Source organism: Isoptericola sp. NPDC056134 (assembly GCF_042264825.1).
In the GTDB taxonomy this organism is placed as follows: Bacteria; Actinomycetota; Actinomycetes; order Actinomycetales; family Cellulomonadaceae; genus Isoptericola; species Isoptericola nanjingensis.
In genome coordinates this window covers 80,176-167,468 of the sequence record NZ_JBHJVM010000003.1, presented here as the reverse complement: position 1 = coordinate 167,468, position 87,293 = coordinate 80,176, and the positions used below count along the sequence as shown (strand labels likewise).

The window sequence follows — 87,293 nt, the reverse complement described above, 5'->3', positions numbered from 1 at the left end:
AGCGTGGGGGCCCCCCCCCCCCCCCCCGCCGCCGCCGAAAGGTGATGCACCGATGACCGCGACCCTCAGCACAGGCGCGCCGGCCCGCCCGGCGCCGAAGCCCCGGCGCGCCGCGCCCGGCAGGGACGAGAGAACCCGCAAGAACCACCCCGCGTGGTTCCTCGTGCCGGCCTTCGTCGTCCTGGGCGTGTTCTTCTTCGTCCCGACGATCTTCAACTTCGTCTACGCGCTGACGGACTGGTCGAGCTTCAAGGCCTCGATCTCGTTCGTCGGGCTGCGCAACTTCGCCGACCTGCTCAGCAGCGGCACGCTCCTCGCGTCGCTGCGGATCACGCTGGTCTACGCGGTGCTCGTCGCCATCTTCCAGAACCTGTTCGGGCTGCTGCTCGCGCTCCTCCTCGAGCGCGACACCCGCGTCAACCGGTTCGCGCGCGTCATGTTCTTCGTCCCGGTGATCATGTCGGCGCTCGCCGTCGGCTACGTCTTCCAGGCGATGCTCAAGCCGGACGGCGCGGTCAACGGGATCCTCAGCACCGTGCTCGGCACGGACGTCACCATCCCGTGGCTGGGGAGCACCACCTGGACGCTCGTCGTGGTCGCGCTGATCCACTCGTGGAAGTGGATGGGCCTGTCGATGCTCATCTACCTGGCGGGCCTGAAGACCATCAACGAGGACGTGCTCGAGGCTGCTCGGCTCGACGGCGCCTCCGCGTGGCGCACGTTCCGCGACGTCCGGTTCCCCTTGCTGGCGCCGGCCATCACCTTCAACGTCGCCACCGCGCTGCTCGGGTCGATGAACGGCTTCGACATCGTGCAGGCGACCACCGGCGGCGGCCCGGCCCGCACCACCGAGCTGCTCAACATCTTCATCTTCCGGACCTTCGGGCAGGGGCTGTTCGCGCAGGCCACGACGATGAGCCTCGTGCTGTTCGTGGTGGTCGTCGCCCTCGCGTTCCCCGTCATCCGCACCCTTCGCAAGCGGGAGGAAGTCCTGTGACCACGCAGACCGCTCACCCGACCACCCGTACCCGCGCCGTCCGTCGCCCGACCGGCGGGCGGACCGGAGCCTGGCGCCGGGTGCAGCCCGTCGCGGCGCTGCTCGCCGTCGTCCTGCTGATCGGCATGCCGCTCTGGATCGTCGTCGTCACCGCGGGCAAGACCCAGGCCGAGGCGCTCAACCCCAACCTGTCCCTGCCCTCCACGTGGCAGTACCTGGAGAACTTCGCCGCCGTCTGGGACCAGGGGCGCGTGCCCGCGGGCTTCTTCGGCAGCCTCCTGATCATGGTGCCCGCCGTGATCGGCGTGCTCGTGCTCGGCTCCCTCGCGTCCTGGGTGCTAGCCCGGCGGACCACCCGCGGCTACGCCGTGCTCTACGCCCTGGCGATCAGCGGCATCGTGCTGCCCCCGGCCGTCGTGACCATCGTGCTGCTGCTGCGCCAGCTCGGCCTCGCCGGCACCGCGATCGGCATGATCGGCGTCTACATGGGCATGTACATGTCGACGGTGATCTTCTTCGTCACCGGCTTCGTGCGGACCATCCCGCACGAGCTCGAGGAGGCCGCCCGCGTCGACGGCGCCCGGCCGCTGCGCGTCTTCGGCACGATCATCCTGCCGCTGCTGGTGCCGGTGCTCTCCACCGCCACGATCCTCATCTGCCTGTACGTGTGGAACGACGTCTTCTACGCGTTCTTCGTCGTCGGCGGGAGGCTCGACACCCTGCCGCTCAACCTCTTCCAGGTCGCCAGCGCGGGGCTCTATCTCGACAACTGGCACCTGATCTTCGCCTACGTGATCCTCATGAGCCTGCCGCTGCTCGTCGTCTTCGTCATCGCGCAGCGGAAGATCATCTCGGGCATCACCTCTGGTGCGGTCAAGTGAGCTGAGCGTCTCGGAGAACGGCGAAGTGCGCCGCGTCGTGCGTCCGTAGGAGCGCAGTCGGACGTGTTCGAGAACGACGACGACACCCAGGTGCCACACCCGCCGCCTGGCGCAGCCCGTCTAACGCCCTCTAGCACCGAACTCGTAGAGCACGCGAACGAGCTGACGCCAGTCGTCGTCAGAGACGAGTGCACGGGCACGGCGTGCGAGCGCGTTGATGTCGTCCACGAGGCGCGCGGCCTCGTCTGCGCGACCATCGGCATACCGGGCGTCCAGGAGGTAAGGCGACTCGCGGACGGCATGCATCGCGACGGTGTCGAGGAAGATGGCGAGTGCGCGGGCTGCGCGCCGACGTTCGACCGCTTCTCTCTCCTCGCGCGCGTCAGTGTTCTCGGCGTCTGGCATCGCGGGTTCTCGAGCCTCGACGTCCGCAACCAGCTCAGGGACCACGACCCGGAAGCGGCCCTTCCACAACCGGCTGAACGCCTCGTCCACGGCGAGGCTGACCACGGTGCCGATCTCAGCGTCGCTGTGATCGGTCTCGTCGATGGACTCCCGAAGCCCGGCCACCTCGTAGGCGAACCGGAGCAGGTTGTCGTCCGTCATCGACGCCCCGACGACGAGGAGGTGCTTGGTGAGCATGAGCGACTGGACGAGTGAACCGACCGGCTTCCAGCGGGTGTCGTAGTGTACGAACGAGCTGCGCGACAGGACGATCGACCCGGGATGCCTGACATCGCCGTGCATCTTCAACAGCCAGGGACGCTCGCTCGATGTCCGCGCCCACGGCAGGACGTCGACGGCCGAAATGCCCTTCGGCCCGCGGGACGCTGTGACGGCCTGCTCGTAGAGCCGGTCGTAGTTGGTGGTCACGGCTTCCCGCACCCGGAGGCTCGCGAGCAGGGCGTGGGCGAGGCTCGGCCGTGCCGAACGTTCCTCGACGACGTCCGCCACCAGTCGGCCGAGCTCTGTCTGCGAGCCGGCCGGGTCGGCCTTCCGGTTCGCCGCAAGGGTCACCTGGACGAGCTCGGCCTGTTCCAGCGGGCCGAGCTTTTCGATCCGGTCCTTGAGCTCGCCGAGATCGAGCCGGTGGACGAGCTCTGACAGCAACCCGCTCCAGGACGGCAGACCCGCGGCAATGCTCACCCCGGCACCGAAGAACAACGCCACCTCGCCCCGGCGGACTCGCTCCCCGAGCGTCTTGGCAGTGTCGGCGTTCGACCCTAGAGGCGCCGGCACGTCCGTCTCGCGACGGCGATGCTGCAGGGCGGCATAGTCAGACCGCTCCCAGGCGACGAGCGCGACGTCGACGCCGAGCTCTGCTGTTGCCTTGCCGAGAGCGGAGACCAGCGCAGCGATGACCTGGCCACGCCGTCCGCCCTGCCCACCACCATCGGTCCCGAGGACGGGCATCGCAACGAGGGGCAGCTGGCGTCCCGCGTCAGTCGCGGTTGGGAGCAAAGCATGGCCGGAGCGCTCGACGATCGACTCCACCACACGGGCTGCGACGTCCCCGATGCCGGACGGCGATGCCGCGATGGTGTCGACGAACCACACCACCGGTGCCGACCCGCCCGCCGGCTGCACCCGAGCCGGCAGAGCTGCACCGGGCCCCCAGCCCTGAGGCCGCAGGGATCTCCAGGTGCCATCGGGTCCGAGGCCGGCCGTCTCGCGCCATTGTGCTCTCACCCCGAACCGGGCGTCGGTGGGGATGACGACGGCGTCGGCGCTCAGGGAGTCCAGCCGTCCGTGGACCACGAAGAGGTGTCCGCGCGTCATGGGGGAAAGGTAGGGGAGCGCGCATCTTCTCGCGCGGTGGTCGTCCCGCTCGTGGCGACGCTTCCAGGGCTCCTCGTGCACTGGGCCGAGCGGGAACGCGCAGGAACGCGCAGGAACCTTAGTTCTGTGCGGTCGCCGCGGACGAATCTGAGACCTGGGGAAGGAGACCGCTGCGTTGTCCGCTCCACAGCACCACGAGTTCGTCGCGTGCGCGGGTGGCCGCGACGTACAACAGCGACCGCTCCCTCAGTTCGGCGTCGGCACGGTCGGCCTCGGGCAGGGACGACAGCCCGACCCCCCAGCCGGCCTCGTCCGGTGAGACGCCGAACAGCACGACCCGCTTGAACTCCATGCCCTTGGAGCGGTGCATGGTCATGACGAGCACGCTGCCGGTACCGGTCGCGGCGTCGTCCTGGATGAACTTGGCCTTGATGTGACGCTCGCTGAGTGCATGGACGACCTTGTCTCCCATGACCTTGGTGCGAACCAGGACGCCGATCGTCTCGGGGGCGTCTCCACCGTCCAGCCACGTCTGGGCGAGCTCTGCCGTGCGCTCGTACTCGTCGAGGAGGGACGAGACACCGACCTCACGGGGCGCAGGACCGGACCGCGCGGAGCGGTACCCGGTGACTGTGGCGTCCTCGGCCTCCATGTCCACCCAGTCCTCGCCGGCCAGCACGCCGACGGCGTAGTGGAGCACCTGTGCTGTCGTGCGGTAGTTCAGGGTGAGGCGTCGCGACCGGCCGCGGACGTTGATCCCGTAGCGCGACAAGACGATCTTCTGGCCGTAGATCCGCTGCTGCGAGTCCTCGGCGAGGAACAGGTCGTTCGGCCCCTGCGCGACGAGAGCGCGCAGGAGGACCAGGCGCGACGGCGCGAGGTCCTGACCCTCGTCGACCAGCACGTGGTCGGCGAGCCGTGCCGTTCCCGCGGCGGACATCGTGTCGAGGTGAGCGGCGGCGATCATCGCCTTCTCGTCCCAGTCGGTCGAGCCGGCGGCGTCCGCCGACGCGCGGTAGGCCTCGATCACCTTCCAGACGGCCACCCGCTGGGCTCGGTTCAGGGCGACGCCGCGACCCGGTCGACGGACCCGCAGGTACTCGTCGCGGGTGGTGACCTTGTTCGGCACGACGACGGTCGCGTATTCGGCCACCATGAACGCCTGGCTGCGGAGCTCCCGGGGCAGGTCCGCGCCGGCGTCACCGAGCGCAGCCTCCCAACGTGCCGCGGCCGTGGGGTCCAGGACGTAGGGGGAGCGTGCCCCGAGCACGGATGTGACGGTCTCGCCCCAGGCGGGCGACGCGACGTGCACGTCCTCCGCCTTGGCGATCACCCGCCGTGCGATCGCGTCCACGCCGGCGACGTACACCCCCGGCTGCCCGAGCTCGTTGGCGATCGGGATCCGTGGGTCGAGCATCTTGAGGGTCTCGAGAAGCGACGAGGCCAGGGTCCTGTTGAACGTCGTCAGGACGACGCGCGCGTCCGGGTCCTGGCGGGCCAGGTGCCGAGCCCGGTGCAGCAGCACCACGGTCTTCCCGGTGCCCGCGCCGCCGGAGAGGCGGAAAGACCCGTTGCGGTGCCTGAACGCGTAGTCACGCTGCTCGGGGTGCAGGAACACGCGCCACCGGCCGAAGTTGTCGTCCTCGATGGCGGCGCGCAGCGCGGCGTCGTCCTCGATGAACGCGAAGTCCATCTGGGCGGCGGGCTGCTTGAGCGCGGTGAGGAGCTGCTCGTCGCTCCGGGAGTCCGGTGTGATCGGGGGAGGGGTCAGACCCAGCTTCTCCTTGACCGCCGCAAGGCCGGTGCCGATCGAGAGATCCAGCAGCGCGTCGCCCTGCCAGGCAGCAGGCGCCAGCTGCGCCACCACCAGCATCTGGTCCTCGGTCTCGGCGAACGACGCCTCGGTGGCCGTGTCCGGGTCGATGCCGAGGTCGATGAGGTCCGCGACGGTGATCCCCTGCGTCTGCAGCAGGGGGTAGGTCCGCAGGTCGACGTCGTCGGGCTTGGGCTTGGCGGCGAGCTCGGAGACGTGCTCGTTCACGGGCGGAGTCGCGACCTGGTCCGCCTTGACCAGCTCGGCGATGCCGTTGCGCGGGTTGATGCGCACGACGGCGTTCTTGGCGTAGGTGATCGCCTCGTCGTGCGGGTAGGTCCCGAGGTAGACGTAGTGCGCCTCAGCGGCCTGGCCCTGGATCTTGACCAGCACCGCGCGCCAGAAGTCGTTGACGCGACCCGTGCGGATGCGCGAGTCGGCGGAGCCGTTGATCGGCTCGATGTGGAGGCCGGGAGCGGTGTCGTCGTCCTGCAGCTTCTCGAGGAAGGCGAACGCGGCCTTCCGCACGGCGCCGTCGAGCTTGCCGAAGGACGGTCCCAGGATGATCTGCGGCATCGGTCGTGGTTCCTCCGGGTCAGTGGGTCAGTGCTGCGCGGATGGCAGCGGCGTCAGGGGCGAGGACGGTCCAGCCCTCAGCGGCGAGGTGGTGGGCCGTCTCCTGGTCGATGTCGTCCGTGTCCACGGTGACCATACGTGCAGGCCACGATAGTGAGAGCGGCGCCCCGTAGCCCACCTCGTCGCCTGAACGTCGATGCTTCTACGCCGAGCGTTGCCAGATCGAGGATCGCGACAGGCGGAGTGCGCTCACGGGTGAAATTCGGTTCGCGGTTCCGCAGTTCTGCCGGGCGGCCGACGGTGCAGGACCGTTCCGATCGGGTCCAGGGTTAGAGTCTGCCCGTGTTGTCAGGTGGTCCACTCGTGAGTCCGACGTCCACCCCAGAGGCCACTTCCCGGCAGGCAGGTGGATCGGGGGGCGACCTTGCGGTCATCGATCTCTTTGCAGGTGCGGGTGGTCTGAGTGCTGGCCTGCACAGGTCATCGAGCAGGTTCCGCGTCGCGCATGCGGTCGAGAGCGACGTCGCAGCTGCCGCCACCTATGCGAAGAACTTCGGGGACGTCGTTCATGCCGGGCCGATCGAAGACTGGTTGAAGCAGGTCGAGAAGGTTGAAGCAGACGTGATCGTCGGGGGTCCCCCGTGCCAGGGATTCTCGAGCATCGGTAGCCGCGACCCGAATGACGCCCGCAACTCCCTCTGGCGGTATTTCGTCGAGACGGTGAGGCGCGCCCGGCCGCGCGTCTTTGTCATGGAGAACGTCCCGGCGTTCATCCGCTCCCGCGAGTACGCAGAGTTTGTCGCATCCTTCGTCGAGGGCGAACTCAGGGCATATGAACTCGTGACCGAGGTGGTCGACTCCGCCGACCACGGTGCACCGCAGCACCGCAGACGCGCGATCGTCATGGGGTTTCATCGAGACGAGGGGAAGCCGGTGCACCTCGAGATGGCCGATCATCCGAAGGCCACCGTGCGTGACGCGTTCCAGGGCGTCCGGCCGTTCGTGGGTGATCTGGGCCTCGGGCCCCGGAAGACGCGAGTCGGGAAGGCGTGGCTGCCAGGTGCATTCCGCAGCGACGAGCTCCATTTCACCCGGACGTGGTCCGCGACCGAGGAGGAGAGGTTCCGAGCCGTGCCGTACGGCGGTAGCCGCATCGACCTGCCGAGGGACCTGGCCATGCGGTGCTGGAACGACAACCCACGAAGCGCGAGCGATGTCATGGGGAGGCTGGTCTGGGAGCGCCCGTCGGTGACCATACGTACCGAGTTCTTCAGGCCGGAAAAGGGGCGCTTCACCCACCCGACCCAGCATCGTGCGATCACGCACTGGGAGGCCGCCCGGCTGCAGGGATTCGACGACGACTACTTGTGGGTCGGTGGGCGGGCAGACATCGCACGACAGATCGGCAACGCCGTTCCCGTTCACCTCGGCGAGGCGATCGGACGACACCTGGCCGCCACGTTGGCCTAGATCGGTCGAACGCCTGTTCTGATGCGGGTGAAATGTTCTCGACGTGTGCCCCTGGCGCACAATCGCAGAGCATTCGCTAGCGTGTTCTGTCGCAGGCATCCCCTAGGTTGCTGGTCAGGTACCGGACATCGCTCCGCTCACCGATGAGGACGAACCGACGGATTGGTGCAGACGTGCAGTTGCAGGGTTGGGAACGTGGCGCCTCGCGCCTCGCCGACGTGGTGGCGGAGCAGACTGACCGATGCCTCGAGGTCTACGAGAAGGACCCGAGCCGCGTCGAGCAGGACGCGAACAACGAGCTCCGGATCTCGTCCGGTGGATACAACGACCGGCAGCTCGAGGAGCTCGTCCAGAACGCGGTCGACGCGGCTCGGTCGGGGGGCGAACGGATCGAGGTCGTCCTTACGCGTGAGGCGCTGTACGTGGCCAACGACGGCAAGCCCTTCGACGAGGAAGGCCTGCTGTCGATCATGGCCTCCGACATCTCGACCAAGGATGACGACTCGGTCGGGAAGTTCGGCATCGGCTTCAAGTCCGTTCTCGCGGTGTCGGACTCACCGAAGGTGCTGAGTCGGTCCATTTCGTTCGGTTTCGACCGCGAGTGGTCCGCGAGGATGCTTCAGGAGGAGGGCTATGAACTCGCGAAGTACCCCGCGATGCGGTTGGCGCGATTGGTCGACCCTGAGGCCGAGGGGGCAGCGGACCCGCTTCTCGCTGAACTGATGTCCTGGGCGAGTACGGTCGTCGTGCTTCCACTTTCGACATCCTGGAGCACGCTCTCACGTCGTCTTTACGACTTCTCGGCGGCGTTCGTCCTGTTCTCGCCGCACATTCGTCGTGCGACGCTCCGTAACTTGGCAGAGCCGGAGGACCATGACCACAGGAGGTGGCGCAAGCCAACGCGCGAGGTGACGGCGGAACCTGGGGGCGGCCTGTTGACCACCCTGCGTGCTGGTGGCGCGAGCTCCGAGTGGGCGGTCGCGAGCACCGTGTATCGCCCGAGTGAGGAGGAGATCGTCGACGGCGGCCACGTCGCAGGTCGGACGGAGGTGGCAGTTCGGTACGCGGTTCAGATCCCCCCAGGGGCTGGGGACGGGGCGTTCTGGGCGTACTTCCCGACGCGGGAGCGGACCACGCTCTCGGGCATCGTCAATGCTCCCTGGAAGCTCAGTGACGACAGGACGCGGCTCCTGGCCGGTGACTTCAACGAAGGAATCCTTCGGAAGGTGTTGCCCGGCCTGGTCGGTGAAGCTATTGCTTCGTTCGACGGCTCAGGGGACGACGCTGTCCGAGCACTTGACGTCCTCCCAGCTCGAGGTCGTGAGGGACGCGGCTGGGCGGACGACGTGATCAACCAGCCGGTCTTCGAACGGATGCGCTCAGTTCGATCGTTGCCTGACGGACTCGGGAACCTTCACCTCCCCTCAGAGCTTCGATGGCCCGGTGAGCTGCCGCCCCGATGGACAGACGCGTGGTCAGAGGTGCCCGGTGCCCCGCTGGATCGCTGGGTCCACCCGGGCGTCAACACGAACCCCGAGCGGCGTATGAAGGTCCGTCGACTGCTCCAGTGCGATGGCGCGGACGACGAGGGGAACGCAGGGATTGACGAGTGGCTCGAAGCACTCGTTGCTCACGGCACGGCAGAGGAGTCGGCTGCCGCGATCGGCGTCGCCGCACTCCTGCAAGACGATTCAGGCAGGCTGAGCGACCAAGCCAGAATCCGAGCCCAGCGCGGTCTCGTCAACGCTCGGATCGTCCGACTCGAGGACGGGACGCTGTGTCCGCCGGTACGAGGCAAGATTTTTGTTCGGGTGGAGGGGGACAAACGCGAGGATGTCGCGTTTGTCGATCCGGATCTCGCGAGGATGCCCGGCATCCGGGAGGCGCTTGCCAAGCTCGGCGTCGTCGTCATGGACCGGAGCGGAGAGCTGCGTGCTCTCCTGACTCGAGCAAAGCAACCCGAGTATCTGCGACGCCCTGAGCAGGTATGGGGGCGGATCTGGGAGGTTCTTCGGGACATTCCGATCGCGACGTCCCTGCAGATCCTTCGTGAGGACCTCGGCCATCGTCTCGAACTTCAGATGCGGGTTCGCACAGCTGCCGGAGCCTGGACCACGCCAGGAAACGCATACCTTGCGGGAGTAATCGTCCCTGCGGACGCCACCCGTGACCGTGACCGGCTGATCGACCCACGCTTTCACCGCGACGACGCCGAGATGCTTCGCGAGATCGGGGCGGTCGAGGCTCCTGTCTGGCGGCACGGCATGCCGCGTGAGCGCTGGTTGGATGCGTACGAGGAGGAGGTCCAGGACAGGTTCATCGAAGGCCAGTCGGGTGCTCGTCCCGATCGGAGCAAATTGGTCGTCGAGGGTTCTGCGCCACCGTGGCCCCTTCAGCCACTGCTGGAAATGAGTGGCGAGGCGCGGGCCGCGGTGACCAAACACATCCTGGGACGCGGTAAGCCAGACGCATGGACGGTCCGGCACACGACGAACAGCAGTTATGGCTCGAAGCGGTATCGGGCACCGGAGATCTACTTCGTCCGAAGGTTCGGCCTCATTCGGACAGTGATGGGTCTGCGGACGCCCAAGAAGGTCCTGATGGCGGACAACGCGTACGACGCCTCCGTACTGCCGACCTTCGAGATCGGCGAGCAGCTGGCGGATGCCATCGGGCTGTTGAGGAGCGCGGACAGCTTCAGCGTGGACGACTGGACCGCGATGAAGGCGATCGCCGACGGGTGGACCGCGACGGACGAGGACGACGGCCGTCGCTACGAGTTCTACACGTGGCTTGCGGGGCACATCGAGCCGGAGACCTTGGTCGCCAGGGTCGGGCGAGCACGCCAGAGCGTGAGTTGTCGGCACGTCGGCGTCACCGCGGAACCGACGGTCTACGCCTCTCTGCTCGAGGCGATGGTCCCGGCTGTCCTGGTCTCGGATCCGGACGACGTCGACCGCCTCATCGAGTTCTGGCGGCTTCAGCCAGGCAAGGACCTTCTCCAGGAGGAGCTCATCGTCGAGCGTTCCGGGGAACCGTTCTACCTCACGGACGCGTTCCCGCCGCTCAAGCTCCGCCTCGACCCGGAGGACCGCGACGTCCAGCTCCAGCCGTGCTCGCGCATCGTCCGGATGATCGCCACGCCGCAGGGGCAGAAGGCCAGCCCGATCCCCGCATTTCGCGAGGAACACATCGTCCACGTCACGGCGTCCGAACCGGGCCAGCGCCTCGCGCAGGTCTCGGATCTGCTGGGGCTCGACCTCGACCACCGGGCCATCGTCAAGATCTTCGACGAGATGGAGCGGTCAGCTGCCAACCTGCGCCGCCAAAAGGTGAGGAAGGCGGAGGACGACGACCGTCGGCTGCTTGAGGCGGTCGGCGAGGACGCCCTGCGTCGGGTCGTGCCCAAGCAGGCGCTCGACGCCCTGGAGAGCCGCGCGGATGGGGTTGTTCGCCCGGAGGAGGTCGCGGCGCTCGCCCGTGCTGTGCACGGGGTGGGCATCCTGAAGTCCCTGCGTTCGGCCCTGGACGACAACGGCCTCGAACCACCCAAGGAGTGGGCAGGCCGCCGGCTGACCCGCACCTGGGTCGAGTCGATGGGCTTCCCCGGCGACTGGGCCGGATTTCCCTCGACGCCGCGTCCGGCTGTCGAGGTGATCGACGGGCCGGTCGAGCTCAAGCCCTTGCACAAGTACCAGGAGAACGTCACAGACCGGATCAAGAGCCTCCTCCGCCGGATCGGACCTGATCGAGGCATGGTCTCGCTGCCAACGGGCGCCGGGAAGACCCGTGTCGCCGTCGAGGCCCTGGTCAACGGTGTTAGGGACGGTGACATCGACTTCACGAAGCCGCTCGTGTGGATCGCGCAGACGGATGAGCTCTGCGAACAGGCCGCCGAGAGCTGGACCTACGTGTGGCGGGCCATCGGCCCGCAGATCCCCATGCGCCTGGGGCGGCTCTGGGCGAACAACGAGGTGCCGGAGGAGCCAGGGGCTTTCCAGCTCGTCGTCGCCGGCGTGGACAAGCTTGACAAGATCCGTGATCGCGCCGGTGACACGTACGACTGGTTGCGACAGCCATCGGTCGTCGTCGTGGACGAGGCCCACACCTCCACCGCCCCGACTTATACCAAGGTCCTCGAGTGGCTCGGCCGCAGTACGCGTGGTCGCAACGACGCGGACAGGAAGCCGCTCATCGGTCTCACGGCCACGCCGTTCCGAGGGCTCTCCAAGGATGAGACCGAGCGTCTCGTGGGCCGTTACGACGGGAATCGTCTCGACCGGGGGTCCTTCACCCACGCGGACAACCCCTACCCGGAGCTGCAGGACATGGGCGTGCTCGCCTCTGTCCGACAGCGCGTCATCGACGGTACCGACGTGTCGCTCTCGGAAAGCGACATCGACGAGATCGAGAAACTCCGTCGGCTGCCCTCCGCGGTCACCGAACGACTCGGCGGCGACCTGGAGCGCACGCTCCGCGTCGTGGACTCGATCGCCGACCTCCCTCAGGATTGGACGATCCTCGCGTTCGCGCCCTCGGTGGAGAACTCCCGCGTCATGGCGGCGCTCCTGTCGCACCGCGGAATCTCTGCGGTGTCCATCTCTTCCGACACCGAATCGGCAGCCAGGCGTCACTACGTCGAAGAGTTCAAGGCCGGTCGGATCAGGGTGATCACGAACTACAACGTCCTGACGCAGGGATTTGACGCACCTCAGGTCCAGGCCGTGTACGTCGCCCGTCCGACGTTCTCGCCGAACGTCTACCAGCAGATGATCGGCCGCGGCCTCCGCGGCCTCAAGAACGGTGGATCGGAGGAGGTCCTGATCGTCAACGTGAGGGACAACTTCGAGAAGTACGGAGACATGCTCGCGTTCAACGAGTTCGAGTACCTGTGGGCACGATGATCACGTCGATCACACTCGATGAGAGTCAGCGGGCCGTCGTGGGCGTGGTCGCGAGCGCACGCCAGGTAGTCGTCGCAGGCCCGGGTTCCGGAAAAACCGAGGTCGTGTCGGCCCTGGTGGACGGCCTCATCGAGGACGAGGGTGTGGACCCTGACGACGGCATCCTTGTCGTCAGCTTCTCGAACGCGGCAGTCCACGCGGCGGACAGCCGGCGTCGGACGCGCGGGGCCGAGCCGGTCACCATCGTGACGCTCGACTCGCTCGCCGCGCGCCTCGTTCGCGAGCACGCCGACACGGAGACCGACGGCCTGGACTTCGACGGACGGGTGGCCCTGGCGACGCGACTCCTCCGCGACGGTGAGGCCGACGAGACACTGGAGGACGTCGAGCATCTCGTGGTCGACGAGATGCAGGACGTCGTCGGTGTGCGCGCCGACTTCCTCCTGGCGATGCTCGAGCACCTTCCTGAGGGCGCGGGCTTCAGCATCCTGGGCGACCCCGCCCAGGGGATCTACGATTTTCAGCTCCGTCCGGACCAGTCGGGCAAGGGCCCTCGTTCGACCACGACGTCGTCCGAGATGATCGACCGTGTCCTCGCCATGGGCGATGTGGAGTTGAAGGCGCTCACCGGCCAGTACCGCGCCACGAGCCGGGACACACGTGCGGCCGCGGCGCTTCGTGATCAAGCGCTCGCAGGGGACGACACAGGGGAGGTCTCCGGCTTCGAGGCTGGCATCATTCCGGTCGGCGACGTGACGGAAGCGATCAACGTGACCAGCCGGTGGAGTGGGACGACGGCTTTCCTGACGGCGAACAACGGGCAGGCAATGCTGGTCGCTCGGGAGATCGGCGACCACGGTCACGGTGCGGAGCTGAGGCGAAGCGCTCAGCAGCGCGTGCTGGCCGGATGGCTGGCCCGTGCGCTGGGTGACGTCCCGTCCGGGTCGGTGAACCGCGACGAGTTCGTGGCGAGAACGTCGACCGTTCTGCCCGATGCCGACGTCGCAGCTCTCTGGCGCTCCGTGCGGGGAGTCGTCGGCGGGCGAGGCACCGAGGTGGACGTGAAGGCGCTGGCAAGGCGGCTGTCGACGCTGGGTTCTCTGGTCGCGGACCTGGTGGACCGACCAGGGGCCGAGTATGTGGTCTCGACCGTTCACCGGGCCAAAGGGCTGGAGTTCGACAACGTCGTCCTTGTCGACTTTCCCGACAAGCCTTGGCTCGGCGCGCCCGTCGTTCCGGGCGAGGTCGCGAGAACACGCTTCGTCGCGATCACCCGTGCGCGCGACCTGATCGCACGCGCCACCGGTCCTGACGACCGTTGGCTGCGTCGGACGCCAGGGACGGGTCGGTGGTACTGCCGGGGGCGTGAGCGGTGGCAGACCTTCGGGTTCGAGATCCGGGTCGAGGACGTCGACACCGCGGAACCTGCCGGGGACGATCCCGTCCTGGTACAGCACCTGCTCGCAAACGCCGTTCGGCCGGGGGCAGGGCTCGACCTTGTCCTCGACCCGAATAGGTCGAGCCTGACCGTTCCCGTATACACCATCGTTCACGGGGGCGTCGCTGTTGCCCGCACGTCGCGCTCGTTCGGAGAGGCATTGGCGGCTCGCATCGGCACGATGGAAAAGGGCCGCAGGAACTGGCCCCGTCTCACTGGGGCGCGTGTCGAGTCGGTGGCGACCGCTGCCGGCGATGCCCAGAGCGGAGGCGTGGGGCGGCACGGCCTGTGGCTGGTTCCGGTGCTCGCCGGGATGCTCGATCTCAACTGGAAGGAGGATCCCCGTGCGTGATCTCGACCCCTGGTACGAGGCCCGGGACAAGATGGTCGAGGCGGTCGTCGCCGACCTCCACGGGTCTGTGCACGACGACGAGCTGACCGAGGAACCGCTCGAGAGGTTCGTCGTCGGAATCCTCTACCCTCAGGCCTCTGACGACGGTGCGCCGGTGGAAGTCGCCGACGAGACACCCGACGGCGAGGCGGGAACTGCGCCGGACGCCGATTATGATCCCGGTGTCTCGTTCGCCCATCTCCGGTATCCGTCGACGATGGGGCTCACCTGCGGACTGACTTCTTCGACGACGCGCCTGATCGTCGAGGTCGAGGCGGACCGCTACGAGCCGGTCTCCGCCGGCGAGGGAACCGCAGGCGATCCGGGTGTCGCAAGCCGTGCACACGCCCGGCGGCACGATCGGTGGCAGCTGGTGGCCGAGCGTCCGTACCCCGTCGAGATCGAGGTCGGCGTGGCATCGACGCAACGGACCCAGGTGGCTGACGGACTCGAGCTGCGCACCGTGGTGCGGAACCCCCGGGACGGCGTCACCAGCGTGACCCTGGTCCTTGTCAACACCAAGAAGAGGCCCGAGAAGGGCAAGGCCGATGCCCTCTGCTGGTTCCGCCCGGTGATGAAGGTCCGGACCCCGGACGGTGCGTTCGTCGACCGTGATCCCCGGCGACGGTTCGGGCATCGTGACCCGGACGAGCTCAGCGGTGACCTTCTCTACAGGTCCGAGAGGCACCTGGCAGTCGGACACGGTGTCGCGGTGACGTGGCAGGAAGGTCCGACCGTGACGTGCGTGGAGACGACGTTCTTCCCGGAGCACGATCTGCGCCTCGCCAAGGCCGACCGCGACGACGTCGCCGGACTGGGGATGTCGGAGCTCGGTGAAGCGCCTGATGTGCAGGCCCTGCTGGACCCGCTCGTTGCGCTCGTGGAGAGGTACGGCGAATGGGTGGACCGCCAGGAGGCGCGTCTTCCGGATCTGGCCGAAGAGCTTCGCCCGATCGCACGTCAACACCTCGACGACGCCAGGATCGCGGCCGCGCGGATGTCGCGGGGCATCGACCTGGTCGCCCGCGACCCCGAGGCCGAACGTGCGTTCCGGGTGATGAACGTGGTCATGCAGGAACAGCGTGCAAGGCAGGAGCTGATCCGCAGTGGCCCCGGGTCGGCGGTCGGTGACGTCAAGGGGGAGTGGCGGCCCTTCCAGATCGCGTTCATCCTCCTGAACCTCGAAGGGCTGGCCGACGCGCGCAGCGACGACAGGGATCTCGCCGATCTCCTGTGGTTCCCCACGGGCGGTGGCAAGACTGAGGCGTACCTAGGCCTCATCGCGTTCTCCCTCGTCCTCCGCAGGCTTCGTCGGGCAGGTGTGGACGGCGACGGCGCCGGCGTCGGTGTCATCATGCGCTACACGCTTCGCCTGCTGACCCTGCAGCAGTTCGAGAGGGCGGCTGGGCTCATCTGCGCCCTCGAGGAGCTCCGAGGTCGTGTCCCCGAGCTGCGCGATACCGCGCCGTTCTCTCTCGGGCTCTGGGTGGGGCAGGGCGCGACACCCAACGACGCGAAGGCGGCCGCCCAGGCGATCCGCAAGCGTCGGCAGGGAGAGGACCCGGGGGACGGCGGAGATCCGGTTCAGCTGCTGCGCTGTCCCTGGTGCGGCAGCAAGCTGTCGGCGGACGACTATGAGGCCGACCGCTACGCGGACAGGGTCGTCGTACGGTGCCCCGGGCTTGACTGCCACTTCCACAAGGGCGGCGGCCTGCCGGTCCACCTTGTCGACTCCGACGTCTACCGCGAGCGCCCGTCGCTCGTCATCGGAACGGTCGACAAGTTTGCGATGCTCGCGTGGCGTGAGCAGGCCGGTCGCCTTTTCGGCAACGGTCACGACGCACCACCGGACCTGATCGTGCAGGACGAGCTGCACCTCATCTCAGGGCCGCTGGGCACGCTGGTCGGGCTCTACGAGACGGCGATCGACCACCTTGCAACGGACCGCGAGACCGGCGCTCGCCCCAAGCTCGTGGCTTCGACGGCCACGATCAGGCGTGCGGCCGGACAGGTCAAGGCGGTCTTCGATCGTCGATCCGCGCAGTTCCCTCCTCCCGGCCTCGACGCGGACGATTCGTTCTTCGCCGTCGATGCCTCCCCGCGCGAGAAGGGGACGCGACGGTACGTGGGTCTCATGGCTCCGGGGACCAGCCACGCCACCCTTCTGGTGCGGACCTACGCCGCGCTCCTGCAGGGCGCCAGGGACCTCGACGCCCCGGATGAGGTGAAGGATGCCTACTGGACGATCCTGGGCTACTTCAACAGTCTTCGCGTGCTCGGAGCCGCCTACATCCAGTCGATCGACGACGTCCGCGACCGGATCGGTGTCGTTGCAGGCCGCAGGGGATCGGAGAAGCGTGAGACCAGAGATCCTCGCGAACTGACGTCACGCAAGAAGGCCAGCGAGATCCCGGAGGAGCTCGAGGCTCTGCAGACGGCGATGTCCGAGCCTGGGTGCCCTGACATCGTGCTGGCCACGAACATGATCTCGGTCGGCGTCGACGTCGACCGGCTGGGTCTCATGGCCGTCATGGGTCAGCCGCAGACGACGTCCGAGTACATCCAGTCGACGAGCCGCGTCGGTCGTAGGCACCCCGGACTGGTGTTCACGCTCTTGAACGCATCACGGTCGCGCGACCTCTCGCACTACGAGTCGTTCACCACCTACCACCGCGCGCTCTACAGACAGGTCGAAGCCACAGGTGCCACGCCCTTCGCGCCGCGAGCTCTGGACCGGGGCCTTCACGGCCTGCTGGTGATACTCGCCCGGCACACGCTGGACGGGGCTGCCGGCGACAAGTCGGTGCGCGTCCCTGTGGAGTCCGATGGCCTCCGTGCCGTGTCGGACGTCATCGTCCGCCGCGCGTCGTCCGTCGCCGGGGAAGCGACGGCGGAAGAGGTGCGGGCGTCGCTCGAGTCGCTCATCGACCAATGGGACAGCGCCGTCGACGGCGGCGAAGTTCTCCAGTACGCGCGCTGGGCCGTGCAGAGGCAGGACGTCAAGGCGCTCATGACGCCCGCCGGTTCGTCGACCGACGGGTCGGAAGGCGCCGCACTCCTCGAGACATTTCCGCCCCCGGACGCTCCATGGCCCACACTCACGAGTCTGAGGAACGTCGACCGGGAGAGCACCCTCAAGATCATCTCGACCAAGAGGAACAAGGCGGTGGCGAACAGTGGCGACCAGTGACAGGCCGAAGGCCCGACAGAGCCAGCTCGTCACGACCTACGGTGTCGGGTCCCTCTTTCCTGCCGGTGACCAGAGCTTCATGATCTGCGGAACCGACGAGTGGGACGACAAGTGGTCCCCCTCGGTCGAGGAACCGCGACTGGCGCGCTCGCTGGGGGTCCACAGCTTCCGGGCACCTTCGTCGGGCAAGCGGTCGGGCGACGTCCCTGTGGTCCGGTTTCCGATCTATCACTACTGCCCGAGCTGTCGTCGGCTCGACCAGTTCTGGCGGTTCGACGCCAAGAAGATGCAGTGCCCCGACTGCGTCCGCGACCTCACCCCGTCCCGGTTCGTCGCTTGCTGCGAGAACGGGCATATCGAGGACTTTCCGTATTTCCAGTGGGTGCACAGGGGTACCGGAACCTCCGGCGGCGAACATCGGATGCGGCTCGAGTCCAAAGGCGCCTCGTCCTCGCTCGCCGACGTCGTCGTGAGCTGTTCGTGCGGGGTCAAGCCGTACAACCTCGACGGTTCGTTCGCGCGCGGCGCGCTTGCAGAAATCAAGCGTTGCGGGGGCGGACGCCCCTGGCTTCCCGGGGCGGGCGCGGAAGAGTGTGACAAGCAGCTCCGCGTGCTGCAGCGTGGTTCCTCCAACGTCTGGTTCGGCGCAGTGCGGTCAAGCATCTCCATCCCGCCGTGGTCGAGCCCTAACTCCCAGTTCGTGACGAAGCACTGGGACGTGCTCGAGCACCTCCCCATGGAGGCGCTGGCCGCTGTACTCCCGAAAATGATCGAAGGCCGTCCCGGGCTGACGGTCGACGGTGTCAGCGACGTGCTTCGGCAGCGCAAGGGCCTCGACGAGGGGACCTCACCGACCGACAAAGACCTGCGCGAGGAAGAGTACCGGGCACTTATCGACGGGAACGACGGTGGGGCGCACGACGCGTTCCAGTGCGTCCGGGTCGAGCACGACGATCGGCTCCGAAGACTCGTGGCCCAGGTCTCCAGAGCGACGAGGCTCCGCGAGGTGCGAGCCCTTGAAGGGTTCTCACGCGTGACCCCCATGCCGACGGACACGACGAACCCGCGCCTGGCCAAGCTCAGCGAGACACATCAGTCGTGGTTGCCCGCCACGGAGGTCCTCGGCGAGGGAATCTTCGTCCGCCTCCGTGAGGAGACGGTCGCCAGCTGGGAGACGGGTGCGTTCGCCCAAGAACGAGAGGCCATCCTCGCCGGAGCCCTGCGCCGTCGTGCGGCGGAATCCGGCGCGCCGGTCGCGAGCACCCCGACGGCACGCTTTCTCGCCGTGCACTCCCTGGCACACGCGCTGCTCCAGGAACTGAGTCTGGAAGCCGGGTACCCGGTCGGTTCGCTGCGCGAACGGATCTACGCCGAGCCCGGGCAGGCGGGATTTCTCGTCTACACCGCGTCGTCGGACGCCGCGGGAAGCCTTGGAGGGCTTGCTGCGCTCGCAGGAGCCGAGCTCTTCGCTGATGCCGTGATCGATGCTGCGAGCCGCGCACGGTGGTGCTCCCACGACCCGGTCTGCGCGGAGTCCGGGTCGTCGGGGTCCGACGGTCTGAACGTGGCCGCGTGCCACGCGTGTCTCCTTCTGCCCGAAACCAGCTGCGAGCACCGGAACATCTACCTCGACAGGCTCACGATCGTCGGTCCGATGGACAAGCCAGGTGATGGGATCGTGGGCTCGATCGACGGTGATGGTGCTGTCGCGGTGGATACCGAGCTCGGCCGTGCCGAACCTCTCGGCGCACGACCCGAGCTCGCGGATCTGCTTGCGGGCGCCACGGTGGCGGAGGCAGCGCTCGTGGCTGAACTCGTCCGTCAGCAGCCGACGATCCCTCTGCCCACCATCGGGCGCGAGGTCCTCGACGGGATTCCCCTCTCGATCGCCTGGCCCACGATCAAGCTCACCGTCGCACCCCCGGACGTGACCTCGGAAGTAATTCGAGAGCTGGAGACGGACGGGTGGACGGTCGTTCCCCCGGACGTCCGGAAGATCCTCACGGCGCTCGGCGGGCAGTGACGGCTGCGGCGACGGTGTCGGCGACGGAATCCGCTCCCTGGTGCTCCCAGAATCTCAGGACCAGCCAGCCCTGACTCTCGAGCAGGGCCGTGGTGTCGTGGTCCCGGGCAGCGTTCGCCGTGAGCTTGGCGACCCACCACGCCCTGTTCGCTGTGGGAATCGTGCCGTGTTCCGGGCATCCGTGCCAGAAGCAGCCGTCCAGGAACACGGCGATCTTGGTTCCGGTAAAGGCGATGTCGATCGTCCGTCGCGTCCGCCCCGGCACGGGGTAGGCAACCCTGTATCGCATGCCGCGAGCATGGAGGATGCGGCGCACGTCGACCTCCGGCTTGGTGTCCCGACGACGGGCGACACTCATACGGCGGCTCACGTCGGGTGACGAGGCGCCGGGATGCGGCCGAAGGATGACCATAGACTCACGCTAGCGGGAGCCTGACCTTGCCGGTCGGTGAAGCGACGACCTGGTCGTGGCGTAAGTCTCGCGACATTTCGTCCATCCAGGCCAGGGGTGGGCCGGCAGCGGACCTACGATGTGGCGCATGACCCGCTCGGCCCCTCGTCCTCAACCGATCACGGTGCTCGACCTTTTCGCCGGGTGCGGAGGTCTCACTGAGGGATTCCACCAGTTCCGCCCGGACGGGGGTGAGGATCGGCCTGTCTTCCGGACCGTCGGAGCGGTCGAATGGGATACCGCTGCTGCGGCGTCGTATGAGATGAATTTTGGGGCGCGCTCTCCGAGGCTCTCGACTGGAGTCGAGCCGGCCAGGGTCTACTGCGAAGACATCGTCGGGTGGATCCCGTCGGGCCTCGGCGCGATCGACGTCGTCGTCGGCGGCCCACCGTGCCAGGGTTTCTCGGGGTTGAACCGGGACAAGGTGAAGGCAGAGCGAAACCAGCTCTGGCAGGAGTTCATCCGCGTCGTCGAGCACGTTCAACCGAAGGTCTTCGTCATCGAGAACGTCGACAGGTTCGTCAGGTCGCCCGAGTTCGCGGACCTTCAGGACCGTGTGCGGAGCGGTGCGCTCAAGAACTACGTCCTTGTCGACCCGCCCGGGGCGGGCGACGAGAGCACGCCCTCGCGGGCTCGCGGCTATCTCCTCAACTCCGCCGACTACGGATCCCCCCAGGCTCGCCGTCGCGCAATAGTGATCGGTGTCCGGACGAACGCCGGTGTGGAGCCGACGCGATTCCGGTACCCCGCGCCGACGCATGCCCGTGCGGCTACCGCCCTAAGCGGCGATGCGCAGGGAAGCCTCGACGGCATCCCTGGGCTGGTTTCGTGGCTCACCGTTGACGCCGTCTTCGAACGCTCAGCCCGCATCCCGCTCACCGCGATCAACCTGCCCGACCGCGATCCGGTCGTCGGGAAGATCGTCGGGCCCTACCGGACGACCGACCTGCACATCACTCGGGCACCGGAGCCGATCTCCCTCGCCCGGTACCGAGCGATCCCGCCCAAGGGGAATCGAAAGGACCTCCGCGGAAGATATCTCCTCACCACCACGGCAGGCGGTGCCACGGAGCTGCTCAAGAAGGTCACAGAGTTCCGGGACGGGCAGGGCGAGCTGGCGGTCGAGGGTGATTACGAGGTCATCGACGGCAATGGGCCGGGCACTAGGATCTCCGTCAAGTTGTCGGACCGGCCAGTGCCACGTGACGTCTCCCGGTCCGGGCGGCATCGGTCGGAGACTTTCGTCGTCCGGGTGGATCGCGGAGGCAAGGAAACCGACGGCAGACTCGAATACCTCTCCACTGCATCTTGGGACTCGCACGATGCGGGGTCGGCTGACGTCATGGGCCGGCTACGCCTCGGGGATCCCTCGGTGACAGTTCGCACCGAGTTCTTCAAGCCGGAGAAGGGGCGATACCTCCACCCGACGGAGGACCGGCCGATCACCCACTATGAGGCGGCGAAGCTTCAGGGCTTCCCAGATGACTTCCTGTGGTGCGGTTCGAAGACCGAGATCGCGAGACAGATCGGGAACGCCGTACCAATACCACTGGGCCGCAGCATCGCTCGATCGATCTACGACTACTTGAGGGAACCGACGGCCCAGCGCTGATGACGCGTCGCCCTCGCTCTGCCAAGCTGCACCTATGGCGACTGAGGTGCCTCACCGAGCCTGGTTGCTCATGGCGGCCGGCGACGACCGCGGCCACGCAGGGAACGCAGGGTACGACGACCAGATCGACGCGTACTACTCCTGGGACAGCAAGGTCCAGAACCACAAGAACCTGCAGGTCGGTGACGTCATCGCCCTGTGGGACAAGCGTCAACTGCTCGGGGTCTCGGTGATCGAGGCGATCGAGTCGGGCCCCGGTATCAAGGAGCTCCAGCGGTGCCCGAACTGCAACCTGACACGCATCCAACGACGCGCGGACGGCTCTTGGCGGTGCAGCCGGTGCCGCCACAGGTTCGAGATTCCGGTCGTCGAGTCCGTTGACGTCACCGTCTACCGGGCTCGGTACGACGCGGCGTGGACAGAGCTGGACGGTGTGCTGGATGCGGCGGAGATCCCGGAGCTCACGGAGAAGCCGAAGAGCATCAACTCAATCCGCGAGCTGAACTGGCAGAAGTTCAGCGATGCTCTGATCGCGAGGCAAGCGGAGCGCGCGGTCGAGAGACTGGCCCATCGGTCCCCGCAGTTCGTGTGGCGCCCCGAGGCTGGCGTACGGGTCGAGTTCGCACACGGCCACCGCACGGCACTGGTCCGGGTTCGGCGCGGGCAAGGCCCGTTCCGCAAGAACCTCTTGGCGAGTCAGGGTGAGGCATGCGCGTTCACGGGCGGGGCGCCGGCACGGGTCCTCGAGGCGGGGCACCTGTACAGCTATGCGCGGCTCGGGGAGCACCACGAACACGGCGGCCTCATGCTGCGCAGGGACATCCATCGGTTGTTCGACGACGGCATGCTCGCTGTCGACCCGGATCGCCTCCGCATCGACGTGGCCGCGGACCTGGAGCCGTATCAGCAGTACGCCCGGCTCCACGGCACGAGGCTGGCGGTCCCGCTTCATGACACCCAGGTGGGTTGGCTCTCGCAGCATTGGGAGGAGCACCGCGGCACGGTTCTCACGGACTTGTGAGCTCGGTCGCGAAGGTGGTGTCCTGTGCGCCGAGCGGGGCGGCCGCGCCCCACGCTGACGTGACCTGGGTGCCGTCGCCCACGGGCTCGGCCGCCGGCCCGGGGGCAGGCATCATCCACGCGCCTCACGGTGAGAGGGCAAAGAGGGCAGTGACGTGCAGTGTCATATCCTTGACGGACAGATGTGACGAACGAGTCCGCACCCCATCGTGGAGTGGCACGCGAATTGCACGGCCGCTCGGAACGAGTTCAGAAACCGCGGAATTTCAACGATCCTGAGGCCTTGGACTACACGATCAACTTCTGACCGCATGCCCGGAGCCGCGGACATCCGCGGCTCCGGGCATCACCGTGCCGGTGTCGCACGCGCGATCAGCCGACGTACCGCTCAACGACGCTGGGTGGTCGGACGCCGGCGCTGTCGGGATCGCGACCGAACTCGCGCGCAGCATCACGCTGGCGCAGGAGGTCCCAGCACTGGTCGAGTTGCTGCTCCGTGCGGCTGAGCTCGTCCTTCTCGGCGGCGGCGTCGATCCGGCCGGCGGCGAGTCGCGCCCGCAGGGTGTGTTCGTGGGCGATGAGGCTGCTGATGGTGTCGCGGATGTCGTGGTCCGTGGTCATCGTCGCTCCTGATGGGCTGGACGTCGGGTCACTCGGCGAGGAACGGGACGAGGGCCGCGTTGACCTCCTCGGCGTGGGTCCAGCACAGGCCGTGCGGTGCGCCTTCGATGGGCACGTACGTGCTGCCGGCGACGGCCTTGTGGGTCGCCTCCCCGCAGGCGGCGATCGGCAGGATGCGGTCGGCGGACCCGTGCACCACGAGCAGCGGGATGTCGATCTTGGGCAGGTCCTCGCGGAAGTCCGTGGACCACGTGGGCACGCACGCGATCGTCCCCGTGGGCGACGCCGCGGCGGCCGTGTTCCACGCGTCGCGGACGGCCTCCTCGCTGATGCGGGTGCCGAGGTTCTCGTCGAGGTTGTAGAAGTTGACGTTCCACTCGGTGAAGTACGCGAGGCGGTCGGCCTCGAGCCGGGCGGCGATGTCGTCGAAGACCTGCTGCGGCACGCCGTCGGGCGTGTCGGGGGTCTGCAGCACATAGGGCGGGACGCCGGAGATGATCGCGGCCCGCCGCACCCGGCCTGATCCGTATGTGCCGAGGTACCGGGCGATCTCGCCGCCGCCCATGGAGTGGCCGACGAGGTCCACCTGCTCGAGGTCGAGGGCCTCGAGCAGCGCCGACAGGTCGGCGGCGAACGTGTCGTAGTCGTACCCGGTCGACGGCTGGCTCGACTGCCCGAACCCGCGCCGGTCGTACGTGATGACGCGGAACCCGGCGGCGAGCAGGGCGCGTTCCTGGCGCTCCCACGCGCGCCCACTGAGGGGGAACCCGTGGATGAGGACGACGGGGCGGCCAGAGCCAATGTCCGTGTAGTGCAACCTGATCTCGGCCGAGTTCTCGTGTCCGACGGTGACGTGCGGCATGGTCGTTTCCTCTCGTGCGACGTTCTCGTGCGTGATGGTGCGGAAGTCACCCCGCGGGGGGATGACCTGAGCGGCCCGGACCCGGAGGGCCTGACGCCGGGTATGCGAAGGGCTGGCGGTGCCCGATCGCGACGTGCAGCAGCACAGCCGTCGCAAGGGCGTTCAGGGAGGCGTGCGCGACCCACATGTCGGGGTCGACGACGTCGAGCCGGAGCGCTTCGGCGATCCGGACGAGCACGGCGTACAGCAGCGCCGCCAGTGCGAGCGTGCCGAGGACGGCGGTGAGTCGCTGGCGGACCGTTCGGCTCGGCGCGTCGAAAAGCATCCCGACGAGCAGCCCGGCGGCGATGACGCAGCCGGCGACGGCGCCGACGCGGTCGGGCCGGTCGCGGAGCCACGGGGCGACGATGGCGAGGGAGCCCGCCGCCGCGCCGAGCATCGTCGCGTGCGCGGCGAGGACGCGGCGGCCCGGGCCTGCGATCCTCGACGTCGGCCACCCGCGCAGCACGACGTGCCCGAGCACCTGACAGGAACCGACCACGGCGAGGGCGGCGGCCGCGAAGCCGCCGGGCAGCGGCCCGGTCCGTGGCGCGACCAGCGAGCCGGCGGGAGAGTCGACGTCGACCAGCAGGAGGAAGAGGACGACGGCGAGCGACCAGCACGCCGCGAGCGCGGCGAACCCGCCGAGGCGCGGCGGCAGCCTGTGGAGCGGGCGGCGCTCGCCGACGAGCGTGAGCTCCAGCACGAGCACGAAGGCCATGGCGCCGAGCGGCACCGTCGCGGGGAACGACGGGATGTGGCCGGGGCCGGGCGCGGCGCGGAACAGCCCCGCCGGGTCGAGCCCGCCGACGATCGACTGCGCGACACCAGCGAGCACGATCGCGCCCGCCGCGACCACCGCGATGTTGGCCCACGCGGTCCAGCGTGGCCCCAGGTGCGACCCGGGCCAGTCGTCCCACCAGAGCGCGATCACGATGAGGAGCGGCAGCGAGAAGGTCACCAGCGGCCCCACCACGACCGTCGCCCCGTCGCCGCCCGCACCGACAGCGAGGAGGGTGGCGAGGGGGAGCACGACGATCAGGCCACGGGCGCCGAGGTCCGCCCACCCGCTCGGACGCGCGAGCCCGGTCGCGGTGGGCAGGGGCATGGCGCGCCGACGACCTCCGCTGGGGCGACGTGTGTCGGCGGTCCTGGTCATGGGCGCCTCGCGGGCAGCGGCGGATCCATGACCAGCTCGGGGGCCATGGGCAGCGTCCGGACGCGGCGGCCGGTCGCGTGGAACACCGCGTTCGCGATGGCGGCGGCGACGCCGACCTGCCCGATCTCCCCGACGCCCTTGGCGCCGAGCGGCCCGACGACGTCGTCGTGGACCTCGACGAAGGCGACGTCGACCTCGGGTGCGTCGGCGTTGACGGGGACCAGGTACTCCGCCAGGTTCGTCGCGCCCCACCGGCCGGACCGGGGGTCCATCGCGTTGCCCTCGAGGAGGGCCTGGCTCATGCCCCAGAGCATGCCGCCCATCAGCTGGCTGCGGGCGAGCAGGGGGTTGAGGACGCGGCCGGGGGCGAACGCGCCGGTGAGCCGTCGCACGCGCACCAGCCCGAGCTCAGGGTCGACGGCGACCTCGGCGAACTGGGCCCCGAAGGTCAGCAGGCCGTGCGGGGTGTCCAGGGGCGGCGGGGTCCAGGTGCCGACCTCGTCGACGTCGGACAGGCGGTGGCGGGCGAGGACGTCGGCGTACGTGTCGGCGGCGCCGGGGCGCTCCGGAGACGTGAGTTGCCCGCCCGCCACGACGACCGACGCGGGGTCGGCCCCGTGCAGCGGGGACCCCTCGCCGTCGACGGCCAGCGCGACGACGGCGGACCGCACGGCGGTCGCGGCCGCGTGGACCGCGGAGCTGACCATGCCGGCGCCCGCGGACCCCACGGCGGCCGAGCTGTTCGGCAGGTCGGTGTCGCCGGCTTCGAAGCGGACGGCGTCCAGGTCGAGGCCCAGGGTGTCCGCGGCCACCTGGGTGGCGATGGTCAGCACGCCGGTGCCGAACTCCTGGGTCGACGTCTGGACGACGGCGCTCCCGTCGGCGAGCAGCCGCGCCCGGGCCTGCTGGGGCGGCATGAAGAACGCCACGGGATAGGCCGCGGCCGACATCCCGGTGCCGACGAGCCAGTCGCCCTCCCGACGGGTGCGGGGAACGGGGTCGCGTGACGCCCACCCGAACCGTTCCGCGCCGGTGCGCAGGCACTCGGCGAACCCGTCGCTGGACCAGGGGTGCCCGGCAGGGGAGACCCCCGCCCGGTTGCGCAGCCGCAGCTCGACCGGGTCGACGCCGACCTCGTACGCGAGCTCGTCCATGGCGGTCTCGAGCGCGAAGACGCCGAGGGTCTCACCGGGCCCCCGGGTGAAGGTGGGCGTCATCGTGTTGCCGCGCACCAGGCGGTGCACGCCCCGGTAGTGGCCGACGGCGTACAGCTGGGAGGACACCCCGGTGGCGGGCTCGGCCCAGTCGTCGAAGGGCGACGTGACGGACACCTTCTCGTGCCGGATCGCGGTGAGCCTCCCGTCGCGGGTGGCGCCGAGCGCGACCGTCTGTTCCTGCTCCTCGCGGTGCCCGTTGGAGGTGAACGCCTGCTCCCTGGTGAGCACCAGCCGCACCGGCCGCCCGACGTGGCGCGCTGCGATCGCCGTGAGCGTGGTGTGGGGCCAGACCATCGCCTTGGACCCGAACCCGCCGCCGACGAAGTGCGTGACCACCCGGACGTTCGCGATCGGGAGGCCCAGCAGGGCGGCCACCGTCAGCTGCGTCGCGCGCACCCCCATCGTGGACTCGTAGAGGGTCAGCAGGCTGCCGTCCCACACGGCAAGCGTCGCGGGCGGCTCGAGTGCGTTGTGGTGGTTGGCCGCCATCCGGTACCCCGCGGCGACGCGCACCTCCGCCTCGGCGAGGGCGCCGTCGACGTCGCCCCGCTCGGCGCGGCCGGGCATCAGGCCGCCGAACAGTCGCTCCGCCTCGTAGACCTGATCCGCACCCTGCGCGATCGTGACGACCGGCGGGCGCACCTCGTACTCCACGCGGACGAGGCGTGCCGCGTGGCGGGCCTGCTCGGACGTCTCCGCCACGACCAGGGCCACCGGCTGTCCGGCGTAGTGGACCTCGTCGTCCTGCAGGGGGAAGAAGCTCTCCCCGGGGGCCGCCTGCCCCAGGAGGGACGGCAGGAGGCGGGGCTGCGCCGCGACGGGCGGCACATCCCGGCGGGTCAGGACCGCGAGGACGCCGTCGGTCTCCAGGGCCGCAGCGTCGTGGACGGCGAGGACGCGGCCGTGGGCGATCGTCGCGCCCACCAGGGCGAGATGGGCCGTACCGGGAAGGGTGATCTCCGCGGTGTAGCGCGCCGCCCCGGTCACCTTCGCCGGCCCGTCGACGCGCGTGACGGGGCGCCCGACGGCGGTCACGACGCAGCTCCGGTGTCCGCGCCCGCGACCGCGGAGGCGAGCGCGCGCACGATCGCCCGCTGGGCCAGCGGGATCTTGAACGCGTTGTGCTCGCGAGGGAGCGCGGCCGCCAGCTCGTCGGCGGCGGCCCGGCGGAACGCCTCGACGTCGGCGGGGCCGCCGACCAGCGCCGCCTCCGCCCTCCGCGCCCGCCAGGGCTTCGTCGCGATCCCGCCCAGGGCGAGCCGCACGTCGCTGACCGTCCCGTCCTGGACCAGGACGGCGGCCGCGACGGACACGAGCGCGAACTCGTAGGACTGCCGGTCGCGGACCTTCAGGTACGTGGACCGCGCCGAGATCGGTGCATGGGGCAGGTCGACCCCGATGACGAGCTCGCCGCGGCCGAGCGGGTGCTCGATCTCGGGCGTCGCTCCCGGCAGGAGGAAGAAGTCGTCGATCGGTATCGCCCGCTCCCCGTCCGGGCCCGTCGTGTGCACGACGGCGTCGAGCGCCACCAGGGCCACCGCGAGGTCCGACGGATGGGTCGCGAGGCACCGGGTGCTCGTTCCGAGCACCGCATGCCCTCTGTTGAGGCCCTCGAGCGCCGCGCACCCGGAGCCCGGTGCGCGCTTGTTGCACGGGGAGACGCCGTCGCGCAGGTAGGGGCACCGGGTGCGCTGCAGGAGGTTCCCGCCGATGGTGGCCATGTTGCGCAGCTGGCCGGAGGCGCCGAGGAGAAGGGCCCGGGCGAGCCCGGGGTAGCGGCTCTTCACCGAGGCGTGCCGTGCGGCGTCGCTCATCCGCACGAGCGCACCGAGGTGCAGCCCGCTGCCGGAGAGGTCGTCGATGCCGGTGAGAGGCAGGTCGGTGATGTCGACGAGGTGCTGCGCGGGGTCCACCCCCGCCCGCACGAGGTCGACGGCCGTCGTCCCGCCCGCGAGGTAGGCGCTCGTCGGGTCGGCGGAGACGATCGAGACGGCCTCGGCGACAGACGCCGCGCGCGTGTACGTCAGCGGCCTCACGGCGCGTCACCGTGCCCCGGGCACCGCCCGCCGTCCCGCATGCAGCGGATCGCGTCCCTGATGTTCGGGTAGGCCGCACAGCGGCACAGGTTCCCGCTCATCGCCTCGGTGAGCTCGTCGTCGGTGATCGCCCCGTTCTCGTCGAGCACCGCGACGGCCGACATGATCTGCCCCGGGGTGCAGTACCCGCACTGGAACGCGTCGTGCTCGACGAACGCCCGCTGCATCGGATGCAGCTCGTCACCCCCGAGACCCTCGATCGTCGTGACCGCGTGTCCCTCGGCGGCGACGGCGAGGGTCAGGCATGCGAGGACTCGTCGCCCGTCGACCCAGACCGTGCACGCCCCGCAGGTGCCCTGGTCGCACCCCTTCTTCGTGCCGGTGAGGTCGAGGTGCTCGCGCAGGGCGTCGAGCAGGCTCGTCCGCGGTTCGAGGACGACGGTGTGCGCGGCACCGTTGACCTTCAGCGTGACCGGGGCGGCCGTGGGGCCACGGGTGCTGAGCTGCCGCGCGGTGGTGGTCATGCTGTGTCCCGTCTGTGGTCGTCCCGGTCGAGCGGGGGGCTCGTCCGGAATCGATCCTGCCGACAGGGCACCGCACTCGTATCCGCCGGTGCACAGTCCGTACTGGCCGGTCGTGGCGCGGGGGCCCGGCTACGTCGCCGGCCCCGGGGTCAGGAACTCCCGCTCAGCGCATGCTCGAGCTGAGTGCGGGAGGTGATGCCGAGCTTGGCGAAGACCTTGTGCAGGTGGAACTGCACGGTGCGCGGGCTGAGGAAGAGGCGTGCCGCGATCGCGGGGTTCGACAGCCCGTCGCGCGCCATGCGCGCGATCTGGGACTCCTGGGCGGTGAGGACGCCGGTGCCGCCCGGTCCGCTGCCCCGGTGCGCGGACTCGCCGGTGGCACGGAGCTCACGTCCCGCCCGCTTCGCGAACCCGTCCATGCCCATCGCCTCGAACATGTTCGCCGCGGTCCGGAGCTGTTCGCGGGCCTCTGACCGGCGCCGCTGGCGTCGCAGGCGTTCGCCGTGCACGAGATGGGAGCGCGCCAGGTCGGTGCGCATCCCGGAACGGGCGAGGAGCCTGGTCGCGTCGCGGTGCAGGGCGTCCGCGTCCTCGTCGTCGGCGAGGAGGGCACGCGAGCGTGCCTCGATCCCCAGCGCCCAGTTCGTGCGGCAGGACCGGGTCATCCGTGCGAGCCAGTCGAGCGCGTCCTCGGCGACGTCGGGCTGTCCGGCCCTGGCAGCCGCCTCGATGAGCTCGGCCACGGCCCAGTTCGCGATGCCCGGGTAGTGCAGGTCCGGGTACTCCTGGTGACGGAGGGCGTCCTGCGCCGCGCGCATCGCCCGGGGATAGTCGCCGAGGCCGTTGAACAGGAGGGCGCGGGCCCACTCGGCGACGGCGATCCCGATGCCCTCGCCCCGCTCGCCGGCTTCGCGGGCGGCGTCGTCGGCCAACGACGCCGTGCCGAGGTCCCCGCGGGAGGCGCCGATGAGGAGGTCGGGGTACGGCGCCAAGGCTGCGCCGGTGGCGACGGCCACCGCGCGCATCTCGTCGGCCAGCGATGCTGCCGCGTCGATGTCGCCGGCGAACGTCAGCCGGTAGGCGCGGGTGCTCAGCGCCAGCGGCAGCTCGCTGAGCGACCCGGCGGCCCGCGCGAGGCGGAGGTACCGCTCCGACAGCACGTCCCAGGTCTCCTCCTCCCAGAGATGGAGAGCCGCCTCGTTGGCGAGCCACAGCCAGCGCAGCTCGTCCGCCACGCTCCCGTCGGTGAAGGCGGCGAGCACCTGGGTCAGCAGGGGGACGGCGTTCTCGTAGCCGTCGACGAAGTTCGCGGCGAGCGCCCCGAGCAGGAGGTCGGGGGCCAGCGGGGGGTCGTGCGGCGGAGGGGCGCCGGCCGCCGCGGCCGCGACGTCGGCGACGCCGCCGCCGTCGGCGGCGAGGCGCCCGGCGAACATCGCAGCGTTCAGGGCGTCGAGATAGATGACGCGCGCCAGCGCAGGGTCGGAGGACTCGAGCCGGCGAGCCGCGTCGGCGAGGAGGAGGGGCGCCTCCCCACCCCGGAGGGAGACGAAGGCGAGGCGTGCCCGGAGGATGACGACCTGGGACGTGCCCGCCTCGTCGAGACCGCCGGCCTCGGCGGTGGTGGCGAGCTCGTCCGCCTTCTCGAACGAGCCGGCCTGGAAGGCGGCGCCCGCGGCCGCCGCGGCGCGCCGCGCCCGGAGCGCGGGGTCCTGCGTCAGCAGTGCCGAACGCTCCAGGAAGGCCGCCTGAGCGGCGTGCCCGCCCCGTGCGTGGGCGCGCTCGGCCGAGGCCTCCAGGTCGCGCGCGACGCTCTCGTCCGGCGCGGTGACGGACTGGGCGCTGTGCCAGGCGCGGCGGTCCGGGTCGGCCTCGGCGTCCGTGGCCCACGCGAGTACGCGGTGCGCCTCCTGGCGTGCGGTGTGGGACGCCGAGCGGTAGGCCGCCGCGCGCACGAGCGGGTGGTGGAAGCGGACCGAGGTGCCGAAGCTGACGAGCCCCGCGGCGACCGCCGGCGTCAGGTCGTCGGGGGTGTGCCCGAGCCGTTCGGCGGCGCGCCACACCAGGACGGGGTCACCTGTCGGGTCGGCTGCGGCGACGGCGAGCAGCTGCCGTGCCGGCTCCGGGAGCGCCTCGATCCTGCGTGCGAAGCCCGCCTCGAGCTCGGCCTCGATCGACGAGTCACCGGTGGTGGAGGTAGGGACCACGAAGCCTCCGGCCAGCCGGCCCGCCGCTAGCTCGCGCGGCAGCTCCAGCAGGGCGAGGGGGTTGCCCTGCGCCTCGGCGAGGACACGCGCACGGACGCGGTCGTCGACCGGACCGGGCAGCGCGGCGTCGAGGAGTGCACGGGCCTCGGCGTCGGACAGCCCGTGGACGTGGAGCGAGGGAAGCCCGGCGAGCCCGACGTCGACGCGGCGCGTGGCGATCACCAGGCCGATGCTCTCGCTCCCGAGCCGTCGGGCGACGAAGGCGAGCGCCTCGGCGGAGGCGGTGTCCAGCCACTGGTAGTCGTCCACGAGCACGACGAGCGGGCGGTCGGTGGCCGCCTCGGACAGCAGGCCGAGGACGCCCAGCCCGACGAGGAACCGGTCCGGCGGCTGACCGGAGCTGAGGCCGAGCGCGACGCCGAGCGCCTCTCGCTGCGGGGCCGCGATCCGGTCGGCGTGTGCGAACAGCGGGCCGCACAGCCGGTGCAGTCCGGCGAACGCGAGCTCGGCCTCCGACTGCACGCCGGAGGTGCGCAGGACCGTGCAGTCCGTGGCGTGCGCTGCCAGGTGGTCGAGCAGCGCCGTCTTGCCGACGCCCGCGGTGCCGTGCAGGAGCAGGGCCTGGCTCTGGCCGGAACGGATCTCGTCGACGAGCCCGTCGAGCGTGGCGCGCTCGTTCCGACGCCCGACCATTCCGACTGCTGGGCTGCGCTTGGCGGCACTCGGCATGGCGGGAGCGTAGCCCTCGCTCTGCGCACCGGCCACCGGTCACCGGCCACCGGCGGATTCGCCGGCGGGGTCTGCCCGTGACAGTGGCATGAGCGGCCGACACGACGACGACCGCACGCGGTCAGGAGGCACGATGACGACGACGGACGAACCTGTGACGCTCGACCCGGCGGTGGCCCGGGTCGTGGCTGCGATCAACGCCGGCGACCGGCGCGCATTCCTGTCGGCCCTGGCACCCAGGGCCGTGCTGACCGACGACGGCACCCCTCGCCCGCTCGCGGACTGGGTGGAACGGGAGATCTTCTCGGCCGACGGGCGCCTGACCGTCGAACGTGCGGACGCGGACGGACGCGAGCTCGTAGGCCGGTTCCGCAATCTCCTGTGGGGCGAGATGCGCACGTACTGGCGCTTCGACGTCGTCGACGGCGCCGTCACCCGCATCGAGACCGGCCAGGCCTGACGGCGGGGCCGAGGATGCTTGCCCTGGCGGAACGCCTGCTCCCGTGGCTCGGACCGGGCCGCCCCTCGTTCGCCGTCGCCACGGTGGTCTCCGCCTCCGGGTCCACCCCGAGCACGGTCGGCACCGCGATGGCTGTCCGGTCGGACGGGGTCGTTCTCGGGAGCCTGTCCGGTGGTTGCGTCGAGGGGGCGGTGCACGTGGCAGCCCTCGACGCGATCCACCAAGGAGGCTGCCTCGTCGAACGGTTCGACTGCACCGACGACAGCGCATTCGCGGTCGGACTGCCGTGCGGCGGTGACATGGAGGTGCACGTGCAACCGGTGCGGGCCGAGGACGGGGACGACCCGGCCGTGGTCGCGCTGATGGCGCTCGCCGGCAACGAGCGGGGACTGCTCGTGCGACGGCTCGACACGGTCCGGCCCACCGCCGTCTTCCGGGACCTCACCGCCGTCGTCTCGCGACCCGACGACCTCGTCGCCGGCCTGGGCGAGCTCGTGCCGTCGCACCTGGCTCCGCAGACCGTGGTCGCGATCGACGACCTGCTCACGCGGTCCGGCGCCGTCGTGGTCCATGTACCCGACGGTCGTGGGACATCGGACGGTCGGGGGACGGTCGCGCGCGAGTGCCTCCTCGTCGAGTCGCGGGTCCCCGCGGCGCGCTTCCTCGTCGTCGGCTCGAACCATTTCGCGAGGGCGCTCGTGAGCGCGACCCGACTGCTGGGCTATCACGTGACGCTCGTCGACCCGCGCGCCGTCTTCACCACGCGTCTTCGTTTCCCCGAGGCGGACGACGTCGTCGTCGACTGGCCCCACCGCTACCTGGCGGCCGAGGCTCGCGCGGGTCGCCTGGACCGGAGGACGGGGATCGCCGTGATGACCCACGACGCGAAGATCGACGTCCCGGTGCTCCGCGGCGCACTCGAGCTCGATCTCGCGTACGTCGGGGCGATGGGGTCGAGACGGTCTCACGAGGCCCGGGTCGCAGCGCTGCGCGACTCCGGGGTGCCCGAGCCCGCGCTGGCGACGCTCCGGTCGCCGATCGGGATGGATCTGGGCGCCGAGACACCGTCGGAGGTCGCGGTGTCGGTGGTCGCCGAGCTCGTGGCTGCCGCGCACGGGCGCAGCCAGGTGGGGCCCCTGTGCGAGACGGACGGCCCGGTGCACGGGCTCCCGCGGGCCGATGGAATTCCGTGGCGCACTGGGCCGCAGCATCGCTCGATCGATCGAGGACTACTTGAGGAACCGACGGCCCAGCGCTGACGACGCGTCGCCCTCGCTCCGCCAAGCTGCACGCATGGCGAACGATGTCCCTCACCGAGCCTGGTTGCTCATGGCGGCCGGCGAGGACCTCCGCGCGCCGGGAACGCGGGCTACCTCGAGCATGGCGGCCTGATGCTGCGTAGGGACATCCACCGGTTGTGCGACGACGGCATGCCCGCTGTCGACCCGGATCACCTCCGCGTTGACGTGGCCGGCGATCTCGAGCGGTACCCGCAATACGCCCGGCTCCACGGCGCGAGACTGGTGGTCCCGCTGCTCGACACGCAGGTGGGATGGCTCGGTCAGCACTGGGAGGAGCATCGCGGTGGGGTTCACGTGGGCGCCTGACGCGCCGCGCAGTGGCTGCGACGGCTGTCCTGGGACGTCGGCAGGTCCGCCGTGCTGACGGCGGTGCAGCGTGATCGGATCGCCTCGCGGCTCGGGGACAGTCTGGTGGACGGTGTCCTGACCGGGTCGGCGTCGGAGCACCGTGAGCAGCGTCGCAACCGTGACGCTGCCGCCCGCCGGTTGGTCGTCGTCGTCGGCGAGGCGATTGCTGCACCGGCCCGGGCACGCCGCTCCACCCGCCCGACCCGCGGCTCCCGGGAGCGTCGTCTGACCGCCAAGAAGCAGCGGTCCGCGACCAAGCGTCTGCGCTCCTCGCGTCCCCGCCGCGACGACTGACGCGCCGCGGGACGGGACCGCTGCGGCTGTCACCCCGCGGCACGTGCCCGCTCCCGGCAGGCGCGCGGCCGTCGTCCCGGGCCTGGTCGACACGTAGGCTCCGGACCATGCCCAGTCGGCACGTAGGCTCCGGACCATGCCCACTGTTCTGCTCGTCCGCCACGGCCGCACGACCGCGAACGCGCAGGGCATTCTCGCCGGCCGGGCGGCCGGGGTGCGGCTGGACGCGGTGGGCCGTGAGCAGGCCGCCCGGGCCGCGGCGCGGATGGCGGCGGTGCCGCTCGTCGCGGTGGTGACGAGCCCGCTCGAGCGCTGCCGGCAGACGGCGCGCGTCCTCGTCGAGCATCAGGCCGGCCAACCCGGCGCCGACGCCGTTGCACCGCCGACCGTGGTCGAGCACGGCATCACCGAGTGCGACTACGGGCAGTGGCAGGGGCGCGCGCTGCGCGACCTCGCGAAGGAGCCGTTGTGGTCGACGGTTCAGTCGCAGCCGTCCGCGGTGACGTTCCCCGGCGGGGAGTCGCTCGCGCAGATGCAGGCCCGTTCGGTGGCGGCGGTCCGTCGCCACGACGCGGCGTTCGAGGAGCAGCACGGCAGGGGTGCGGTCTGGGCGGCTGTCGCGCACGGCGACATCATCAAGTCGGTGCTGGCCGACGCGCTCGGCATGCACCTCGACCTGTTCCAGCGCATCGCGGTGGGGCCGGCGTCGGTGTCGATCGTGCGGTACGGGCCGCACCGGCCGGAGGTCGTGGCCACCAACACGGACTCCGGCGACCTGTCGTGGTTGCGCGACGCCGGACCGGCAGGGGACGCGCCCGTCGGGGGCGGGTCCGGCGCCCAGGCCTTGTAACGCCGCTGCCGCCGCCTCCTAGAGTGGTGGCATGCCCACCATCGTGCACGAGTTCGACTGGCCCGACCGGGTCGTGGTCGGGACGGTCGGCCGCCCCGGGTCACGCACGTTCTACCTCCAGGCCCGCGCGGGCACCCGGACGTCCAGCGTCGCGCTGGAGAAAGAGCAGTCCGCCGTGCTCGCCGAGATGGTCGATCGGCTCCTCGACGAGCTGACGGCCAAGAACGACCAGCTCTCCATCCCCGCCGAGGCACCGGTGGAGCTCCTCGACGACGAGCCGCTGGACCAGCCCGTGGAGGAGGACTTCCGGACGGGCACGATGCGGCTGGCCTGGGACCCCCGGACCCTGCAGATGGTCATCGAGGCATACCCGGTCGAGGCGGACCTGTCCGACGACGACGATCCGGCCGGAGCAGGGGCGGCCGACGACGAGGCCGAGCCCAGCGAGATGCTGCTCGTGCGGATCCCGGTCGGGACGGCGCGGGCCTTCGCGCAGCGCACGCGTCGCGTCGTCGAGGCGGGGCGTCCGACGTGCTCGGACTGCGGCCTGCCGATGGACGAGGACGGTCACGAGTGCCCCGCGGACGACGGCGAGCAGGCGCCATGAGCCTGCCGGCCGCCCCGTGACGGAGCTGGAGGTCGACCTCGAGCGAGGCGACCTCGCGGTCGTGGGCCGCATCGCCGTGGCCTCGAACGCGACGTTCGTGGGCGAGATCGGCAGGTCCAGGGTCGTCTACAAGCCCGTGTCCGGCGAGAAGCCGCTGTGGGACTTCCCGGACGGGACGCTCGCAGGCCGCGAGGTCGCGGCGTACCTCGTCTCGGAGTCGTTCGGCTGGGGGATCGTGCCCCGCACGTGGCTGCGCGACGGGCCGCTCGGCCCGGGCATGGTCCAGCTGTGGCAGGAGCCCGACGTCGAGCAGGACCCGGTCGACGTCGTCCCCGCTCGGGGACCGGCACGCGACGGCTGGCGCGTGGTGCTCGAGGGCAGCGACGCCGACGACCAGCCGGTCCGTCTGATCCACGAGGACTCGCCGGCGCTGCGGCGGATGGCGGTGTTCGACGCCGTGGTGAACAACGCCGACCGCAAGGGCGGGCACGTGCTGCCGCTGCGCGACGGCCGCCGGCTCGGGGTCGACCACGGCGTGACGTTCCACGTCGAGCCCAAGCTGCGCACCGTGCTGTGGGGATTCCTCGGCGAGCCGCTGACCGCCGACGAGCTCGAGGGCGTCCGGCGGGTCCGGACCGGTCTCGAGGACGACGGCGAGGGCGGCCTCGGCGGCCGGCTCGTCCCGCTGCTCGACGACGTCGAGCTGGTCGCGCTGGCCGAGCGCTGCGACCGGCTGCTGCGCACGGAGATCTTCCCGTCGCCCGAGGGCGACATGCCGTCCGTGCCCTGGCCCCTTTTCTAGGAGCGTCCGGGCCGTCGGCGAGCTGCTGTCCCGGTCAGCCGATCGTTCGACCGAGTCTTGGGTGCGCGTGTCGTCGACGGCGAAACCCCGTGTGTGGCTGAATGGCCCCCATGCCAGCGACCGCGTACTTGACCGGCCTGGGCCGGCACCTCCCCGGCGAACCGGTAGCCAACGAGGACGTGGCGCGCCGGCTCGGCGGTGTGGACAAGCGCACGGACGGGCTGCGCGCCCGGATCCAGCGCGCCAACGGCATCCGGCAGCGGTACTACGCGCTGGACGACGAGGGCCGCACCACCGAGCTGAACGAGGAGCTCGCCGTCCACGCGCTCGAGGACGCGCTGGCCGACCGGGGGATCGCCGCCTCCGACCTGGGCATGCTCGCGTGCGCGACGACGCAGGGCGACCTGCTGGTGCCGGGATTCGCGTCGATGGTGCACGGGCGGCTCGGTGGCGGGCCGATGCAGACGCTGACGGCGAGCGGCGTGTGTGCGTCGAGCATCGCCGCGCTGGACGCGGCGGTGAGCAAGGTGCGGCTGGGAGACCACCCGAGGGCGGCGGTCGTGGGCTCGGAGCTGGCCAGCCGGTGGCTGCACCAGCGGCGGTTCGACGGCGTCGAGGACCACCTGGACGCGCACTTCCTGCGGTGGATGCTGTCCGACGGCGCGGGCGCGGCGATCGTGGAGTTCCAGCCTCGCCCGGACAGGCCGTCGCTGCGGGTGGACTGGGTGCGCCAGGTCTCCCTGGCTCACGAGCACGAGGTCTGCATGCGCGCCGGCCTTGACGGGCCCACCGCCGTCGCGGGGCGGACCTGGCAGGACTACGACGACGTGGCCACCGCCGAGAAGGCCGGCCTGCTGCAGATCCGGCAGGAGACGGCCGTGCTCGACGAGCTCGCCGCGGCCGGGCTGGCGCAGTTCGAGGAGCTCGTGGACCGCGGCCTGATCGACCTCAAGAAGCTCGACCACGTGCTGTGCCACTACAGCACCAACGCCTTCCGCGACGTCGTCTTCGACGCGCTGAGCGCCCGCGTCCCCGGCATGGACACGAGCCGCTGGTTCTCCAACCTGGAGACCTGCGGCAACACCGGCGCCGCGAGCATCTTCATCGCACTGGAGGAGGCGTGGCGCACCGGGCGCTTCGCGCCGGGCGACACGATCCTCCTCGCCGTCCCCGAGTCCGGACGGTTCTCGTTCGGCTTCGCCCACCTGACCGTCGTCGCACCGCGAAGGAGCACCAGATGACCAGCACCGGGATCAGCACCGAGGCCAGCACCGAGACCGTCGAGGGCTTCCGCCCGCCCCAGCCGGACCGGGCGGGGCTGCTCGCCCGGCTTGCCGACGTCTGGACGGACTTCGAGGCCCGGCTGGCCGAGGTGCCGATCCTGCGGGCGCTCGACGACGGCGACGTGACGGTGGCGGACTACCAGCGCCTGCTGCACAACCTGCGCCAGCAGGTGGTCGACGGGTCGCTGTGGATCGCGCGGGCGGCGTCGAACTTCGACATGGACCACTTCGACCTCCGCTCGGCCGCCATCTCGCACGCGCTGGAGGAGCACCGCGACCACCTGCTGCTCGAGCGCGACTACGTCGCCGTCGGCGGCTCCCTCGAGGCGCTGCGCGCGGGCCGGAAGAACCTCGGTTCGCAGGCGCTGTCCGGCTACATGTTCCACGAGGCGAGCCGGCCGAACCCGGTCGGGTGCCTCGGCGCGATGTTCATCATCGAGGGGCTCGGCGCGCAGAAGGCCGGCGTGTGGGCCCGGCGGTTCCAGGAGGTCCTCGGGCTGGCGGACAACCAGGTCCACTTCATGGCCTACCACCAGGACGCCGACGCCGAGCACACCGGCACGCTCGACGCCATCCTCACCTCCGACCGGATCGACGACGACGCGGCCGACGCCATCGTCACCTGCGCGCGGGTGGTGGCCCGGCTCTACGTCATGCAGCTGACCGAGCTGGACGAGATCTGATGCCCGTGCGGTCCGACCCGAGCATGTGGGAGGCGATCTACGCCGACCCCTCGGTGCCGCTCGACAAGCCGCTGGTGCGGATGATCATCGAGGACCAGCAGCGCCCGTCGCGCCGTCTGCTGTACCCGATCGCGCGGATCGTCTCCCGGGTGCTGGTGGCCGTGCTCTCGGTCATCAAGCGGGTGTTCCCCGGCAGGTGGATGACGCTGCGCACCATGGACGCGCTCTGCCTGTGGTTCCTGCGCCGCTTCGTGTCGCCGGACGCCGTCGAGCTGCTGATCCGCCACTTCGTGGTGGAGACCAACCTGGTGAACTTCATCATCCGCAACACCCCGGCCGCCATCGAACCGGTCACGCTGCGCCCGACGACGCTGTCCGGGCTGGGCGACAACGCCGTCGTCGAGCACGACGTCAACGTCTACGACGTGCTCATCGCGCTCGAGGGGATCGACATCACGGCGCCCGAGCGCCTGAACTTCGCCCAGCTCGACGTGCCGGACCTCGACTCGGAACGCCGTCGCCCCCGCCTGCTGCGCCTCGACATCCAGACGGCGCTGTGCCTGATGAACATCCCGTTCTGCATCGCGCTGAACCTGGAGGAGTTCCGCCGCGCGATCCACTCGCTGCGGTTCGACGACTCCTTCCTCAGCATCCTCGCCGTGCTGACCGACGACGAGACGTTCGAGCACTGGAAGATGGGCGCCCTCAGCCTCTGGATGGACACGAACGTGGACGTCCCGCAGCTCGTCTACCGGCACGCGCTGGTGTGCGAGTACGCCCACGCCCACCTGGTCTCCATCGCGCGGCAGCGGGGCGAGGGGGAGTAGCCCTCGCTCACCGGCCAGGACCTGCACGCGATTCTCCGGTACCCCGGTGGGCCGACAGGTGGGGTCGACCAGTGACTCCCACCGGCGCCTGCGACGGGGGAGGGGACGAACGCTCGACCTGAGGCCGGTATCGGACCGGCCAAGGTTCGAAGGAGCGTTCCATGACCACCATTCCTGTGGGTGAGAGCACCGCCACGACGGACGTCTCCGGGGAGTCCCCGGCGACGGCCCCAGCGCTGAAGCTCGAGCTCGTCGTCATCCCGGTGGCGGACGTCGACCGCGCCAAGGCGTTCTACACCCGCCTCGGCTGGACCGTCGACGTCGACCTGCGTGTGGCGGACGACTACCGCGTCGTCGAGCTCACCCCGCCCGGGTCGCCGGCGTCGATCATCGTCGGGACGGGCGTGACGGACGCCGCGCCCGGTTCGGCGCGGGGCCTGCACCTGGTGACCCGCGACATCGAGGCGACGCACGCGGACCTGGTGGCGCGGGGCGTCGAGGTCAGCGACGTGTTCCACGACGCCGGCGGGGTGTTCCACCGCGCCGACCCGGCATCGCGGGTGGCCGGCCTGGCGCCCGGGCGCGCGTCGTACGGCTCGTTCGTGGAGTTCGCCGACCCCGACGGCAACACGTGGACGGTGCAGGAGATCACCGAGCGGATCCCGGGCCGCGTCACGCAGGCGCGCTACGACTCCGCCGCAGAGCTCGCCGAGGCGCTGCGCGCGGCCGCGGCGGCGCACGGGGAGCACGAGGCCCGCACGGGGCAGGCGGACGCGAACTGGCCCGAGTGGTACGCCGAGTACCTGATGCGGGTCGCGGCGGGCCAGCAGCCGCCGGAGTGACGACCCGCACACCCGGGTCTTCGCCGTGCCCGGGCCAGGGGCCCGGGCACGTACCGGGGAGCGGCCCTGGGGTCACGGCCAGTGGCCGCCCCTGGCGCCTTCACCCCGGCCCGGGCGGGAGTCTCGGAGAGCGGGGGACGACCCCCGCAGCTCCCGCAGCCCCACGCAGCTTCCCGAAGGGAACGGCCATGCCCGTCATCCGCTTTCATCTCGACTCCACGCTCAGCGCCTCGGACGTCCTCGACGTCCTGACCGACTTCACGCCCGCACGACCGGAGGCGTGGCCGACCATCGACGCCGAGCACTTCGAGGTCCACGGCCTCGGCGCGGACTGGGCCGACGTCACGGAGGGCACCGCATCCGCGTGGGAGCACGCGCGCTACGAGTGGGACGCTGACGCCGGCCGCGTCGTCATCACGACGCTCGACTCGAAGGTCTTCGGGCCGGGCGGCGGCTGGGTCTTCCAGGTCACGCCCACCGGGTCCGGCTCCCGGGTCGACGTCGAGCTCACGCGGCACCCGGCAACGCTCAAGGGCAAGGTCCTCGCCGCGCTGCTGCCGCTCGTGGCACCGCGCTCGCTCCGCACGTCCTTCAGCGGGCCCCTGCACGCGGCCGCATGACCCCCCTCCACCTCCGGCGGTCCGCCGCCGACCCCGAAAGGAACGGACCATGTCCGAGAACCCGTCCGAGAAGAGCTTCACCCCGCAGCGCGTCTGGCTCGTCACCGGGAGCTCCCGCGGCTTCGGTCGCGCCATCGTCGAGGCCGTGCTCGAGCACGGCGACGCCGTCGTCGCGACGGCCCGCCGCGTGGACGACCTCGCACCGCTGGCCGAGCGCTTCGGCGACGACCGGCTCCTGCTCGCCCCGCTGGACGTCACGGACGCCGAGGCGGCGCGCACGACCGTCGCCGCCGCGGTGGAGCGCTTCGGCCGGCTCGACGTCGTCGTGAACAACGCCGGCTACGCCGACAGCGCCTCGATCGAGGAGATGCCCGACGACGCCCTGCGGCGCCAGATCGACACCAACCTGTACGGCGTCATCCACGTCACGCGGGCGGCCCTGCCCGTCCTGCGCCGGCAGCGCTCGGGGCTGTTCCTCCAGTTCTCCTCGATCGGCGGCCGCGTGGGCGGGTCGCCGGGGCTCGGGGCGTACCAGGCGGCCAAGTTCGGCGTGGAGGGGTTCTCCGAGGTGCTCGCCGCCGAGGTGGCGCCGTTCGCCGTGCGCGTCGTGATCGTCGAGCCGGGCGCGTTCCGCACGGACTGGCAGGGCGGCTCGATGCGCCGGTACCCGGCGGGCGCCGACTACGCGACGACGGTCGGCGCGATCAACGACCTGCGGGCCGAGACCGACGGCACTCAGGCCGGCGACCCGGCGCGGGCCGCCCGGCTGCTGGTGGACCTCGCCGCGAGCGCCGACCTCCCGCTCCGCCTGCCGCTCGGCTCGGACGCCGTCGGGCGCGCGCTCGAGGGCGACCGGCGCCGGATCGAGGAGACGGAGGCGTGGGCGGAGACGAGCCGCAGCACCGACTTCGCGCCGGCGCCCGCCGGGGCGGCCACGGGGGCGGATCGATGAGCGCCCCGGCCTGGCGCATCACCGGCGCCGGGAGCGGGATCGGGCCGACGTGACCACCCCGGCTCGCACCTCCCACGCGCGGACGCCCGCCCCGGGCGCCGTCGTGCCCACGCGGGCCGAGGACCGCACCACGCCCTTCGAGATCTTCTTCGACCTCGTCTTCGTCTTCGCCCTCACGCGGGACGTCGCGCTGGTCGAGGCCACGCCGGGCGCGGACTCGCTCGGGCGGGCGGTCGTGCTGCTGCTCATGCTCTGGTGGTCGTGGTGCGCGTTCATCTGGCTCGGCAACCAGGTGCGCCTCGACCGGGGGTTCGTGCGGGTCGGGATGCTCGTCGCGATGGCGGCCCTCTTCGTCGTCGGGCTCGTGGTGCCCGAGGCCTGGGACGCCCGGACGGGCGGGGTCGCCCCGGCGATCGTCCTCGCGGTCGCGTTCACCGTGGTGCGCGCGTGCTACGTCGTGCTGCTCGCGGTCGTCGCCTGGCCGCACCGGCGCCTGCGCACGCAGGTCCTGCTCGACCTCGTGCCGCAGTCGCTGTCGATCGGCCTGCTGTTCGCCGGCGCGCTGCTCGGCGGCGGGTGGCAGACGGCGCTGTGGGCGAGCGCGTTCGTCGTCGACTTCGTCGGCGGTCGGTCGGCGTCGCGCTACCGCGGGTGGCGGGTGGGCAGCGCCCGCCACTTCGCCGAGCGGCACGACCTCGTGCTCATCATCGCGCTCGGCGAGACCGTGCTCGCCACCGGGGCCCGGGTCGGCTCCTGGACGGCGCAGCCCGCGGCGCTCGCCGTCGCGCTCCTCGGCTTCCTCCTGACCGCGAGCCTGTGGTGGGCGTTCTTCGGGCACCTCTCGGGCGACGCGGCGCGGGCCCTCGCCGGCACGGACCGGTCGCGGCGCTCCGCGCTCGCGCGCGACGGGTACACCTTCGGCCACCTCCCGATCGTGGGCGGCGTGGTGCTCGTCGCCCTCGGCGTCGCCCTGCTGCTCGACGACGTCGCGCGTGCGCCTGACGCGCCAGCCCACGGGTTCGCGGTGGTCGCCCTCGCCGGCGGCGCCGTCAGCTTCCTGGCCGGCCTCGAGGCGTTCCGGTGGGTGCTGCTGAGGACGTGGCGGCCGGCCTCGGTGGTCGCCGCCGCCGCGGTGGCGGCTGCCGCGGCCGCGTCCCCGTGGCTCCCCGCCTGGGCGTCGGCCGCCGCGATCGTGGCGATCGTCGCCGTCGCCGCCGCCCTCGTCGGCCGGGGGTCAGCCCGCAGCCATCACCGAGTCCTTGAGGGCCGTCGCCAGCTGCCGTCGTGACGTGACGCCGAGCTTCCCGAACACCTTGCGCAGGTGCCACTCGACGGTCCGCGGGCTGAGGAAGAGCTGCGCGCCGATCTCCGGGTTCGTGCTGCCCGTCGCCGCGAGCCGCGCGATCTGCCGCTCCTGGGCGGTCAGCTCGTCGACCGGGCCGACGACCGACCGGTGCACGACCTCGCCGGTCGCCGCGAGCTCGCGCGCCGCGCGCTCGGCGAAGGCGTGGGCGCCGAAGCCGACGAAGCGCTCGTGCGCCTGCCGGAGCACCTCGCGGGCCTCGACCCGGCGGTTCTGGCGACGCAGCCACTCGCCGAGGAGCAGCCGGGCCCGGGCCTCTGCGGTGCCGACCCGGGTACGGCCGAGGGTCTCGATCGCGGCGCGGTACAGCGGCTCGGCGTCGCGGTCGTCGGCGAGCAGCGCGGCCGACCTGGTGGCGAGGCCGACGGCCCAGTCCGTGCCCGTCGCGTCGGCGATCTCCTGCAGGCGGGCGGCCGCGGCGCGGCCCTGCTCGGGAGCGCCGGCACGCACGGCCGCCTCGACGTGCTCGGGGAGCACCCAGGCGGCGAGGCCCACGTCGAACGGGTGCCCGTCGGCGGAGGCCGTCGCCGCGAGGGCCTCGGCGTAGCGCCCGCGGGAGTTGTGCAGCACCCCGCCGTGCAGGTCGTCCGAGAGCCGCCACTGCGCCTCGCCGCGTTCCGCGACCCGGCGCGCGACGGCGGCCGCGGACTCCTGCTTGGCCGCCTCGTCGCCGCGATAGGCGGCGAACCATCCCGCCCGGTCCGGCCCCTCGGGGACATCGCTCGCGGCCATGATCTCCCGCGTGCCCTCGTAGAGCTCCTCGGCGTCGGCGATGCGGCCGCTCATCAGCAGGATCGGATAGCGCTCCGACATCGCCATCGCGAGCGTCGAGAACGCCCCGTCGCGCTGGCAGGCGTCGGTGAACTCGGCCGACGCGTCGAGATAGGCGGCGTCGTCGAGGAGGACCCGGGCGACGAGGCACGTGAGGGGGAGCCAGCGCATCGCCCCGACCTCCTGGCTGACGTCGGCGCCGTACCCGCGCATGGGATCGGTGTCCTGCTGCGCGGCGTCGGCGTCGTCGTCGAGCGAGCGCAGCGCCGCGAGCGCGGTGCGGAGGGCCGGGGCGGCCGGCCCGTAGCCGTCCAGGACGAGGACGGCGAGCCCGCGCAGGGCGTCGAGCGCGGCCCGCGACCCGCGGTTGAGGGGCGTCGCGGGGTCCGCGGCGAGGATGCCGTGCGCGACCTCGGGGATGCCGACGGTGCCCGCCGACGACCCGGCGAGGACCGCGGCGATGAAGGCGTTGGCGTAGGTGACCATCGCCGCGTCGCCGTCGAACGCCTCGAGACGTCTCGCCGCGTCGAGGAGCAGCTCGGCGCCGTCGCGGCCGGGGGAGGTGTAGAAGCGGACGTGGCTGCGGGCCAGGTCGACCCGTGCCTGCTGGTGCGCGTTGAGCAGCTCCGGCTCCACGCGGTCGAGCAGCCGCTGCGCGTCCTGCATCGCGCCGGCGCGGAGGGTGTCCTCGGCGGCCATGAGCATCCGCCGGGACCGCATGTGGCGGTCGGGGGTGAGCTCGGCTCCGCGGGCGTGGAAGTTCGCGGCCGCGATGATGCCGCCGCGCAGGCGCGCGCGGTCGGCGGAGCGCACCAGCTCGGCGGCGACGTCCTCGTCGAACCCGATCGTGCTCTCGGCGAGGTGCCACGCGCGGCGGTCGGGGTCCTGCTGCGGATCCGTGGCGTCGGCGACAGCCCGGTGCGCGGCGCGGCGGTCGGCGGCGGGCTCGGCGGCGACCACGGCGGAGCGCACCAGGGGGTGCCGGAACCGGAGGCGCGCCCCGAGCTCCAGGAGGTTCTCCTCGACGGCGGGCGCGAACGCGGACGTGTCCAGGCCGAGCGAGGCCGCCGCGGCGAGCACGAGGGTCGGGTCGCCCACGGGCTCGATCGCGGTGAGGAGCAGCAGCCGCCGGGTGTCGGACGGCAGCCGCTCGACGCGGCGCCGGAAGCCGTCCTCGACCTTGGCGCCGACGCCGGTGCGTCCCCGGGCGAGGGGAGCGGCGGAGAACTCCATCGCCCCCCGCCGGAACTCGACGAGCGCGAGCGGGTTGCCACGCGCCTCGGCGACGATGCGCTCGCGCACGGCCGCGTCGACCGGGCCGCCGACGACCGTACCGAGCAGCGTGCGCGCGTCGGCGTCGTCGAGCGGCCGGACCACGAGGTCCTCGATCGCGGCGAACCGCTCGTCGACCGGCTCGCGGACGGCGAAGACGATCGCGACGGACTCGGCGACGAGGCGTCGTGCGACGAACGCCAGCACCTGGGCGGAGGCCTGGTCGAGCCACTGGGCGTCGTCGACGAGGCAGACGAGCGGACGCGTCTCGGCCGCGTGGCTGAAGAGGCTCAGCACCGCGAGGCCGAGCACGAACCGGTCCGGGGCCGGTCCCGAGCGCAGGCCGAGCGCGACGCCGAGCGCCATCGCCTGCGGCTCCGGGAGCGCTCCCAGGCCGTCGAGGACGGGAGCGCAGAGCTGCTGGAGGCCCGCGAGGGCCAGCTCCATCTCGGACTCGACGCCGATCGCCCGCACCACCCGGCAGCCGGTCGCCTGCTCGGCGACGTGGTCGAGGAGCATCGTCTTGCCGAGCCCGGTCTCGGCCCGCAGCACCAGGGCACGGCTCTCGCCGCCGCGCACGCTCGCGACGAGGCGGCTGAGCCGCTCCCGCTCGCGTCGACGCCCGATGAGGGTCGGACCATGCGCACCAGGCGTCATGGTCGCAGAGCCTATCCGCAGCCCCCGCGCCTCGACAGCGCTCGGGTCAGCCGTGCTCACGGGCCGTCCGGGTGAACTCGGCCGTCGCGACCCGCCATCGTCCGCCGTCGAACCGGTAGGCCAGGGCGAGCGACCCGGCGCCGTGCCGGGCACGCGTCCCGTCCTCCGGGTAGAGGGTGTCCTCGACGGCCCAGGTGCCGTCGGCCCGGTCGTCGGCGAGGACGTCGAGCTCCTCGTCCGAGGACTGGACGACGAGCCGCCCCGGGCCGATGGCCCGGTCGATCGCGGCCCCGATCCCCGTGGTGGCGGCGAAGCAGCCGAGCTCGCCGTCCGCGCCGTAGGCGCGGAACCGGCCGTCGGGGGTGAACAACGACTCCAGCTCGGCCCAGTCGCGCACGGAGGCGGCGCGGCAGAGCCGGGACTGCACGCGGCGGAGCTCCTCGAGGACGAGCAGCCGGTCGAGGGGCGCCAGCGGGTCGGTCATGCGCGTCCCCGTCGTGCGGCCGTGGTGCGGTGGAACATCGGAGTCCTTTCGACGTGCGGCACCGTCCGGTCCGGCGCCTGGGTCGAGCCTCCCGCCCCGCGTGCCCGGGACCACCAGGGCAACACCCTGGTCGACACCCTGGGATCGCAGCCGCTCGGCGCCACCCGCCGCTGCGCGGTGACTCCGCGCTCGTCCGGTGGTCCGCCCGTCGGACACCAGTGGCTCGCCCGGTGATCGCCCGGTGGTCGCCCGGGTGGTCGCCCAGGGAGTGACACAGGTGCCTTGCCCCGAGCCCGCGCGCGACCGTGGCCTGCATGAACACCTTCACCCCACCGCCCGACGCCCCCCGACCGACCACGTCCCGACCGACCGCGCGCGCCGCGGTCGCCGGACGCCGCGGCGTCCGCCCGCTCACCGTCCGCCTCCTCGCCGTCCTCGGCGCGCTCGCCGTGCTGCTCTCCTGCTGGGGCTCGCTCCTGCCCCCGGCGCACGCGGCCGACCGCCCCGCGCCCGTCTCGTCCGTGGTGCACGTCGACGCCGGCGCCCTGGAGGGCGCCACGACGCCCGCGGGCCTGGAGTTCCGCGGCGTCCCGTACGCGGCGCCGCCGACCGGCGGGCTGCGCTGGGAGCCGCCGCAGCCGGTGGCGCCCTGGAGCGGCGTGCGCGAGGCGACCGACTACTCGCCGGTGTGCCCGCAGGCGCCGCCGAGCCCGAACGGGCAGAGCGAGGACTGCCTCTACCTCAACGTCACCGTCCCGGCCGGCACCGCGGCCGACGCGAAGCTCCCGGTGATCGTCTGGATCCACGGAGGCGGCTTCGAGATCGGGGAGGGCGCCGACTACGAGGCGGCAGACCTCGCCGCCCAGGGCGCCGTCGTCGTGACGATCAACTACCGCCTCGGGCTGCTCGGGTTCCTCTCGCACCCCGCCCTGGCCGACCGAGCCGGAGCGAGCGGCAACTACGGCCTCATGGACCAGCAGGCGGCGCTGCGCTGGGTGCACCGCAACATCGCCGGCTTCGGCGGGGACGGCGGGAACGTGACGATCGCGGGGCAGTCGGCCGGCGGGCTGTCGGTCGCGATGCACCTGGCGTCGCCGGGGGCGAAGGGCCTGTTCCAGCGGGCGGTGATCCAGAGCGGGGCGTTCGCCCCGGTGCAGAAGTCGCTCGCGCGGGCGGAGCGCGAGGGCGTCGCCTCGGCGGCGGCCGTCGGCTGCGACGACGGGACCGCCGCGCAGGTGGCCGAGTGCCTGCGGCATGCGTCCGTCGAGACCCTGGTGGCGAACCAGCCGCTGTCGATCACGCCCGGCGTCGTCGACGGAACAGTCCTGCCCCGGTCGGTCGGCGACGCGATCGCGACCGGGCGGTTCCACCGGGTGCCGATCCTCAACGGCGTCAACACCCAGGAGAACCGGATCTTCACCACGCTCGGGCTGAGCGTGACGAAGGGCGCCACCGCCGTGCTGCCCGGCCCGGTCGACGCGTCGAGCTACGAGTCCACCATCGCCACGAACTTCGGCGTGGACGCGCGGACGGCGTCGTTCGTCGCGAAGGCCTACCCCCTGTCGAGGTACGCCTCGCCGGCGCAGGCCTTCAGCGTGCTGAACTCCGACGCCAACTTCTCCTGCCCGGCGTTCGCGCTCGACGGCGCTGCCTCGGCCTGGGTCAAGACCTACGCGTACGAGTTCAACGACGCCGAGGCGCCCAGGCTGTTCGCGCCCGACACGCTCGGCGAGCCCTACGCGGCCACGCACCAGTCCGAGCTGGCGTACCTCTTCGACCAGCCCAACGCGCCGCTCCCCGGCGAGCTCTCGGCGTCGCAGCAGCAGCTCGCCGACACGATGCAGGCCGCGTGGGTGCAGTTCGCGCGCACGGGGTCGCCGGCCACCGCCGCCACGCCCTGGCCGAGGTTCGACCTGGCCGGGCACCGGATCCTCTCCCTCGACGACCCGGCCCCGTCCGTCGAGCGCGGCTTCGCCGCCGACCACCGGTGCGGCGTCTGGGCGGCGGTCGCGCTGTTCGGCTCCCGCTGACCGGCACCCCGCCACCGCACGCAGAACACCCGTACCCATCCACAGAAAGGTCGCGCCATGCTCGACAGAAGGACGTTCCTCCGCACCACCGGCGTGCTCGCCGCCGCAGGAGCCGTCGGCTCCCAGGCCGGGACCGCGGTCGCCGGCCCGCCCGCCGCCGGTCCGTCCGGACCGCGCCCCGTGCTGCCGGTCCGCCCGGCGTTCCCCGAGATCAAGCAGATCCGGGCCGGTGAGCTCGACGTCGGGTACGCCGAGCTCGGCCCCGCCCGGGGCACGCCCGTGATCCTGCTGCACGGCTGGCCGTACGACATCCACAGCTACGTGAAGGTGGCGCCGCTGCTGGCCGACCAGGGATATCGCGTGATCGTGCCGTACTTCCGCGGGCACGGGACGACGACCTTCCTCTCCTCCCGCACCTTCCGCAACGCCCAGCAGTCCGTCATCGCGCTGGACGTCGTGGCGCTGATGGACGCGCTGCGGATCCGCAGCGCGGTGATCGCCGGCTACGACTGGGGCTCGCGCACCGGCGACATCATCGCCGCGCTGTGGCCGGAACGGGTCAGGGCCCTGGTGTCGGTGACGGGCTATCTCATCACCAACCGCGAGGCCAACGAGGACCCGATCCCTCCGAGCCTGGAGTGGGCGTGGTGGTACCAGTACTACTTCGCCACCGAGCGCGGCCTGCGGGGCCTGAACAACCCCGAGTACCGCGACGAGCTGGCCCGGCTGGTGTGGACGTTCAACTCGCCCACCTGGTCCTTCGACGCGGCGACCTTCGAGCGGACGGCAGCGGCGTTCACCAACCCGGACTACGCCGCGATCGTGGTCCACAACTACCGCTGGCGGCTCGGTCTGGCCGCCGGCGACCCGAGGTACGACCGACTCGAGAAGCGGCTGGCGGCCGGGCCGACGATCGGCGTCCCGACGATCACGATCGACGGCGCGGACGACCCGTTCACCCCGGAGGGCGACGGGGCGCACTATCGCGCCAAGTTCGTCGGGCCGTACGACCACCGGACGTTCGCCGTGGGGCACGACGTGCCGCAGGAGGCGCCGCGCGAGTTCGCCCAGGCGGTCGTGGACGCCACCCGGCTGTAAGGGCCGCCGTCGACCGCGAACGCCCCGGGCCCGGACGGTATCCCGTCACGGCCCGGGGCGTTCGCGCGCCTCAGGATCAGGAGACGTCGGCGACCGCGGCGAGCACGGTGTCGGCGACCTCGGCGGGGTGCGAGACCGCGACGGCGTGGGACGCCCCGGCGATCTCGACCAGGCGCCCGCCGGCCCGGTCCGCCATGAAGCGGACCGCCTCCGCCGGGATGTTCCGGTCGGCGCCGGCGAGCACGAACGTGGACGGCAGCCGTTCCCAGGCGGGGGCGCCCGCCGCGAGGCCCTCGCCGAGCGCTGCCGACGTCGCGGGCCGCTGGCCCGCGGCCATGAGGGCCGCCGTGCCCGGGTCGACGTCGGCGGCGAACTGCTGCGCGAACGCGTCCTGACGGATGGCGAGCTCGGTGCCGCCGTCGGTGAGCGGGTAGCTCTTCAGGGTGTCGCCGAGGGTGCTGCCGGGGAACTTGCCCGACAGCTCGAGCGCGCTCTCCCCGTCGGCCGGGGCGAACGCGGCGACGTAGACCAGGGCGGCGACGTTCGTGGCGTCGGCGGCGGCCTGGGTGATCACGCTGCCGCCGTAGGAGTGGCCCACGAGGACCACGGGGCCGGGGATCGAGGCGAGGACGTCGGCGACGTACCTGCCGTCCCCGGACAGCGTCCGCAGCGGGTTCGCCACGGCCGTGACGGGGACGCCGCGGGCCCTGCAGGCGCGCGACGACGCCGTTCCAGCTGGACGAGTCCGCGAACGCGCCGTGGACGAGCACGACGGTGGGGCGGGACGTGGTGGGCTCGGACATGAGGGTTCCTTTCGTCGGGATGGTGCGGTGCGTGGTGTCGGGGCGCCGTCGGTCAGCGGCCGGGGCGGCGCTCGCGGATCTCCTCGTGCTCTCCGTTCGGTCGGCGGTACGTCCCCACCGTCCGGCCGCCGGCCGCACCGCGGCACCCGTGCGGCACCCGGGTCCACCCACGGGCGGTGCCCGGGCCCGGTGCCCTGGCCAGGGCGACCCGTCACGGCGCCGGTGCCGCACCCGGGCGCGACCCCGCAGGCGTCCTCGGCATCGTCGTCGGTAGCCATCCGTCCCGTCCCGAGAAAGGTCGACCATGTCCGCTCCCGATCCCCGGGCGATCGCGAGGCTGCGGTCTCGGCTTCCCTCCCGCGTCGAGCCCGTGGGGCCCGTCCTCCTCGCGCTCGACGACACCCCGGCCAGCCACCTGCCGGTCCCGTGGGCGGCGGCCGAGGCCGCCGTGCGGGGCACGACGCTGCGGGTGGTGCGGACCGTGGTGACGCCGCCGCCCGTCGTCGTCCCCGCGACTCCCTGGGGGACCTGGTACCCGTGGACGTCGTCCGACGGACGCAGCCCCGTCGCCGCGGCGTGGGACGCCGCGCGGGCCGACCTGGAGGACGTCGTGCGGCAGGTGCACGAGGTCGACCCGCGGCTCGGCGTCGAGACCGCGCTCACGCAGGCCGGGGCGGCGTCCGCCCGCCGGGACGACGCCCTGCTGGTCGTGGGGCGGCGGCGCGGCCTCCGCGCGCTGGGCGGGCCAGTCCCCGGGACGGCCCGGCGGGCGGCACGACGGGTCGGCCGACCGCTGGCGGTCGTCGCGCTGGCAGAGGCTCCGCAGGAGGGACCGTCCGCGCACCGCGTCGTCGCGGCGCTGCGCAGCCGGGAGGACCCGACCGGTGTCCTGGACGTGGCGTTCCGCGCCGCTGCGCGCCGTCGCGTCGGGGTCACCGTGCTGCACGTCCCGGGTGACACCCTCCCCGCCACGGTCGAGGCGGAGATCCTCGCCGAGGTCCTGGACCCCTACGAGCAGGTCTTTCCCGACGTCGACGTGCGGACCCGGGCGGTCCCCGCGCTCGCTCGCGCCGTCGTTCAGGAATCGGTGGGCGCCGCGCTCACGGTCGTGGGCGTGCCGTCGTCCCAGCGCGACCTGAGGGGGCGAACCCTCGCGCGCCGCGTCGTCGCCGGGGCCCGCGGCACCGTCGTCCTCGTCCCGGCCGACGTGCCGGCGCCGGGATGACGAGAGGCCCGAGCCTCGAGCTCGAGCTCGGTGACGTGATCGTGGTGCGCCGCGCTGGCCGTGCCGATGACGGTCAGGCCGCGGGCGCGTTGCTAGCGTCGGCTCATGTTCGACGGCTTCCGGCTGGACCGGGTGGAACTTCCCGAGGTGACGCTGCGGGTGCGGCACGGCGGCACGGGCACGCCGGTGGTGCTGCTGCACGGGCACCCCCGGACCCACACGACGTGGCACGCGGTGGCGCCGCTCCTCGCGCACGAGCACACCGTGGTCTGCCCCGACCTGCGCGGCTACGGGAGGTCGACGCTGCCGCCAGACGAGCCGGACCACGCGCAGTCGAGCAAGCGGGCGATGGCGCGGGACGTCGTCGACCTGATGTCCGCCCTGGGCCACGACACCTTCGCCGTGGTGGGCCACGACCGCGGGTCGCTGGTCGCGTTCCGCACCGCCATGGACCACCCGGAGCGGGTCACGCACCTCGTCGTCATGGACGGGCTGCCCGTGGTCGAGCACCTCGAGCGGACGGACGCGCGGTTCGCCCGCGCCTGGTGGCACTGGTGGTTCCTTGCCCAGGACGACAAGCCCGCCGAGCGGGTCATCACCGCCGACCCCGACGCCTGGTACCGCACGCCGCCGCCGGAGGACATCGGACCCGGCAACCACGCCGACGTCTGGGCCGCGCTGCGGGACCCCGCCGTCGTGCACGGGATGTGCGAGGACTACCGCGCAGGCCTCGGCATCGACCGCCGCCACGACGAGGACGACCGCGCGGCCGGGCGCCGGGTCGGGTGCCCGACGCTCCTGCTCGAGTCGACCGGGGACGACCTGGACATCCACGGCGACCCGGCCGCCATCTGGGAGCCGTGGCTCGACCGGCCGCTGCGGCACCGCCAGATCGGGTCCGGTCACCACCAGGCCGAGGAGGCCCCGGACGAGGTGGCCGCCGCCCTGCGGGAGTTCCTCGCCGGTGCCGACGCCCCTGCCGTCTGACGGCGACGTCGGCACCGGCCCGCGAGGGCGGCGACGCAGTGCTACAGGGTCGCGGTGTCGATGACGAACCGGTAGCGGACGTCGCTGGCCAGCACGCGCTCGTACGCGTCGTTGATCTGGTCGGCCGCGATGAGCTCGGTCTCGGGCGCGATGCCGTGCTCGGCGCAGAAGTCGAGCATCTCCTGGGTCTCGGCGATGGAGCCGATGCTGGAACCGGCGAACGACCGGCGGTTGTTGAACAGCGAGAACACCTGGATGGGCAGCGGCTCCGGCGGGGCGCCGACGTTGACCATGGTGCCGTCGAGGCGCAGCAGCCGCAGGTACTGGTTGAGGTCGAGCGGCGCGCTGACGGTGTTGACGATGAGGTCGAACCGGTTCTTCAGCGCCTCGAACGTGGCGGCGTCGTCGGTCGCGTAGTAGTCGGTCGCGCCGAAGGCGAGGCCGTCGTCCTTCTTCGCCAGCGTGCGCGAGAGCACGGTGACCTCGGCGCCCATGGCCGCGGCGATCTTCACGGCCATGTGGCCCAGACCGCCCATGCCGACGACCGCGACACGCTTGCCGGGGCCGGCGTTCCAGTGCGCGAGCGGGGAGTACGTGGTGATGCCCGCGCACAGCAGCGGCGCGGCGGCCGCGTAGTCGATGGCGGCGGGGACGCGCAGGACGAAGTCCTCGTCGACGACCACGTGGGTGGAGTAGCCGCCCTGGGTGATGGTGCCGTCCCGGTCGACGGCGGCGTAGGTGCCGGTGTTGCCCTTGAGGCAGTAGTTCTCCATGCCGGCGCGGCAGTTCTCGCACTCGCGGCACGAGTTGACCATGCAGCCGACGCCGACACGGTCGCCGACGGCGTGCTTGGTGACGGCGGGGCCGACCTCGACGACCTCGCCGACGATCTCGTGGCCGACGACCTGGGGGTAGGTGATCGGGCCCCAGTCGCCGCGCACGGTGTGGATGTCGGAGTGGCAGATCCCCGCGTAGCGGATGGCGATCAGGACGTCCTTCGGGCCGACGTCGCGACGCTCGATGGTCGTGGGGACCAGCGGCTCGGTCGCGGACGGGGCGGCGTAGGCGTTGACGGTGCGCAAGAGTTCTCCTTCGTCGGTGGTGCGGGGTCCACCGTATGCGCCCCCGGCCCGCTCCGGGGCGCCCTGTCAGGGCACCCTTGGGCGCCCTAGCCATCCCGCGACGACGTCGACGGCGCGGTGGGCGGTCCGGTCGACGTCGACCACCACGCCGTTCTCGTCGGCGCCCAGCGGCTCGAGCGTGGCGAGCTGCGAGTCCAGGAGCGCCGGCGGCATGAAGTGGTCCGCTCGCGCGGCGATCCGCCGCGCGAGCAGGTCGCGGTCGCCGTGCAGGTGGACGAACGCGACGCCGCCGCCCGCGCCGTCGCGGAGGGCGTCGCGGTACGACCGGCGCAGGGCCGAGCAGGCCATGACGACGGGGCTGCCGGCCTCGGCGCCGGTCCGCAGCACCTCCGCGACGCGGGCGAGCCAGGGGCGCCGGTCGTCGTCGGTCAGCGGGGTCCCGGCCGACATCTTGGCGACGTTCGACGGCGGGTGCAGGTCGTCGGCGTCCACGAACTGGAGGCCCAGGCGGGCGGCGAGCAGGCCGCCCACCGTCGACTTGCCGCAGCCCGCGACGCCCATGACGACGACGCCGCGCAGGTCGTCGACGCGGACGGGGCCCACGTCAGTACCCCGTGGCCGGGTCGACGACGGCGTCGAGCGGCTCGCCCGCGACGAACCGGCGGAGGTTCTCCTCGACCCGCGCGCGCAGCAGCGGCGCGACCATCTCCGGGGTGTCCGCGGTGTGCGGGGTGATCAGCGCGGTCGGCAGGTCCCACAGCGGGTGGCCGTCGGGCAGGGGCTCGGGGTCGGTGACGTCGAGCGCCGCGCCGCCGAGACGGCCCGAGGCCAGCGCCGCCACGAGGGCGTCGGTGTCCACGAGCCCACCGCGCGCGATGTTGACGAGCACGGCGCCGGGCTTCATGGCGGCCAGCTCGTCCGCGCCCAGCAGCGCCCGGGTCTGCGTGGTCAGCGCCGCGGCCACCATGACGACGTCCGCCCGGGCGAGCTCGGCCGCCAGGTGGTCCGTGGTGACGGTGCGCTCGGCGCCGGGCACCGGCTCGGCCCGACGGCGGACGACGACGTTGCGCGTGCCGAACGGCGCCAGGAGGTCGAGGTACGTGCGGGCGATGCCGCCGGCGCCCAGCACGAGCACGTCGGCGCCGAACAGCGACGTCCCGCCGGACGTGCCCCACGAGCGGGCGCGGGCGCGCTCCGGCAGGTGCCGGAGCGTCGCCAGGGTCAGCGCGAGGGCGTGCTCGGCCACGGGGCGCGCGAAGGAGCCCTTCGCGGAGGTCCAGGTGATGCCCGGCGTCCCCAGCAGCCCGGCCTCGGCGTACGCGTCGACCCCGGCCGACGGCAGCTGGACCCAGCGGGTCCCGGTCGCCGAAGCCAGCGCCGTCCGCAGGTCGGCGAGGTCGCCGCCGAACCAGAGCAGTCCCTCCGTCTCCGGGCCCGGCGCGACCAGGCGGGCGCCGGCCGCGGTGACGGCGTCCGGCAGCCAGCCGGGGCCCGGGCGGGCAACGCTCACGCCGGGGACCGACGTCGCGCCGCTCATGCCGCGACCCGGGCGACGCCGTCCGCGGCCTGCGCGCGGGCGCCGCCCGCGACCTCGACCGACCAGCCCGCCCCGAGGGCCGACTCGACGACGACCTCGTCGCCGTCGCGCCGGACGGTGAACGCCACGGCCTCGCCGTCGGCGCCGTCGACCTCGACGGTCCGCGACCAGCCGTCGGTGCCGGGGTGCACGAGCAGCGTCAGCCCGTCGAGGTGGTCGGCGTCCGGGCGCTCCTCGTGGGCGCTCAGGGGGACGACGCCGCCGGCGCGGACGTAGACCGGCAGGGAGTCGAAGCCGTGGTTCTCCCGCACCCAACGGCCGCCGGCGACGCGCTCGCCGGTGAGGAGGCCGGCCCACTCGCCGTCGGGCAGGTAGAGGTCGACGTCGCCCTCGGCGTTGAACACCGGCGCCACGAGCAGGTCGGACCCGAGCATGTACTGGCGGTCCAGGTGCGGCACCGCGGGGTCGTCGGGGAACTCCAGCAGCATGGGCCGCATCATCGGCGTGCCCGACCGGTGCGCCTCGTGCCCGGTGGCGACGAGGTAGGGCGCGAGCCGGTTCTTGAACCGCGCGAACGTGCGGGTCACGGCGACGGCGCTCGTCGGGTCGGACTCGTCCTCGCCGAACATCCACGGCACGCGGTAGGACCCGCTGCCGTGCATGCGGCTGTGGCTGGAGAACAGGCCGAACGCCGTCCAGCGCTTGAACACGCCGGCGTCCGGCGTCATCTCGAAGCCGCCGATGTCGTGGCTCCAGTAGCCGAACCCGCTGTACGCGAGCGACAGGCCGCCGCGCAGCGACTCGGCCATCGACACGTACGACGCCGTGGAGTCGCCGCCCCAGTGCACCGGGAACTGCTGCCCGCCGGCGGTGGCCGACCGGGCGAACAGCACGGCCTCGCCCGTGCCGCGCTCCTCGGCGAGCACCTCGTGCACCGCCTCGTTGTAGAGGTGCGTGTAGTAGTTGTGCATCCGCTCCGGGTCGGAGCCGTCGAAGTACTCGACGTCCACCGGGATCCGCTCGCCGAAGTCGGTCTTGAACGCGTCGACGCCCTGGCGCACGAGCACGCGCAGCTTGTCCTTGTACCAGGAGGCGGCGTCCGGGTTGGTGAAGTCCACCAGGGCCATGCCGCCCTGCCAGCGGTCCCACTGCCAGACCGAGCCGTCCCGGCGCTTCACGAGGTAGCCGGCCGCCATGCCCTCGTCGAAGAGGGGCGACTGCTGGGCGATGTACGGGTTGATCCACACGCAGACCCGCAGGTCGCGGTCGTGGAGACGGGCCAGCATGCCCTCCGGGTCGGGGAAGGTGCGCTCGTCCCACTCGAAGTCGCACCAGTTGAACTCGCGCATCCAGAAGCAGTCGAAGTGGAACAGGCTCAGCGGGATGTCCCGCTCCGCCATCCCGTCGATGAACGAGCTGACCGTGGCCTCGTCGTAGTCCGTGGTGAAGCTCGTCGACAGCCAGAGCCCGTACGTCCAGGCGGGGATCTCGGCGGGGCGGCCCGTGAGCGCGGTGTAGCGCTGGAGGATCGTCTTCGGGTCAGGCCCGTAGACGACGAAGTAGTCGAGCGCCTCTCCGAGCACGGAGAACTGCACCCGCTCGACGGCCTCGGAGCCCACCTCGAACGAGACGTGGCCGGGGTCGTTGACGAAGACGCCGTAGCCGCCGGTGGTCAGGTAGAATGGCACGTTCTTGTACGCCTGCTCGCTCGACGTGCCGCCGTCGTAGTTCCAGATGTCGACCGTCTGGCCGTTCTTCACCACCGGGCCGAAGCGCTCGCCGAGGCCGTAGACGAGCTCGCCCACGCCCAGGTCGAGCTGGTCGAACACGTAGCTGGTGCGCCCGTCGCGGCGCAGCTCGATCGGGCCGTGGTCGACGGAGGCGTCGGGGGCGACGTCGGCCCACGCGGCCGACTTGCCGCTCGACCCGGTGAGGCGGCGCCCGCCGGCGTGGAACGACAGCTCCCAGGACTTCCCGACGGACAGCTGCACGCTCAGGTCGCCGGTGGTGAGCGTGCCCTGGCCGTCGACGACCTTCGCCTCGCCGATGCCGTCGAGCAGGTCCAGCTCGAAGCGGCGGGGCTCCTGGCGGCCCTTGTGGTGGACGTGCTGCACCCGCACGACGTTCTCCATCGGCGACGACACGGTGGTCGTGATGACCGGGTTGTTCAGGGTGTCGCCGCGGTGCCGCACGACCTTGGTCGGCGCGACGGAGCGCAGGCGCGCGCCGTCGGCGGCGACCCGGTCCACCTCGCGGGCGTAGTGGATCGCGACGCCGGGGCGGGCGTGCCAGAAACCGTCGGTGAACTTCATGGGGAGGGCCTTCCGTGGTGCGGGTGGTGCGGGGCGCGCCGACCGGTCTCAGCGGGCGTCGGCGGTGGAGCCGACGAGCCGGAGCGTGCCGGGCAGGAGGTCGCGGGTGGGGGCGGCGGACGGGTCGGCGAGGCGGTCGACGAGGTCCTGGACGCTGCGGGCGCCGAGCTCGGCGCCGGGCGCGACGACGGCGCTGACGGCGGGGTCGGCCGTGGCCAGGTCCGCCGCGGAGGTCGCGAGCGCGAGGACGGAGACGTCGTCGGGGACGGCGCGCCCGGCCGCGACGAGCCCGTTCACGAACCCGGACAGCGCCGCCTCGTTGAGGACGAGGACGGCCGTGACGTCGGGGTGGTCGGCGACCAGGGCGGTGGCGGCCTGCCGGCCCGAGCGCGGGTCCTGGCCGCCGCGGACGACGACCGGGTCGAGGCCGCGGCGGGCCGCCTCCGCCTCGTAGGCCCGCGCGGTGCGGACGACCGGCCCGTAGCCCGACCATGCGGCGCCGGAGGGGCCGCCCGGCTCGCCGAGGAACAGCGCCACCCGGCGGTGGCCGAGGTCGGTGAGGTGGTCGAGCCCCGTGGCGACCATGCCGGCGAAGTCCATGTCGACGTACGACAGCCCGGTCGTGTCCTCGGTCCGGCCGATCAGCCCGAAGGGCACCTCGCGCTCCGCGAGCAGCGCGACGCGCGGGTCGTCGGCGGTGACCTCCATGAGCAGGACGCCGTCGACGAGCCCGCCGGACAGGTAGTCGTCGAGCTGGGCGACGTCGTCGACCGGCCAGAGCACGACGTTGAAGCCGCGCTCGGTCGCGGCGCTCGCGGCGGCGGTGACGATGCTCAGCGCGGTGCTGCCGAGGCGGTGCTGCAGGGCGGGGAAGACCAGCGCCACGATGTGGCTGCGGCGGCTCGCCAGAGCCCGGGCGAGCACGTTGCGGCGGTACCCCAGGTCGGCCATCGCGTCCTCGACGCGGGTGCGCGTCGCCGGGGCCACGCGCTTGGTCCCGTTGACGACGAACGACACGGTCGTCAGAGAGACGCCGGCCCGGTCGGCCACGTCCTGCATGGTCACCACGGGGCACTCCTCACGTCGGGAACAGGTCGGGAACAAAGCTCGGGATCGGTGGTGCGGATCGATGATCACACAGCCGGACGAGATTGGTAAAGCGCTTTGACAGCCTTGCCGGGTCGTGCCTAACCTCGCCGTCACGTGAACCGAGCGAAGGAGCTACGACTGTGCGACGAACCCACACCGCCGTCGGCGCGGCGTCGGCCGCCGTCGTCGTCCTGGGGCTGTCGGCCTGCAGCGGCGGTGCCCGTGCGGACGACGGCACGCTGATCGTGACCGACACGCTGTCCGACACCAGCGCGCCCGTCTACCAGGAGGTCTACGACGCCTGCGCCGCCGAGGTCGGCATGAAGGTGCAGGCCAACCACGTGGCGGGCTCCGGGCTCATCGCGACCGTCCTGCAGCAGGCGTCGTCCGACACGCTCCCCGACGTCCTCATGCTCGACAACCCCGACGTGCAGCAGATCGCGTCGTCCGGCGCGCTCAGCCCGCTGACCGACTACGGCATCACGGGCGACGGGTTCCCGCAGGGCGTCGTCGACGCGGGCACCTACGACGGCGACCTGTACGGCATCGCGCCCGTCGTCAATACGGTCGGGCTGTTCTACGACGTCGACGCGCTCGCCGAGGCGGGGATCGAGCCGCCCACCACGTGGGACGAGCTGCGCGCGGCCGCCGAGGCGCTGACCACCGACGGGCGCTACGGCCTCGCGTTCAGCGCCGCCAACACCTTCGAGGGCACCTGGCAGTTCCTGCCCTACCTGTGGAGCAACGGGGCGGACGAGGACGACCTGACGTCGCCCCAGGCGGTCGAAGCGCTCTCCTTCGTCAACGGCCTCGTGCAGGACGGGTACGCGTCGTCGAGCGTCGTCAACTGGTCGCAGAACGACGTCAACGACCAGTTCATCGCGGGAAAGGCCGCCATGATGGTCAACGGGCCGTGGAACATGCCCGCGCTCGAGGCGGCCGACGGCCTCGACTACGCCGCCGTCCCGCTGCCCGTCCCGGAGGCGGGGGACACGCTCGAGGCGCCGCTCGGTGGCGAGGCGTTCACCGTCCCGCGCACCGGGAACCCCGAGAAGATGGCGAAGGCCGGCGACTTCGTCGCGTGCGTGACCCGCGGCGAGCACCAGCTCGCGATGGCGACCGGGCGCGGCGCCGTCCCGTCGGACACCGAGGTCGCCGCGGAGGCGGCCGCCGAGAACCCGGTCGTGGCGACGTTCGTCGACACCGTGCAGACCGCCCGGTCGCGCACCGCGCTGCTCGGGCCGGACTGGCCCGGCGCCGCCACCCAGATCTACACCGCCCAGCAGCTCGCGCTGACCGGGAGCGAGCCTCCCGCGGAAGCCCTCGAGCGGGCGACGGAGCACTGATGCGCACGCCCACGTCGCGCGCGTCGTCACCGAGGAAGGATCGACGATGACCACCACCCTCGCCGGCCCGGCGCCCGTCGTCGCGCCCGGTCGCGGCGCCGACCGTCGGCGCAACCGCGCCCGGATGCGCGAGCGGACCGCCCAGTGGCTGTTCCTCGTGCCCGCGATCGCGTACGTGCTCGTGTTCTTCGGGTACCCGATCGTCAAGAACCTCGTGATGGGGTCGCAGGACTACACCGTGCGGACCTTCGTCTCGGGCGAGGCGCCGTGGGTCGGGCTCGACAACTACGTCGAGGTCGTCACGAGCGGCCTGTTCCGCACGACCGTGCTCAACACGGCGCTGTTCACCATCGGCTCGATCGTCGGCCAGTTCGTCATCGGGCTCCTGTTCGCCCTCTTCTTCAAGCGGCGGTTCCCGCTGGGGAACGTGCTGCGGTCCCTCCTCCTGCTGCCCTGGCTGCTGCCGATGATCGCGGGCACCGCGGTGTGGAAGTGGATCCTCGACCAGGACGGCGGCGTCCTCAACGAGGCGCTCGGCACGATCGGCATCGCGCCGGTCCACTGGCTCACCAGCCCCGACGTCGCGCTCGTCGCCGTCGTCCTGGTGAACGTCTGGGTGGGCATCCCGTTCAACATGACGCTGCTGTACTCCGGGCTGCAGAACATCCCCGACGAGCTCTACGAGGCCGGCGCCCTGGACGGCGCCACCGGCGCCAAGGCGTTCTGGCACATCACCTGGCCCAACCTGCGGCCCGTGGTCAGCGTCGTCCTCGTGCTCGGCGTGATCTACACCCTCAAGGTGCTCGACATCATCCTGGGCCTCACCGGCGGCGGCCCCGCCAACGCGACCCAGACCCTGGCCACCGACTCCTACCGGCGCTCGTTCCAGGAGTTCTCCTTCGGCACCGGCGCCGCGGTCAGCAACATCCTCATCGTGGTGTCGCTGCTGTTCGCCGTCGTGTACCTGCGCGTCAACAAGCGCGCCGTGGATGAGTGAGGTTCATCGTGAATCAGACGACCGACGCCCGGAAGCTGCGGTACACGATCGTCGGGATCGTGCTCCTCGCGGTCATGCTGTTCCCCGTCTACTGGATGGTCAACGTGTCCCTCCAGGGCGGCGGCACGGCGGCGAACAGCTCGTTCTTCCCGACGAACGTCACGTTCGAGGGCTACCAGCGGGCGTGGGAGGACCAGACCGGCAACCTCGTCACCAGCATGATCGTGGCCCTCGGCGCAGTGCTCGTGTCGCTGGTGATCGCCACGCCCGCCGCCTACGCGCTGTCGCGGTTCCGCCTGCGCGGCATGGGGATCTTCCTGTTCGTGCTGCTCCTGGCGCAGATGATCCCCGGCATCGTCATCGCGAACTCGCTCTACACGTTGTTCAACGACCTGGGCCTGCTCAACACGTACGTCGGGCTGATCCTCGCGAACGCCACCCACGGCATCCCGTTCGCCATCCTCATCATGAGCGCGTTCATGCGGTCCATCCCGCCCGCGCTCACCGAGGCGTCGCGCGTCGACGGCGCCGGCCACTTCCGCGCGTTCTGGTCGATCATCGTGCCGGTGAGCAAGAACTCGCTCATCACCGCCGGCCTGTTCAGCTTCCTCTTCGCGTGGAGCGACTTCATGTTCGGCCTCACCCTCACCACGGGTGCGGACATCAAGCCCATCACCCTCGGCATCTACGACTACCTGCAGGGCAACGTCCAGAGCTGGGGGCCCGTCATGGCGAGCGCCGTCATCTCCTCCGTGCCGGCGATCGTGCTCCTCGTCCTCGCGCAGCGGTACATCGCCGCCGGCGCGCTCGGCGGCGCGGTGAAGTGACGTGAGATGACCTCGTCCCCTCAGCCGAGGGCCGCCGCCCAGAGGCCGTTGCTCGCAGAGAACGCGGCGACCTCGTCGAGGTCGGCCTGGGGGCCGACGTCGCCCCCGCCGGCGGCCGACGCCACCCACCAGCCGGCGCCGGGCAGGCCGGCCGAGGCATAGGCGCGCACACCCGGTTCGAGGTGGCGACAACCGGGCCGGCGCCGTGCGAGCACCTCGCCGTGGGCCGGCTCCCACAGGCGCACCGACCCGTCGGCCTCCTCGCCGAGGACGACGGCGTCGAACCACCGCCAGACGACGACGTCGCGCCCGTCGGTCGCTGTCGCGATCGCGACGAGGTGGCCGGGGGAGACGCGCTCGGTACGCGGTGCCGGAAGGGTCGCGGCGAACGGCACGGTGGCGACACCGCCGTCGCGCCACACGTCGCACGCCTCCTCCGTCACGCGGAGCACCCGCGCGGTGCGGAGGGGCGGCGTCGTGCCCGGGCGGTCGTCGTGCCTGGCGTCGGTCGTCATGCCCGCGAGTCTGGCAGGGCCTCCCGTCGGGAGCGACAGGATTCGCGCGCCTGGCTGCGCGGCGCACGTGCGTTCTACCGCGAGCTGCGCAAGGCCAGGGCCGAGGGGCGCAGCGTGATCTAGGGCCTGGCGCCGCGGCCTCGGGCTCCGGCGGACGTGCTGTCGACGTAGCGCCCGGTGACGGTTCCCGTCTCGGAACCGCCACCGGGTGCTACGTCGGGGTGCGGTGGGTCAGCAGACGTCGTTGCCTTCGAGGTCCTCGCAGACGAGGCGCGTGCGTGCCTCGGTGACCGTGGTGGGGCCCGTGGTGCTCGTCGTCGAGATGGTGCCCGGGATGTCCGTCCAGTCGCTGGTGCCCTGGACGCGGAAGCGGCCCTGCCAGGTGGTGGTGAGCGAGACGGTGACGCCGTCGCGGTACACGTTGCCCTTGTCGTCGACGGCGGTGCCCGCGTCCTCGCCGGGCGTGCCGAGCTGGCTGTAGGTGTGTCCGACCCAGGACTCGTCAGGGGTGGCGTCGCCCTCGTGCCACGGGCGACCGGGAGACGTCGTCGTGAGCGTGCTGCCGGTGGACGAATACGGATCGTCGAAGTCCCACGCGTACTCGGTGGGCTCCGCGCGCAGGACGACGGGCACACCGAGCAGGGTGACCGTGCGGTCCTGGGGCGCCGCGGTGGTGTACGCCGGGTAGTGGACGTTGACCACCATCGGCGGGTTGCCCTGCACCGTCGCTTCCGGCGCCCGGATCTTCATGGACTTGAATTCGCGCTGTGCCTGGCGTGCGATGTCCGCGGGGGAGATGCACTCGTCCTCGGTGAGCTGCTCGGCGTCGTCGTAGGTGCCGTTCTCCCGGACTCGCTGCACCCAGAGCGCATCGAGGGCGTACTCACCGTCTTCGCACGGTGTCGTGATTTCGACGACGTCCGTGCCTTCCGGGCAAGCGCCCGGTGCCGTGACGATGCCGCTGAGGGAGTCCAGGTCTTCACCCAGCGTCCCGCACGTCACCGCGTCGGTGCGGGCGTAGCGGTCCCGGGGTTTGTCGGGAGCCGCAGGCTCCCTACCATCGGGAGTGTTCTTCCAACCACTCCCGCGTGCCTCTGCACCGGTCTCGTTCGAGTTGTCGTCTGCGAAACCAGAGTACTTTCGCTCGGACTCGGATGCTGCAGATAGCTGATGCGCGCTTGCCTGAATCAGGGGCATCGAAGCGAGGGAAGCCAGAGCTAGCGCAACCGTGGCCAGCCGCACGGCGACCTTCACGAGCTCTGGTCCGTTCGAACCTCGACAACGACCCATTGTCCGTCGCGGCGGGCCATCTCGACCCTGGATTCTGTAGTGTCGGCGGCTTCGCTGAAGACTTCGCTTCCTGACGTGTCCGTGACGCTCACGGGAGAGATTCTCACAGCCACGTCCATCGGCCAGATTTCTGTAGTGGCCTCCTGCTCGTAGGTGTGCACCACGCGCGCCTTCACATCACCGCCATGCCACTGGTCTCCCTGTTCGGCGATCTCCTTTGCTTGGTCAATACGCGCCGAACAATGAGTGCAGCTCTTGCTCGACATCTCCTCATAATTGGCCGTATCGCCGGTCTTCATGATGTACGGGTCGAGCTCGAGGAAGTACACCGCGGCTGCCTCGGCGCCGGCGGGGCCGTCGTCGTCCATCTCCTTCGGCCGCTCGGGCGCGACGACCACAGCGGTGGCGCTGGGCGACGGGGACGCCGAGGGGCTCGCGCTGGCGGCGGTGGGCTCGGGAGACGGCGTCGCGGGCGGGTCGTCGTCGCAGCCGGCGACGAGGAGCGCAGCGGCAGCGGCGATGGAGGTGGCGGCGAGAATGGCCCGGCTGCGGGTCATGACGGGGCTCCCTGTCGGCGGTGACGTCGCGGTCACTGTAGAGCAGATCGTCATTTGGTTGCCTGAGCGTCTGTGGATATCGCGTCGGTGCAGGTGGCAGAGGGACGACGTTCGTCGGCCACGAGACATGCGCCGGAGACTTCGCCGCGGCGAGGTGGGTGCGACGGGCCTGCGCGAGTGAACGACCGGAAATGATCGGTTGGCCGCTCGTTCGCACCGAGGGCACCACCTCGAGACCTACCGTTTCGTCTCGCGCCGGCGAGGTCGCCGGGTACGGATGGTCGACGAGCGAGGAGGCTCTCATGAGGTTGGCACGCAAGGCGGCCGGCGTGACGGCGGCGCTGGCGGCGGTGGCACTCACCCTCACGGGGTGCGGCGGCGGACCGGGGACGACGGCGCCGGGCTCGGCGGAGAAGCTGAGCACGGACGAGGACATCACCCTCTCCATGGCGTGGTGGGGCGACAACGACCGCGCGGACCTCTACGAGAAGGCGATCGACGTCTTCGAGGAGAAGCACCCGAACATCACGGTGCAGACGCAGTTCCAGGCGTGGGACGACTACTGGGGCGCCCGGGCCACGGAGGCGGCGGGTGGCGCACTGCCCGACGTCATGCAGATGGACCTGTCGTACCTGCGGCAGTACGGCGCGACCGGCCAGCTGCTCGACCTCTCGGGCCAGGAGGGTGTGAACCTCGACGTCGGCGGGCTCGACGAGTCGCTCGTGTCGGCGGGGGAGCTCGACGGTGGCCAGTTCGGCGTGCCGCTCAGCACCAACACGCTGGCGCTCTTCTACAACGCGGACCTGCTCGACGAGCTCGGCGTCAACCCGCCCGCCGAGGGGTACACCTGGGACGACCTGGACGCGTGGATCGCGAAGACGTCGAAGGTCGGCGCGGGGCACGACCCGGTCCTGTACGGGTTCAGCGACTACACGGGCCAGCTGTGGTTCTTCCTGTCATGGCTGATCCAGCAGGGCGTCGAGCCGTTCACCGACGACGGTCGGCTGAACTTCGACGAGGCGCAGATGACCGAGTGGCTGGACCGCGGCCAGGACCTGCGCGACGCCGACGCGTTCTTCCCGATCAAGAAGGCCAAGCAGATCGAGCCGCTGGAGGGCTTCACCGTCGGGGAGCAGGCGGCCGGCATGACGTGGGACAACTTCCTCGGCAGCTACGAGTCCGAGACCGGCCAGGAGGTGAAGATGCTGCCCATGCCGTCCGGGCCGAACGGGCCCCAGCAGTTCTGGAAGCCGGGCATGCTGCTGTCGGCGTCGGCCTCCACCGAGCAGCCGGCGGCCGCCGCCACGCTCATCGACTTCCTCGTCAACGACCCGGAGGTCGGAAGGATCTTCGGCACCTCCAAGGGCGTGCCCGCGGCCCAGGCGCAGATCGACGCGATGGGCGTGGAGCCGGGCTCGGCCGACGCTCGCGTGGTGCAGTACGAGGAGGACGTCGCGGACGTCGTCACCGAGACTGTCCCCGTCCCGGTCGAGGGCGTCGGCGAGCTCGAGGCCGAGTTCAAGCGCCTCAGCGAGGAGCTGCAGTACGGCAACCTCACGGTCGACGAGTTCGTCAGCCAGTGGTTCTCGTTCGCCGACGAGAGGGTGGGGCGGTCATGACCGCGACGACCGCCGACGTCGCACCCGCGCTCGCGCAGTTCGACCGGCTCTTCGACCACCTGCTGGAGTGGCTGCCGACGTTGTGGGACGCGGATCGCGGCGGGTTCTACTACGCCGCGAGCTCGCGGACGCGCCCCGAGCTCGAGGCGGACCTGGAGTCGACGGCGTTCGCGGTGAACATCGTCGACCGGGCGGGCCTGCTCGGCGCGCTCCCGGCCTCGGTGCACGACGCCCTGGTGCGCTACTTCCAGGACCGGCAGGACCCGTCGACGGGCTACTTCCTGGACCGGCAGAACGAGATGCGCGAGATCGAGCGGTTGCGCGGCCGCGCGCTCGACGTGTCCACCACGGCGCTGCGGCGGCTGGGCGCGGCGCCCCTGCACCCGCTGCCGGACGCGACGTCGGGCACGACGCCGTTCACGCGGCACGTGGAGTCGGTGGCGGCGTTCGAGGAGTGGCTGGACCGCCGGCCCTGGGACGACTCGTGGCTCGCGCAGGACAATCTCCAGGCCCAGGGCTCGCTGCTCGCGCTCCTGCCGGCGGAGCGGCGCGAGCCGCTCGTCGACGCCGCGCTCGCGCACGTGGGCGCCCGACAGGACCCGGCGACGGGGTTCGCGGGCGAGGGCGTGCCGTACAACCGGCTGTCGGGGGCGTTCAAGCTCGCGCTGTTCTGCCGGCAGGTCGGACGACCGGTGCCGCTCGCCCGCGAGATCTACGCCGCCGCGTTCGACGTCATCCGCACCGAGCCGTGCGTCGACGCGTGCTGGCTGCGCAACCCGGTGGAGCTGGTGGACGTCGTGGGCGGTCAGCTCGGCGGCGTCCCGGACGCCGACGTCGCGGAGCTCGTCGCGATCACGACCTGCAACGCGGTGGGCTTTGCCCGCGGGGACGGCGGCTTCTCACGGCACGTCGGCGCGTCCGTCCCGGCGCCGAACGCGGTGCGCCTCGGGTTGGGGCTGGACGAGGGCGACCTCAACGCCACGCACCAGTTCGTCACGACCGTGCGCCCCACGCTGTACCGGCTCGCCGGGGTCGAGGCCCCGCCGCTGCCCGCACCCGCCGACTGGGCCGTCCGCCTCGGCGGGTGACGGCCGGGATACCCTGCCGGCGACGCGGAACACGAGGGAGCGGCGATGCACCTGGCACGCCAGCGGCACGAGCTGGTGCTGCGCGAGCTGGCGCTGCGCGGCGCCCTGCGCTCGGCGGAGACGGCCGCGCGTCTCGGCGTCTCGGAGATCACGATGCGCCGCGACCTTGTCGCGCTGGAGGGTGCCGGCAAGCTCCGCCGGGTGCATGGCGGCGCGGTGGCCCTCGACGCGGCACCGGCGCCCCGGCCGGCGCGCAGCCTCGTGGGCCTGGTCGTGCCGAACACGACGTCGTACTTCCGCTCCGTGGTGCGCGGCGCGGAGGCGGTCGCCCCCGCGCTGCGCGTGCGGCTGGTGCTGGGGGTGTCGCAGTACCGGCCGGAGGTCGAGGTGGCGCAGGTCGACCGGCTCGTCGCCCTCGGCGTCTCCGGGCTGGTCGTCGCGCCGACGACGCGCGAGCGGCCGGTCGCCGAGCTCGCGTCCTGGCTGCGCTCCGTCGCCGTGCCGCTGGTGCTCATGGAGCGTCAGCTCGACGGGGACACCAGCCTGAGCGAGCTGGACCTCGCCCGCACCGACCACGCCCAGGGCGGCGTCCTCGCCGTCGAGCACCTGCACCGCCTGGGCCACCGGCGCATCGCGTTGGCCGTCTACGACCGCACCCCGACAGCGCCGCACCTGCGCGCGGGGTTCGCGACGGCGCTGACGCGCCTCGGCCTGGAGCCCGGGCCCGACGTGTCGTTCGACGTCGGGGAGGAGGGCGACCCGATCGCACTGGCGGCGGCCGTCGAGGACGCCCTGGACCGGTGCGTCGCGGCGGGCGCGACGGCGGTCGTCGCGCACACCGACCACCACGCAGCGCGCCTCGTCGAGGGTGCGCTCGACCGCGGGCTGCGCGTGCCGGGCGACCTCGCCGTCGTCGCGTACGACGACGAGAACGCCGAGCTCGCCGTCGTCCCGCTCACCACCGTCACCCCGCCGCGCCGCGAGATCGGCGAGGAGTCGCTACGGCTGCTCGTCGACCGGATGGCGGAGGACGGCGCGAGCCGCCGCCCGCCGCGGCACCTCAGCCTGCTCCCGAGGCTGACCGTCCGGGCGTCGTGCGGCGCCGCGCCCTCGCCGGGCGGCCGCAGGGGTTGAACGGTCGCGGCCGGTGTGGTGACGTGGGGCTCCGAGGCCGCCGGCGTCCGTCCCGCGGCCCGTACCGCTCACCCCGAGAGGTCAGGACGATGGTGTCGACGTGGGCCGACTTCCAGGCGGCGCAGCGCTCCGCCCTGGCCGCCTTGGTGGCCGGCGACCCGCACGACTTCCAGCAGCTCTGGGACCGGGCCCCGGACGTCTCCCTGCTCGGCGCGTTCGGCGGGGTCGCGCGCGGCTGGGAGGAGGTGCGCGACCGCCTCGCCGCCGTGGCCGTCACGTACGGCAACGGCGTCTACCGGCGGTTCGACCAGCTCGACGAGCACGTCCACGGGGACACCGCCTGGACCGTGCACGTGGAGGAGATCCACTCCCGGTCCGCGACGGGGGAGACCGAGGTCCGCGAGCGTCGCGTCACCAAGGTCTACCTGCGGCGCGCGGCCGGTTGGCGGATCGTGCACATGCACGCCGACCCGCTGGTCACCGCGTCCTTCCCCGACGAGGGCGCGACCGGCCGCTGACGGGCCGCGGCCGTCGGGCGGGCAGCGTCAGTCCAGCGGCCGCACGAACGTGCGGAACTCGCCACGCTCGACGTGCAGCCGCCACAGCCGGTCGGCGAGGGCGTCGGGGTCGTGGTCCGGTTCCCCGCCGCCGATGCCGAGCGGGATGACGAGCTGCGCGACGTGGATGCCCTCCGGCGCCAGGGCCTCGTGCAGCAGCCGGGCGTAGGCGCTCTCGGCGGCGAAGGCCACGGACGTGCCGGTGACGGCGTCGCGCGGCCGGACGGCGCTCCCGCCGTTGGGGAACAGGACGGTGCCGCGGCCCAGCTCGCGCATCCCGGGCAGGACGTGCCGGACGGCGGCGGCAGGGCCGAGCACGGACATCTCGAGCGGGCCGACGAGGTCGTCGGCGGTGGTCTCGAGCGTCGGCTTCATGAACTCGCGCGCGGGCACGGGGCTGTACTGCAGCACCTCGACGGGGCCGAGGTCGGCGGCCGCCCGGTCCAGCGCAGCGGTCAGCGCGGCGCGGTCCCGGGCGTCGGCGACGAACCCGGCGGCGGTGACCCCCTCGTCGCGCAGCCCGGCCGCGAGCCGGTCCAGCTTCGCGGCGTCCCGGGCGACGAGCGCGACCGAGAAGCCCTCGCGGCCGAAGCGTCGCGCGACCGACAGCCCGAGGCCGGGGCCGGCGCCGATGATGGCGAGCGTCGTCATGTCGTTCCTCCCACGTGGCGGTCGGCGCCCGTGCGGCGCCGGCCCGGGTCCCAGTCAACGCCTTCGGCGGCGGGCGGGGGAGTCCCTGGCGTGGGGTGTACCGGCAGGGGACCCCACGGTGCCCACGTCGGGCGGAAGGGCCGCGGCCGCGGTTCGATGTCGGGAGCACGCCGATGTCGAGGACGCGCGGCCCGCTCCGTCCCCGGGGTGAGGCGGCGACCGGCGCCGCGACCGACGGAGGGACGCACGCGATGAAGCAGCAGGAGATCGACCGCGAGCTGGCGGACGCGAGGGAGCTCCTCGGCTCGCCGTCCGCCCTGCACCTGGCGTACACGGCGCAGGACGGCACGCCACGGGTGGTCCCCGCGGGGTTCTGGTGGACCGGCCGGGAGCTGGTGGTCTCCACCGCCGAGACGGCGCCCAAGGTCGCCGCGCTGCGGGCCCGCCCGGACGTGGCGCTGTCCCTCGTCGACGGTGACTCGCCGTCGGGGGCGAAGTCGCTGTCGGTGCGCGGCCGCGCGGAGATCACGGTCGTCGACGGCCTCGTGCCGGAGTACCTCGCCGCCGCCGGCAAGGGCATGGCCGGGGCGGAGCTCGAGCAGTTCGAGCAGGCCTGCCGCGCGCTCTACGACCGCATGGCGCGCATCGCCGTCGTGCCGACCTGGGCCCGCTACTACGACTTCGGCACGGGCCGGATCCCGGCGTTCCTCCAGGAGCTCGCGGCGCGCGGGACGGACGGGCAGGGGTGAACGGTCCCGCCCGTCACGGCGCCGTGAGGTCCTCCGTGGTCAGTCCGTCGGTGAACTCCTGGAACTCCGCGAGTTCGTCGGGGCAGTAGATCCCCATGATCAGCACCTGCCCGCGCACGACCCGGCTGTCCGCGATCACGGGCCGTGCCCCCGGGCCGCCGGCCCCGTTGGCGAGCTGGGCGAGGTAGGCGGCCCGGCTCAGCGCCTCGTTCGGGTTCGCGCACACCGCGCCGCCGTCGTCCGCGAGCACCCGCATCACCTGGTCCTGGGACGGCGTGCGGGCCCCGGCGGCGTCGAGCGCCGCGATGAGCTGGTCGGCCTTGGCCTCGGCGTCGCGGGTCTGCTCGCCCGACCGGTAGAAGATCAGTCCGAGGACGACGAGCGCGACGACCACGACGGTCACCACCACGTACAGCGTCCGGCGCTCGCGGGGAGGCTGGGTCTCGTCGACGGTGCTCATGCCGCGCTCACCCCCGAGCCGTCAGGGGGCGTGCCCGCGACGTCGGTGCCCGCCTCGCCGCCGTCGTCGGGCTGCCGCCACGACGGCTTGCGGAAGCGGTAGAACAGGTAGGGGACGAGGAGGCCGAGCCCCAGCGCCCCGCCGCCCACGATGAGGAAGTACAGGCCGGCGTTGCCGCCGCCGAACTGGGACGGCGGCACGAAGCCCACCAGCAGGGCCGCCAGCGACGCCGCGAACCCGACGCCGCAGAGCGCCACGAGCATCGGCGCCCGGAAGCCGCGCGGGTGGTCCGGGTACCGGCGCCGGAGGCCGACGGCGGCGACGAACATGAGCAGGTACATGATCAGGTAGACCTGCGTGGTGATCACCGAGAAGATCCAGTAGGCGCTGGAGACGTCGGGGATCAGCGCGTACATCAGGCCGATCGCCGTCGTCACGACGCCCTGCACGACGAGGATGTTCTGCTGCACACCGTGCTTGTTCAGGCGCTGCAGGAACGGTGGCAGGTAGCCCTCCTGCCGCGAGATGAGCAGCAGGCCCTTGGACGGCCCGGCCAGCCACGTGAGCATCCCGCCCAGCGACGCCGTGACCAGCATGACGCCCACGATCGGGGTGAGCCACTGCGAGCCGAAGCTCGCGAACACGGCGTCGAAGGCCTGCATGACGCCGGCGGTGAGGGACAGCTCCTCGGCGGGCACCACCCAGCTGATCGCCAGCGCCGGGAGGATGAAGATCAGCAGCACCATCCCCATCGCGAGGAACATCGACTTGGGGAACTCCTTGGCCGGGTTCTTCAGCGAGGAGACGTGCACCGCGTTCATCTCCATGCCGGAGTACGACAGGAAGTTGTTCACGATGAGCACGAGGCTCGCGAGGCCGGCCCACACGGGGAAGATGTGGTCGCTCGTCATCGGCGCCGCCGACTCGTTGCCCTGGCCGAGGAACACCATGCCCAGCGTCACGAGCACGACGCCGGGGATGAGGGTGCCGATGATGAGCCCGCCGCTCGCGAGGCCTGCCACGCCCTTGGTCCCGCGCGAGGACACCCACACGCCGCTCCAGTAGACGACGATGATGACGAGCGCGGTCCAGACGCCGCTGCTGGCCAGGGACGGGTTGAAGACGTACGCGAGGGTGCTCGCGACGAACCCGAGCAGGCTCGGGTAGTAGAAGATCGTCATCGCGAACTGGCACCACACGGCGAGGAAGCCCATCGGCTTGGAGATGCCGAGCGAGACCCAGTTGTAGACGCCGCCCTTCCAGCCCGAGGCGAGCTCGGCGGACACCAGAGACGTGGGCAGCAGGAAGACCACCGCGGGCAGCAGGTAGAGGAACACGCAGGCGAGCCCGTAGACCGCCATGGTCGGCGCGGCCCGCAGGCTGGCCACCGAGCTGGTCGTCATCATGGCGAGCGCGACCCAGGAGATCCAGGCCGTCGCCGGCGGCTTCGTCCGGGCCGCGGCCGCAGGCGGGCGGGGCGTGTCCGTGGCGCTCATCGTCGTCTCCCTCGTCCCCGCTCGCCGGTCAGGTCATGCCCCCAGCAGCCTGGCCTTCTGGGCGGCGAACTCCTCGTCCGTGAGGACGCCGCTGTCACGGAGCCGGCCCAGCTTCTCCAGCTGCGCGATGACGTCGTCGCCGCCGGCGGCCGGTGCCGGCGGAGGCGCGTACTGCTGAGGCGGCGGCGCGTACTGCTGCTGCGGCTCCGCGTACTGCTCCTGCGCGGCCCAGCGGCCGGCCTGACGTCGTGACACCCGGTTCGACACCGCGGTCGCGGTCCCCGCGACCACCGCGGTCCGGGCGACCCCTCGTAGCAGTCCCATCTCACTCCTCCTCGAGCTTGTCGAGCGCCGCGACGACGTCGTCCACCGGGATGCGGCCGCTGGAGACGACCTCCGCGCCGGCCTCGCGCATGGCGGCGACGAAGGGTCCGGCCCACGTGTTCTCGTACACGATCATCCCGACGGCGCTGCCCGGTTCCACGAGGGAGGCGCCGCGCGCCAGGTCGTCGTCGTCGAGCAGGCCGGACGTCACCCCCTCGAACACCGCGAGGTCCAGCTGCCCGTCGTCGTCGAGGTCCGTGAGCGCCACGCCGGCGACGCCCGTCTCCGTCACCTTCGCCACCCGCAGGTCGAGGATCCGGATGATCCCGCGCTCCACGAGGTCCAGGAGCGCGGGCAGCCCCTTGCCCTGCAGCCTCGCGCCGGGGAACTCCAGGACGAGGTAGTCGATCGGTCCCACCTGCTGCTCGGTCATCGAGGTCCTCCTGCGACGGTGCCAGCCTGCCGGGCGCGGCCCGTGCGGCCGCGACGGACAGACTGGCACCGTCGCGGGTGGTCGCACCCCACCCCGGGCGGGGTGGAGCGTCGCCACCCGGGTCACCCGCAGCATCGGTCGTGACGACCACCACCCGTGGTGCCGCGCCGTCTCGCCGCCACCTGGAGCCGAGCATGACCTTTACCGACCCCGGACCGACCTCGATCGACCCCGTCTCCGCCCAGGCCGGGGACGTCGCACGCGCGGTCGGCGTCGACCCCACCCACGGACTGACGGCCGAGGAGGCGCGGACGCGGCTCGCGTCGCACGGGCGCAACGAGCTCGCGGCCAAGGCCCGCGAGCCCGGGTGGCGGGCGTTCCTGCGCCAGTACCAGGACTTCATGCAGGTGGTGCTCCTCGTCGCCGCCGCGGTGAACCAGGTGGTCACCGGCGACACCGGGACGACGGTCGTGCTCGCGGGCCTGACGGTCTTCAACGCCGTCATCGGGCTGCGGCAGGAGGCCAAGGCCGAGGAGAGCGTCCGGGCGCTGGCCCAGATGATGCGGACGGTCTGCCGGGTGCGGCGCGACGGCCTGGCGGCGGAGATCGACGCGGCCGAGCTGGTGCCGGGGGACGTCGTCCTCGTCGAGGCGGGCGACCGGGTGCCCGCCGACGGGCGCCTCTGGGTGGCGGCCGCCCTCGAGGTCGAGGAGGCCGCGCTGACGGGCGAGAGCCTGCCCGTCGCGAAGTCGGTCGACCCCGTGCCGGGCGAGGGGGTCCCGCTCGGCGACCGGGTCTGCATGGTGTTCATGAACACGGCGGTGACCCGGGGGCGCGGCGAGCTCGTCGTGACGGCGACCGGGATGGGCACCGAGATCGGGCACATCGCCAACATGCTGGCGGGCACCGAGACGGCGCGCACGCCGCTGCAGCGCCAGCTCGACGCGCTGTCCCGGATCATCGCGTCGGTCGCCGGCGTCGCGCTCGTGCTGGTCGTCATGCTCGGCCTGGCCCAGGGGCAGCCGTTCGACACGCTGTTCGTCACGGGCGTCGCGCTCGCCGTGGCCGCCATCCCGACCGGGCTGCCCGCCGTGGTCACCGCGCTGCTGTCGATGGGCACCCGCGAGATCGCCCGCCGCCATGCGATCGTCAAACGGCTGCCCGCGGTCGAGACCCTCGGCTCGACGTCGGCGATCTGCTCGGACAAGACCGGCACCCTGACGCTCAACAAGATGACCGCCCGCCAGCTCGTCGTCCCGGGCCACGGCCGCTTCACCGTCACCGGCGAGGGCTACTCCACCGCCGGCGAGATCCGGCACGTCGGAGGGCAGCGGATCGACCTCGACCCCTACCTGCTGCCGATGGTGCTGTGCGCGGACGCCGTGCTGGACGGCGAGGACCTCGTCGGCGACCCCACGGAGGGTGCGCTGATCGTGCTCGGCGCGAAGGGCGGGCTCGACGTCGCGGGCACGCGCGCGGCGCTGCCCCGGGTCGCGGAGGTGCCGTTCGACTCCGCTTACAAGTTCATGGCGACGTTCCACGAGGTCGTCGCCGACGGGCGGGCGGTCGTGCGCTGCTATGTCAAGGGCGCGCCGGACGTGCTGATCGGCCGGTCCACCGCCGTCCTGCGTCCGGACGGGACGGTCACGGCCCTGACCGACGACGAGCGCCGGCGCGCGCTCGCCGCCAACGACGAGATCGCCGCCGCGGGCGAGCGCGTGATGGTGGTCGCCCGGCGAGACCTGGAGCCGGGGGTGCTCGAGGGGACCGCGCCCGGCGACCTCGTCCGCCTCGTGAACGGGCTGACCCTGCTGGCCATGGTCGGCATCGTCGACCCGCCCCGCCCCGAGGCGAGGGCGGCGATCGCCGAGTGCCGCGGGGCCGGCATCCGCGTCCGGATGATCACCGGCGACCACGCCACGACCGCCGCCGCGATCGCCGCGGAGCTCGGCATCGAGGGCCGGGCCGTCACGGGCCGCGAGTTCGCGGCGACGAGCGACGAACGCCTGCTCCGCGACCTCGACGAGATCGGCGTGGTCGCCCGGGTCGCGCCGGAGGACAAGGTCCGCCTGGTCCGGCTCCTCCAGGAGCAGGGCGAGGTGGTCGCGATGACCGGGGACGGCGTCAACGACGCCCCGGCGCTCAAGACGGCCGACATCGGCGTCGCCATGGGCATCACCGGCACGGAGGTCTCCAAGGAGGCCGCCGTCATGGTGCTCACCGACGACAACTTCGCGACCATCGTCGGCGCGGTGTCCTACGGCCGGGCGCTCTACGACAACCTGGTGAAGTACCTGCGCTTCCAGATGTCGACGCTCGTCGCCTACATCGCGATCTTCCTCGGCGCCGGCACCCTCGGGATCGCGGGCGGCGTGCCCCTGGACCCCCTGCAGATCCTGTGGCTCAACATGGTCGTGGACATCCCGCTCGCGATCGCGCTGGGGTTCGACCAGCCCGCGCGGGGGCTGATGTCGAGGGCGCCGCGGCCCGTGTCCGCGCCGGTGATCTCGCGCCGCGGCTGGGTCCGGCTCTGCGTGCAGGGGTTCGTCATGACCGTGGGATCGCTGATCGCCTACCAGGTCGGCGACGCTCAGGGCGGCGCCGTCGTCGCGACGACGATGCTGCTGACCACCCTGTCGCTGTTCCACCTCGCCGGGGCGCTGCTCTCGCGCGACCCGGAGGGCACGATCTTCGACCGGGACGCCCTGCCCGGGGCGGTCCAGCTGCGCCGGTACGGCCTGGCGCTGCTCGCGATCGTCGCGGTGACGGGCATCGACCTGCTGACGCGGATCTTCGGCACCACCGGGCTGTCGTTCGGGCAGTGGTGCTCGGCCGCCGGCCTCGCGCTGTCCCTCGTGGTGGTGGAGGAGCTGTGGAAGCTGGTCGCCCGGCGACGGCGTCTCCGGGTCCGCACCTGACGCCGCCGTCCACGGCGTCGCGGTCGGGGCGCGTTCGGCCGCGGCGGGCTCCATCCGTCGGGGGGTGGTGCCGCACCACCCGCCCCCGGGCCAGCCTGGCTGGGCACGACACGACCGCGGGGAGGGGAGTCCGATGACCGATGCGCCGGGGGCGGGCGCGGCGCGCGGCCCCGATGACGACCTCCTGGAGTACGTGATGATCGCCGTGCCGGCGTTCGAGCTCCTCAGCGGCGTCGTGGCGACGGTCACCGGGCTGGTCCGGTCGGGGGTGCTCGGTCTCGTCGACGCGGTCCTGCTCCGCCGCGGGCCGGACCAGGCGTCGGCCACCGCCCACGCCCTGCGGGACGTCGAGCAGCTGGCGCCGCTCGCGGCGCTCGAGCACCCCCGGGTCCGGCTCAGTGCGCACGACGTCGCGCTCGCGTCGGTGGCGGTCGAGCCCGACGCGGCCGCCCTCCTGCTGCTCCTCGAGGACCGCTGGGCCGCGCCGCTGTCGGCCGCTGCCCGGGCGGCCGGGGGGCGGATCGTCGGCGGTGAGCGGCTGGCCCGTGTCCGTGTCCGCGCGGCCGGCTCGGCCACGGCGCCGTCCTCGGCGCACCGCGACGGGCCCGTCGCCGACACCGGGCGCCGGGGAGCCGCCGACCTGCTGGTCCGCGGGCCGGCGACGGCCGCGCGGCCCGAGCTCGCCGTCGACCCCGCGGCTCAGCTCCGCACGCTCGCCGAGCTGGTGGAGCGGGGCGTCCTCACCCTCGACCAGTACGAGGCTCAGCGCCGCAGGGTGCTCGACGGCTGAGCGTGCCCGGGACTGACCAGGGCGCGCGCGAGCTCGGCAGCCTCCGCGCGCGACCCGCAGCCGAGCTCGCGGTAGATGATCTTGAGGTGGAACTTGAGGGTGTTCACGGAGATGTAGAGCTCGTCCGCGACCTCCCGCAGGGTGAGCCGGCTCGGCAGCATCCGCAGGATCCCGAGCTGACGGTCGGTCAGCGAGCGTGCGCGCTCGCGCAGCGCCGCGCTCGACAGCACCGACCCGTCGGCGGGGACACGGCGCAACCGCGCCAGCCAGCTCGGCGGCACGCGCCACGCGAGCCGCTCGATCGCCTCGACGACCTCGGGACCCGCGCTCGCGACGGTCTGCACCAGGCCGTGCGCGGAGGCCGTGCCGACGGCCTCGAGCAGGTGCGCCTCGGCCTCCGCCGGGCTCGCGGCGGTGCGGGCGAGCACCAGGTCGAGGACCACGCGGTGCCGCGCGTTCCGGGGCTCGGCGTCCACGACCAGGCCCGCGACGGCCCGGGGCTCGCCTTCCGCGACGAGCACGAGAGCGCCCTTGACGGGTGACCAGAACGGGTCGTCGATCTGCGTGACCCAGCGTCGCGCCTCGTCCGTCGCGCCCCGGGCCAGAGCGACGAGGCATCCCGTCCGGGCCAGGAGGCTCCGGCCGCCCGGGCCGGTGACCTCCGTCCCCACGATCTCGGCGGCCTGGGCGAAGGCTCGTCCAGCGGCGTCCAGGTCCCCTTGGTCGAGGTGCGCCCGGGCCAGCTCCAGGCAGGCGAGGAGCCGGCAGTGCGGCAGGGGGTCGCAGTCCTCGCCGGACAGCCGGTCGAGCAGCGGCAGGGCGGCGGCCCGGTCGCCGATCTCCCGGAGAGCGATCCCCTCGGCCGTCAGGAGCTCGGTGCGGAGCATGGTCATGCTGGTCTGCTCGGACGCCTCCCGCGCGCCCGCGACGAGCCGCAGGGCGTCGACCGGACGCCCGCCGAGCGCCGCGCCGAGCGCCCGCGTGCCCTCGAGCGCGAGCCTCCGCTCAGGTGCCGCGGCGATCGTGAGCGCGAGCTTGTGCACCTCGGCGCTGGCGTCGTCCCACCGCTCGGCGAGCGCGATCTCCCGGGCGACCAGGTTCCAGCCGTACCGCACCACCGGGTCGAGCAGCCAGGAGTCACCCATGGTGGCGAGGCCGGCCCGGGCGAGTCCCGCGCCGCCGGCCCAGTCGCCGCGGATCGCCGAGACGACCGCCCGCAGCACCTCGAGCCGGGCGCGCACGGCCGGCGCGGTCGCCCCGTCGTCGGCGCCCGGGTCGTCCGTGCCCGGGCCGACGTCGTGCGCCCGGGCGTCGAGCCCGTCGACCGTCTGCACGAAGCCCGCCCGGTCCACATAGAGCCGGCACCAGGCGACGTCGCTCGCGGCGCCCGGGTCGGCCGGCGCGACGTCCGCGGGGATCGCGGCGAGCGTGCGCAGGACCGTGGACCGGCGACCGCTCTCGTAGAGCGCGGTGACGCAGGACGCGAGGAGCCGGAGCGCGTCGCGGTGCTCCTGCGCGCGCAGCAGGTGCTCGATCGCATGCACCGGCTGGCCGTCCGCCTCGTACCACCGGGCCGCGAGGCGGTGGAGCTCCGCGATCCGCGCCGGGTCCTGCCGGCGCAGCCGCGCGACCAGCGCCTCACGGACCAGCGCGTGCAGCTCGTACGACCCCGCGGGCTCGATCCGGGCCACGAACAGGCCGCGCTCCTCGGCGCGGGCCAGCAGGTCGGGGGCGTCCTCGCGGCCGGCCAGCGCCCGCGCGAGGCGCGGGTCGACGCGGTCGACGACGGCGGTGGCGGTCAGCACCGTCACGACGTCCGACGCCTCGCCCCGGAGCACCTCGTGCCAGACGTAGTCCTCGAGGTAGCGGGCGCCGTCGTCGCGGCGCACGGCGCCCGGGGCCGACCGGTCGTCGCGGGCCTCGTCGCCGTCATCGACGTCGCCCTCCTGGAGGTCGTCGGCCTGGTTGTCGCCCGCCCGGACGTCGTCGGCCCGCGCAGCGGCCGACCGTGCGGCCAGCGCGGCGAGCTGGATGCTCGCGGCCCAGCCCTCGGCCTGGCGGGACATCTCGTCCACGCGGTCGGCCGGCATCGCGGGGGCGAGCCGGGCGAGCATCGCGGACGCCTCCGCGTCCGAGAAGCGGAGCTCGGGGAAGCGGACCTCGCCGAGCATCCCGCGCGCCCGCAGCCGGTCCACCGGGAGCTGCGGCACCCGGCGGCTCACCAGCACCACGTGCAGCCAGCCGGGGAGCCGCTGCACGAACGTCCGCAACGACGCCGTCACCGGCTCGTCGTCGACCAGCTCCAGGTCGTCGACCACGAGCACGCGCGCGTCATAGGGTCGCGCCTCGAGGTCGTCGAGCAGCACGGCGAGCGCGTCGTCGAGCGGCCGCTGCTGGCGCAGGGCCCGCGCCGCGGGCTCGGAGCACCCCGGTGCGATCCCCTCGAGGGCGGCGAGGATCCCCCGCCAGAGCTGGGCGGGGTCGCGGTCGGGCTCGTCGACGGACAGCCAGGCGTGGGGGAGGGCGCTCCGCGCGGCCCAGTCGCGCACCAGCGAGGTCTTGCCGGAACCGGCCGGCGCGACGACGAGCGTGAGCGGCGCCCGCACCGCGTCGTCCAGCAGCCTGACGAGCCGCGGCCGCGGCACGAGGTACTCGGGGCTGACGGCCGGGCGCAGCTTCGCCGGCGAGACCGTCGACAGGAGGCTGCGGCGGCTCGCGCCCGGGGCGTCGAGGTCGGGCGCCCCCGGTTCCTGTGCACGCGTCATCGTGACTCCGCCCGGGTGTGCTCCTGCCAGTATGAGCCCGCGCGGCGGGCGCGGCCGTACCAGCGTCTCTCTCCCGCCCCGCGAGTGGCCACGCGACGGCGAGATATCACCCGGCCCGGCCCGGCGGCGGTGAGCTCCGTCAGCGACCGGCCCGGGCCGGCGCGAGCGAGGCGAGCGCGGCCGCCAGGGCGACCGCGGCGGCGAACCAGTACCCGGCGGCGAACGTGTCGAACCCCGGGTCGAACAGGGCCGCGGCGGCGACGCTGGACACGGCGGAGACACCGGTCGCGGCCCCGAACTCGTGGAACGTGCTGAGCGCGCCGGAGGCCACGCCGGCCTCGTGCGGCTCGGCCGCGGAGAACAGGCTCCCCGCGGCGGCGACGAACACGGCGCCGACGCCGAACCCGGCGACGGCGATGCCCACCACGAGCACCGTCATCGAGAAGATGCCGGCCGCCGCGGCCAGGCCGACGGCGGCGACGAGCAGCCCGACGACGGACACGGCGCGCACGCCGAGGCGGGGGAGGACGCGGCCCGCGACGCTCGACCCGAGGATGGTGCCCACCGCGACGGGCAGGAACGTCAGCCCCGTGTCCAGGGCGCTGAAGCCGTGGAGCTGCTGCAGCGTGAACGAGCCGAGGAAGAACACGGAGATCATCAGGGCCGTGGCGACGAAGATCAGCCCGAGCCCGCGCAGCACCGGTCGCCGGACGAGCAGGGCCGGGTCCACCAGCGGCGTCGCGGACGCGCGCAGGTGGCGCGCGAGCAGCACGTACCCGACGACGCCGACGAGCAGGGCGACCAGGGTCGGCGCGCTCAGCCAGCCGGCGTCGCCGGCGGTGACGAGCCCGTACACGACGGCGGCGGTCGCGGCGGTGGCGAGTGCGGCGCCAGCCACGTCGGGCCGACCGCCCGACCCTGGCCACGGCCGTACCCACCGGAACAGGGCCAGGAGCAGCAGCACCCCGACGGGCACGTTGACGTAGAACACCCACGGCCAGCCCGGGCCCGACGTCAGGACGCCGCCCACCAGCACGCCGACGGCGGCTCCCGCGCCGCCGAGCGCCGACCAGACGCCGATCGCGCGCGACAGCTCCGGCCCGCTGAACGTCCGCACGATGACGGACAGCGCGGCCGGCGACATGGCCGCCGCGCCGGCGCCCTGCAGGGCGCGGGCGGCGAGCAGCAGCTCCGGGGACCGTGCGAGCCCGGCGAGCAGCGACGCGAGGGTGAACAGCGCGAGGCCGGCGAGCACGACGCGGCGCGGGCCGAGGACGTCGGCGGCCTTGCCGCCGAGCAGCATGAGCCCGCCGAAGACGAGGGCGTACACGCTCGCCACCCAGGCCAGGCCGGAACGGGAGAGGCCGAGGTCGGCCCCCATCTCGGGGAGGGCGATCGCGACGACGGTCACGTCGACGATGAGCATCAGCTGGGCGATGCCGAGCAGCGCGAGGATGCGCCAGCGCCGGGGGTCGGGTGCGGAGGGCTGGTCGTCCGGAGTCTGCGGCGTGGTCTGCGGGGCGGGCTTCTCTGGTGACGTCATGGCACGGTCCCTCGAGGTGTCGAGCACGAATAAGTCGAACATGCCTGTTCGAGTAAATTAACTCGAACAGGCATGTTCGACAAGAGGGTCGTGCGGGTGACTTCCGGGGCGACGTCAGGCGGAGAGCGCGCCGAGGGTCGTGGCGCGGACGAGCGCGGGGGCCTCGTCCGCGGTGATCTCGCCGCGGTGCACCGCGGCGGAGGCGCCGTGGAGGATCGCCTGCAGCACGCTGACCTGCCAGTCGACGGGCATGTCGTCGCGGAGCTCGCCGGCCGCGCGGCCGCGCTCGAGCAGGCCGCGGACCCGCTGCGCGGGCCCCTCGTGCGCGCGGCTCATCTCCTCGGGCGGGAGGACCTGGGAGCCCGCGACCACCAGGGCCCCGAACCGGTGGGTCAGGTGCCAGGTCGCCTCGAGCAGGCGGCCGAGCGCCTCGCGGGGGTCGCCGTCCAGGTCGACGGTCGCCAGTGCCTCGTCGGTCTGGGCGATCGCGCGGTCCACGACCTCGCGCACGAGCGTCGCCCGCGAGTCGAAGTGTCCGTAGAGGGTGACGCGACCGACGCCCGCGGCCTTGGCGATCTCGTTGATGCTCGCGTCGGGGTCCGTCGCCAGCACGCGGGTGGCCGCGGCCAGGATCGCCTCCACGTTGCGGACGGCGTCGGCGCGCTTGGCGCGGTCCCGGCCGCCGTCGGCCGTGGCCCCGTGCGTCGTCTCCGTCGTCTGCGCCGGTGTCGTGACCACGAGCTCCTCCAAGCCTGTACAGGAGTGTCCAGGTTAACGGTCCGGGCTCGCGAACCGGTGGCAGTCCACCTCGACGGTCCCGCCCGGCACCGGCGCGCGGTGCACGAACCGGCCTTCGTCGACCCAGCCCTGCCGCGCGTAGAAGCGGCGCCCCGGCGTGTTCCCCGTCGCCACGGCGAGCCAGGCGCGCGGGTGCCCGGCGTCCCGGACGGTCTGGGCCGCGTGCCGCAGGAGCGCCCCGCCGACGTCGGCGCCGCGGGCCGCGCGGTCGACGTAGAGCTGGTCCACCTCGTCGCCGGCGACCATGACGAAGCCCGCGACGGCCCCCCGGTGCACGGCGACGGTGGTGTCGGCCATGCGCTCGCGGGCGCGCTCCGGGAACGACGCCGGGGTGCGGGCCACCACGAGTGCGTCGGGCACGTGGCCCAGGTGGGCGTCCGTCCAGCCCTCGTGCCAGATCCGCGCGACGGCGTCCGTGTCGTCCGGGGTCGCGCGCCGGAGCTCCGCCGGGCCGGGCGTCGCCGCCGTGGGGTGCGACATCGTCGTCCGCCCTTCCTCTAACTCGAACAAGTGTGTACAGTTTATCGCGCTCGATCGTCAGCGGTTCACCTCACGCGGTTCGCACGCACGAGAGCGAGAAGACCATGACCCAGGACCAGGTGTCAGGCACGTGGACGGCCGACCGGCGCTCGGTGCTCGGCCGGGTGTGGCCGGCGGCGCTCGGGGTGGTCGTCGCCGCCGCGACCGCGGTCGGGCTCGCCGACGCGCGCGACGTCGCCCCGGTGCTCGCCGCCTCCGGCCTCGTCTACCTGGCGGCCGCCGCGCTCGGCCGGCCCGGCGCCGCATGGCTCGCGTTCGGCGTGACGTTCGTGCTGATCGGCGCCACCAAGGTCGTCGACCTCGACCCGACGCCCTGGATGATCGGCCTCGCCGTGGTGCTGGTCGTCGTCGGCCTCGCGGCCGGGCGCCGGCACCCGCCGTGGTCGCTCCCGCTCCAGGCCGCGGCGATGCTCGTCCTCGGGGCCGCCGCGTCGGTCGCCGTCCGGCTGGACGCCACCGCGGGCGGGCTCGTCGTCGCCGTCGGGCTGCTCGGGCACGCCGCCTGGGACGTCTACCACCACCGCTCCGGTCGCGTCGTGGCCCGGTCGTTGTCGGAGTTCTGCGGCGTGCTCGACGTGATCCTCGCCGTCGCGCTCGCGGTGCTGGTGCTGACGGCGTGACCTAGAGGCCGAGATCGACCTCGCGGCGGACGTCGCGGTCGGGCTCGAGGACGAAGAACCGCGAGACGACGGCGCGGTACAGGCGCAGCTCGGCGGGCGCGACGACGCGGTCGACGGTCCAGGGGCCCAGTCCCTCGGCGCGGGAGCGGCGGTCGAAGATCGCGAGGCAGCGGTCGCGGTCCGTGTCCGGCACCTCGCCCGCGGTGGCCTCGGCGTACACGGCGCGCGGGCGACCGTCGACGGGCGCGGGCGTCTCGAAGACCACGATGCCCACCGCGGACCGCCGGGCGACGTTCGTCGAGTGGCGCGTGCCGCGCCGGGAGACCCAGACGAGCTCTCGCCCGTCGCGGGCGAACCAGACCGGGGTGGGCCACGGGTTCCCGTCGCCGTCCGCGGACGCGAGGACCAGGTAGCGGCCGTCGTCGAGGACGCGACGCGCGAGCCCGGCGTCGTCCTGCGCGTCGGTGTCCTGTCGTTCCATCGCGGGCCTCCTCGCGTCGCGGTTCGCCACCATGCTGGCACGGGCGGGCGTCCGCCGGCGGGGCGGTCAGGAGGTCAGGGAGGCGAGCACGTCGCGGTAGTGGGAGTTCTCCATGACGCCGAGAACGTTGCCGAACGGGTCGACGACCGCCGCGGTGACGAACCCGGGGCCGCGCTCGACCGGCTCCTGGTACGCGGCGGCGCCGAGCTCGAGCAGCCGCGCGACGGTGCCGCGGACGTCGTCGACCGCCCAGTAGGCGACCGCGCCCGCGGCTCCGTCGGGCTGCGGGGGAGCGAAGCGCCGGTCCATGATCCCCAGCTCGTGCTGGTAGTCGCCGATGCGGAACTCCGCGTAGGCGAGCGCCCCGCCGGCCTCGCGGGCGAAGTACGCCTCGGTGCCGAGCACCTCGGCGTACCAGTCGCGGGCGGTGGCCACGTCGTCGGCCAGGTAGGTGATGGTGGTCAGTCCGCGCAGCATGTCGGCTCCCGGTGCTCGGTGTGACGGTCGGTGCGATCGAGGCCTGATGACCTCGTGAGCACACTCTTCCGTCCAAAGTGCTCACCTTCTGACTACTTTTCGTGGCAGTCTCGGAGCATGCGCGCCGACCGCCTCATCCAGGTGCTGCTCCACCTCCAGTCGCGCCCCCGCGTGACGGCGGCCGAGCTCGCCGACGCGCTCGAGGTCTCGGTGGCGACCGCCCGCCGGGACCTCGAGGCGCTGTCGGCCGCGGGCGTGCCCGTGTACCCGCAGCCGGGCCGCGGCGGCGGGTGGTCGCTGCTCGGCGGGTCGCGCACGGACCTCAGCGGCCTCACGGCGCCCGAGGCGCGCGCGCTGTTCCTGCTCGCCGGGCCGGGCGCGGCGTCGTCCGACCACGCGCGCGCGGCGCTGCGCAAGCTCGTGCGCGCGCTGCCCGCCACCTTCCGGGCCGAGGCGGAGGCGGCCGCCGCGGCCGTGGTCGTGGACCGGGAGGGGTGGAGCGCGGCCGGCCGGGTCCGGCCGCCGGAGGTCGACGCCCTGCAGCGCGCCGTCGTCGAGCGGCGCCGCGTGCGGATCGACTACACCGGCGCGACCGGGCGGTCCTCGAGCCGCGTCCTCGACCCCTGGGGGCTCGTCGACAAGGACGGCGCCTGGTACCTGATCGCCGGCACGGACCGCGGCCCGCGCACCTTCCGCGTCGACCGCGTCGGCGCGCTGGACGTCACCGACGAGCCCGCCGTCGTGCCCGACGGCGTCGACCTGCAGGCGGAGTGGGACCGCGTCGTCGGCGAGGTCGAGGCGAGACGGTCCGCGACGTGGGCGACCGTGCGCGTGGCCCCCGAGCACGTCGACGTCCTGCGCGCCCAGTTCGGGCGGCACACGGTGGTCGTCGACGGCGGCGACGGCGCTCGCGCGACGGTGCGGGTCGCCGCCCCCACGCCGCTCGACGTCGCGCGCCACCTGGCCGGCTGGGGCGCCCAGGCCGACGTCGTCGGACCGCCGGAGGTGCGGGCAGAGCTCGCGCGTCTCGGGGCGGAGCTGGTGGTGGCGCACGGCGGCACGACGACGGGCGCCCGGTCGTGACGGGTGGTCACGACCGGGCGCCGGGTTGCCGTGGGGTCACAGGCAGAGGTGCGAGCTGCCCTCCCGCACCGTCGCGCGCAGGGTGGTGCCGGGACGCGGCGTCACCTGCAGACGTGCGGTCCCGGTGGCGTTGACGTCGAAGCACGCACCGTCCCGGGTCAGCGCGAAGTCGCGCACGACGACGCGCCCGCCGGTCGAGCGGAACACCGTCCGCCCGTCCCGCTCCAGCGCGGTGGCCCTCGGGCTCACCGTCGCGGCCCAGGTGTGCCCGCCCACGCGCACGTCGTCCACGGTGTTGCGGCCGGGCAGGGCGTGCGAGCCGAAGGTGACCGACCCGGGGCGCCCCCAGGCGTCCTCGGCGACGAGCTCGTGCACCGCCATCAGGGGCATCACGTTGGACCACGTGTAGTAGCGCCACGCGCTGTCCACCGCCGAGGCGTTGACGACCTGGCCGGGCTCGGGGTCGAAGTACTCGGGGAAGTACCCGTTCTCGTCCCAGCTGTCGAGGTACATGCTCGTGCTCTTCGTCGCCAGCTCGCCGGCGGCCTCGTCGAGCCCGTACCGCTTGAGGCCGTCGTAGACGGTGGCGTTCATCGGCGGCCAGACGGCGCCGCGCCACTGCTCGCAGGTGTTCTCCTCGCCCCACCCCAGGTAGTACGTGTACTCCGGGGACGACGTCGCGGAGACGTCGCCGTTCGCGCAGTACTCCGCGTCGTCGCGGCTGATGCTCGGGATCGCGTACTCGCCCCAGAACTGCTCCGGGTCGAGCAGGTTCTCCTCGACCGTCCGCGCCGCCCGATCGGGCGTGGCCAGGCCCCCGAACAGCGGGTAGAAGATCGTCGGCGTGACGACGTTCCCCCACGTCCCGTCGAGGTTGCGGTCGAGGTACATGCCGCGCTCGTCGTCCCAGAGGGTGTCGTTGGCGGCCTTCTTGGTCCGCGCCAGGACGGTCGCGAACCGGCGGGCGTCCTCGGGCCGGTCGAGCGCGGTGGCCAGCTCGGTCAGCGAGCCCGCCATCAGCGCGTAGTACGAGGTCAGCGCGACGTCGGTGAGATCCGTGTTGTCCCGCTCGTCGCCGCTGCCGCCCTCCTTGGCGATGCGGTCGGCGGCGAGGTAGACGGGCAGGTCGTCGAGGCCGAGGTGGTTGCCCACCTTGCTCGGGTCGCCGTCGTAGGGCGCCTCGAGAAGGCCGTCGTCGTTCACGTCCCACTCGGGCAGCTTGTCGAAGAACTCCACGAGCGCCGGGTAGGCCTGCTCGACCAGCTCGCGGTCGCCCGTGGCGTCGTAGATCCGCTTGACGGCGTAGGCGTGCATCGGGCCGGCGTGCAGCTGGTCGTAGCGCGGCCCGCCGGAGGCGAACAGCACGCGCTCGTGCTGCCGCGCCAGGTCCGGGTCCACGGTGAGCGCGGTGATCGCATCCCAGGCGGAGTCCCAGCCGGTGAAGATCGAGTCGTTCTCCGACCCGCCACGGCCCCAGCCCCACACGAGGAAGCTCTGCCGCGACTGCTCGTCGTAGTTCGCGTTGAGGGCCATGGCGCTACGCATCGCGGTCGCCGCGCGGCCGGCCGGCCCGCTGCCGCTGAGGGTGCCCTCGTCGGCCTGCGCCCGGGCCCGGGCGAGGGTGCCGAGGATGCTGCCGCGCGAGGCGCGGGCCGCCGGAGGCTCGTCCGCCACGCTCGTGGTGAACGTGATCGTCTCGCCCTCCTCGAGGTCGTACCGCAGGGCCGCCGCGGCGTCGCCGGCGACGCCCTCCTCGCCCTCCATCGCGGCAACCAGGTCGTCCTCGGACGCGTAGGCCGCGGCGTCGTCCGGCGCCTGGGTCGGCAGCAGCGCGAAGTGGCCGATCTCCGACGGGTCGTCGAGCCCGGCGCCGGTGGCGCGGACGCCCCCGTCGGCCAGCTCGTAGGAGTTCTCCTCGTCCCACGGGGGCGCGGCCTCGAGGAAGACGGTCGCGTCGGCGTCGCGCGCGGTGACCGACCCGACCAGGGTGTTCGGCGTCGTCCGCGCGAACCGCAGGAGGATCGTCTGCTTGTCGCGCTGCGTCTGGTCGTAGCGCGCCTGCATTACGGGCAGCTGCTCGCGGGCCTCCGCGACCTGGTCGGCGGACCACTCGTCCGGGTGGTCGAGGATCTCGCGCAGCGCCCCCAGGCGGTCGGGGGTGATCGAGCGGTCGTCGCTGCTGATCTCCACCTCGTAGTACGAGCCGTCGACCGTCACGGGGCCGACGTGGGCGACGTTGCCCAGCAGGCCCTGGTTCTCCCGGACGAGCTTCCCTGCGGCGGTCAGCAGGTCGACCCGCAGGGCGAAGCGGCTCTCCCCCTCGCCGACGAGGAGGGCGCCGTTGTCGTCCCGCTCGACGTAGCCGGGCAGGGCGAAGGGGCGCTGCAGCCCGACGTCTGTGCCGGGCGGCCCGCCCGCGCCCGTCGCGCCCCCGGCGGGGACGGCGACGGTCGCGAGCAGAGCGGCGGCGGCGCCGACGACGACGGGCGCGCGGCGCAGGGCGCGGGTGTTCTGGCGGTCGGTCATGGTGGCTCCAGGTGTGTGAGCGCTCACATTCGGGCGGAGGTACGGCCGTGCCCGCGCGAGGGGCGCGGGCACGGCCGCGGTCGTCAGTCGACGGTGTAGGGGAAGTCGTCGGTCACGCCGATCTGGTCGTACTGCATCTGGGTGGCGTCGAAGCCGTCCTCCCAGTTGCCGTTGGTGACCTCGTTGCACTGGTA

73 protein-coding genes are annotated in these 87,293 nt (G+C 72.4%); 38 read left to right on the top strand and 35 right to left on the bottom strand.

Features of this window, described 5'->3' with window-relative positions; genetic code table 11:
- Window positions 1-52 precede the first annotated feature (52 nt).
- Together ACFCZN_RS04690 and ACFCZN_RS04685 are read left to right on the top strand one after the other, a co-directional pair.
- On the top strand, window positions 53-997 hold the full coding sequence (locus ACFCZN_RS04690) for a carbohydrate ABC transporter permease (protein ID WP_430555995.1): 945 nt from the start codon (window positions 53-55) through the stop codon (window positions 995-997).
- Complete coding sequence (locus tag ACFCZN_RS04685; protein WP_430555994.1) at window positions 994-1,878, top strand: carbohydrate ABC transporter permease; 885 nt, start codon at window positions 994-996, stop codon at window positions 1,876-1,878. The genes ACFCZN_RS04690 and ACFCZN_RS04685 overlap by 4 nt, the downstream gene beginning before the upstream one ends.
- Window positions 1,879-1,998: 120 nt before the next feature.
- Here ACFCZN_RS04685 and ACFCZN_RS04680 read toward each other — a convergent pair whose 3' ends face one another.
- A complete protein-coding gene (locus ACFCZN_RS04680) occupies window positions 1,999-3,657 on the bottom strand; it encodes an SIR2 family protein (protein WP_430555993.1) in 1,659 nt (552 codons plus the stop codon).
- 118 nt (window positions 3,658-3,775) lie between these two features.
- Window positions 3,776-6,046, bottom strand: a complete 2,271-nt coding sequence (locus ACFCZN_RS04675) for a 3'-5' exonuclease (RefSeq protein ID WP_430555992.1) — start codon at window positions 6,044-6,046, stop codon at window positions 3,776-3,778.
- A gap of 363 nt (window positions 6,047-6,409) precedes the next feature.
- Here ACFCZN_RS04675 and ACFCZN_RS04670 point away from each other — a divergent pair, with 363 nt between their 5' ends.
- The 5 genes from ACFCZN_RS04670 to drmB all read left to right on the top strand — a co-directional run bounded on the left by ACFCZN_RS04670 (window position 6,410) and on the right by drmB (window position 19,462).
- Complete coding sequence (locus ACFCZN_RS04670; RefSeq protein WP_430555991.1) at window positions 6,410-7,516, top strand: DNA cytosine methyltransferase; 1,107 nt, start codon at window positions 6,410-6,412, stop codon at window positions 7,514-7,516.
- A 173-nt stretch (window positions 7,517-7,689) separates the two neighbouring features.
- Window positions 7,690-12,420 carry a sacsin N-terminal ATP-binding-like domain-containing protein gene (locus ACFCZN_RS04665; protein ID WP_430555990.1) on the top strand — a complete coding sequence of 1,577 codons (4,731 nt, stop codon included), beginning with the start codon at window positions 7,690-7,692 and terminating at the stop codon, window positions 12,418-12,420.
- The gene (locus ACFCZN_RS04660) at window positions 12,417-14,210 is read left to right on the top strand and encodes a UvrD-helicase domain-containing protein (RefSeq protein WP_430556061.1); all 1,794 of its coding nucleotides are present in this window, start codon (window positions 12,417-12,419) and stop codon (window positions 14,208-14,210) included. The genes ACFCZN_RS04665 and ACFCZN_RS04660 overlap by 4 nt, the downstream gene beginning before the upstream one ends.
- Window positions 14,203-17,439, top strand: a complete 3,237-nt coding sequence (locus ACFCZN_RS04655; RefSeq protein ID WP_430555989.1) for a helicase-related protein — start codon at window positions 14,203-14,205, stop codon at window positions 17,437-17,439. The genes ACFCZN_RS04660 and ACFCZN_RS04655 overlap by 8 nt, the downstream gene beginning before the upstream one ends.
- Window positions 17,426-19,462, top strand: a complete 2,037-nt coding sequence (drmB, locus tag ACFCZN_RS04650) for a DrmB family protein (RefSeq protein WP_430555988.1) — start codon at window positions 17,426-17,428, stop codon at window positions 19,460-19,462. The genes ACFCZN_RS04655 and drmB overlap by 14 nt, the downstream gene beginning before the upstream one ends.
- On the opposite strand, the gene ACFCZN_RS04645 is transcribed toward drmB, so the two are convergent.
- Window positions 19,440-19,874, bottom strand: a complete 435-nt coding sequence (locus ACFCZN_RS04645) for a very short patch repair endonuclease (RefSeq protein WP_430555987.1) — start codon at window positions 19,872-19,874, stop codon at window positions 19,440-19,442. The genes drmB and ACFCZN_RS04645 overlap by 23 nt on opposite strands.
- A gap of 127 nt (window positions 19,875-20,001) precedes the next feature.
- Here ACFCZN_RS04645 and ACFCZN_RS04640 point away from each other — a divergent pair, with 127 nt between their 5' ends.
- Complete coding sequence (locus tag ACFCZN_RS04640; protein ID WP_430555986.1) at window positions 20,002-21,525, top strand: DNA cytosine methyltransferase; 1,524 nt, start codon at window positions 20,002-20,004, stop codon at window positions 21,523-21,525.
- A 70-nt stretch (window positions 21,526-21,595) separates the two neighbouring features.
- Window positions 21,596-22,546 carry an HNH endonuclease gene (locus tag ACFCZN_RS04635; protein ID WP_430555985.1) on the top strand — a complete coding sequence of 317 codons (951 nt, stop codon included), beginning with the start codon at window positions 21,596-21,598 and terminating at the stop codon, window positions 22,544-22,546.
- Here ACFCZN_RS04635 and ACFCZN_RS04630 read toward each other — a convergent pair.
- The 8 genes from ACFCZN_RS04630 to ACFCZN_RS04595 form a co-directional block, all read right to left on the bottom strand.
- On the bottom strand, window positions 22,533-22,661 hold the full coding sequence (locus tag ACFCZN_RS04630; RefSeq protein ID WP_430555984.1) for a hypothetical protein: 129 nt from the start codon (window positions 22,659-22,661) through the stop codon (window positions 22,533-22,535). The two genes, ACFCZN_RS04635 and ACFCZN_RS04630, sit on opposite strands and share 14 nt — an antisense overlap.
- A gap of 256 nt (window positions 22,662-22,917) precedes the next feature.
- Window positions 22,918-23,166: a DUF2630 family protein gene (locus tag ACFCZN_RS04625; protein WP_430555983.1), complete on the bottom strand. Its 249-nt coding sequence runs from the start codon at window positions 23,164-23,166 to the stop codon at window positions 22,918-22,920.
- Between the two features lie 28 nt (window positions 23,167-23,194).
- Window positions 23,195-24,028 carry an alpha/beta fold hydrolase gene (locus ACFCZN_RS04620; protein WP_430555982.1) on the bottom strand — a complete coding sequence of 278 codons (834 nt, stop codon included), beginning with the start codon at window positions 24,026-24,028 and terminating at the stop codon, window positions 23,195-23,197.
- A gap of 46 nt (window positions 24,029-24,074) precedes the next feature.
- Window positions 24,075-25,175 (bottom strand): hypothetical protein, encoded by a 1,101-nt coding sequence (locus ACFCZN_RS04615; RefSeq protein ID WP_430555981.1) that lies wholly within the window; start codon window positions 25,173-25,175, stop codon window positions 24,075-24,077.
- 47 nt (window positions 25,176-25,222) lie between these two features.
- Window positions 25,223-27,478, bottom strand: a complete 2,256-nt coding sequence (locus tag ACFCZN_RS04610) for a xanthine dehydrogenase family protein molybdopterin-binding subunit (protein WP_430555980.1) — start codon at window positions 27,476-27,478, stop codon at window positions 25,223-25,225.
- Window positions 27,475-28,479, bottom strand: a complete 1,005-nt coding sequence (locus ACFCZN_RS04605) for an FAD binding domain-containing protein (RefSeq protein WP_430555979.1) — start codon at window positions 28,477-28,479, stop codon at window positions 27,475-27,477. The genes ACFCZN_RS04610 and ACFCZN_RS04605 overlap by 4 nt, the downstream gene beginning before the upstream one ends.
- Window positions 28,476-29,003 carry a (2Fe-2S)-binding protein gene (locus ACFCZN_RS04600; protein WP_430555978.1) on the bottom strand — a complete coding sequence of 176 codons (528 nt, stop codon included), beginning with the start codon at window positions 29,001-29,003 and terminating at the stop codon, window positions 28,476-28,478. Before ACFCZN_RS04600 ends, ACFCZN_RS04605 begins: the two co-directional genes overlap by 4 nt.
- A gap of 149 nt (window positions 29,004-29,152) precedes the next feature.
- Window positions 29,153-31,936 (bottom strand): AAA family ATPase, encoded by a 2,784-nt coding sequence (locus tag ACFCZN_RS04595; protein WP_430555977.1) that lies wholly within the window; start codon window positions 31,934-31,936, stop codon window positions 29,153-29,155.
- Window positions 31,937-32,069: 133 nt separating this feature from the next.
- Here ACFCZN_RS04595 and ACFCZN_RS04590 point away from each other — a divergent pair, with 133 nt between their 5' ends.
- Window positions 32,070-32,396, top strand: coding sequence for a hypothetical protein (locus ACFCZN_RS04590; protein WP_430555976.1), 327 nt, complete (start codon window positions 32,070-32,072; stop codon window positions 32,394-32,396).
- Between the two features lie 14 nt (window positions 32,397-32,410).
- Complete coding sequence (locus ACFCZN_RS04585) at window positions 32,411-33,655, top strand: XdhC family protein (protein ID WP_430555975.1); 1,245 nt, start codon at window positions 32,411-32,413, stop codon at window positions 33,653-33,655.
- A gap of 51 nt (window positions 33,656-33,706) precedes the next feature.
- Here the strand turns inward: ACFCZN_RS04585 and ACFCZN_RS04580 are convergent, their stop codons facing one another.
- Window positions 33,707-33,991 carry a hypothetical protein gene (locus ACFCZN_RS04580; protein ID WP_430555974.1) on the bottom strand — a complete coding sequence of 95 codons (285 nt, stop codon included), beginning with the start codon at window positions 33,989-33,991 and terminating at the stop codon, window positions 33,707-33,709.
- 117 nt (window positions 33,992-34,108) lie between these two features.
- Here ACFCZN_RS04580 and ACFCZN_RS04575 point away from each other — a divergent pair, with 117 nt between their 5' ends.
- The 11 genes from ACFCZN_RS04575 (at window position 34,109) to ACFCZN_RS04525 (ending at window position 43,093) form a co-directional block, all read left to right on the top strand.
- The gene (locus ACFCZN_RS04575; protein WP_430555973.1) at window positions 34,109-34,339 is read left to right on the top strand and encodes a hypothetical protein; all 231 of its coding nucleotides are present in this window, start codon (window positions 34,109-34,111) and stop codon (window positions 34,337-34,339) included.
- Window positions 34,340-34,475: 136 nt separating this feature from the next.
- Complete coding sequence (locus ACFCZN_RS04570) at window positions 34,476-35,189, top strand: MSMEG_4193 family putative phosphomutase (protein WP_430555972.1); 714 nt, start codon at window positions 34,476-34,478, stop codon at window positions 35,187-35,189.
- Between the two features lie 31 nt (window positions 35,190-35,220).
- Window positions 35,221-35,796 (top strand): DUF3090 domain-containing protein, encoded by a 576-nt coding sequence (locus ACFCZN_RS04565; protein WP_430555971.1) that lies wholly within the window; start codon window positions 35,221-35,223, stop codon window positions 35,794-35,796.
- Between the two features lie 25 nt (window positions 35,797-35,821).
- The gene (locus tag ACFCZN_RS04560; RefSeq protein WP_430556060.1) at window positions 35,822-36,598 is read left to right on the top strand and encodes an SCO1664 family protein; all 777 of its coding nucleotides are present in this window, start codon (window positions 35,822-35,824) and stop codon (window positions 36,596-36,598) included.
- A gap of 110 nt (window positions 36,599-36,708) precedes the next feature.
- Window positions 36,709-37,839 carry a 3-oxoacyl-[acyl-carrier-protein] synthase III C-terminal domain-containing protein gene (locus ACFCZN_RS04555; RefSeq protein ID WP_430555970.1) on the top strand — a complete coding sequence of 377 codons (1,131 nt, stop codon included), beginning with the start codon at window positions 36,709-36,711 and terminating at the stop codon, window positions 37,837-37,839.
- A complete protein-coding gene (locus ACFCZN_RS04550) occupies window positions 37,836-38,564 on the top strand; it encodes an iron-containing redox enzyme family protein (RefSeq protein WP_430555969.1) in 729 nt (242 codons plus the stop codon). The genes ACFCZN_RS04555 and ACFCZN_RS04550 overlap by 4 nt, the downstream gene beginning before the upstream one ends.
- Complete coding sequence (locus ACFCZN_RS04545; protein WP_430555968.1) at window positions 38,564-39,391, top strand: DUF6999 family protein; 828 nt, start codon at window positions 38,564-38,566, stop codon at window positions 39,389-39,391. The genes ACFCZN_RS04550 and ACFCZN_RS04545 overlap by 1 nt, the downstream gene beginning before the upstream one ends.
- A 161-nt stretch (window positions 39,392-39,552) precedes the next feature.
- Entirely contained in the window at window positions 39,553-40,233 is a 681-nt protein-coding gene (locus ACFCZN_RS04540) for a VOC family protein (protein WP_429763920.1), read from the top strand.
- Window positions 40,234-40,421: 188 nt separating this feature from the next.
- Complete coding sequence (locus tag ACFCZN_RS04535; protein ID WP_430555967.1) at window positions 40,422-40,853, top strand: hypothetical protein; 432 nt, start codon at window positions 40,422-40,424, stop codon at window positions 40,851-40,853.
- Between the two features lie 49 nt (window positions 40,854-40,902).
- On the top strand, window positions 40,903-41,805 hold the full coding sequence (locus ACFCZN_RS04530) for an SDR family NAD(P)-dependent oxidoreductase (RefSeq protein WP_430555966.1): 903 nt from the start codon (window positions 40,903-40,905) through the stop codon (window positions 41,803-41,805).
- A 49-nt stretch (window positions 41,806-41,854) separates the two neighbouring features.
- On the top strand, window positions 41,855-43,093 hold the full coding sequence (locus tag ACFCZN_RS04525) for a low temperature requirement protein A (protein WP_430555965.1): 1,239 nt from the start codon (window positions 41,855-41,857) through the stop codon (window positions 43,091-43,093).
- Here the strand turns inward: ACFCZN_RS04525 and ACFCZN_RS04520 are convergent.
- Both ACFCZN_RS04520 and ACFCZN_RS04515 read right to left on the bottom strand, forming a co-directional pair.
- Entirely contained in the window at window positions 43,040-45,868 is a 2,829-nt protein-coding gene (locus ACFCZN_RS04520; protein WP_430555964.1) for a LuxR C-terminal-related transcriptional regulator, read from the bottom strand. The genes ACFCZN_RS04525 and ACFCZN_RS04520 overlap by 54 nt on opposite strands.
- A gap of 46 nt (window positions 45,869-45,914) precedes the next feature.
- Entirely contained in the window at window positions 45,915-46,352 is a 438-nt protein-coding gene (locus ACFCZN_RS04515) for a nuclear transport factor 2 family protein (RefSeq protein ID WP_430555963.1), read from the bottom strand.
- 314 nt (window positions 46,353-46,666) lie between these two features.
- Between ACFCZN_RS04515 and ACFCZN_RS04510 the strand changes: the two genes are divergently transcribed.
- The gene (locus tag ACFCZN_RS04510; protein WP_430555962.1) at window positions 46,667-48,382 is read left to right on the top strand and encodes a carboxylesterase/lipase family protein; all 1,716 of its coding nucleotides are present in this window, start codon (window positions 46,667-46,669) and stop codon (window positions 48,380-48,382) included.
- A gap of 57 nt (window positions 48,383-48,439) precedes the next feature.
- Window positions 48,440-49,480, top strand: coding sequence for an alpha/beta fold hydrolase (locus tag ACFCZN_RS04505; protein ID WP_430555961.1), 1,041 nt, complete (start codon window positions 48,440-48,442; stop codon window positions 49,478-49,480).
- A gap of 76 nt (window positions 49,481-49,556) precedes the next feature.
- Here ACFCZN_RS04505 and ACFCZN_RS04500 read toward each other — a convergent pair whose 3' ends face one another.
- Window positions 49,557-50,162, bottom strand: a complete 606-nt coding sequence (locus ACFCZN_RS04500) for an alpha/beta hydrolase (protein WP_430555960.1) — start codon at window positions 50,160-50,162, stop codon at window positions 49,557-49,559.
- A gap of 491 nt (window positions 50,163-50,653) precedes the next feature.
- Here ACFCZN_RS04500 and ACFCZN_RS04495 point away from each other — a divergent pair, with 491 nt between their 5' ends.
- Entirely contained in the window at window positions 50,654-51,508 is an 855-nt protein-coding gene (locus ACFCZN_RS04495) for a universal stress protein (protein ID WP_430555959.1), read from the top strand.
- 105 nt (window positions 51,509-51,613) lie between these two features.
- Complete coding sequence (locus ACFCZN_RS04490) at window positions 51,614-52,495, top strand: alpha/beta fold hydrolase (RefSeq protein WP_430555958.1); 882 nt, start codon at window positions 51,614-51,616, stop codon at window positions 52,493-52,495.
- Between the two features lie 41 nt (window positions 52,496-52,536).
- On the opposite strand, the gene ACFCZN_RS04485 is transcribed toward ACFCZN_RS04490, so the two are convergent.
- The 5 genes from ACFCZN_RS04485 to ACFCZN_RS04465 form a co-directional block, all read right to left on the bottom strand.
- Window positions 52,537-53,577, bottom strand: coding sequence for an NAD(P)-dependent alcohol dehydrogenase (locus tag ACFCZN_RS04485; protein WP_430555957.1), 1,041 nt, complete (start codon window positions 53,575-53,577; stop codon window positions 52,537-52,539).
- 66 nt (window positions 53,578-53,643) lie between these two features.
- Complete coding sequence (locus ACFCZN_RS04480) at window positions 53,644-54,180, bottom strand: gluconokinase (RefSeq protein ID WP_429763933.1); 537 nt, start codon at window positions 54,178-54,180, stop codon at window positions 53,644-53,646.
- A gap of 1 nt (window position 54,181) precedes the next feature.
- Window positions 54,182-55,114 (bottom strand): D-isomer specific 2-hydroxyacid dehydrogenase family protein, encoded by a 933-nt coding sequence (locus ACFCZN_RS04475; RefSeq protein ID WP_430555956.1) that lies wholly within the window; start codon window positions 55,112-55,114, stop codon window positions 54,182-54,184.
- On the bottom strand, window positions 55,111-57,426 hold the full coding sequence (gene yicI, locus ACFCZN_RS04470) for an alpha-xylosidase (protein ID WP_430555955.1): 2,316 nt from the start codon (window positions 57,424-57,426) through the stop codon (window positions 55,111-55,113). The genes ACFCZN_RS04475 and yicI overlap by 4 nt, the downstream gene beginning before the upstream one ends.
- Before the next feature lie 48 nt (window positions 57,427-57,474).
- Window positions 57,475-58,485: a LacI family DNA-binding transcriptional regulator gene (locus ACFCZN_RS04465; protein ID WP_430556059.1), complete on the bottom strand. Its 1,011-nt coding sequence runs from the start codon at window positions 58,483-58,485 to the stop codon at window positions 57,475-57,477.
- Window positions 58,486-58,655: 170 nt separating this feature from the next.
- Here ACFCZN_RS04465 and ACFCZN_RS04460 point away from each other — a divergent pair, with 170 nt between their 5' ends.
- From ACFCZN_RS04460 to ACFCZN_RS04450, 3 genes are all read left to right on the top strand, one after another.
- The gene (locus ACFCZN_RS04460) at window positions 58,656-59,861 is read left to right on the top strand and encodes a sugar ABC transporter substrate-binding protein (RefSeq protein ID WP_429763937.1); all 1,206 of its coding nucleotides are present in this window, start codon (window positions 58,656-58,658) and stop codon (window positions 59,859-59,861) included.
- Window positions 59,862-59,907: 46 nt separating this feature from the next.
- The gene (locus ACFCZN_RS04455) at window positions 59,908-60,858 is read left to right on the top strand and encodes a carbohydrate ABC transporter permease (RefSeq protein ID WP_430555954.1); all 951 of its coding nucleotides are present in this window, start codon (window positions 59,908-59,910) and stop codon (window positions 60,856-60,858) included.
- Between the two features lie 74 nt (window positions 60,859-60,932).
- A complete protein-coding gene (locus ACFCZN_RS04450) occupies window positions 60,933-61,685 on the top strand; it encodes a carbohydrate ABC transporter permease (RefSeq protein WP_430556058.1) in 753 nt (250 codons plus the stop codon).
- A gap of 20 nt (window positions 61,686-61,705) precedes the next feature.
- Here ACFCZN_RS04450 and ACFCZN_RS04445 read toward each other — a convergent pair whose 3' ends face one another.
- The 3 genes from ACFCZN_RS04445 to ACFCZN_RS04435 form a co-directional block, all read right to left on the bottom strand.
- On the bottom strand, window positions 61,706-62,200 hold the full coding sequence (locus tag ACFCZN_RS04445) for a hypothetical protein (protein WP_430555953.1): 495 nt from the start codon (window positions 62,198-62,200) through the stop codon (window positions 61,706-61,708).
- Between the two features lie 231 nt (window positions 62,201-62,431).
- On the bottom strand, window positions 62,432-63,061 hold the full coding sequence (locus tag ACFCZN_RS04440; protein ID WP_430555952.1) for a hypothetical protein: 630 nt from the start codon (window positions 63,059-63,061) through the stop codon (window positions 62,432-62,434).
- A 389-nt stretch (window positions 63,062-63,450) separates the two neighbouring features.
- Entirely contained in the window at window positions 63,451-64,047 is a 597-nt protein-coding gene (locus tag ACFCZN_RS04435; RefSeq protein ID WP_430555951.1) for a DUF6318 family protein, read from the bottom strand.
- A 302-nt stretch (window positions 64,048-64,349) separates the two neighbouring features.
- Between ACFCZN_RS04435 and ACFCZN_RS04430 the strand changes: the two genes are divergently transcribed.
- The 4 genes from ACFCZN_RS04430 to ACFCZN_RS04415 all read left to right on the top strand — a co-directional run bounded on the left by ACFCZN_RS04430 (window position 64,350) and on the right by ACFCZN_RS04415 (window position 68,406).
- Window positions 64,350-65,666 (top strand): ABC transporter substrate-binding protein, encoded by a 1,317-nt coding sequence (locus ACFCZN_RS04430; RefSeq protein WP_430555950.1) that lies wholly within the window; start codon window positions 64,350-64,352, stop codon window positions 65,664-65,666.
- Entirely contained in the window at window positions 65,663-66,754 is a 1,092-nt protein-coding gene (locus ACFCZN_RS04425) for a hypothetical protein (RefSeq protein WP_430555949.1), read from the top strand. The genes ACFCZN_RS04430 and ACFCZN_RS04425 overlap by 4 nt, the downstream gene beginning before the upstream one ends.
- A 45-nt stretch (window positions 66,755-66,799) precedes the next feature.
- Window positions 66,800-67,888: a substrate-binding domain-containing protein gene (locus ACFCZN_RS04420; RefSeq protein WP_430555948.1), complete on the top strand. Its 1,089-nt coding sequence runs from the start codon at window positions 66,800-66,802 to the stop codon at window positions 67,886-67,888.
- An 89-nt stretch (window positions 67,889-67,977) separates the two neighbouring features.
- A complete protein-coding gene (locus ACFCZN_RS04415) occupies window positions 67,978-68,406 on the top strand; it encodes a YybH family protein (protein ID WP_429763945.1) in 429 nt (142 codons plus the stop codon).
- Between the two features lie 27 nt (window positions 68,407-68,433).
- Here the strand turns inward: ACFCZN_RS04415 and ACFCZN_RS04410 are convergent, their stop codons facing one another.
- Entirely contained in the window at window positions 68,434-69,096 is a 663-nt protein-coding gene (locus tag ACFCZN_RS04410; protein ID WP_430555947.1) for an SDR family NAD(P)-dependent oxidoreductase, read from the bottom strand.
- A gap of 251 nt (window positions 69,097-69,347) precedes the next feature.
- On the opposite strand from ACFCZN_RS04410, the gene ACFCZN_RS04405 reads away from it, so the two are divergent.
- On the top strand, window positions 69,348-69,845 hold the full coding sequence (locus ACFCZN_RS04405) for a pyridoxamine 5'-phosphate oxidase family protein (RefSeq protein WP_429763947.1): 498 nt from the start codon (window positions 69,348-69,350) through the stop codon (window positions 69,843-69,845).
- Window positions 69,846-69,858: 13 nt separating this feature from the next.
- On the opposite strand, the gene ACFCZN_RS04400 is transcribed toward ACFCZN_RS04405, so the two are convergent.
- Genes ACFCZN_RS04400 through ACFCZN_RS04385 form a run of 4 tightly spaced genes read right to left on the bottom strand, consistent with a single transcriptional unit; the run spans window position 69,859 to window position 72,558 of the window.
- A complete protein-coding gene (locus ACFCZN_RS04400) occupies window positions 69,859-70,305 on the bottom strand; it encodes a hypothetical protein (RefSeq protein WP_430555946.1) in 447 nt (148 codons plus the stop codon).
- Window positions 70,302-71,801 carry an APC family permease gene (locus tag ACFCZN_RS04395; RefSeq protein ID WP_430555945.1) on the bottom strand — a complete coding sequence of 500 codons (1,500 nt, stop codon included), beginning with the start codon at window positions 71,799-71,801 and terminating at the stop codon, window positions 70,302-70,304. The genes ACFCZN_RS04400 and ACFCZN_RS04395 overlap by 4 nt, the downstream gene beginning before the upstream one ends.
- A gap of 33 nt (window positions 71,802-71,834) precedes the next feature.
- Window positions 71,835-72,125 (bottom strand): SHOCT domain-containing protein, encoded by a 291-nt coding sequence (locus tag ACFCZN_RS04390; protein WP_429763950.1) that lies wholly within the window; start codon window positions 72,123-72,125, stop codon window positions 71,835-71,837.
- 1 nt (window position 72,126) lies between these two features.
- Window positions 72,127-72,558, bottom strand: coding sequence for a DUF6325 family protein (locus tag ACFCZN_RS04385; RefSeq protein WP_429763951.1), 432 nt, complete (start codon window positions 72,556-72,558; stop codon window positions 72,127-72,129).
- Between the two features lie 140 nt (window positions 72,559-72,698).
- Here ACFCZN_RS04385 and ACFCZN_RS04380 point away from each other — a divergent pair, with 140 nt between their 5' ends.
- Window positions 72,699-75,476: a cation-translocating P-type ATPase gene (locus ACFCZN_RS04380; protein ID WP_430555944.1), complete on the top strand. Its 2,778-nt coding sequence runs from the start codon at window positions 72,699-72,701 to the stop codon at window positions 75,474-75,476.
- Between the two features lie 133 nt (window positions 75,477-75,609).
- Window positions 75,610-76,266 (top strand): hypothetical protein, encoded by a 657-nt coding sequence (locus tag ACFCZN_RS04375; RefSeq protein ID WP_430555943.1) that lies wholly within the window; start codon window positions 75,610-75,612, stop codon window positions 76,264-76,266.
- Here the strand turns inward: ACFCZN_RS04375 and ACFCZN_RS04370 are convergent.
- The 4 genes from ACFCZN_RS04370 to ACFCZN_RS04355 form a co-directional block, all read right to left on the bottom strand.
- Entirely contained in the window at window positions 76,239-79,031 is a 2,793-nt protein-coding gene (locus ACFCZN_RS04370; RefSeq protein ID WP_430555942.1) for a LuxR C-terminal-related transcriptional regulator, read from the bottom strand. The two genes, ACFCZN_RS04375 and ACFCZN_RS04370, sit on opposite strands and share 28 nt — an antisense overlap.
- 139 nt (window positions 79,032-79,170) lie before the next feature.
- Window positions 79,171-80,574 carry an MFS transporter gene (locus ACFCZN_RS04365; RefSeq protein ID WP_430555941.1) on the bottom strand — a complete coding sequence of 468 codons (1,404 nt, stop codon included), beginning with the start codon at window positions 80,572-80,574 and terminating at the stop codon, window positions 79,171-79,173.
- Window positions 80,575-80,688: 114 nt separating this feature from the next.
- Window positions 80,689-81,312 carry a TetR/AcrR family transcriptional regulator gene (locus ACFCZN_RS04360; RefSeq protein ID WP_429763956.1) on the bottom strand — a complete coding sequence of 208 codons (624 nt, stop codon included), beginning with the start codon at window positions 81,310-81,312 and terminating at the stop codon, window positions 80,689-80,691.
- Window positions 81,313-81,345: 33 nt separating this feature from the next.
- On the bottom strand, window positions 81,346-81,852 hold the full coding sequence (locus tag ACFCZN_RS04355) for a GNAT family N-acetyltransferase (protein ID WP_430555940.1): 507 nt from the start codon (window positions 81,850-81,852) through the stop codon (window positions 81,346-81,348).
- 104 nt (window positions 81,853-81,956) lie between these two features.
- On the opposite strand from ACFCZN_RS04355, the gene ACFCZN_RS04350 reads away from it, so the two are divergent.
- Window positions 81,957-82,532 (top strand): hypothetical protein, encoded by a 576-nt coding sequence (locus tag ACFCZN_RS04350; protein WP_430555939.1) that lies wholly within the window; start codon window positions 81,957-81,959, stop codon window positions 82,530-82,532.
- 1 nt (window position 82,533) lies between these two features.
- Here ACFCZN_RS04350 and ACFCZN_RS04345 read toward each other — a convergent pair whose 3' ends face one another.
- Together ACFCZN_RS04345 and ACFCZN_RS04340 are read right to left on the bottom strand one after the other, a co-directional pair.
- Window positions 82,534-83,013 carry a pyridoxamine 5'-phosphate oxidase family protein gene (locus ACFCZN_RS04345; RefSeq protein WP_430555938.1) on the bottom strand — a complete coding sequence of 160 codons (480 nt, stop codon included), beginning with the start codon at window positions 83,011-83,013 and terminating at the stop codon, window positions 82,534-82,536.
- Window positions 83,014-83,079: 66 nt separating this feature from the next.
- Complete coding sequence (locus ACFCZN_RS04340) at window positions 83,080-83,490, bottom strand: VOC family protein (RefSeq protein WP_430555937.1); 411 nt, start codon at window positions 83,488-83,490, stop codon at window positions 83,080-83,082.
- Window positions 83,491-83,607: 117 nt separating this feature from the next.
- On the opposite strand from ACFCZN_RS04340, the gene ACFCZN_RS04335 reads away from it, so the two are divergent.
- Complete coding sequence (locus ACFCZN_RS04335) at window positions 83,608-84,573, top strand: helix-turn-helix transcriptional regulator (RefSeq protein ID WP_430555936.1); 966 nt, start codon at window positions 83,608-83,610, stop codon at window positions 84,571-84,573.
- 36 nt (window positions 84,574-84,609) lie between these two features.
- Here the strand turns inward: ACFCZN_RS04335 and ACFCZN_RS04330 are convergent, their stop codons facing one another.
- On the bottom strand, window positions 84,610-87,099 hold the full coding sequence (locus ACFCZN_RS04330; protein WP_430555935.1) for an amylo-alpha-1,6-glucosidase: 2,490 nt from the start codon (window positions 87,097-87,099) through the stop codon (window positions 84,610-84,612).
- Window positions 87,100-87,293 lie beyond the last annotated feature (194 nt).

Bases quoted from the DNA above. Each gene is read 5' to 3' on its own strand.
- ACFCZN_RS04640 (WP_430555986.1), top strand. From the start codon at position 20,002: ATGACCCGCTCGGCCCCTCGTCCTCAACCGATCACGGTGCTCGACCTT.
- ACFCZN_RS04340 (WP_430555937.1), bottom strand. From the start codon at position 83,490: ATGCTGCGCGGACTGACCACCATCACCTACCTGGCCGACGACGTGGCC.
- ACFCZN_RS04430 (WP_430555950.1), top strand. From the start codon at position 64,350: ATGAGGTTGGCACGCAAGGCGGCCGGCGTGACGGCGGCGCTGGCGGCG.
- ACFCZN_RS04540 (WP_429763920.1), top strand. From the start codon at position 39,553: ATGACCACCATTCCTGTGGGTGAGAGCACCGCCACGACGGACGTCTCC.
- ACFCZN_RS04675 (WP_430555992.1), bottom strand. From the start codon at position 6,046: ATGCCGCAGATCATCCTGGGACCGTCCTTCGGCAAGCTCGACGGCGCC.
- ACFCZN_RS04530 (WP_430555966.1), top strand. From the start codon at position 40,903: ATGTCCGAGAACCCGTCCGAGAAGAGCTTCACCCCGCAGCGCGTCTGG.
- ACFCZN_RS04645 (WP_430555987.1), bottom strand. From the start codon at position 19,874: ATGGTCATCCTTCGGCCGCATCCCGGCGCCTCGTCACCCGACGTGAGC.
- ACFCZN_RS04365 (WP_430555941.1), bottom strand. From the start codon at position 80,574: ATGACGTCACCAGAGAAGCCCGCCCCGCAGACCACGCCGCAGACTCCG.
- ACFCZN_RS04590 (WP_430555976.1), top strand. From the start codon at position 32,070: ATGACGACGACGGACGAACCTGTGACGCTCGACCCGGCGGTGGCCCGG.
- ACFCZN_RS04370 (WP_430555942.1), bottom strand. From the start codon at position 79,031: ATGACGCGTGCACAGGAACCGGGGGCGCCCGACCTCGACGCCCCGGGC.
- ACFCZN_RS04410 (WP_430555947.1), bottom strand. From the start codon at position 69,096: ATGACGACGCTCGCCATCATCGGCGCCGGCCCCGGCCTCGGGCTGTCG.
- ACFCZN_RS04595 (WP_430555977.1), bottom strand. From the start codon at position 31,936: ATGCCGAGTGCCGCCAAGCGCAGCCCAGCAGTCGGAATGGTCGGGCGT.
- ACFCZN_RS04620 (WP_430555982.1), bottom strand. From the start codon at position 24,028: ATGCCGCACGTCACCGTCGGACACGAGAACTCGGCCGAGATCAGGTTG.
- ACFCZN_RS04475 (WP_430555956.1), bottom strand. From the start codon at position 55,114: ATGAGCGGCGCGACGTCGGTCCCCGGCGTGAGCGTTGCCCGCCCGGGC.
- ACFCZN_RS04395 (WP_430555945.1), bottom strand. From the start codon at position 71,801: ATGAGCGCCACGGACACGCCCCGCCCGCCTGCGGCCGCGGCCCGGACG.
- ACFCZN_RS04585 (WP_430555975.1), top strand. From the start codon at position 32,411: ATGCTTGCCCTGGCGGAACGCCTGCTCCCGTGGCTCGGACCGGGCCGC.
- ACFCZN_RS04445 (WP_430555953.1), bottom strand. From the start codon at position 62,200: ATGACGACCGACGCCAGGCACGACGACCGCCCGGGCACGACGCCGCCC.
- ACFCZN_RS04600 (WP_430555978.1), bottom strand. From the start codon at position 29,003: ATGACCACCACCGCGCGGCAGCTCAGCACCCGTGGCCCCACGGCCGCC.
- ACFCZN_RS04490 (WP_430555958.1), top strand. From the start codon at position 51,614: ATGTTCGACGGCTTCCGGCTGGACCGGGTGGAACTTCCCGAGGTGACG.
- ACFCZN_RS04390 (WP_429763950.1), bottom strand. From the start codon at position 72,125: ATGGGACTGCTACGAGGGGTCGCCCGGACCGCGGTGGTCGCGGGGACC.
- ACFCZN_RS04375 (WP_430555943.1), top strand. From the start codon at position 75,610: ATGACCGATGCGCCGGGGGCGGGCGCGGCGCGCGGCCCCGATGACGAC.
- ACFCZN_RS04555 (WP_430555970.1), top strand. From the start codon at position 36,709: ATGCCAGCGACCGCGTACTTGACCGGCCTGGGCCGGCACCTCCCCGGC.
- ACFCZN_RS04565 (WP_430555971.1), top strand. From the start codon at position 35,221: ATGCCCACCATCGTGCACGAGTTCGACTGGCCCGACCGGGTCGTGGTC.
- ACFCZN_RS04450 (WP_430556058.1), top strand. From the start codon at position 60,933: ATGCTGTTCCCCGTCTACTGGATGGTCAACGTGTCCCTCCAGGGCGGC.
- ACFCZN_RS04550 (WP_430555969.1), top strand. From the start codon at position 37,836: ATGACCAGCACCGGGATCAGCACCGAGGCCAGCACCGAGACCGTCGAG.
- ACFCZN_RS04425 (WP_430555949.1), top strand. From the start codon at position 65,663: ATGACCGCGACGACCGCCGACGTCGCACCCGCGCTCGCGCAGTTCGAC.
- ACFCZN_RS04625 (WP_430555983.1), bottom strand. From the start codon at position 23,166: ATGACCACGGACCACGACATCCGCGACACCATCAGCAGCCTCATCGCC.
- ACFCZN_RS04520 (WP_430555964.1), bottom strand. From the start codon at position 45,868: ATGACGCCTGGTGCGCATGGTCCGACCCTCATCGGGCGTCGACGCGAG.
- ACFCZN_RS04660 (WP_430556061.1), top strand. From the start codon at position 12,417: ATGATCACGTCGATCACACTCGATGAGAGTCAGCGGGCCGTCGTGGGC.
- ACFCZN_RS04545 (WP_430555968.1), top strand. From the start codon at position 38,564: ATGCCCGTGCGGTCCGACCCGAGCATGTGGGAGGCGATCTACGCCGAC.
- ACFCZN_RS04415 (WP_429763945.1), top strand. From the start codon at position 67,978: ATGGTGTCGACGTGGGCCGACTTCCAGGCGGCGCAGCGCTCCGCCCTG.
- ACFCZN_RS04510 (WP_430555962.1), top strand. From the start codon at position 46,667: ATGAACACCTTCACCCCACCGCCCGACGCCCCCCGACCGACCACGTCC.
- ACFCZN_RS04400 (WP_430555946.1), bottom strand. From the start codon at position 70,305: ATGAGCACCGTCGACGAGACCCAGCCTCCCCGCGAGCGCCGGACGCTG.
- ACFCZN_RS04570 (WP_430555972.1), top strand. From the start codon at position 34,476: ATGCCCACTGTTCTGCTCGTCCGCCACGGCCGCACGACCGCGAACGCG.
- ACFCZN_RS04385 (WP_429763951.1), bottom strand. From the start codon at position 72,558: ATGACCGAGCAGCAGGTGGGACCGATCGACTACCTCGTCCTGGAGTTC.
- ACFCZN_RS04435 (WP_430555951.1), bottom strand. From the start codon at position 64,047: ATGACCCGCAGCCGGGCCATTCTCGCCGCCACCTCCATCGCCGCTGCC.
- ACFCZN_RS04635 (WP_430555985.1), top strand. From the start codon at position 21,596: ATGGCGGCCGGCGACGACCGCGGCCACGCAGGGAACGCAGGGTACGAC.
- ACFCZN_RS04420 (WP_430555948.1), top strand. From the start codon at position 66,800: ATGCACCTGGCACGCCAGCGGCACGAGCTGGTGCTGCGCGAGCTGGCG.
- ACFCZN_RS04455 (WP_430555954.1), top strand. From the start codon at position 59,908: ATGACCACCACCCTCGCCGGCCCGGCGCCCGTCGTCGCGCCCGGTCGC.
- ACFCZN_RS04630 (WP_430555984.1), bottom strand. From the start codon at position 22,661: ATGATGCCTGCCCCCGGGCCGGCGGCCGAGCCCGTGGGCGACGGCACC.
- ACFCZN_RS04330 (WP_430555935.1), bottom strand. From the start codon at position 87,099: ATGACCGACCGCCAGAACACCCGCGCCCTGCGCCGCGCGCCCGTCGTC.
- ACFCZN_RS04350 (WP_430555939.1), top strand. From the start codon at position 81,957: ATGACCCAGGACCAGGTGTCAGGCACGTGGACGGCCGACCGGCGCTCG.
- ACFCZN_RS04355 (WP_430555940.1), bottom strand. From the start codon at position 81,852: ATGTCGCACCCCACGGCGGCGACGCCCGGCCCGGCGGAGCTCCGGCGC.
- yicI (WP_430555955.1), bottom strand. From the start codon at position 57,426: ATGAAGTTCACCGACGGTTTCTGGCACGCCCGCCCCGGCGTCGCGATC.
- ACFCZN_RS04405 (WP_429763947.1), top strand. From the start codon at position 69,348: ATGAAGCAGCAGGAGATCGACCGCGAGCTGGCGGACGCGAGGGAGCTC.
- ACFCZN_RS04535 (WP_430555967.1), top strand. From the start codon at position 40,422: ATGCCCGTCATCCGCTTTCATCTCGACTCCACGCTCAGCGCCTCGGAC.
- ACFCZN_RS04515 (WP_430555963.1), bottom strand. From the start codon at position 46,352: ATGACCGACCCGCTGGCGCCCCTCGACCGGCTGCTCGTCCTCGAGGAG.
- ACFCZN_RS04505 (WP_430555961.1), top strand. From the start codon at position 48,440: ATGCTCGACAGAAGGACGTTCCTCCGCACCACCGGCGTGCTCGCCGCC.
- ACFCZN_RS04690 (WP_430555995.1), top strand. From the start codon at position 53: ATGACCGCGACCCTCAGCACAGGCGCGCCGGCCCGCCCGGCGCCGAAG.
- ACFCZN_RS04680 (WP_430555993.1), bottom strand. From the start codon at position 3,657: ATGACGCGCGGACACCTCTTCGTGGTCCACGGACGGCTGGACTCCCTG.
- ACFCZN_RS04335 (WP_430555936.1), top strand. From the start codon at position 83,608: ATGCGCGCCGACCGCCTCATCCAGGTGCTGCTCCACCTCCAGTCGCGC.
- ACFCZN_RS04345 (WP_430555938.1), bottom strand. From the start codon at position 83,013: ATGGAACGACAGGACACCGACGCGCAGGACGACGCCGGGCTCGCGCGT.
- ACFCZN_RS04465 (WP_430556059.1), bottom strand. From the start codon at position 58,485: ATGCAGGACGTGGCCGACCGGGCCGGCGTCTCTCTGACGACCGTGTCG.
- ACFCZN_RS04615 (WP_430555981.1), bottom strand. From the start codon at position 25,175: ATGCCCCTGCCCACCGCGACCGGGCTCGCGCGTCCGAGCGGGTGGGCG.